The organism is Amycolatopsis speibonae, assembly GCF_042647925.1.
GTDB lineage: Bacteria > Actinomycetota > Actinomycetes > Mycobacteriales > Pseudonocardiaceae > Amycolatopsis > Amycolatopsis speibonae.
The window spans coordinates 428-97,527 of the sequence record NZ_JBHRWK010000160.1; the positions used below are offsets into that span (position 1 = coordinate 428).

The window sequence follows — 97,100 nt, forward strand, 5'->3', positions numbered from 1 at the left end:
AAGTAAACGACCGACGCTTCCTCGACACGAAAACCCTCCCTTCCGAATGAAAACCCCAGTGGGTTCGCTATCCGGAAGATCCGGGGCCCCTCACAGGACAGGAAGGCCGTCGACCGGAACGTGATCGAGGACGCGGCGTCGCGCGCTCGCGCGGCGATGGGGAGGGGCCTCATTCATAGCCGCGAGGCCGGCGCCGGTAACGGTGGCGATGACGCCGCGAAAGTTGTCAGGATCGCGATTCTTGGTCACCAGGACCAGGCTGAGGAGTTGGTCGACGACGCGAGTAATCCGGCTGGGCGTGAGACCCATAACGGCGGCGAGCTCCGCCATGCGCAACTGCTGCTCGGGTGCTTCGTTGAGCCTGAGGAGGACGGCGAAGTTCGTCATCGCGAGACCCGCCGCCCGATTGATGTCGTGTTCCATTAATCTGATTAAGGCGCGGGTCAGGCGACCTGGTTCCCGCAGGAACCGCGCTTCCTGCGGCGCGATCGTGTCATTGCTGTGCATATCGCCCACCCTGCCTCGACATCGTTTTGCTGCGCTAATGCCATCGGAGTATTACTTGCTTAGGCAATTGACAAGAAAGGCACTCCCATGAGCTCTCTGGCAGGCAAGGCCGCACTCGTGACTGGCGGTAGCCGGGGTATCGGAGCCGCGACCGTTTTACGCCTCGCGCGCGACGGCGCCGATGTCGCCTTCACCTTCACAGTTTCCCGAGATCAGGCTGACGCGCTGGCCGAGCAGGTCCGGAAATTGGGCCGCACTGCCGTGCCCCTGCAGGCCGACAGCAACGACCTCGAACAAGTGCGCAGCGCAGTCGACGACGCAGCAGCGGAGCTCGGGCGTCTGGACATCCTCGTCAACAGTGTTGCGGTCATGATCCCCGGCGGCACGTTCGACAGCCTCAGCGTCGCCGACATCGATCGGACATTCAACCTGAACGTCCGCGCGGTCTTCCTCACCATCCAGCAGGCACTGCGGTACCTGCCCGAGGGAGGGCGGATCATCATCCTCGGCAGCAATATCGCCGAGTACACCCCCTTCCCCGGAATGGCGCTCTACGCATCCAGCAAGTCCGCACTCCACGGCCTCACCCGGGGACTGGCCCGCGAACTCGGCCCACGCGGCATCAACGCCGTGCTGGTCCAGCCCGGCCCCACCGACACCGACGCCAACCCTGCAGACGGCCCTAAGGCGCAGCGCATGCGCGACCTCATTCCGCTGGGCCGATACGGCCACCCCGACGACATCGCAGCGATGATCGCCCACCTCGCGGGCGACGGCGGCCGCCATATCACCGGCACCACCATCACCATCGACGGCGGCTTCAACACCTAGAGCCTGTTTCAATGGGCCTGTGGCTCTGTCGCACTTTCGGCGGGAGGGGGACCCCACGTCATCGAAACCGAAAACGTGGGGATTGAACGTGCGCCATCAGGGACTCCGAACCCCGAACCCGCTGGCTAAGAGGGTGTCGAGTGATGCCGAACAAGACCTTTCCCTCTGGTCGGAGCGGCTTTAGTGGGCCTTTGAGTGTCGATAAATGTCGGCCTGGTGCTGTCCTGTCCGAGCGCTCTCGGACTCTCCTCAGGCTCGCAGATGCCGGATTCTGTCGTCGAATCCGTCGAAGTCAGGTCGCCGAGAACTTTGCCGTGTGCTGCGGCCCCGAACCCGACGCCGCTGCTCTGGAGGCATTCGGCAGGGGCATTCCCGAAGCCTGAATCGCGGAAGCGATGATCCGAGGTGCCGGCCCTGCGGGATCGGCACCTCGGTCGTTCTTATTGGCCTGCACTGCCGCTCCGTCATGCGACGGCGCGGGACCGACCGAGGAGCGGGCGCCACGCGGCGGCTTCCCTTGAACGCGCCCGGGAAGTCACCTGGCTGGGAGCATCCGATCGGCTAAGGGCAAGGCGCCGCACGTGAGTGCTTCACGGAGCTGTCCGGATGCCGTTCATCAGGATGTCCAGCAGGCGGTTTGCCATGGTTTCGTGTTCCGGCAGGGGGGCGACAGTGAAGATGCCGATGAGGCTGGCCGCGATGTCTTCTTCGGAGATGTCCTGGCGAAACTCACTGGTCGCGCGGCCGGCGTCGAGGAGCTGGTTGATGGCAGCGTGCAGTTCGGCTTGGGTGTCGCCGTGGGCGATCGCACCCGACTCGATCATCGTCAGCAGCGTGTCGAGCATGCCGTTCTTGGTCGCGATCCAGTCGCCGAACAGGTTCATCCAGCGCCGTAAAGCCGCGGGTGGGGGCAGCTTGGCGAGCAGTTCGCGGGCGCTGGTGGTGAGCCTCACGACCTGGTCGCGGTAGACCGCGTCGACGAGCGATTCGCGGGTGGGGAAGTGCCGGTAGAGGGTCCCGATGCCGACCCCGGCTTCGCGAGCGATCGCTCGCATCGACGGCCCGTTCTCGGTGGCCATCAGCACGCGGGTGGCCACTGCGATCAGCTGATCGCGGTTGCGGGCCGCGTCCGCTCTCAGGGCGCGGTATGTCGAGTCTGCCAAAGCGGATCACGCTCCGTTTGTGCTACGGTGGGGACGTAACCGGAGCATAGTCCATTTCGGCGTCGGTCACTTACTCGCGAAGGAGCATCCAGAATGCAAGAACCGAACACCGGGGTGTCGGCGACCACGGGCAGGGCTGTCCAGCTCGAGTCTTTCGGTGGCCCGGAAGCCCTGAAGGTCAACGAGGTCCCCGCTCCGAAGGCCGGTGCGGGCCAGTTGCGCGTGCGCGTCACGGCGGCCGGGCTGAACCCGATGGACTGGTTCATGACCTCCGATGCGGAGACAGCCTCCCGGTTCGGTTTGACCCTGCCGTGCGGGTTCGGATCCGACTACGCCGGGGTGGTGGACCAGATCGGCGAGGGCGTCACGAAGTTCGCGGTCGGCGATCGGGTGTTCGGCGGCGCCATGTCCCGTTCGGTCGCGGACTATGTGGTGGTGCAGGAGGCGGGGGCCATCGCAGTGGGCGGCAATGCGCACCACACCCCCGACGGCCTTGACGACAACACCGCCGCCGTCCTCGCGATCGCGGGCTGCACGGCGTCCGCCGCGGTGGCCGTGGTCAACCCGGGACCGGATGACACGCTGCTCGTCGGCGGCGCGGGAGGCGGGGTCGGCGTGTTCGCGGTCCAGCTCGCCCGTCTCGCGGGTGCACGCGTGATCGGAACCGGCTCGGCATCCTCGGCGGACGCCTTGCGCGCGCTCGGCGCCAAACCGGTCACCTACGGCGACGGGCTGGTCGACCGGGTCCGTGCCCTGGCTCCTGACGGCGTCACGGCGGCGATGGACCTGCACGGCACGGACACCGTGCAGGCGGCACGAAAGCTCGGCGTTCCGGACGGGCGCATCACGGCCATCGCCGCGCAGATCGACGGGATCACATCGGCCAACGGTGCCAACGTCGCCCCCGGCGCCCTCGAGGAGATCGCCCAGCTGATCGCATCGGGACGGCTCCGAGTCCCGATCTCGGCCACCTTCCCGGTCGAGCAGATCCGTGAGGCGGTCGAACTCCAGGCGACCCGGCACGTGCACGGCAAGATCGTCATCAACCTCTAGCACTTGGCCTCCGAACCATTCCGGATCTTCGGCCCACGCCGTCGCGGGCACGAAATCGCACCCGGATGAGGTGCTGTCGGTGAACGGGAACCCCCAACCCCCGCCCGAAAGAGCCGCACGACAGAGATCGATCCTGCGGTCAGGAGGGTTGCAGGCCGCCGCAACCGCTAACCGTCCCAGGGGACTCGGGGCAGATCCGAATCAGTGGCCAGGATGACGGGATCGCTATTCCTTCCAGCCCGCATCCGGTCGCTTGGATCGAATGCCGAGTTGTCGTACGCCACGACTCGGCTCGTGCTTTTCCGGCACCTTTTCCTCACGCCGACGGCAGAACGACCTGGACGTCGAGGCCGCCGCCCTCGGGGCGTGGCCGGGCGGTGGCGGAACCGCCGTGCGCGTCGGCAATCGCCCGCACGACCGAGAGGCCGAGTCCGCTGCCTGGCGGCGGGTCCGCCCGGTCGAAGCACAGCCGCCGGAATGGCTCGAACAGCTGGTCCGCCTCGGCGTCGTCGACGGTGGTGCCGCCGTTGGCGATCTCCAGGGCGCAGGTCGTGCCGTCGCTCACGGTGCGCACGGACACCCAACCGCCGGGCTCGTTGTGCACGACGGCGTTGTCCACGAGATTGTGGACCAGTTGCGTAAGCAGGGCGGGGTCGCCGAACACCTTGGCCTCCCCGAGGTCGAGCACGGGCTCGACCCGTTCGACGGCGCGGTCGAGCCGTGCACGCACAACGTCGTCGACGAGCGTCACCAGGTCCACGAGCTCGGTGCGGTGGATGGTGTCGGCGTTCTGGGCCAGCGCGAGCAGTCCGGTGAGCACGAGCTGCTGATGGTCAAGGCATGAGACGAGCTTCTGCCCGAGCAGGCCGACCCCGGCGGGCGCGTCCGGCCGTGCCATCGCCACTTCGATCACCGCCCGCTGTGTCGCGACGGGCGTCTTGAGCTCGTGGGCGGCGTTGGCGATAAACCGCTGCTGGCTCGCGAACGACCGCTCCAGCCGGGTCAGCATGTGGTCGAACGCGTCGGCGAGCTCCTTGATCTCGTCGGCGGGGCCGTCCAGCCGGATGCGCGTGTGCAATGCCTGGTCGGCCGCCCGTTTTGCGGCGGCCGTGATGGTCCGCACCGGGCGCAGCGCGCGGCGGGCGGTGACCCAGCCGAGCACCGCGGCCACCGCCATCACGACCACCAGTGCGACGAGACCGCTGATGATCACCGACGAGTAGGTGATCGTGCCCAGCTCGTCCGTCGGCCGACTCACGTCGACTTCCGGGACCGCCGGTAGATCGGGTCGGGGCTCACCCGGTGCGTAGTGGGGAGAAACGGACGTCGTCCCGGTCTGGAACGTCGGCTGCGCCAGCAGCGCGATCATCCCGAGCATGATCGCGCCGGTCACCGCGGTCAGCGCCACGTAAGCGCTCGTCAGCCGCGCCCGCAACGGCCAGCGCTTCACGAGATCCGGTATCCCACACCAGAAATGGTCTCGATGACCGCGGGTTCACCCAGTTTTCGCCGCAACGAAGTCATTGTCACGCGAACGACATTGGTAAATGGGTTGATGTTCTCGTCCCACGCCGATTCCAGCAGTTCTTCGGCGGAAACAACGGCACCGTTCGCCCGCAGCAGTTCTTCGAGCACGGCGAATTCCTTTTTGGTGAGCGAAACCGGGTGAATGTCGCGCAGCACGCGGTGCCGAGCGGTGTCGAGCACGACCCCCGCGCGGCGCAGCACCGGCGGCACGGCGGACCGGCTCCGCCGCCCGAGCGTTCGCACCCTGGCGACCAGTTCGGCGAAGACGAAGGGCTTCGACAGGTAGTCGTCCGCTCCCAACTCCAGCCCGAAGATCCGATCGTCGACGGCGGAAGCCGCGGTGAGCAGCAGAATTCGTGTTTCGGGGTGCTCGTCGACAAGTGTGCGGCACACGTCGTCGCCGTGCACGAGCGGCAGGCCGCGGTCGAGCACCACGACGTCGTAACGCGTGCTGCAGCAGCGATCCAGCGCGGCATTGCCATCATAGACGACGTCCACGGCAAGCCCGGTGTCACGCAGGCCCTCACCGAGAGCGTCCGCCATCATTTTCTGGTCTTCCGCTACCAGTACACGCATGAATTGTCTTTACCACGGGAGAATGGGGCGCGGCAAGCAAAAGGCACCAACGGGCAGGTTGATTAGACAGAACTCGCATAAAGAAAAGATAAGGCACTGCTTAGCGCTCACCTTCCACCGCGTCCAGCAAAGTAGGCGTCGTTCCCGGTGACCGCTCGGAACGACCAGCAAACATTGGAGATCCCTGAAATGAAGAAGACTCGCCTCGCTCAGTCGCTCGTCGTGGCAGGCCTCGCCGCCGCGGGCGTTCTCGCCGCCTCGTCAGCGGCACTCGCCGCCACGCCGGTGGGCACGCCGACGCAGTCCGTGCCGTGTCCGCTGCCCGGCACACCGCCCATGCACGGCGTGCCCGCGCCTACTACGCCCCCGATGCACGGCGTGCCCGCGCCTACCATCTCCGCTCTGCCCACGCTGCCCATCACCGGTGAGCCGAGCGGCGCGCCCGGTGTCCGTCCGACGGAGACCTGCATTCCGAGTGGTGCGCCGGGCGTCCCCGCCCTGCCCGGCATTCCGAGTGGTGCGCCGGGCGTCCCCGCCCTGCCCGGCATTCCCAACGGTGCGCCGGGCGTCCCCGCCCTGCCAGACCAAGCCTGACCGGCTCCGGCGCACAGGGTGGGTGGCGGTGCTGCTCTCGTCGCCGCCACCCACCCGACCGACGTGCTCGACGGGGTAGCTGCGTCTTCAGCTCAGTGCGATTCCAGTGTGACGACTTGGCCTTCGTCGGCGGTGAGCACTTCGCCCTCGAAGGTGGCACGGGGACGCCCATCGTTGAGTGCCAGGGTGACGAGGCTGGAGAAGATCAGGAGGCGGCGGGCAGGTCGGAGTTGGTCCGATGTCGCGCCGTGGAGCACGAGGTGGCGGGTAACCAGCAGGAGGCCCAGGATGGACAGGTCCACGGCCGGCGCCACGAGCGGCGCGACCCAGGCCGGGACGCCCAGACGCAGCGCAAGCGTCCAGACGTTGCCGAAGCCGAAGATGAAGGTGAGGGCCACCACCACCATGCCCGCGATGACGGTCACGCTGCGCACCATGACCTCATCAGTCGGCGGAGCGGACGAAGGCCGGGCGGCGTTCGCGGGAATCATCGTGCTTCACCTGCGAAAACGCGGCGGATGCCGACTGGTTTGATGCAGATCTCAGGGCCTTCGGCCAGTACCAGGGTGTTCGGGGTTGTGCCACGTTAGGCCCACTACGTCAACATCCCGCTGACCTGAGGGGATGTTGATATCTCTGTGGCATGGTCACCTCGGAGTCGACCGCGATTGGGCTCCGTTTCGTCTCCGTTCGCTCCGCTGTGCCGAAGTGCGTGTCCAACTAACCGCACTTGGCCCACAGCACATTGATGCTCTCCCGCCGTGTAAGCGGGCCGGTGTGCCGGGGCTCTGCAACATCCCTGCCGACTTCCGCAACGTCTTCACTGGTTTCCGCGACGATGACGGGCATGACCGACGATGCGCGGCCAACGACCGCGAACACCTCCTCGGCGCCAGGCCCAACACAGTCTTCGGTGAAGCGGCTACCGGAGCTGACCAGGGCCGCGATGTGGTGGACCGCGATCTTGATCGCGGTCCTGACCGCGGGGGCGGTGACCGTGCTGTGGTGGCCTGCCACCGCCGGGCTCACCGGCGCGGACCTGATGAAAGCCCGGCTCGACGCACTGAAGATCGGGCTCAGCATCGTGACGGTCGGCTGAGAAGGCCTGCAGGGCCCGAAAGGTCGTGGTGAGCCGTCGCGTCGTGTTGGCAGCCGGCTCGTCTGTTCGGCGACATAGGACCCGCGGTGAAGGCTGGCCGGATCCGGCCGGGTACTGCGTAGCGGCTGTCAGCACCCGGTGGGCTGCGATTTGTTGCTGATGGCGGTGAGCCAGTCCGGGAGCTGCGGCGCCTTGGGGGCGATTTTGTCGGTCTTGGCAAGGTCGGTGCGGATCTTGTCCCCACCGGCGATTCCTGGCTCGTCGCGGGCTGCTTCGTGCGACCGAGGAAACGGGCACTGACGTCGACGTACAGACCACACCCGATCGCGTGGTCCGCGTCTCTCGGTGACTTTCCCGGGGAATGGATTCGTCGGCGGTGGCGAGGATGTCGAGTTCCAAGGGTTCCCGTTGTGGTCAAGATCGACCTCATGTCGGTGCGAGCGCATGTTCGTCGCTACCGATTCGCCTGAGCGACCTTGCCGTGACGAACCGATCCTTTTCGACGAGCCGACCCACCGGATCACGGTCATTTGCCGAAGCAGCTTTACGACCGGTCGCGACAAGCCCAGGAGGCGTTGGAGTTACACCGAACCCCTATCTGATCAACAGACGACGTCCCGAAACCCGGCGTGCTGCCCGACGACCGCGTTCCGAGCACCACGCCAGCCTGCCGCAGCATTGAGCCCTCTCATACTGCGGCTGCTCATCCGCCTTCGCCACCGTACTCTTCGACATCCCCGGCGAGTGTGATCGCCCGGATCATCAGCCGTCAGCCCGATACAACCGGCAAATCTCCGCCCAGACCCCCACGTTCGACACCTCGTGCCCGTCCCATGGGCGGGGCGACATTCGCCCGGAATCAAAAGGCAGCTTTTAGCAAGAAGTGCTAGTACTCCAGCAGCACTTCGTGATTATTGGTGCGTCACCGCTGGTAGTGGGCTTGTTTGGCGCGGTGTTGGTGGCGTCTGCGCCAGTGGGACCAGGCCCAGGCGACGGCGCGTTGAGGAACGGTGGCGGTCAGGTGTGCCAGGAGACGCTTGACCTCGCCAAGCGTGATTGGAATGAGGCCGCTGCCAGGGCTTTTGGGGCGATCGCGGACGTGACGGCGAGGTAGGTGTGGGCGAGCATGGCCAGGGTGATGTGCCGGTACCAGGCGTCGTAGCGGCGGACTTGGTAGTGGTCCAGGCCGACCTCGTTCTTGGCGGTCTGGAAACACTCCTCGACCGCCCACCGGGCGCCTGCGACCCGTATCAGATCATCATCGGTCGTTCCCTTTGGGGCACAACATAAGTAGTAAGCCAGTTCGAGTTCACCCTTGCTGTTAGGTGTCAGGGATCGGCGCACCAATAGCCATCGTGCCCAGCCTGGCGGGGTGGTGTCCTCGTACACCGGTAACGAGGCGACAGCCCAGTCGAACAGCCGTGGCCCCTTCGCTCCGTCGCCGCAACTGCGGCGTTTCCAGGCGTCCTCGGGTGCCTGTGCTGCCAGAAGGTCAGCCCGTGACGTACCGGCCGTGGCGGGGATGGTCTGGTTGCGGGCCACTGCCACGACGTAGCTGATACGCCTGGCTTCCAGCCAGATGCGGAACTTGTAGTCCTTGCCGTAGGCCTCGTCGGCGGTCACCCAGGCCGCGGGGACACCGGCATCCAGTGCCCGGGCGAGCATGTGCTGAGCCAGGATGGTCTTGGTCGCGAACTCGACCTCATCGGGCACGCAAGCTTGCCGACACCGTTCCCGGTCACCGGTCCAGGATTTCGGCAGGTAGAGCTCGCGGTCGATCAGAGTACGTCCTTTGCTTGTGGCGTAAGCAAGAAACACGCCGAGCTGACAGTTCTCGATCCGCCCAGCGGTACCCGAATACTGACGCTGCACGCCAGCGGAGCGGGTGCCTTTCTTCAGGAATCCGGTCTCGTCGACCACGAGCACACCATCACGTTCGCCGAGGTGTTCCATGGCGTAGGCCCGCACGTCGTCGCGGACTCCGTCGGTGTCCCAGGTGGCAGCGTTGAGCAGTCGCTGCATCCCGTCAGGGGTGGCGTCACCGGCGGCTTCCGCCAAGGTCCAGCCGTTCTTCCCCGCCAACGGCGCCAACAGGCCACGCACGTAGGCACGAGCCCTGCGGCGTGGCTCGACCCGGGTGAAACGACCCGCGACCCGCGCGAACAGGTCGTCCAGCCCGGCGATCCAGACAGCAAGATCCTCATCAGTCAACACGAAACGACAGGCTACCCGACATAATCACGAAGTGCCGCTGGAGTACTAGGCCTGGGAACGGAGATGGAGGAGCAAGTGTCGTCTGCCACGCTCTTCGCGGTCGACGCGTTCGGCGGTTGAGGCCGGTCGAGCGGCCCCGGCGTGGCCAATTCCAATGTGGTCCGCTCTTCTCTGGCATCCTCCAGTTTGCCCGCCATCTCTGTCCAGGTCGCGTTCGCGACGTATGTTTGGTCGTGGGCCGTGGACTGGTTACGCCCGACGATGGTGCCGACGCCAAGGTAGTCGACGACTTTGCCTTTATGCACGCCCAGGAAGCCGCTGTCTCCCGCGAACGACTCAACAAGTTCGTTGAAGGCTTCAGCGGTAGCACGATATCGAGCACTCGCCACGCCAGCCAAACTCTGCACGTAGCCACGGATATCAAGAGCGCGAACAAGGTCAAAGAATTCACGATGTTTCTTCGGCAACTGAGTGCGGCGCAGACCCTTTGCGAAGGCTCCGAGGGTCGTTTCGTATTGAGCACGACAGAGAAGCGCATCAAAGAAATGGACAAGCGGTGTTGCGGAGCCACTCGGCCCAGTGGGGTATCCGGCAGCAGGCACAGTCCAAGTAACGTAGGTCTTCGCCCAATCGACTGGATCACAGAATGTACTGCTATTCTTGCGAGGACTAATCCGACGGAAGGAGCTCATCGCACCCCGGGCACATTTGGCAAGATTTACCAAGAGCCCGCTGACCATTTCATGGGCATCCGGTCCGCCGTCGCCGATAGCCTGTTCAAGCTGGCAGGCCAGACGAATCGCCGGGGTCACCGCCGCATTGACCTCGACGAAGGCTGATACGAATACTCGCTCGGCCTCATTTCCATATACACGGATCATCGGGCGTAGCGCTTCGATTTTCGCTTCCTCGATACGGTACAAGCCTCCGGGGCCTATCTGATTTTTATCCAGAAAGGTGAAGTTGTTGAAGAAGCAGTCCTCGGTAGTGAATCCTTCACTTGCCCGGCCAAGCCGTTGGCACACTTGCCGCCAAGGACGCTCAATCACCTCCGGCAGCTGGTCGGGAACGTCACTGTTGCGTGCGTGGTACATGCGAGCGATCCCGAAACGCCAGTAGCAGTGGGCGATGATTCCGAGCATCGTTGCGGCCCGTTTGAGCTGGTCGTCGGGCAAGTGGTCCGCGTCGACCGCGAGTAGTGGCAGATCTCCGAGAATCGCTTGCGCGTTCGAAGCAAACGCCAGATCCGGCAGTCGCGCCACCACCTGTTCCCAGGCGTCGTATCGCTTGGGCAGCAGGCAGTCCGCCAGGACTCGAGGCATGAATCCGTGGTCGATCGTGAGGTCTCCGTCCAAATGGCGAACTGACGGTTCCGAACAGGCGGAGACGTGCCGGGCAAGCGAGTCGCGTCGCTGCGGATCGAGCCTAGCCATCGTTATCCCTGGCATATTCTTCACTGATCCATTCAATCAATGTCGACTGCATCTTTTGGACATGACCAGGGAGACCATCTACTGCAGGGCAAGATCGCAAAGAACCCATCGCGGAAACTCCGATCTCAAGCATGTTGCCAAGCAGCGTACTGCAGCGCTTCCTCATATGTTGCGCAATCACACAGGCAAGCGGGAAATCGTTTTTATTGACCAGATATTCCACGCGAGCTAAAGCACGCGCAAAGAGCTGGTCCAGCATCTTCTGCGCCTGCGGACAAGTGCCGATATCGGCCATTTGCGACAGCGCATCCAGGAATGATCGAATATGGTCAGCAACAAGCTGACTGTACAGCTGGCCGACATATACAAGCTCGCTTATCGGCTCACGTGCCGAATCAGACTGAACCTCGAAAGCGTTACGCATCAGTCGCACATGGTCGAGCAAATTGCCAAACGAACCCCATTGTCGCGACCCTGACACGAAGTCGGCTTCAGCGACTGTCAACTGAACGATCTTGCGAGCAACCCCACCTCGACTGTGCGCCGGCACATGTTGAAAATCAGCCGACGCATCTCTGCCTAGATTGGCGAGCAGAACGGCAACTCCGCCCGGATGATGCTCAATAAAGCCCGAAAGATCCACGACATTATTGTCGATCATGAGTATCGGGTTGGTGCAACTAGCCCGACTCAAGACTTCTTCTACCGGCATTTTATCCCGCATGTGAAACCCCACCATGATCCCTGAGACAGAGACGCCGGGCGTATATTTTGAGGTGTCGCCATCACGAATCTGCGGTTTTGACCACGAGTTTCCGTTTACACTATTCCTTGTCATGTCGCTTTGGTTCGGAACAATAGTAGAACAGAGGTGAACCACGTGAATCGATGCCACGGAAATCCTGGGTAGAATTGGGCAGGAGAACTAGACGGATAGCCCAGCATATGGGTGATCGTGAACGTCGGCATGTCGCCACGTTCCAGGCTTCGGCGGCGAAGGGTGTGTCCTTCGGCGATCAGCCACAGGGCTGCACAGGCGGGGTCGATGAAGCCGGCGCCGAGGGTGGGCCAGGCCCAGCCCGTCCGGGGCGACGAGGATCTTGTGCGAGTTGAGGCCAGTGTGCAGCAGCCGGGCCCGAGACAAGTGACTTGCGCGGCCAGAGCGGCTTCGCGGTGCTGGGTGGCGATCTGGCGGCGATCGGCAGGCAGACCCTTGATGAACGCCGAGGTGCGGGTGGCGTGCAGGTCCGCGGCGATCCCGGAGTTCAGTGCGCCGCCGACAGGGCCGATCGCGCAGACGGGCCGATCGGCGCCGACGCCGATCGCGTCCTCGACCGTATTGCCCTGAACCACCTCCCGCGGCTGACCTGACCACTACAAACCCGACCCCGCGAGCCAGCAACACCCACCGGAAAAGTGGAACCCGGCGGCCGCCCGACCGACAACGAGCCAGCCCAGCGACCCGCCAGCCACCAAACAACAACCCCTCAGCCCGCCCAAGCCAGGCCGTCACCCGCGCGAGAATCCGGGCTGGCCTGACGTGCGAAAGGCATAAGGACGACGCTGCAGTGGCGCTTGTGGATATCGCTACCAATGTCATCGCCAACATCGTCTTCTGGATCGGCCTGGGCCTCACCGTGGCCGGCCTGATCCAGATCGCGCAACGCCGCTTCCGCGAGTTCTTCGGCCTGCGCACCAACCAGCAACTGATCGGCTGCCTGTCGAACCTGTGGATCACAACGACAAGCACGCGCCCGCGTGGCTACTCCGTTTCCCTGCACGAGCTGCGCGAGTCCGAGGCGATGACCCGCCTGTTCGGCTCGGCATCCTTCCGCCTTCCGGACCTGGTCCACGGGTTGGTCGACGCGATCTACCTCGGCGGCCACAAGTACGACGTTCGCAGTACCGTGAGTCCGTCGGCGACCGACGATCCCAAGCATTTCACCGGGCTTGACAGCAATCTCATCGTCGTCGGCGCGGCGGCTCGCAACCGTATCCGGCGGCTCTACCTGGACGAGAATCTGCTGAGCCTGTGGATATACGACGAGCACCCGGCCGCCGGCCCGCGCCATGTCGAAGTACTCAACAGCCCCGATCTCGGGCGGAAAGTCACCTCGAACTCTCTGGAACTCGCTGTCGTCGAAAGGCGCACGACGCCGTCCGCGGCACGACCGTGATCTTCTGCCTGGGTCACCGAGGCGATACCACCTGGGCGGCTACCGAATATCTGGCCCGCAACTGGCGTTCCCCGCAGCGGGAATTCGGCGACGGGCCGTTCGCAGTGTGCCTCGGTTTCCGTGAACTGGACTACGGCTACGAATACCACCCACCTCGCAGGCTCCTGACGCTACGAGGGTGATCCGGATCCGTCATCGCCTCCCGGTCATGGCGTCGTCGGTCTCGGTGAGCTGGATTTCGGCCTGCGACCGGATATGCTGGACGAGCAGCGGGGCCTCAGTACCGATCTTGGCCAGGAAACTGCCCCGGCCGAGCCCCATGATGGTGTCCTCGGTACCCGACGGCAGGTCGTACAGATCGACGCAGGCGAGGGCGTCACTGCGCAACGACTGCCCGAAGATGAACACCGTCTCGGCTTCCTGCAGCAACGAGCGGGCGGCGGACTCCGCCGGCAGGTCCGAAACGTGGTGGAATCCCGCCATCGTCGCCAGGCCCAGCCCGCGCGCGAGTTTCGTGTTGCGCTGGAACACCTTGCCGAGCGCGCCCTCCGCGACGTGCCAGCCCTCTTCCACGATGTTGACCGTCTGCATCAGCTGCTGCGAACGCCGCGCGAGCATGTTCGTCTGCCAGGTGTTGATCACCGTCATCACGATCCGGAGCGCCGGCCCCTCGATCGGGAGGGCGGAAAGGTCGAAGTGGACCAGACCGCTGGGGTGATCGAGCTGGACGTCGGGTGAGGTCTCCCCGTCCACCAGACCGGCGAGATCCTCCTCGATCATGCGTTCCAACGCGAAGGCGGGATCGAAGCCCCACTCGCGCAGTTCGGCGGCCGGGACGCCGATGCTCCTCGCGGCCTCCCCCGCGGGGTTGATCAGGTGATGGACGATGTCGCCGATCACCGGCACGCGATCGCGTTCCTTGGCGTCACCGGTCGCGGCGAACAGCGCTATCCGCAGTGCCTTGCCCTCACGTTCGCTCACCTCGCGGCCGAGCGCTTCGGCGAGGACGGCGCGAAGCAGCATCATCTGACCGGTGGGCCGTCCCGCCTGCTTGCCGGCCTCGCCGAGCGAGATGACCGGGTCGAGCAGGTTCAGCCTGCTTCCGGTGCCGTCCACGGTGAACCGGATCGACGGCGCGCCGACCGCGCGGGCGAGCCGGGTGTACTCCCCCTGCCCCGCTTGGGTCTTCTTGTCGAGCACGACCACACGACGGCCGGACAGCAAGAGCTGGCGAAGCGTTCCCCAGGTTTTGAGCAGGGAGCTCTTGCCCTTGCCGACGTCGCCGATCACCGCGACGTTGGGAGCCGAGACCAGCTTGTCATCGTAGGCGATGAAGGGGTCGTGACACACCAGCTGCCCGGAAAGCCTGTCGGTACCGAGGATCAGGCCACGGTGCGTTGTCGGGGGCGAGGACAGGGCCAGGTTCAGCGCCTCCGCCTGCCGCGTCGTCGACCGCGCGCCGGTCTCGCGGGGTTCATACCAGCCTGCCCGATCCAGCCACCGGGTCCGGCGCGGGTCGCGACGCTTCTTTCGCCGCGCATCCGGCTCGGCCACCGGTTGCGGGGCAGGCTGTTCAGGGGGAATACCGGGCACGACCGCCGGCGTCCGTACCGTCATTTGGGCACCGCCATTCCCCGCGCCAGCGGATATGTGGTGATCGCCGCCGCGTCGTGCCAAGTGTCCTGCCATTCCAACGCACCGATGGCGCAATTGGCCGCGGCGTTGCCGACCCGCGTGGACGCCCTGGCCAGCTCGCCCTCATCGGACGCGGTGACGGACAGGGACATGGACCAGTCGACACCGTGGTGACCGCTGCCGGGCGACAGATCGTCGAGCCGTCGCCGCGACGCGGACAACAGCAGTTCGTCAGTACCGTCACCGACCTGCCCCTTTTCGGCGGCGTTGTGCCTGCTCGCGCCATCGACCGTGACGTCGCGGACGGCACGGGCCCTGGCGATCCTCGCCGGGACGAACTCCATCCGCACGCTGAGCGTCCGGATCACCGCCGGGTTGACCTCGACCAGCAGTGGCGCGAGCCAATGCGGACCGAGCGGTACGGCGCCGATGGCATCCCTCGGTACCACTGCCACCCGGTGCAACCAGCGGTCGTTCACCATCATGTACCCGCGCTTGGCCTGGTAGTCCTGCCAGCAGTTGTGCCAGCGGATCCCCTCGTGCTGATCCACCGGGAACGCCGGATCCTGCATCGACCGCAGGACCGCGCAGGTGCGCTGTTCACCCAGCACCCGCGGCCGCACCAGATCCGCGCGGCTCACCAGATCGGCCAGCCTGGCCAGTTCCTCGCGCACCAATCCGGCCCAGCCCATCTCGCCCTGCCCGTGCCGCCGCGCCGCGACGGCGAACTCGCCGTTCAGCGGGAACCGGGCGACGAGATAGTTCCGGTGCTGCTCCGCGGTGTGCGCGGTGAGATCGATCAGGTCCTCATAGGACTTGACCAGTGCCTCGATGCCCGGCCGTTCGGAAACCCTTGCCGCGACGAAGGCACGGTGGCGTGCCGGGTCGTGAGGCAGGATCCGGTTGATCTGCTGGAGACCTCGAAGGAATGAGCCGTCCCTCGCCAACTGGGACAGCATAACGCCGTATCGCGCCGAGGCCGCCTCGAATTCGGCGACGGTGCGCAGTCCCTGCGGCTGGCCGTCGACCTCCATCACCACGGACAGATAGGAGGATTCCCCGGGGTTGGAATGCAGCAGGATGAACATGTCCTCGTGCGGTGTCCCGCTGAGGTCGAGTGGCGCCACCCGACCGAGCGGGGGCGGCAGGATCGCCTGTTCACTGCCCGGCTCGGCGGTGAAATCAGTGACGCCGCGGCGGCGGCGCGCGAAGAACCGCCATCGGCGGACCCAGCCTGCCGCGACGGACCGCTGTCCGTTCCATGGGTACAGGACGATCACGGCGACGAGGAGGACGGCGATGCCCACGATCGTGCCCGCCACGCCGCCGATCCCCAGCCACAGCCACCCGGCCACCAGCCCTGCCACGCCAAGGGCGACGCCGGTGCGACCGTCCACTTTGCCCAGCAGACCGCGGCCGACGACCTCGCCGCCCAAAATCGAAGTACGCATCAGGCACGCCCCCGGCCAGGAGACGAGATCTTCTCGGTGCGGGTCTCCGCTTCGAGATGCCCTGGTGGCGCGGAACCGTTCTGCCGCCGCTCGGCCTGGCCCCGGTCACGCTGCGAACTCTGCCGTTCCCGCTGTCGTTGCTCGTACGCCTGCTCGATGGAATGGGAAAGCACCGGACTCCGATCGAGCAACGGCGTCGAAACTGTCGAGCCCCGTTCCAAGGAAACGGCGACCGATTCGCGCACCCCGACCGGAGCCGGAGACTGCGCGTTCGAACGAGCCCCCGCGGTTCGCGTCGTCGGGAACCTGCGCAGGATCAGGAAAGGTACAGCGCTCGATACGATGAGAGCGACGGCCAGCAGACACAGCTGGATCAGACCGGGGACACCCGAGGGATCCCCCTCCGTCGCGCCGAAAGCGCCGAACGCGGCGGCGAGCAGCAGAAACAGCAGGGGTTTCGCGAAGATCAGGCCGAGCCAGAGACCGGGTACCCGCAGCGCTTTCGGCCGCCACACCGGATGCACCAGCATGCCCCAGCCGATCCCGGCGATGACCCCGGCGACCGGCAGGCCGATCTTCTCCACCGCGAGGATGAGGAAGACGCCGAGCGCGCCGAGGACGATCAGCATCGAAACGATCAAACCCACGAACGCGCCGCCCGGCAGCTTGTCGGCGGGGATCCCGCCCAGTTTCTCCACCCGGGAGCCGGTCTGGCCGATCGTGGTGGCGCCCCAATCGGTGATCCCCTCGGTGGCCGCGTTGACGACATTCGCTATCAGCACTCCGATCGCCGGCGAGAAGACGATCAGGAAAACCGCCAGCGGCAGATATTTGAACAGGGACTCGCGCAGGTCGTCACGGCCGCCGCGGCGCAAGCTGTGCAGGACCGCGAAAACGGCGGCGAAGGCCATGACCACCAGTCCGAGGCCGGCCGCGGCGGCGTACTGGGCGAGAAAGCCCGGCGCCGCGGGATTGACGTTTCCCTGCTCCCCCAAGCCGTTCAGCACCTGCTTGACGAGATCGAACGCGGAGGCGTGCACCGAGTTCGCCAGGTCGTCGAGCGGCGTCGACGGGTCGGGGACGAATTCCGTGAGGAGATCAGGCATCGCATGCCTCTCAGAAGACGGTCAGGACGGCGCCGAAGATCAGCCCGAGGCTCGCCAGCACCGCGAGTCCGATCACCGAGCGCTTGAGTGAAGCGGTATGCCCCGCGACCGAGGTGTGAAACCCGTTCCGCTTCGCGGACTGCAGCTCCAGCGTCGCGCGGATCGTGCCGAAAGCGAGCACGACGAAGGCGAGGCCCCAAACTCCACCCAGCAGCTTCTTCCAGGCGGCGTTGAATTCGACGCCGAAGACGCCGAAATCGGGCACGACGCCGTCGAAGGGATTCGGTGACTGAACGAGATAGTGAAGGATCATTGGTTCGCGGCCTTCCCGTGACGTCGGCTGTCGAAATGAACGACCTGGTTCGGGGTCCTCGGCGGGAGCATCGCCGGGCGGCTTCGCGAACTCAGCTGTTCCACCGCGTGCGACACCGCAGCCACCAGGGGTTCCCACCGAGTTTCGTCGTCGGCCGGGGCGACCCCGTCGGACAGGTTGACGCGGATCACCCCCGCCGTCCGTCCCCCGAAGGTCTTGGCGATCTTGCGGGCGAGCATCCGGCTCGCGCCGGTCCGGATGCCGACGACGATCGCCGTGGTCACCAGATCCAGGCGGCCTTCGGCCTCCAGCCGGTCGAGCATCCACCACGCGGCCCTGGCCGCTTGAAGGTCGTCGGGGACCGGGAGCACCAGCTGATCGGTGGCCCAGCTCTGCCGTCGCCAGTCGGCACCTCGCGGGTCGGCGGGCATGTCCGCGATGACGAGGCCGTCGAGCCGGATCGCGCCGACACCGTTCCACAGCCGGACGTTGGCATGGGTGGGTTCGAGGCCCGCGTAGAGCTTCCGGGCGACGGTGCTCTTGAACGTCCGAGGCTGGACATTGGCGACCGTGACCAGCCCGTAGACGGTTTCGGGCGCCTTCTGCGGTTCTTCCGGCTGGCTGTCCGGCGCGGACGGCTCCGGGGCCGGGGGTGGCTGGTAGGCGACAGGCTTGCTGAGGTCGACGGGTTGTTCGGCTTCGTAGCCTGGTGGGTGCTCAGACATGCTGATCAGCTCCTCCTCCCGGAAGGGGCCGGACGGCTTCCGCCCGGAAGTCCCCACCGGTGCGCACCGGGGAGACCTTGACGACGTCACCGCTCTGCGGCGCTTCCACCATGTACGGGACGCCGTTGACGACACCGAGGAACAGCGCCACGTGGTGCACGACGCCGCCGTAGAACACCAGGTCTCCGGGCAGGGCCGCGGCCCACGGCACGACCGCCCCTCCGCCGGCGAACTGCTCGCGCGACGCCCTCGGCAGGGAAACGCCGACCTGGGCGTAGGAATAGAGCATCAAGCCGCTGCAATCGAAGCCGACCTTGGCGAAATCCCCGTTCGCGTCAGCGACGCCACCATCACGGATACCGCGGGACGGCCCGGCCGCGGTTCCACCGCCCCAGGCATACGGTGTGCCCAGCCAGGAAAGCGCGGCGGCGAGCACCCGCGCGGACGCCGGGTTCGGCGCCTTCACCGTTCCGGCGATGCCCGCCCCCGGCGGCAGTTCGACGTCCACGCCGTTCGCTCGCACCGCCGTCGGTCCGCCTTGGCCGGTCTGGCAGGTCATCGCCGCCGTACCGTCGTAGAGCACACTCGCCAGAGACTCGGCCAGCGGCTGCCAGGGCTCGTACTTGCTCGCACCGGCGCCACTGGCCTGGACCACCTGGCCGATGTCTGCGTTGGAACGGGCATCGGTGTCGTAACCCGGCACCCGGGCCAGCAGCACGGTGAAAAAGCCCTTGGCCGCCATGCCCGCGTTCTTCCGGTCGTAACCGGTGTAGGCGTTGTTCGGCCCCGGGGCGATCTGCTGGAAGGCGCCGGTCGCCCGGCCGACGACCACGTCGGCTTCGAACCGGGATTCCTGCCTCGCGATCTGCAAGGCGATCACGACGCCACGCCGGGTGATCGCCATGCCCTTCGCGGTGGCGACGATGCTCTTGGCGACATCGAGCTGCGGCAGGGCCAGGTCGACTGTGGCATTTCCGCCCGGTGCGGGCTGCGCCGTCTGCGGAGCCGCACCGGTGCAGCTCAACGCCTGCGCCTCCTCGGGGCGGGGAAGCACCAGCAGTATGCCGCCCACGACGAGCACCACGACGGCGAACAAGGCCTTCAAGCGCATCAGCCCGCCTCCACCTGTGTGTCGACCAGCCAACGTCCGTCGGCCTGGCGGAGAACCCTGCGCACCGAACGAACCTGCTCGGTCTCGAAGGCCTTCCCCGCCGCGGAGTTGACGCGGCGGGCCGAAAGCACCAGATAGGCTACGTCGGCGCTCTGCGGAGCTTCCGGGCTCGCCGCCGCGGTCACTTCGTCGCAACCGCTGCTCAGCTGTTGTTCCCGAACGCTCCGGTAGGTGTCCTCATTGTCGCCGGTCCGGCGGTCTGCCTTGGCCGCAGCCGTGGTCTGGTACCGGGCCGCGCGGTCGAGGTTCGCGTTCATCGGCTCATGCCAGTCGAGCGCGCACCACTCGCGCAGCCATTCGGTGCCCACGGCTGCGGGCCCGGTGAAAGGAGCGCCGTCCGGGCGGGGATTTTCGGCGCTCGACAGGGGTGCCACCGCGCTGGGGACAGACTGCGCACCCGGTGTTCGTGGAGCGACGGAACCGACCGGAATCCGCGTGGTCTCGGCGGACGGCGTGAGTTCGGACGGGCGGGCATCCGAGGTGGTCGTGGTCCCGCAGGCCGTGCAACCGAGAATGACGAGCAAGGGCACGGACAGCGCGGCACGCATCACGTTCACCTCCAGAGTCGGCTCGAGCGAGTAATCGCCAGTCTGTGGAGCCGCACCGGACGAAAGCCAGCAAAGTCCGCTGTTTATGTCCGATCTGCTTAGCGCAGGGGTGTGCTCGGGCAGGGGAGGTCGTTCCACACGCTCCTGAGCCGCGCGCCGGGGTGCCAGAAGTTCCCGAGTGCTCCGGTGATCCGTAGCTCCTCTTTGGCGCCGAGCCTCGCCCGCCAGAGCTGAATCAACGCTTCCGCCACTTTGCCGCGTCCGGTCTCTTCCCGAGACGAGTCCCGCACGTGATAGCGCAGACGGTAGTCACCCGGCAACAGATCCACGGGGCCGGCCAGCGTCTGTGACCAGTCCAAGACCGCGGCCAGCCCGGTCGCGGACCAATAGCCGAGTTCGATGACGTCGTCGTAGGCCTCGACCACGTCGTCCGGCTCACCCGGGTGGATCTCGGTGACGACCCGCACCCACTCGGCGGTCCACGGCACCTGCAGTTGCAGCTTCCCCCTCGACGCCGTGACCATCCCGGTCCAGGTCGAGAGCCCGGGGTTGATCAACGAGGTGTTCTCGCTGAGGTAGAAGTACGGGTATTTCGCATCGAGTACACAGACGACCCGATCGGGGTGCGCTGTCGTGACGTCGCCGGTTGCCATGGTTTTCATGTCTACTGTGTCCGATCTTTCGGCACAGCACCCAGGAAACGGCTCGGGACTTCCGTCAGCGAAAGCTGCCCGAAGCGCTCGGACTTGAACTTGGCGCCCGAGCCTTGGTGGCGCGCTGGGCGGCGGCGCGGGCCTTCGCGTTGACCGCCTTGTTGTACGCGAACCGGGCCATCGTGAACGCCATTCCCCACAGTTTTCCAGTCGGGTCACTGAAGCTCGCCGGGCTGTTGTTGACGTAGGCGTTGAGCTGTGCGGGTTGTCGGCGTCCAGGACGGGGTCGACGGAGGTGAACCGGCCCGTGTCCGGGTCGTACTGCCGGACCCCGACGTTGACCAGCCCGCCCGGTTCTCGTGCGCCCATCTGGAATCCGTGGTCGTTCGGCCACGCAGCGGCCTGGCCACGTACTTCGCCGAACGGCGTTTGCCTGCGCTGCACCACTTCCTGCGACTTCTCGGTGACCGCGGTGTGCGCGGCGCCCTGTGTGTCGGACAGGAACAGTGTGGTGCCGGCCGGGTCCGTGCGGACGATCCGGTTGCCTTCGGCGTCGTCGACGTAGGTCGTCGTGCCGGTGCGATCGGCGGTGGAGACGAGGTTTCCCTCGGCGGCCTCAGGAACGGGGCAACTACCTATCGAACCCGGGGCTGTCGTCTGCCATGAGCACCCTGGCGCGACCCTCCGGGACGCGGTCAGGTCCTTGTGCTGTCGGCCGGATGCTCGGTTTGGAGCCGGGGTTCTGGTAGCGGGGTCATCCGGTCGGGCATGTGCGCGCTCAGCGCGTCGCCCAGGGCAGTGACATCGGGGTCGCGTAGATGAAGCCAGTAGCACGCGTCGAGCAGGGCGGTCCAGGCGGTACCTCCTGCCTGTACCGACTCGTCGGTGCCCCATGACCGTAGCGGGGAAAGCGCCATGGTGTTTCCGGCTTCGTCGACGTGGCGGATCTGACTGGAGCGGATCGCGGTGATCAGATCATCGGCCTGGGCGTAGGAGAGCCGGATCGACTGTCGCGGTGCCCCGCACGCGGGTATCAACAGCCTCAGCCCGCCGGCAGTGCGACGAATGTCGATCCGCGTGGACATCGAAAGTTCCTCTCTGAGTGTCGTGAACCCTAGGTAAATCGGCTCGTCGGGTTCGTGACACGACCCGGACTGGCAACTTTCACCCGGACGAGACCCTTGCCGTCGGGTGGTGCTCTGGGGCGATGGGGTGGATCGATCAATGTCCGCGGGGCGTGTGGTGCGGGCGTAGCATCGATCGGCGCGGCACGGTTACCGGCTGGGGTGGAGGAGGCGACTCGGTCGATGGATCTCGATGAGGAGGCGGCCCCCGCACGTGGCCTGCGCCGGTATGTGGAGCGGGTCGGGGCCGCGGTCGGGGCGGGCGCGGATCTGGTGGTCTGGATGCTGGATGTTCCCGCGGCCGCCTATCTGCCGCTGGCCGGGCGGTTGCCGGGGTTTCCCGGAGTGGATCTGGCGTTGGTGTGGGACGAGCAGGTCGGCTGGGCCGCCGCGATCGAGGCCGATTCCGGGTTTGATCTGATCGAGGTCAGCTATCTCGCCGGGGATGTCCTGCCGGAACCCGCGCAGGTGGCCCGGTTCGTTGCCGCGCTGCTCGGTGGCGGGAGACCCGGCCAGCCTGGCCGGGTGGTGTTGCGCGCGGTCGAGGACGCCGATCTCGACCGGCGCCTGGCGCGCTACGCCCAGCCAGGGCTGAACGTCCCGTGGTCACTGAGCAGCGGGGGAACAGGGCCCGTCCTGTCGTGACGACGACATCCGCATCACCGCCGAGACTCCACAACGCGTCAGTCGGCGGTGTCCGCGAGCTCGGTCAACGCCGCTGGGATGGCTTCGGCAAGTTTGTCCAGGTCAGGTACCGTGTCACGGTCGGCGTGCAGTCCGATGTGGACGGCGCCGTTGTGGTGGCACAGCGCTATTCCCAGAGCATGCCCGGGGGTGAGCGGCACCAGCGGGTATACCTCGCCCACGGCGGCGCCGCCGATAGCGGCGGACACCGCGGGCAGCCGGACTGTGGTGACGACCAGGTCGAACAGGACCTTCGCGTGCCGGGCGGCCAGCGGGGTCAGCACGCGGTGCGCCGCCGGCGGGACCGCGTGCGCGAACAGGGCCATCGCACCTGCACCGCGGCGCGGTCCGGTGGCCTTGTTCGCCTGCATCGCGGCCCGTACCACGGCCAGCCGCACGGTGGGATCCGGCCGGTCGACGGGCAGGTCACACAGGTAGCCTGATACTTGATTCGCACCGCCGGTGCCGCGGGAGCGGGGGCGTTGGTCGACCGGGATCAACGCCCGCACCCGGGCCTTCTCGGCCGGTTCGCCGCGGCCGGCCAGCCAGGTCCGTAACGCACCTGTGAGTACGGTGAGCAGCACGTCATGGCTGGTGCCGCCAAGGCCATGCCGGACCCGGCGGATGTCCTGGTCGTCCAAACGGAGCATCCGCACCAGCCTGGCCCGTGGCTGCCGCAGCCCCCTCAGCGCGGTGAACGGTGACCTCTGGGGCAGGGGGAAGGGGATCGCGGACGCCGGTGCGGACAGCGGTGAGCGTGGCGCGGGCCATCGGACCTGGCGGGCCACCGCGACAGCGATGCCGGTTCCGGCGTTGAGCCGCGCTCGAGCCTGGCTGAGTGTGTTGGCCGGGTCGCGGACTGCGACCGTCGCCCAGGACACCGCGGTGTTCGCGGCCAGGGTGGCGGTCGAGATCGCGGCGCGCAGCACGCGTCCGGGGCGGGCCGATGACACCGGGCTCGGCGATGGGCCCGGTGGGGTGTTCCCGCTCTCGGCGGTGTGGATCGCATGGGCTGCAGTGGTGTCGAGCAGGGACATGCCGAGGCGGATGGCGCCTGCTCCGTCGCAGAGGGCGTGGTGGAGGGTGACCAGCACCATGATCCGGGCTCCGGCCGGATCATGGTCGAGGCCGCCGAGCACATGCAGCGCCCAGGGCGGACGTGTCAGCTCCAGTGGCCGGCGCATCAGGTCCCCGGTCAGCGCGGTCACCGCGCCCCACCCGCCACCGGCGGGGAGCTGGTGGGTGTGTACGTGGGTGTGGACGTCGAAGCCGGGATCGACGGTCCAGGCGGCGCCGCCCGGCGGGGACCAGGTGGAGGTGATCCGTTGCCGCAGTCGTGGCACCCGCGCGGCCCGCGCCGCCAGCACGGCGGCCACCCCGCTCACCGTGGGCGGATCCTGGCCGGGAGCGGCGGCCAGGGTCAGGAGTGCACCCAGGTGCATCGGCGCGGCGTGCTCGAGTGCCAGGAAGGCCACATCCAGCGGTGAGAGTCGTTCGGCAGGTTCGTGGTCCGTCATCACAGGTCGGTGTCCTTGGGGCGGTGGGCGTGGCGCCCGGCGGGTGTGCGGGGAGCGGGTACCTCGGTCGCGGGCAAGCCCAGGCAGGTCAGGCGTACTGGCACACCGTGCCAGTAGGTCGGGATCGGATCCGCAGCCCTGCGGTCGGTGACCCACACGTCGATCACCGGCCCGTCTGCTGCGGCACCCGGTGTCACGCCGATGACCCCACGCAACCCGCCGAGCCGCTCGATAGCGGAAGCCAGCACTCCATCAGTCGATCCGCGCGGCATCATCCACTGGGCGAAGGAGCCGGCTCTCATTGGCCACTCGCGGACACGCCGAGGTCCGGTCGCCGGCTGGGCCGACAAACACCACGGCTGGACAGGCCGGTGAGTACGGTGTCCGTCAGCAGACGCCCGAGCGCCGCACCCAGCACCACGAGTGTCACCGTGCCCAGTCCCACCGCCACCGTCAGCAACACTCCTCGGCCAAATGCGCGGTGCCGCACGGGCATGAGCCTGGGCGCCGACGGCATGGCGCCGGCCCGGACCGGTCGCCCGGCATCGGCCGCTTTGATGTCCACGGCGGTCGGGTCCGTCCCGATGTCCGCTCCGGGGGGATGGGCTGGGGCGAGGGTAAGCACCATGTGGAGTCTGGTGGCAACACCCCGGCAGCGGTATGGGGGCACGTCGATCGGGTGGCGATCTCCACCCACCCGAGGAGGCGGAGGGAATTCGGCTGGCCCGCCGGGCCTTGACCGCGAACGCGACGCCTGTAAAAGAACACGCCCACGCGCTGCTGGTACCGGAAACACGAGTCAAACCGGACACAGGACCTGCGGGCGGTCCTGACCATTCAGGAGTGCTTCAGCTGACGATGTCGGTCCGGGTCTCCACCGTGGTGTCGTGCTCGGCGGCGAGATCGACCAGGTCGGCCGGACGAGCAGCATGTAGCTCCGCTTCGTCGGCGCGACCGGCCTGCCCGGTCACCCTGGCTTCGACACGCTGGGGTGATCTTGGGGCCGGTCGTCGTGTCGGCCACCTCTTCGCGGCGCCTGTGTGCGCCACGATCGTCTGCCGTACCCGGACACGATGAGCGACGACGAAGAGGGGCCTACATGGTGACGACGGAAGAGCAGACCCGGTCGAGTATCACGATCGCTGCGGCACCGGCGGTGGTGATGGCCGCGATCGCCGACTTCGAGTCCTACCCACGATGGGCAGCTGAAATCACCCACGCCGAGGTCCTCGAACTCGACACGGACGGCCGGGCACACCGGGTACGGCTGCACCTCGACGCCGCGGCTATCCGAGACGAGCAGATCCTGCGCTACCGGTGGGATGGCGACCGGTCGGTGCGGTGGACGCACGAATCCTCCCGGGTACTGCACAGCCTCGATGGCTCCTACACCCTGACGACCACCGACACCGGGACGTTGGTGACCTACCGGCTGAGCTTGGTACTGAAGGTCAAGGTGCTCGGCGTTCTGCGCCGCCAGGCCGAACGAATCATCATCGAACGCGCCCTTGCAGGGCTTGCCCGTCACGTCATGACCCCGGCCTCCTAGCACTGGCCGGCGCCCCACACCGAGGGACAACGGCTGGAGCCGATCGCGGCCGCGCTATCACGCGCGCCGCGACGCTGGTTCTGCGATCACGGGGTTTCACGCGTTATGAGTGAATTCGGCGAGTTCGCGAGGCGGTATCGGCCGCTGGCCCATCGACCGGAGTAACCGTCCGACACTCTGCGGCGCCAGTCGTTGCCGGCGTTGCACGCCTGCGCGCGATTCCGGCTGTGGTGGTACTGCGCGGAGACTGCCGAGCGGCTGGGTGATCTCGCCGCACACGTTGCCGACGCGAACGAGGAGGTTTACTCACCACCGGCCGCGAGCGGATCAACCCGGGCCCGGAGCGTTCGAGGTGCACCGCAATCGCACCTGAGTACCACTCTCCACGAGAGCTTGAAGCCTCGGCACTCCCGTAAGTTGTTCTGAGCTTGCCACCGGCGGCTCGAATCCGAGTCCTACCACACAGTCAGAACCTCTTCGGCGGGCACCGCTGGTTTCAGGCCGAGGCCGCAGCTTCTTCGGGTACCTTCCCCTGGTTGGAACGGATGAATCTCACCAGCTGTTGGTCGCCTCATCTCACCAAGGAGTTCCGCCGTACCCTCGATATACCGGGCTTCGTATCCGATGAGAACGGTCTGCCAGCTTCACCTGACCCGGTTCGTACGGATCTTGCTGGACCGCAAGGACCGCTTCGATGACTGTTGGGCTCGAAGTGCGGGTACCGTTCTGCGACCACCGAGTACGTCTACAACACACCGTGGTCGCTGAAGACGTTCGACGGCAGGGAAAAGAGCCTGCTGCGGCACGCCACGAAGCATGTCCTGCCGGCGTCGGTGCATGACCGGGTCAAGAGCCCGTATCCGTCCACACAGGACCCCGGCTACGCGGCTGCCCTGCAGCAGCAGGTCAAGGAGGTACTGACAGAACGAAACCATCCAGTCTTCTCTCTGATCGAACACAGTGTGATGCGGCGGCTCTCGGAACTGGCCCCGGCCGAGGTGACCCCGGTCGAGCGCATAGGACTGGACCGGATGCTGGACCTCTACCACTGGTACGAGCCGCACTCGCCCGAGTTACGACTGGCCCGGCTCGCGGTCACCGGCGATGGAAGTACCCCATCGCCGCCACCTGTCCGCTCGAACAGGTTCGCGGGGCCTGCACGCGATTGACCGAACGGCACACTCACGGCAAGATCGTTCTCCGGCTTCGCTGATCCACCCGCCGGGTCGGCCCCTTCGGGTTGCCACGATCCCGGACACCCTGGCCTGAACTGGTGAGATCCCGCCACAGCCGAGCGACTCACGAAACAAGGCACATCTCACAGTATCGATAACGATAGTCGTTTTCGTGTAGGTTCCAGGTGCCTGCCCGCCACAGGGTCCCTGCCGAGCAACCTCGTGTACGCGCGCTCTTCGCGGCCGGCCGTTCTCACCAACCGACCCGCGAGGAGCCGCAGACCGTGACCACGCCCGCAGACGCTTCGACCGACGTCCTGCCCGCCCTGACCCGCATCTGGGCCGACCTTCTCGATCTCGGCGACCGGCCGATCGACCCGGACACGACCTTTTTGCGACTGGGTGGCGATTCGGTGCTCGCGGTGCGCATGGCGGCCCTGCTCCGCAAACACCTCGGCGTAGTGCTCGCGCTGTCGGACATCGGGGTCGAGACGACGCTCAACGAGCTGGCGGAACTGGTGCGCCGGCGGACAGGAGCCGGCGACACGACCCGGGCCCTGCCTGTCGAACTCCGCAAACAGACGGATCCGCACGCCTCGTTTCCCCTGCGCCCGTTGCAACAGGGTTACTTCGTCGGCCAGCAGGACGGCTGGGAGCTGTCATACGAGTCGGCGCATTTCTACGTCGACGTCAGGCTGACCGACATCGACGGTGACGAAGCCGAGGACTCGCTCACCGACGCGCTGCACAGGCTGGCGGCGCACCAGCCGATGTTGCGCGCCCGTGTCACCGCGGAGGGCGAACAGTACGTGCTGCCGCAGGACGCGCCCGGCGCGGTGCCCGTCCCGCGGGTGTACGACCTCCGCGACACGGATCCGGGCACCGTCGAATCCATATTGGACCGAGTGCGGGCGGAGATGCGTTCCACCGGACCGGATCCGGTACGCGGCTCCGGCATCGACGTCCGGCTCAGCCTGCTGCCGGACGGAAACGCGCGGCTGCACACGAGCATGAGCCTGCTGGTGTTCGACGGCTGGTCGTCCACGCTCCTCTTCCGCGAACTGGTCGCGCTGGCGGCGGACTGGAACGCCGTGCTGCCCCCGCTGGGCATGGACTTCGGCGATTACGTAACCTCCGTCGCGAGCCTGCCCGACAGTGACGAGTGGAAAGCCGACCGATCGTGGTGGTGGTCACAGCTCGACACGATGCCCGAGCCACCCGCGCTGCCGCTGATCCGAGACCCCCGCGAAGTACACGCCACCACCATGGAGACCAGGGAAGCCCATCTGCCGGCGAGCCGGTGGGCTGCGTTGCGTGACCGGTGCGCGGCACGGGACGTGACACCGTCCACCGCACTGTCGACGGCGTTCGCGGTGGTACTGGCCCGCTGGGCCGGGCACCGGCGGATGCTGCTGAACTCCTTGCAGCTCAACCGCTTGCCGCTGCATCCCGACGTGCACCGGGTGGTGGGCGCGTTCTCCGCCACCATGCTGCTGCCCACCGAGCTCACCGAAGGCGCGACGTTCGCCGAGCTCGCCTTGGCCGCGCAGAAACGGTTCAGCGAGCATTCGGCGCACAACCTGATCACCGGTGTCGAGGTGTCGCGGGAACTGGGCCGCCGGCGTGGCACCCACCGGCCAGTCGCACCGGTGGTGTTCCAGAGCACCTTGAGCATGGACGCCGCGGTGGGCGTGGCCCATCCCGAGTCCGCCGGACCGCTCGGCGCGCTCGACTTCGGCGACTTCCATCACCAGTTGCGGACACCTCAGGTGGCGCTGGAAGCCCGTGTCTACGAACTCCGCTCGGAACTGGCGATCGTGTTCTCCCTCGTCGAAGAGTTGTTCGAGACCGCGCAGGTGGACGCGGCGTTCACCGAACTGGTCGAGCTGGTCGGAACCTTGGCCGACGGCGACGGGTGGGACCGGGAAATCGACCTGCCTGCCCCGGCGGAAGCCACCGGTTCGGGCCTGCTGCTCGGCCGCTACGACGACACGGATCGCGTGGTGCCCGAAGGGCCGCTCTCCTCGACGTTGGAGGAGGTCGTCGCCGAGTCGTGGGAGGACTTGCTGGGAGTGCCGGTGCTGGACCGTTCGGCCCGGTTCTTCGCGCTGGGCGGGGATTCCCTCTTGGCGGTGCGAGCGCTGGGACGGCTGGCCAAAAGCCTCGGGACCCCCGTGCCGGTACGGGAGTTCCTCGACGACCCGACGGTCGCCGGGCTGGCGGCGGCGCTGGCCGCGCACGGTGCGACAGCGTGAGCGGAGTGATCGGTGTCCTCGGCGGCGCGGGCACAGTGGGCCGGGTGGTCGTGGACCGGCTCTCCGCGGCCGGTCACGCGGTGCGGGTCGGCGGCCGTGTCCTGGACCGGGCGCGGGCCGTCCCGGGCGCGTCCGAGGCACTCGCGGTCGATCTCGGCGAACCGGACGCTCTGCGAGCCTTCAGCTCCGGGTGTTCGGTCGTCGTCAACTGCGCGGGTCCCTCGTATCGGGTGCTCGACGTCGTGGCGCGGTCGGCACTGCGCGCGGGTGCGGGTTACGTGGACGCGGCCGGCGACGCGGTGGCTTTGGACGCGCTGACGACCGGCGCGCCGCCGGAACTTCGGTCGCTGCCCGCGGTCTTCTCGGCCGGTTTGATGCCCGGCCTGTCCGGGCTGCTGCCGAGAGTGCTGGCCGGGACCGGCTCGATCGGGCGGCTGGACGTCTACGTGGGCGGTTCGGTCGAGATCAGCGCGCTGTCGGCGGTGGACACGCTGATGACCCGGGGCCCCCGGTTCGGGCACGCCCTGGCCGGGTGGCGGGACGGCGCCATGGTCGAACACGCGCTGAACCCGCTCCGGTCGGTGTCCCTGCCCGGCTTTCGAGGCCGGGTGCATGCCTGGCCTTTCCTGTCCACCGAGGCGGTTTCGCTGGCGGCCGCGCTGGACGTGGCCGAACTGCGCAACTACACCGTCTACGCGACGCAGAACCTGCCGGAGGCCCTCGCCGAGGCCTGGGCCGCGGGCGGCCCCGTCGAAGACCACGTGGACGCCGTCGTCGAAGCGGCCCGGCGTGACGTGGCCGAATGCGGACGGCACTACGCGGTGCTGGCCCACGCCCGCCCACCGGCGGGCTCCGGCGGCACCAGCAGACGGGTGTTGTTGCGGACGGCCGATTCCTACGAGCTCAGCGGCGTGGTCGCGGCGTCGGCCGCCGTGGACCTGCTCGCGGGGCGGGTACGCCCGGGCGCGCATCACGCCGCCGAAGTGCTCGACCCCCATCGAACGGCGGCCGTACTGGCGGCCGACCCCCTGGTGACGACACTGGAACTTCCCGAGGTGACCCCACGATGAGCCCTGAACCGATCGTCACCGACACCACCGGCGCCGCCGGGTATGCGGTCAACGCCCAGTACTACGACCTGATCTTCCCCACCGCGCACCGCGACGCCCTCCGGTCGGCCTTGACGGCACTGCTCACGGACGTCCGGCGAGTAGTGGAAATCGGCTCCGGGACGGGCCAGTTCACCGAGACCCTCCTGGCGAACCTGCCCGAAGGCGGAGAGGTGTACGCCGTCGAGCCGGCCGCGGTGATGCGCGCGGCCCTGACCACCCGGTTGGCGGCCCTGGACGCTCCACCGGTGACGGTGCTGCCCGAAGACGCGCTGCGAGCGGAGGTTGAGGGGACCCTGGACGCGGTGGTGCTGCTGAACGTTCTGACGCACTTCTCCCCCGCGGATCGCCGGACGCTGTGGGCACACTGGATTCCCAGGCTCTGTCCCGGTGGTCTCGTCGTGGTGGACGTGCCGATGCCGCGTTCCGCGGTGGCCGTACCGGCGAGCACGATCCCGGGCCGTGTACTGGGGCGCCGCCGGTACGACACGGTCGCCGGAGCGACCGTGGACGGCGACGGTCTGTTGTGGACGATGACCTATCGGGTGCACGAGGGTGACCGGCTCGTGTCGGAGGACGCGGTGTCGTTCCCCTCGTTCGTGGTGTCCGAAGAGACGCTGAACACCGAACTCCTCGACGCGGGCTGCGAACCGGTGGACGGTCCGCCCGCTGGAGTTCTGGTCTGGCGAAAGGGAGAGCACTGATGTACGACGTGATCGTGATCGGCGGAGGACCGGCCGGCCTCAGCGCGGCGCTGGTCTTCGGCAGGCAACGGCGCTCGGTCCTGGTGGTGGACGGTGGGAAGCCGCGCAACGAGCGCGCTTCCGAAATGCACATGTACCTCAGCCGTGACGGCTTCGCTCCTCAGGAGCTCCTGGCCTTGGGCCGAGAGGAGCTCGCCGCGTACCCGGGTGTGGAGGTGCGGACCGACCTGGTGGTCGCCGCCCGTGGCACCAAGGGGGACTTCGAGCTGGAGCTGGCCGGGCGCGGAACGGTACGGGCCAGGCGGATCGTCCTGGCCACGGGGCAGGTCGACGAGCCCTTCGACATCCCCGGCCTCGCCGAGCGGTTCGGGCGCAGTGTGTTCCACTGCCCGTTCTGCCACGGCTGGGAAGTACGTGACAAAGCGCTGGCGGTGGTGGCCCACGAACCCGCACAGGCGATGCTCGCGCTCTACCTGGCGGACCGGTTCAGCGAGGACGTGGTGCTGTGCACCGACGGCGCGGCGCCGCTTCCCGAGCGGATCACCGTGACCGCGGCCGAGCGAGGTGTTCCGGTCGTGGACAAGAAGATCGCGGAGATCACCGGGACACCCGGCGACTTGACCATCCGCTTCGCCGACGGCGACGAGGTGCGCCGGGAAGCGATCTTCCATCGCGCGCCCAGCGGACGGCAGTCGGCCTTGGCCGAGCAGCTGGGCTGCGAGATCCTTCCCGACGGCACGGTCAAGGTCGACGAAACCGGGCTGACCACCGTGCCGGGGGTCGCCGCGGCGGGCGACATGGCGAAACTGCCGGGCCTGCCCGACGCCACCACGCTGGTCGCGCTCGGTGCCGCCGACGGGGTCAGGGCCGCGGTCTGGATGGACGGCGATCTGTTCCGGTCCGGACTCGGCCCCGCCTTCGGCTCCTGAGCGCGTCTGATTAGCCGCTGTTTGTCCGAGTTCCCAAGTACATGAAGGCCCCCTTCCTTGCGCCTGGCGCAAGGAAGGGGGCCTTCATGTACTTGGCCGGAGCAGGGCACTCAGTCGTGGCGGTCCGCCCTCAGCGCGCGGGCCGGACCGCCGCGAACACCTGGACCCCGACCGCGTGCAGCGGATGCCCGGGCGCGGGCAGCGAACCCAGCGGTTCGAGCCCGGCGTCCGCCAGCCGAGCGATCCATTCCGCCTCGGTGGGGAAGATCCGATCGGTACCCGCCCGGAAATCCCCCGAACCAGCCCGGTCCCGGCCGGGCCGGGGCGACATCAAGAACTGCATCGAGGCGAGGATGTGCCGGATCTCGCGGCTCGTGTCGACGAAGACCAGCAGCCCGCCGGGGTTCAGCGACTCCCGGAACGAGCGCAGGGTGGCGCCGAGGTCGCGGGCGTTGTGCAGGACGTTCGCGCCGAGCACGACGTCGAGCGTTCCCGGCGCCACTCCCTGGCTCGCGGGGTCGCCGTCGATGTCGAATAGGCCGAACCGCACGCCTTCCGTTCCGGCGAAGCGCTCTTCGGCGTCGGACAGGAAGAACCTGGACAAGTCGGTGAACAGGTAGTCCTTGGGCCTGTCCGCCAAGGCGGCCAGCACGTCGGCGGTCGTTCCCCCGACACCCGCGCCGACCTCCAGCACCCGCACCTGCCGCCCGTCCACCGACTCGGCCTGTGCCCGCAGCAGCTGCGCGACGGCACCGTTGGCGTAGCGATTGACCGGGTTGTCCCGGTAGGCGCCCTCGGCCGTGTCCGTCTCACCGTCGGCGAACAGCAACGACTGCAACGCCACCTCGTCGCGCAGCAACTCGGGCAGATACCGGAAGACGCTCTGGAAGAACCTCGTCATCGCGGGCGGATAGCCCATCCCGTCCCGGACGCGGTCGAGACCACCGATGGCTTCCTCCAGCTCCGCCCGCGACACCGGGACCGGCAGCCGGTAGCCGTGCTCGTGGTGGACAGCCATGCCCTCCTCCGTCAGCGCGGCCAGCCACCGCCGCAGGATCCAGCGGTGCCGGGGAGCCACGTCGAGCGCGTCCGCGAACTCGTCCGCCGTTCCCTCCGCCCGCGCCCTGCCCAGGGTGGCGGCCATGGCCCGCACCGCGATCCGGTCCAGCTCGCCCAGGAAGGCCGGGACCTCCGCGGCGTCCGCGTGGTCGACAGCGGCGTCCGCCGCACGCGCCGCCGCGGCGAGCGGGTCGGGATCGACCGCGACAGCGGGCGCCGGGGACTTCCGCCTGCGTGCGGCGCTTCGCACCACTTCGCCGAGACGACGGGTCAGGAATCCGGCGAAGGGTTCGTGTGCGATCGCGCTCCCGGCGAGGTCTTCCACCCCGACAGGGGCGACGGAAGCCGGCGCGACGACCTCCAGCAGCGCCGGGTTCCGCGGGTCGAACAGCACCACGGCGTCCCGGTTCGCGAGCACGTCGGCCAGCTCGCGGGCGGTGACGCCGCCGGCGTCACCGGACAGCAGCCGATTGGGGATGCCAGGCACGTGGACCGCGCGACCCGAATCGACCGCGGTCAGAAGAGCGGCGACGCCCTCCCAAGGAACGGATCCGGGACGGGCGGCGGGTGCGGTGTCCACCGAAAGGACCGCGTCGAAGCGATACCGCACCAGCTCGGTGTCCTCGGTCAGCTGTTTGGGGTGGACGGTGACGCGCACCGGGCGTCCCGCCTTCGCCGCGGCCTCGGCGAGGGTGGCCGGATCGAAGTTGAGCTCGTCGTCCCGGCGCGCACGGGCGGTGGCGCGCACCGCCAGGGTGGCGGGGTCCGGATTGGACAAGGCCTCGATCCGCTCGTAATGTGCCCGCAGCAGCCGGGCGTCCCGGACATCGCCCACCACGAGGATCCCGCCGGGCGACAGCAGTCTCAAGGCGTCCACCACCACCGCGGTCAGGTAGTCGACGTTGGGGAAATGCTGGGTCACCGAGTTGAGCAGCACGCAATCCGGGCCCGTGGCGGGGAAACCGGCGCGGGCCATCGCCGCGCGCACGGCCGGCGCGGCGACCTCGTGAGCCGCCGCCCGGACTTGGGCGTGCCCCGGCGCCGCCTCCGCCGCCAACCTGTCGACGGCGGCCTGGGCGACGTCGGTGCCGACGTAGCCTTCGATGTGCGGCCTCAGCTTCCGGGCCAGCAACCCCGTTCCACAGCCCAGTTCCAGCACGAACCGGGGGCTGTGCGCGAGCACCAGGTCCACGGTCCGGTCCACCCAGTCGGTCATGTGCTCGGCGGAGAACGGTTCACCGGTTTCCGAGGACTTCCACCCGGCGAAGTCCGGCTCGTCGCTTCGCGCTCCCGAACCCGCCGAATAGGTGAAGTCGTAGACCTCCCCCCACTGTTCCAGGTACTCCGCGATCAGCGGTCCCGGTTCGGGACGGACCGCCGTGGCGGCCCGGGCGGGCCGCAGCCGGACGAGGTCTCCGTCGGCCCGGGCGGCGTCGATCCAAGGGTGTTCGGCCAGCGAGGCGATCAGCTCGGCGGACACGGTGGCTCCGTTCTCGATGTCGGTCACAGGAAGGGTTTGACGGCTTCGTCGAGCAGACGCGCGACGACGTCCGCGCCCTGGCCCCGCATGAGCGAGTAGTGGTCGTCGTCGATCCCCGTCACCTCCGCGGGTACCGCCAGATGCGCCGACCAGCCAAGGTCACTCAGACCGGATGGGGTGTCGTCGACCCCCATGCCTATCCCGCTGTTGCGCGTCGACCGCCGATCGGCGCGCACCAGGACGGTGCGGGTCGCGGGGTCGGTGAGCGGGCGCGGCCGGTGGGCGGCCAGCCCCGCCAGATGCCGCTCGAAGACCGCCACCCGGTCACCCAGTGCCTCACGGGCGCCGAGGATCCGGCGTGCCCGCAACCATTCGGTGGCTTCCCGCAGCCGGCTTTCCCGGTCGAGGGCGAGGAACGCGTCCCGCCGTCCGGGGTCGCCGAGACCGAGGTCGATGTCCAGGAACGCTTCCAGCGCGCCGAGATGCCGAACCAGTACCTCGCCTTCGACATCGCCGGTGACCGGGGTGATGTAGGCCGGGTCGTTGGAGTCGAACATCACCAGCAGTTCGATCCGGGCGCCCTGCTCGTGCAGGACGCGAGCCACTTCGTGGCCGAGACTGCCGCCCATGGACCAGCCGCCGAGCAGATACGGCCCGGTGGGCTGCACCCGGCGCAGCACCTCGGCGTAGCGGCGCGCCAGGACGGTGAGATCGGTGGGGGCGGCGTGTCCCATCAGCCCCGGGTCCATGATCCCCACGACCGTCAGCCGCTCGTCCAGCGCGCGGGACAACCCGCCGTAACACAGCACGTCACCGCCGGAAGGGTGGAGCAGGAACAGGGTCCGGTCGCCCGTTCCCTCCCGGAGGGTGATGGCCACGTCTTCCGTCGGCCAACCGTTCCAGGCCGCCGCGTCGGTCAACTCACGCAGGCGCGCGGCGTAGGCGGTGAACACGCGGTCGACCTCACCGGGTGGGAGCACCGGCTCCAACGCGTCCCATTGGACGAGCAGTTCGCCCCGCTGTTCGAGGACCTGATGGTCCAGCCACGTCTGCGGCGTCTGGCTCAGCGCGCCGACCTGCTCCCCCGCCCATTGCAGGTCACGATCGCCGACGACGTCGGCCAGGCCGACCGCGCTGGTGAACACGACCGGCACCGACGCGACCGCCCCGTTCCGGGCGGCCCGTTCGGACAGGACCTCCAGCGCGGAGAACTCACGATGATCCAGATCCGCGAACAGCGTGTCCTGCGTGCGGCGGACGTGGGCGGCGAAATCGGCACCGGTGCGATCGGTTTCGTGCAGCAGCAAGGAAGTGAAGTCCCCGACAACGGAATCGACGGCCGGGTGGACGGCGGGCCGGTCGAACAGCGTGAGGGTCACCGCGAACCGGTCCTCCTCCGCCCAGTCACCGAGGGCCTCGGTGTAGGCGGCGAGCAACGCCGCGGTAGGAGTGACGCCGTGCCGGGCCGCGGCGGCCTTGAACGCGGCCCACTCCTCACGGTCGAGGCGGGCCGACCGGCGGACGAACCGCGCCTGTCCGGAGACGGTGATGTCCACCGGCAGGGCGGGCGCTTCCGGAAGGGTGTCCAGCCGCTCCCGCCAGTAGCGTGCCGCGCGCTTCCACTCCTCGGTGTCCCGGCGAGCTTCGAGCGCGGACACGCACTCGGCGAAGGTGATACCCACTTCGGGGAGTTCCGCGCCGGGGTTTTCGTAGAAGTGCTGGAGTTCCCGGTCGATGATCCAGTAGCTGCCGGCGTCGCAGATCAGGACGTCGAAGCCGAGGAACAGCCTGGTCCGGCCGCCAGGCAGCCGGGCGGCGCGGATCTGGACCAGAGGCCAGCGGTCGGACGGGCCCGGCTGCCGGAACACCTGCTCGCGCAACCGGGACAGGCGCTGCTCGCGTTTGCCCGGATCAGCGGCGGTGAGATCCAGGGACCGGACGCGGTAGCGCGGCACGTGATCGAGCACGCGCATCCGGCCTTGGCGCGTGGTGATCGCCCGCAGCAGCGGATGCCGGTCGATGACCCGGTTCCACGCCGTCTCGTAGCGGTCCAGGTCGAGATCCGGGCAGTCGTACTCCAAGGCGAAGTGACAGGCCGTCCCGCCCAGGGAATAGCCGCCTTCGCGCCCGACCCAGTACGCGTGCTGCACTCGCGTCATCCCGAAAGTGCCGTCGGCGTCGAGGGCGTCGTTGGCGTTCCCCGCCACGGTCGCGGACGGACTCGGCGTCGTTCCAGCGTACGCGGCGATTCGAGCGGCCAGGCCCTTCACGGTCGGTTCCGCCAGCAGGTCGCGCAGACCGAGCCGGAGTCCGTAGCGCTCACCGAGCGCGGCCAGCATGCGGGTCGCCACCAGCGAATGCCCGCCCAAGGCGAAGAAGTCCGCGTCCCCGGCTTCGACGGGCACGCCGAACAGCTCCGACCACATCCGCGCGACGACGGTTTCGATCAGGTCCAGCTCACCGCTCTGCGTCTTGACGTGGCGCGCGGCGGAGACTGCCGCGCGGCGCGTCCGGGCGCGGAGATCGGTGGTGGACACCGCGACCACCGGCGGCGCGTGGCCGGCGCGGGCGGCGGTGAGGACACCGTCGAGAGCGGCCATGCCCGTAGCGGCGTCGAGGGCGAAGTCGAGGTTGACCTCGCGGTCCGTCCCCAGTGGACCGACCTTCCACGCGTCCCAGACCACGCTGACCCAGCGAGGGTCCCTGTCCGGACGGGTTTCGGCGACGGCGTCGAGGAAGCCGTTGCTCGCCGCGTACGGGCCGGTGCCGATCCCGCCGACGAGCGTCCCGGCCGACGACATCAACAGGACCGTGCGCGGCCTCGCTTCCGCCGGGAGCGCGTCGATCGCGGCGCTCAGGGCGAGCACCCCGGCCGCTTTCGCATGCAGGTGCCCGTCCACGTGTTCCGGGCCGATCGCGCGCAACGGGCGGAGGTCGGCCGAGGCGACGACACCGGCCGCGAACACCACCAGCCCGGGGCGGACCTCGGCCAGCACCGCCCCGGTCGCCCGTGCGTCGGCCGCGTCGGCCACCCGGACGGAGACGTCGTGGCCGTCGGCGACCAGGCTCCGCACTGGGGCGAGGCGGTCCGGATCGTCGCCGGACCGCGAAGTGAGCACGACACGGGACCCGTGCCGGGCGAAGTGCCGCGCGATCGTGGTTCCCACGTCCCCGAGACCGCCGACGACGAGGACGGTTTCGACCGACGGCGCTTCGGGAACCACCGGGAACGGCGCGAAAGTACGCAGGAAGCGCCTGCCGTCCCGCAAGGCGACCTCCGCCCCGGGCCGCGCGTCCGGGGCGAGCAGGCCGGCCAGCTCCGCGACCACCGCCGACGCCTCGGCGGTGGTGTCGGTGACGTCCACGGTGCACCAGCGCAGACCGGGTGTTTCCTGGGCGATCACCCTCGGCAGGCTCCGGGCGGCGGCCCCCGCGGGAGCGGGCCGGTCCGCCGCGTCGACCCGGCAGGCGCCGATGGTGACCTGCAGCAAGACCTCGGGACGCGGGTGCAGCGCGGCGACCGCGGCGTGGGCGAAGACGGCCGTGCGGACGTCTTCGGGTTCGTGACTCGCCGGGACCAGGACGACCACTCCCCTCACGGGTTCGCCGCCGGCCTCGGTCACCACGCGCGCACCGGCGTGCGTGAGTGCTTCGGTGACGGGCTCGTGGCCTTCGCCGATGACCAGCCAGGTGCCGTCCACCCGGCCGGCCGCGAGCGGCGCTTGCTGATGCCACACGGGTACCTGGAGAAGCTCCCCGGCGGACTCGTCGATATCCGGCTCGGCGGGCTCGATCCAGTGCCCGCGCCGCTGGAAGGGATAGCCGGGTGCGACGACCCGGCGGCGTCCAGGCCGGTGCGTGGCCGCGAAGTCCACGTCCGCTCCGTGAGCCCACAACTCGCCCAGCGCCGCTCGGCTCGCGGCGAGGTCCGCACCGCCGTTCTCGGTGTCGAACGTGGTCAACGTGGCGGCCAGGTGCGCGAGACCCCGCCCGCGGGCCAACGCGGCGAGGGTCGCGCCGGGGCCGACCTGGACAAGGACCGTGCGGCTGGGAACGGCCAGGACGGTGCCGAGGGCGGCGGAAAACCGCACCGGCTCGCGCAGCTGCCGCACCCAGTGCTCCGGATCGGCGAACTCGCCGCCGACGGGGGCCGCCGTGAGCGAACTGACCGCCGTCAGCCGCGGGACGCCCGCGGTCAAGCCACGCACCGCGGTTCGCATGGCGCCGAGCGCGGGGTCGATGAGCCGGGAATGGGCCGCGGAATCCAGCCGGAGCCGCGTCGGCCTGATCCCTTGGCCGGACAACGAAGCGGCCAGCGCGTCGACGGCGGCGGCCGGTCCGGAGACCACACACGCCTCGGGTGCGTTGACGACGGCGAGATCGACTTCGGGATGTCGCGCGAGAAGGCCGGTGAGCCGGTCTTCTCCCAGCGGTACGGCCAGCATCGCGCCGCCGCCGGCCGCCTGGGCCATGGCGGTGGAGCGCGCCGCGACCAGCCGGGCCGCCTCGGGCAGGGGCAGCGCACCGGACACGACGGCCGCCGCGTACTCGCCGAGGCTGTGCCCGAGCACCGCGTCGGGCCGGACCCCCCAGGATTCGAGCAGGCGCGCGGTCGCCACGGAGACGGTGAACAGGGCGGGCAACCCGGTCGCGGCGGCCTCCGCGGCCGCCTGATCCCCACCCAGCACCACGGACCGGATGTCGGTGCCCAGGTGACCGGAGAAAAGACCGGCGCACTCGTCCACGCAGCGAGCGAAGACGGGCTCCGCGGCGTAGAGGTCCGCGCCCATTCCCGCCCGCTGGCTACCGCCTCCCGGGAAGGCGAACACCACCCGTGGCGGCCCGTCGGCGACGACGGGGGCACCGAACCGGACGGCGCCGTCGCCGAGCGCCACAGCGGCCACCCGGTGCTTCAGCCGGGGCCTGCCCGATTGGAGCGTGTGCGCCACGTCCGCCCACTGTTCTCCGGTATCCGCACTGGTGGGAAGCGCGGCTTTCTCGTGTGCGGAGAACACCAGCACCTGTGGGCGCGGATCCGGTTCGGGAGCGGGACGGTCCGGCGCGGGACCGAGCAGGACGTGGGCGTTGGTGCCGCCGACGCCGAACGAGCTGACCCCCGCGTACGGCGGGGTGTCCCACGGCCGGGTCTCGGTGACGACGTCGAACGGCGATCCGGCCAGTTCCAGCCGGTCGTTGAACGGCCGCGAGTGCAGCGTGGCGGGCAAGGTGCGCTCCTGGAGAGCGAGCACGGTCTTGATGAAGGACGCGATCCCGGCGGCGGAGTTCGCGTGACCGATATTGCTCTTCACCGAGCCGAGACCGCACCAGGCGGGCCCCTGGGAGCCGAAAGCCTTGCGCAGCGCGGTGACCTCGACCGGGTCACCGATCCGGGTGGCGGTGCCGTGTGCCTCGACGTACCCGACCTCGTGCGGGTCGATGCCCGAAACCGCGAGCGCCTCGGCGATCACCCTCGCCTGACCGCGTACGGAAGGTGCGGCGAACCCTGCCTTGCCCGCGCCGTCGTTGTTGACCGCGCTGCCGTGCAGCACCGCCGCGATCGGGTCGCCATCGGCGAGGGCGTCGTCCAGCCTGCGCAGCACCACTGCCCCGACACCCTGGGAATATACGATCCCGGTGCCTTCCGCGGAGAAGGACCGCACACGCCCGTCGGCGGAGAAGATCCCTTCCGGCACGTACCGATAGCCGTGCCCCTGAGGCACGATCAGGGACACACCGCCCGCCACCGCCATGTCGCACTCCCCCGACTGGAGTGCCTGCGCGGCCAGGTGCACGGCGACCAAGGACGTCGAACAGGTGGTGTTGACACTGATCGCGGGCCCGGTGAGGTCGAGCCGATAGGCCGTCTGCAACGGCAGGTAGTCCGGCTGGGTGGCCATCGCGGTCTGGAAGCTGCCGAGGGGATCGGCCCCGCCGCCCGTGGGATCCCAGCGTCCGGCGAGGTTTCCGGCCAGATACGCGCTCTGCGCCGCTCCGGCGAAGACGCCGACCGAACCCACGCCCGTCCCACCGCCGTGGCCGGAGCGTTCCAGCGCCTGCCAGGCGCATTCCAGGAACAGCCGCTGCTGCGGGTCCATCAAGGCCGCTTCGGCGTCGGTGAGACCGAAGGGCAGCGGGTCGAACAGTTCCTGCCCGTCGATGATCCCGCCGACGGGGACGTAGTCGGGATGACGCCGCAGTGCGGCCGGAACGCCTCGGGCGTCCAGTTCGTCTTCGGTGAACCGGCGAAGTCCCTCTCGGGCGTCACGCAGCAACTCCCAGAATCGGTCGGCGTCGGACGCGCCGGGGAAGCGGCACGCGACGGCGGTGACCGCGATGGGGCTCATCGGGCCACCTCGGCGGCCAGCGCCCGCGCGGCCCGGCGGCGAGCCGCGACGTCGTCCTCCTTGCCCGCGCCCGGCACAGGAGGCCCGGCCTCCTGCCGGCGTCGGCTGATGAAGAGGGCGAGATCGCGCACGGTCGAATGGGTGAAGAGATCGACCACCGTCAGGCCCGGCGCCAGCTCCGCGGCGATGCGGCGGTGCGCCAGCACCAGGGTGAGCGAGGTCGCCCCGAGTTCGAGGAAGGGCTTACGGCTGTCCACAGTGGTCTTGAGAAGGTCTTCGAGCACCTCGGTCACCGCGCGCTCCACGACGGGATCCGGCAAGTCCACAAGGGACTCCACGACAACCGTGCCAGGGGGCGGGGCGATCCAGGACCGGCCGAGATCGATCGCCAGTACACCGGATTCCGGCAGCCGCTCGACCAGATCGAAACCCCTCGCGGAGGCCCGTTCGCGCGCCTCCGAAGCCCAGTCCGCGGCGGCCGCGAGGGCCTCCACCGGGCCGAGCCTGCCGGCGTCGACCGTGATCGTCACGCCGAGGCCGCGCGCGCCCGCCGATTCCACCAGCACACCGAGATCGTCGACCGTTTCCTTGGCTCGCGAGGGCGTCGGCTCCGTCACCCGGTCGGCGACAGGCACCGGAACGGCCGCACGACGGTACGGATTGTCCAGTGCGGCGTAATCCACCTTCCCGTTGCCGGTGACCGGGAATTCGGCGAGATGGACGAAGCGGCTGGGCACCATGAACTCCGGCACCGAGGCGCGCAGCAACCCGACCAGGTCCTCGTCGGACGGCGGGGCCGCCGGGTCTGCGGGAGCGACGAAGGCGACCAGACGTGGACGGCCGTCCGGTCCGGGCACGGCCTTCGCGACCGACTTGCGCACGCTGGGAGCGCGGTCGAGGACGGATTCGACCTCGCCGAGTTCGATCCGGTGCCCGCGGATCTTGACCTGCCGGTCGACCCTGCCCAGGAATTCGATCGTGCCGTCGGGGCGCCACCGGCCGAGGTCGCCGGTGCGGTAAAGCCGCCGCCCGAGGATGTCGTGCCGCACGAAACGTTGCGAGGTCTGCACCGGATCACCGACGTACTCCCGGGCCAGCCCGTCACCACCGATGTTCAGTTCACCCGCGGTCCCGACGGGACACGGCGAGCCTTCCGAGTCGAGGATGTGGAAGGACTGACCGCTCAGGGCCCGTCCGTAGGGAATGCTCGGCCAGAGCGGATCGACGGCCTCGATCGGGTAGCAGACCGACCAGATGGAGCCCTCGGTCGCTCCGCCGAGAGAGACGACCCGCGCTTCGGGCGCCAGGGCACGCAACCGGTCCGGCAGCGTGACGGGGATCCAGTCGCCGGACAGGAACACCAGGCGGAGGCTCTCGACCGCGGACCTGGCCGACTCGGGATCGATCTCGGCGTACTCGACGAGCATCTCCAGCAGTGCGGGCGCGGTGTTCCACACCGTCACACGGTGTTCGGCCATGAGTTCAAGCCAGTGACCCGGGTCGCGCCGGCGTCCAAGGTCGGGCAGGACCACCGCGCCACCGGCGCCCAGGACCGAGAAGACGTCGTAAACGGAGAGATCGAAGCTGAAGGCGGACAATCCGAGCACTCGGTCGCCGGAGCGCAGCGGGAACCGCTCGGCGAGATCGTCGAGGGTGGTGCGCACGGCACGGTGCTCGATCGCGACGCCCTTGGGAGTCCCGGTCGATCCCGAGGTGAAGATGGCGTAGGCGAGATCGGAAGGTTCGGCGATCCGCGGCTCACCGGCGGCGCCGGGCAGGACACCCTCCGGCGTGAGCCGGTGCACGATCGTCCCTTCAGGCCACCGGGTGCCGGTTCCCGGCGCGACCACGGCGTGTTTGATCGACGCCCGCTCGCAGACCGCGGCGACCCGGGCGTCCGGCCAGCCGGGTTCGACAGGGACGTAACCGGCACCGCTGCGGTTGACCCCGAGCATCGCCGCGATCTGGTCGGCGCCCTTGTCCGCCACGACGGCGACGAGATCACCGGGGCCCAGCCCGGCTCCGGCCAGCGAAGCCCCGATCCGCCCGGCACGGACGGCGAGTTCGTGGTGGGTCAGTGTCCGGCCGGGAGCGAGGATCGCGGGCTCGACGGCGTGACGTGATGCGGCCTCGCGAACTGGGCCGTCCAGCAGGGGGCCCGCGCCGGGATACGGGGCCGCGGTGAGCGGCGGCGAAGGCAGGAACGCCGGGTCCCAGCCCAGGGCCCGGTCGGTCCACGCGTCGTCGTCGACGGCGAGCAGGCGCAGCAGCCGCACGTGGGCGTCGCGCATCCCGTCCGCGACGTCCGGAGCGAGGGCGCCGTCCACGCTGTCCCAGGCGATCTTCAGCCGCCCCGCCTCGTCGTAGACGATGTGGTCCACCAGGATCTGCGGCGTTTGCGACACTCCGAACACCTCGCGCCCCAGCCAGTCGGCGTGTGCCGGTCCCTCGCCCGCCAGCCCGACACCGCTGGTGAAGACCACGGGGTGCGAGGGCGCGGCGGTCAGCTCGTCCGGCCGCTCCGCGACCTCCACGGCGGACACCGATCGATGCTCCAGATCGGCCCAGAACCGCCGGTTGACCGCGGCCGCATAGCCGGCGAATCCCTGCCACGAAGCCAGATCCGGGACCACCGTCTCGACGAGGACGGTGGTGGTGAAGTCGCCGATGACGTCTTCCGATCCGGGAGCGCGATCGGCCGCGGGCGAATCGAAGAGCGTGGTGTTGAGACTGAACGGCTCGGTGGCCCCCCAACGGTCAAGGACCAGCGCGAAGGCCGCCAGTAGCACACCTGTCGGGCTCAAGCCGTGCGCGGCGGCGCGGGTGCGCAACGACGTCCATTCAGCCTGCTCCAGCCACCCTTGCCTGCGTGTGAACCGCGGGACACCGAGTTCGGCCGCCGAAGCCTGCCACGGCAGGGCCGGGCCGGGCGGCAGGGCCCTTTCCGTCCAATAGCGGCGGTCGGCTTCGGTTCGCTCGCGCTCGGCGGGATCTTCCGCGCGGCCGCGCAACATTTCGGCGAACGTGGTCGTCTGCCCGGGAAGCACCGCGTCCGGGTCTTCGACGTAGACACCCCATTCGCGCATGAGCCGGAACCAGCCCCCCAGATCCGAGGCGAGGACGTCGACGCCGACATGGATCCGGGTGCGGCCGCCGGGCAGCAGGGTCGCGCGGATGTCGAACAGCGGCCACCGGTCCGCCGGGCGGACCTGATGCGAGTGTTCGGCGCGCAGAGCGGTCAGCGCGGCTTCCGGATCCGCCGTGGTGCGCAGGTCGGCTCGTTCGATGCGGTACTCGGGCACTTCCGGCAGCACCCGTTGCCGCCCGTCGGGCGTGACGACCATGCGCAGCATGGGATGCCGGGCCACCACCCGGTTCCACGCCGCCTCCAACGCGGCGAGGTCGGCCTCCGGATCTTCGGCCGTCCGGTCGTACTCGTGGTAGAAGAACGTCGCCACCCCGCCGAGCGGGAACAACGGTTCACGCCCCACCAGATAGGCGGACTGGATCGGCGTGAGCGGGAAGGGCTCGTCCACGGCCGAGCCCGGATCGCGTTCACCCCGCGCCACGGTGCGCACGGTCGCCCCGCCGAGGAACGCGGTCAGCGGAAGGTCCAGCCCCAGTTCCGTGAGAAGCCTCCGGCGCAAACGCACCGCGGTGAACGACTCCAGCCCGAGCTCGCTGAGCAACGCGTCGGCGTCGACTTCGCCGTCGGGCAGGCCGAGCACTTCCGCCGCGTGCTCGGCGACGGCGGCGAGGTTCTCGGACACGGGCGTGGAACTCATACGTTTTTTTCCTCCGTGGCGGGGACTTTCAGACGGTGCCCCTGTTCTAACAGAGAACGATAATCATTTCCAGTTCTTGTGAAGGTTGCTACTTTCCCTTCACGTGGCCCTGACAGCCCGTGTCTGCCGTTCCGGTGGGCCTTCAACCACTCGGCGACGTCCTTCAGCACGTGGCGTCAGGTTCGCCGCAGCCCCCGCTTCACGGATTTGGTCAGATGACCAAGGACGTAGTGGTCCGCCCTGTACATGACGGCACGCTGTCGACGGGTCACCAGGCCCATGCAGCCGGTCCAGCTCTTGATGACGACTCTGTCTTCTGTCGCGTGGCGGTTGGGTTCGTAGGTGTTGGGGTCGAGGTAGCCGAGACTGGAGTGCAGTCGGCGGGTGTTGTACCAGCCTTCGATGTATTCGAAGATCGCCTTGCGCGCGGTGGTGCGGGAGGGCCAGCCGCGACGGTCGAGCAGTTCCGCTTTGATGGTGGCGAAAAACAATTCAGCGACGGCGTTGTCCCGGCACTGTCTGGGCGGAGGTGTACTGCGATCCGTTAGGCCGACCGTCTTACCGACGCGGGAATCGCGCGTTCTGTCGGCCGGAAAGGCGACTCCTACGATAACGCGTTGGTGGAGTCCGTCAACGCGCTTTACAAGAAAGAGGTGATTGGTCAGGAAGATTCATGGAACGATGTCGCGGAGGTCATGACGACTATCGCGGAATTGATTTACTGGTACAATAACGAGAGGCTGCATTCGTGGTGCGGGCATCGCCCGCCACTGGAGTTCGAACAGGACTACTGGCACGACACACCCGAGCAGCCCCCGGCTGCGGCATGAGACGAAGAACCATGTCTCCACGAAAGCCGGGGCTGTCCAACGTTTACCGCGCGCCGCACGCCGGAGCCAGCGGGTTCCTGTCGAAGAGCCTGCCGCCGGAGGAGCTGCTGACCGCGATCCGGGTGGCCGCGCGCGGGGACGCCCTGATCGATCCGTCGGTGACGAACCGGCTGATCAGCCGGTTCGCCGGCAGCCTGGCACCACCCTCGGCGCCGCCGTTGCCGGAGACGCTGACCGCGCGGGAGCGGGAGGTGCTGCTGCTGGTGGCGAACGCGCACAGCAACGCGGAGATCGCGGCCCAGCTGCATGTTGGCGATGAGACCGTGAAAACGCACGTGTCCCGGATCCTGGCCAAACTCGGGCTGCGGGACCGGGTGCACGCGGTGGTGTACGCGCATCTGAACGGACTGGTCTGAGTTCGGCGGCTGGCCGAAAGTGTATCGCGGCCGCCGGATCAGGTAGCCAAAAGTATCGTTATCCAGAGAACGGTGAAAACACTGCTCAAAATCGTTCTTCCTGAGGCTGGTTCCGAGTTAGTGTGACGTTCACGTGGTCTACCAACGGGAATGTTACCTTCACTCACTCGGAACGGAACGGGGCATGTCGATTCCTCGCGGGATAACAGCAGCGCCCATCCACACACCCGAATGGCTTGTGCGCCAAGCCGTCGCGCTCCGGCCGGTTCTCCTCGCCAACCAGGCCGAGACGGAGCGACGTACCTACTACTCCGAGAGGCTACACCGGGCGTTCCTGGCCGCGGGTTTCTACCGGACGCTGGTACCGCACCGTTACGGCGGCCTCGAGTTCGACGTGCCCACCTTCCTCCGCCTGCTCATCGAGCTGGCCCGGGGCTGTGCCTCCACCGCCTGGTGCCTGGGCCTGGCCGCCGGGCACTCGCTCCAGGTCGGCTCGTACTTCGAGGAGCGGGCACAGGAGGAGCTGTTCGGTGACGGGGACTTCCGGGCCGCCGCGGTGACCGCGCCCACCGTGACGGCCAGCGAGAACAACGGCGGGTGGTCCCTGTCCGGCAAGGTCGGCTACTGCTCCGGCATTCCCTACTCCACCCATTTCCTCGGCCAGGCGGTGCCGGCCCACGGCACGGCGGAGTCACCGCTGTTGTACGTGGCGCCGCGCAGCGAGTGGACGATGCTGGACGACTGGGGCGACTCGCTTGGCCTGCGCGGCAGTGGTTCGCACAGCATCCAGTTCCGCGACAGCGCCTGGATCCCCCAGCACTGGGCGATACCGGACCTCAACGTCGGCGAGGCCGAGGTCAGCGACGGCACGCCCGGACTCCGCCTGCACGGAAACCCTTTGTACGCGGGCAGATCGCGCAGTGTGTTCACGATGACGATCGCCGCGCTGGCGGTGGGCACGGGCTACCAGGCACTCGACGCCTATGAGGAACAGCTGCGCACCCGTCGGACCTGCTTCCCGCCGGTCGGCCCGCGCCTGGCCGACCCGGACTACCAGCGGTGGTACGGGGCCGCGTTCGCCCGGCTGGCCACCGCCCGCGCCGCCCTGCTGCACTGCGCCGACGAGCACATGGCGCTGTGCGCGCGGGGAGCGCACGGCGGCGAGCCCTACGGCGCGTTGGACGAGCAGCGGCTGGCCGCGATCGCGCGCGAGGTGACGGTGCAGGTGTGGGACATCGTGGCGCAGGAGCTGCTGCGCACGGTGGGCGCCACGGTGCTCGCCGCGGGCACGTGGTTCGAGCGGGTGCACCGGGACCTGTCGACGATCATCAGCCACCGCAACGTCAGCTTCCGGGACCCGCTGCATCGCGGTCTGGCCCAGCTGCACCTGGGCATCGCACCGATCGTCACCGACACCCCAGGAGACCGTCATGCCCGTTGACTTCCTCGACAACACAACCGGAGAACCGGTGCGCCAGGTGACGCTGCCCAGCGGCCGGCGGGCCTGGCTGGTGCACAGCTACGAACTCGCCCGGCAGGTCCTCAACGACGCCGGCCTGTCCAACGACAAGTCCAGTCTTGGCAAGCGGTCCCCGCTGGCCGCGCTGCCCCCGAGGGAACGCGCGATCTTCGAGAACGACCTGCTCAACACCGACCCACCGCACCACACACGCATGCGGAAACTGGTCTCGCGCGCGTTCACCGCACGGGCCTCCGCCGCGTTCCGGCCCGCCGCCGAACGCATCGCGGAGGAGCTGGTGGACTCCTTCGCGCACGAGCCGGAGGCTGATCTGTTCACGCGGTACACCAAGCCGTTGACCACGCTGGCGCTGGCCGACCTGCTGGGCATTCCGCGGGCGGACTGCGCGCGGGTGCGGGCCTGGTGTGACGTCTTCGCCGCCGACGTCCTGCGGATCCAGGACCGTACCCTGGTGGCCGCCGCGGAGATGCTGGAGTACGTGCGGGACCTGGGCCAGCGCAAACGTCTGGCCCCGGGCGAGGACCTTATCTCCCAGCTGAGCACGGCCGGGGTCAGTGCGGACGACCAGTGTTCGCTGGTCATGCTCGTGCTGATCGCGGGCCAGACCGCCACCACACAGATGATCACCCGGGGCCTGTGCCTGCTGTTGACTCACCCCGAGCAGCTGGCCTCGGTCCGCGCCGACCCGGCGCTGCTGCCGGGGGCGGTCGAGGAGATCCTGCGCCACGCGACCCCGCTGCGGATCACCAGTTTCCGGGTGTCCTTCAGCAAGCCGCTGCGCGTTGGCGCGGTGGAGATCCCCGCCGGGGAGATCGTGGGGTGTGCGCTGCCGGACGCCAACCGGGACCCAGCACGCTTCCCCGATCCGGACACCTTCGACGTGCACCGCACCGACAACCCACACCTGGCCTTCGGTTTGGGCCCGCACTGGTGTGTGGGCGCGAGCCTGGCCAGGCTGGAGGCGAAGGTGGCGATCACGGTCCTGCTGCGGCGGTTCCGGCACGTTGAGCTCGCGGTGCCCGAGGAGGAGCTGCCCCGGCTGTACACGCCGCTGATGACGCAGCTGGTTGGCCTGCCAGTACGGCTGGAACCGACATGCTGACGCTGCCCGAGGCCTTCCAAGCGGCCGTCGCCGACAGCGGGGACGGGATCGCGTTCCACGGCGCGGAGGGTGCTCGCACGTGGCGTGAGTGGGAGCGGCAAGCCAACGCGGTCGCGCGGGGGTTGCAAGAACTGGGGGTGCGGCCCGGGGACGTGGTCGCGGTGCGGCTGCCCAACTCCGAGGAGTTCCTGGTCCTGCACGTCGCCGTGGCCATGATCGGCGCGGTACTGCTGCCGGTGCCGCTGGACTGCGGCCAGGCGGAGCTCCAGCTCCTGCTCGACCGCACCGGGCCGTCGATGCTGGTTCTGCCCGAGCGGTGGCGGGACCAACCAGGCACCGAGACGTGGCAGTCCCTCGGCGCTGGGCGGCCAGAACACCTGCTGCTCGCGGACTGTCCGGCCACGGTGCCGGGATCGCTGCGCCGTCTGGCCGAGGACTGGGCGGACGCCGCGCCCGTGCTCGTCGAGGTGCGCCCGGAGAGCCCGCTGGTGCTGGTGGCCTCGTCCGGGACCAGCTCGGCGCGGCCGAAGATCTGCGTGCACTCCCACGCCGGGCTGCTGGCCAACGCCGCGACGGTGCTGGCCGACGGTGGCGCGCCCCGGGCCGGTGAGGTCCTGGTCAGTGCCAGCCCGTTCAGCTTCCTGTTCGGCCTACTGTCCGTGCACGTCTGCGTGCTGGCCCGGGCCACGCAGGCGCTGCTGCCCACCTGGCGGACCGAGGCGTTCCAGGACCTGGCGCGTGCGACCGGACCGGCGGTGCTGTTCGCCGTACCCACCCAGCTGCGGGACATCCTCCAGGGAGACGCACCAGGCAGGCTGCGCCAGGTGCGGACCGGTGGCGCACAGGTACCGGAAGACCTGGTGCGCGAGGTGCGTCAGCTGCTGGCCGACGAGGTGGTCATCCAGTGGGGCATGACGGAACTGGGCGCGGGCACCTACACGCGGCCGGGCGATCCCCTGAACACGGTCGGCCGCCCGGTGACCGGGGCACAGGCCCGCGTGGTGGGCGCGGCCGGGGAGCTGGAGTTCCACAGCCCCACCATGTTCCTCGGCTACCACGGCGAACCGGAGCTGACCGCCCAGGCGTTCACCCCCGACGGCTGGTTCCGCACCGGTGACCTGGCCAGCATTGACGACGCCGGGTTCGTGACGCTGCGGGGCCGGACAACGGACCTTGTCAACGTAGGCGGCCGCAAGGTCAACGCGGCTGAGCTGGAACGCGCCATCACCGCACTCGCGCCGGTCCGGGAGGCCGTGGTGGTCGCCTGTCCCGATCACCGGCTCGGCGAAGTGCCCGCACTGATCTGCACTGTCCACAATGGACACAGCCTCACGCTGGCGGAGGTGACCGAGCATCTGCTCGCCCAGGGCCAGGCCCGGCACGCGCTGCCGGTCGTGATGCTTGTGGTGGCTGACCTGCCGCGCACCCCGAACGGCAAGATCGCGCGGCACCAGGTCCGGGACCTCGCCATCGCCCGGCTCGGCGAACCACAGGACACCCTCACGCTGGTCCGGGAGCTCGCCTCGGACATCATCGGCGCACCCGTCACCCCGGACGAGCCCTTCCACCGGCAGGGTTTCGACTCACTGTCCGGGGTACGGCTGGCCACCGCGCTGGCGGCGGCGACCGGGATCGCCGTGTCCAGGAGCCTGATCTTCGACTGCCCCACCCCGAGGGCGGTGGCGCAGCTCCTCGCCGGGGGCCGGCGCGCGGTTCCGTCCCCGGTGCGGGGTGACACCGGGGAACCCCTGGCGATCATCGGGCTGGGCTGCCGGTTGCCCGGCGGCATCGACTCCCCGGAGGCGTTCTGGGCCCTGCTCGCCGAGGGCGGACAGGTGCGCACAGAGCTGCCCCGGGACCGGGACTGGCCGCTCGACGAGCTGTACTCCGCCGTCCCGGCGGCGGGCCGGACCTCGGTACGGCACGGCGCGTTCCTCGCCGCCGCCGGGGACTTCGACGCGGAGTTCTTCGGTCTCACCGAACGCGAGGCCCGGACGCTGGACCCGCAGCAGCGCGTGCTCCTGGAAACCGCCTGGCAGGCCCTGGAACGAGCCGGGCTCACCCAGCGGGAACTGCGCGGCTCGGACACGGGTGTCTTCGTCGGCATGATGGCCTCGGACTACGCGCCAAGCTGGTTCGCGGCGCCGGAACACTACGACGGCGCCCTGGGCCTGGGCACCGCCGCGAGCACCGCGTCCGGGCGGCTGGCCTACCTGCTGGACACACACGGCCCGGCGCTCACCGTAGACACGGCGTGCTCGTCCTCGCTGGTCGCCCTGCATCTGGCGGGCCAGGCACTGCGGCGGCACGAGGCCGGCCTGGCCGTGGTCGCGGGGGTCACGGTGATGTCCTCGCCCGCGAATCTGGTCGAGTTCGACCGGCAGGGCCTGCTCGCCCCGGACGGACAGTGCAAGCCGTTCGACGCCAGCGCGGACGGCGTCGGGCTCGCCGAGGGCGCGGGCGTGCTGGTGCTCCAGCGGCTGTCCGACGCACGCGAGCAGGGCCGCACGGTACTGGCCGTGCTCCGGGGCAGCGCGGTGGTGCAGGACGGGGCAAGCAACGGCCTGACCGCGCCGAACGGCCACGCCCAGGAAGCGGTGCTCGCCCAGGCGCTGCGGGCGTCCGGGCTCACCACGGCCGAGATCGACGCGGTCGAGGCGCACGGCACTGGCACGGTTCTGGGGGACGCGGTCGAGGCACGGGCCCTGGCGGCGGTGTACGACACGCCGCTGTGGCTGGGGTCGGTCAAGGCGAACGTCGGGCACACCCAGGCCGCCGCAGGCCTCGTGTCGGTGCTCAAGATGGTGCTCGCGCTACGGCACGCCACCCTGCCCCGGACCCCGCTCGCGGACCAGCCGAGCCCCGAGATCGGCTCTGCGGCCCTGCGCCTGCTCACCGAGCCGGTGCCGTGGCCACGGTCCACCCGGCCGAGGCGGGCCGGGGTGTCGGCCTTCGGCCTCAGCGGCACCAACGCGCACGTGGTGCTGGAGGAAGCCCCGGACGAGCCGGTGCCGCCCCGGTCCGGCCCGGCGGTCCCGTGGCTGTTCTCCGCGCCGAACCCCGCCGTGCTGCCCGTACTGGCGGCCCGGCTGCGCGCGGCCCGGCCCGGCACGGACTTCGGACACGCCCTGGCCACCGGCCGGAACCTGTTCCCCCACCGGGCGGCGGTCCTGCCGGACGCCGACGGCAGCCATCTCGCGGGCCTGGCCGCGCTGGCGGACGGGACCAACTCGCCGCACGTGCTGACAGGTACGGCGTCACCCGACTCTTCGACGGTATTTGTGTTCCCAGACAACGGAATCCCGTCGCCGGTCCTGGCGACCCGGCTGCTGGCCGAGTTCCCGGCCTTCGCCGCCACGATCGAGAACTGCGCGGCAGCGCTGGCCGAACACGTGCCGTGGTCCCTGCTCGCGGTGCTGCGTGGCGATTCCAGCCCCGGCCCGGTGGCCGACCGGTGTGTGGCCTTCGCGGTCCAGCTCGGCCTGGCCGCGCTCTGGCGGGCTCACGGCGTGTGCCCGGACGCGGTGTCCGGCCCTGGCCAGATCGCCGCGGCCTGTGTCGCGGGCGAACTGTCACTGCCGGACGCGGTGCGGCTGCTCATCACCGGGACGCCCGGGCCCGCACTCCAGCCGGTCCCGACGGGCGATCACGTGGTCATCGAGATCAGCACCCCGCACGACGACGCGCCGCACTGGTTCCTCCGGTCGCTGGCCGAGGCCCACGTGCGCGGCGCCCCGGTGGACTGGCGCACCGTGTTCGGTACCCGGGCCGCCGACGCGAACCCGCTGCCCACCTACCCGTTCCAGAGGCGGCCACACTGGCTGGTACCGCCCGACGAGCCCCCGGCGCGGCCGGAGAACCGGGAACAGCTGCTCGCGCTTGTGCTCGACTCCGTGCGAACCCTGTTGGAGACGGACGATCCGGCACTGCCGTCGTCCACAATGGACTTCGAGCGGCAGGGCCTGACCTCCCTGGACGCCATCGAGCTGGGCAACCGCCTGGCCTCGACCCTCGCGCTCGACCTGCCCGCGACGGTCGTCTTCGAGGCACGGACGCCGGACCGGCTGGCTGAGCAGCTGATGGCCGAGCTGACCGCCAGCCCCGCCGAAGCCACGCCGGACCGCCCGGCCGAGGACACGCGGCTGCCCGGCGACTTCGAGACGCTGTACCGCCTGCTGTGTGCCGGCGGCCACGCCGAGAACGCCTGGGAGATGGTGGGCGCGGTCGCCCGGCTCCGCTCGTTCTTCACCGCCGCCGACGCCCCGGAACACCTGGGTACCGGCGGGTTCCGGCACGTGACCGGGCGGCACCAGCCCACCCTGGTGTGCCTGCCCGCCATCGTGTCCCTGGCGGGCCGAGCCGAGTACCGCAACCTCGCCGCCCCCTTCGCCGGGATCCGGGACGTGGTGCAGCTCGACGAGGTGGGCTGCCGGGACGGCGAGGCCCTGCCCGCCGATCTCGACGCACTGGTCGCGAACGTACTGCAGCGAGTACCGGACGGGCCGGTTGTGCTCTGCGGACGGTCCTTCGGCGGCTGGCTCGCCCACGCGGTGGCCACCCGCCTGGCCGAGGCGGGCCGCCCGCCGGACGGGGTGATCCTGCTCGACACCTTCTGGCCCGGCGAGGAGTTCGTCCGCACCTTCACGCCCCGCGCGCTGCGCCGGCTCGCCGACCGGCAGCACGAGCTGGGCACCACACTCGGGCTGGCCCGGCTCACCGCGATCGGCTGGCAGCTGCGGCTGCTCGCGGACTGGCGGCCGGAGCCCAGCGGGGTACCGACCCTGTCCGTGCTGCCCGAGGAGCAGACCCCGGTCGAGCAGCGGCTGCACGGTGCTGGCTGGCGCCTGCCGCACACCGAGGTCCAGGTGCCCGCTGACCATTTCAGCATCCTGGACGGGGACGCGGGCGCGACGGCCGAAGCGGTCGAGACGTGGCTGGCCCCCCTGGGCGCGGCCCGGACGGGTGCCCCGTGACCACCCCGGTCCGGCTGGTCACCCGCGAGTTCATGCGCGACCCCTATCCCTCGCTCCGGGCGATCCGGGAACAGCGCGCGGCCACGCCCATCGACGCCGCCGGGCTGCGGGCCTGGGTGGTCACCCGGTACGACGACGCCCGGACGCTGCTCGCCCACCCGGACGTCGGCAAGGACCTGGTCGCCAACCAGGAGGCGATCCTGCGGGCCTCGGTGCTCCGCCCCGAGAAGCTGCGCGGCATCCCGCTCGCGCTGCGGCGGCACATGCTCGACCGGGACGAGCCGGACCACACCCGGCTGCGCGGCCTGGTCAGCGACTTCTTCAGCGGCCCGGCCATCACCGCGTGGCGGCCCAGGATCGAGCAGGTCACCGCGCACCTGTTGGCCGGGCTGCCGTTTGGCGAGGAGATCGACCTCATCGAGCACTTCACCCGGCCGCTGGCCCGGACGGTCACCGCCGAACTGCTGGGTGTCCCGGCCGGAGACGAAGCGCCGTTCCCAGCCTGGGTCAACGCCCTGCTCACCTCCTTCCAGCGCGAGGACCTGCGGCGTTCCGCGGACCACCTGGTCGCCTTCATCCGGACGCTGCTGCGACACCGCGCGGCCGACCCCGGCGACGACGTGGCCTCCCGGCTGGCCGCCCGCGCGGCCGCCGGGGAGCTGACCGAGAACGAGGCGATCGCCTCGGTACACGTGCTGATGACCGGCGGCCTGGAGCCGCTGAACGGGATCGCGAACGCCGTGCACGCCCTGCTGCACCACCCGGACCAGCTCGCCGCGCTGCGCGCCGACCCCGGTCTCCTCTCCGGCTGTGTGGAGGAGACGCTGCGGTACGAGAGCCCCTTCCGCATGCTCACCCCACGGTTCGCCCGCGCCCCGGTACCGCTGACGGACCTGACTATCCCGGCGAACGAGATGATCCTGGTGTGCCCGGCGGCGGCGGGCCGGGACCCGAGCCGTTTTGTGGACCCGGATCGCTTCGACATCACGCGGAACGCCAAGGCGCATCTGGGTTTCGGCCGGGGCAGCCATCGGTGTTTGGGCGCGCAACTAGGCCGGATCGAGATGACGGTGGCGCTGTCCGCGCTGCTGGCCACGGCACCGGGCATCCGCCTGGCCCGCGAACCGCTCTGGCAGCCGGGACTGTTCATGCGGCGGCTGCACACACTACCCGTTGTACTGCCCCGAAGGAGTTAGGTCATGACACTCCTCAGGAGAACGAGACGCAACCCAGCCACAAGCACGAGCGAAACCGCACAACACCAACCCAACGCAACCACAGAAGAAAAAACCCGGGGAGGCGGAACCGTGACTGGGCCGTGGTGGACCCTGGCCGGGGTCAGCACCGCCAGCTTCCTCGCCTGCATCGACCTGACCATCGTGAACACGGCCGCTCCCGGTATCGCCCGCGAGCTGGACGCGACCGTGCCGCAGACCCAGCTGATCGTCAACATCTTCGTGGTGGCGCTGGCGGTCTCCGTGCTGCCCGCGGGACGGCTGTGCGACTACTTCGGGCAGCGGCGGGCCCTGAACTTCGGCATCGTGCTGGCCGGGCTGTCCGCACTGGGCGCCGGGTGCGCGCCCGGGGTGGAGTTCTTGGTGGTCTGCCGGTTCGTCCTGGGCGTGGCCTGCGCGATCCTGTGCATCACCGCCAGCGCGATCGTCAACGCCACCTTCCCCGAACACCAGCGGGGCCGCGCGATGGGCGTGCTGTTCGGCGTCAACAGCGCCAGCCAGGCACTGGGGCCGATCCTGGGCGGATTCCTGGTCGGCACGGCGGGCTGGCGCTGGGTTTTCCTGGCCACCGTGCCCCTGGCCGCCGTCGCGCTGGCGATCTGCGCGGTCAGTGTGGGCCGGGAGCACGACGCGCGCCAGCACGACCGCCTGGACTGGACCGGCATCGGGCTGTTTGTGCTGGGCCTGTCCGGGATCGTGCTCGGCGTCAGTGTGGGCGGCACCCTGGACTGGAGCCGGTGGTGGGTGCTCGGGCTGGTCACGCTGGGTGTGCTGGCCCTGGCTGCCTTCCTGTTCGCCGACCGGAGATCACGCTCCCCGCTGGTCCCGGTGCGGCTGTTCGCCAACCACGATTTCCGCCGCGCCATCACCGTCGAGTTCGCCTCCGGGATGTTCATCATGACGGCGCTGTTCCTGCTGCCTCTCTACCTGAGCGTGGTGCTCGGTCTGGACGACTTCGCCCTGGGGCTGCTGGTGCTGCCGATCAGTGTGACCGTGGCGGCACTGTCGCCGGTGGTCGGCAGGCTGACCGACCGCTTCAGCCCACGCCCCCTGCTGCGGGCCGGGCTCGTGCTCCTCGCCGCGTCGGCGCTGGCCCAGTACGGCTTCGGCACGGACGCCAGCCTCGGGCTGGTTGTGGTCGCGACCGTGCTGATGGGCCTGGGCTGGGCCTGCACCCTCAGCCCGGCCGCGATCACCGCGGTGTCGGCGGTACCGCCCCACCAGTCCGGCACGGCGGTCGGCTCCACGTGGACCTTCCACACCGCGGGCGGCACCCTGGGCCTTGCGGCGAGCATGCTGCTGTTCCGGGGATTCGCCGAAACGCACCTGGATGAGGCTCTGCGGGCGCGCGGGGTGGTCCCGGGGCCGTGGGCCGAGCAGGTCGTCTCGACCCCGAGGACCGGCGCGGACACCCTCCAGCGTTTCTCCGGGCTCAGTCCGGCCGAGGCCACCGAGCTGATGCACGCCACCTTCGCGGCCGGGCACGGCGCCGCCCTGCTGGCCCTGGCGGGCGTGTCACTGGCCGTGCTGCTCGGCGTCACGGTGCGCACCCGGTGACCGAACGGCGCTTTGTGCTCGGCGACATCCCGGGTGTGCTGTGGCTGCCCGAGGACCCGGGTGGCCAGGTGCCGCTGGTGCTGCTCGCCCACGGCGGCGGTCAGCACACGCGGTCCCCGGGCCTGCTGGCCCAGGCCCGCCACCTCGCCGGGGACCACGGGTTCGCCGTCGCGGCCATCGACGCGCCCGGACACGGTGACCGGCGGCGGCCCGGTCTCATCGATGCGCTGGCCGCGGTCCTCCGGGAGAGCGCGGTGACCGGGGAGCCGCCCGGCCCGGGAATCGCCCAGGTCAACGCCGGTCTCGCCGCGCAGGCGGTACACGACTGGCGGGCGACACTGGACGCCCTGCCCTCGCTCGGCTGGGCGGGCGGACCGGTCGGGTTCTGGGGACTGTCGCTGGGCAGCTCGATCGGCGTGCCTCTGACGGCGGCCGAACCGAGGATCACCGCGGCCGTCCTCGGTCTCGCCGGACGGGAGGCCCTCGCCGAGGCCGCGCGCCGGGTGACCGTGCCGGTGCGGTTCCTGGTGCAGTGGCACGACCGGCTGCTGCCCCGGGAGTCGGCCCTCGCGCTCTTCGACGCCTTCGCCTCTCTGGAGAAGTCCCTGCACGCCAACCCCGGCGACCACCACGAGGTGCCAGAGTCCGAAGTGGACAGTGCGGCCCGGTTCCTCGCCCGCCACCTGCGCCGGAGCGCCTAGCGGCCGACCCATTCCAGGCATACCCCGACCGCGTCGTCGTCCAGGTCCTGGTCCTGGGCCTGGGCCTGGTAGAACGTGCGCAGGTCGTGCGGCAGCGCCCGGATCGCCTCGCCCGGCGGAAGGTCCGCCGTACTGCGCAACTGGCGCTCCAACAGGTCGACGTAGCGGCGGTCTTCGTGCACCTCCTCGTAGATCCCGTCACTCAGTATGAACAGGCGGTCGCCCTGGTATACGGGGAACTCCTGTTCGACGTAGACCGTGCTGTCGAACATGCCCAGAGGAAGCTGCGGTTCCAGCAGGACCGGTTCCACCTTGCCGTCCCGGACCCGCCAGATCCGCGGCGAGCCCGCGTCGATCGCGGTGACCAGGTTCTTGGCGATGTCCAGGTACAGCAACAGGGTGGAGAACGTGCTGGCGGCCGCCGTACTGGGACCAGATCGCCTGGTCGGCCAGGGCCGCCTGGTCCGGCAGGCTCACCCCGGCCCGGCGCGCGTTGCGGAGGGCGTGGATGGCCAGGCCGGAGAGCAGGGCCGCGTCCACGCTCTCGCCCATGCCGTTGGTGACCGCGATGGTCAGGGAGTCGGCGTCGGCGGTCCAGTCGAAGTTGTCACCCCGGACCGCGTAGGCCGGGTTCCAGCTGGCCCGCCAGGCTGAACTCGGCCTCTCGAACCGGCTCACTCGTCACCTCGACCGGAAGATCCATCTGGTCGTGGACGGGCACCCTTCACACCGGGCGAAGCTGCTCAAAGCCTGGCTGGCCGAGCGCGCGGAACGGATCGAGATGCATTTCCTGCCCCCGTACAGCCCCGAGCTCAACCCCGTCGAACTCCTCAACGGCGACCTCAAACAACACGTCACCGCAACACAAAGCCCCCCCCCGCGATCAGCAGGAACCAGCGGCAGGCGCACGCACCCACTTACGCCACCGCCAGAACCAGCCAGACCGCGTCAAAGCCTTCTTCGGCAAGGAAGAAGTCCGCTACGCAGCCGAATAACCTGACACATTTGCCCTACGGCTCAATAACCGTCATTGCCACTCACGAGGCTTGAGGCGCTAGCGAACGCAGCGGGCACCGCGAATGCCCTTGCTCTCGCTTTCGTACGAGCGCACGCTTTCGGCCGCCTGGACGACGAAGCAGTACCGCCGACCGGGCTCGACATCGACCCGGTAGGCCGTGCCGCTCTCGACATAGTGCGTCTTCCTCGGCAGGTCCACTCCCGCGACGATGACGGCGTAGTGCAGCGTGGATTCGTTGCTGCTCCAGGAGAGTCGGACGTACGTGCCGTGGTCGACAGGCTCGGCGAGTTCGAGCCGCACGGGTTTGACGGTTGTGGTGGGCGCGCTCAGCTCGCTCGGCCGGTTCCGCAGCACGAAAACTCCTGCCGCGGCGGGGACCACGGCCGCGACCCCTAGGATCAGCCGGGTTTCCCTTTACTGTGGCATCGTCAGGGTGCTCGAACTCGCCCACCAGGCCCATCGGATGCTCACGGACGAGGCTGTGGATCTCGTACCGAGCATGTCGGACGCGGGTCAGCAGATTCGCCACGACCAGCGTATCCAGCTCGGCTTCGCACCCGGATCGAGCAACGCGCGTGCTGCGTCAGCGCAGAACCGATCGCCCGGATGCAAACTCAGCAGTCGGTAGACGCGCTGGGATTTCGCGGGAAGGTCCTGATGGGAGACCTCGAACACGGCCTCCACGACCGGGCCATCCTCGGTCAGCTTCTTCAAGACCGAAGGTGCCGCCTTGAGCCGGCTGACGTACTCCCCGAGCCGCCCGGCGTGCGACTGAATGTTCCCGCCGTTCCCGTGGTCAGCTGTGAAGTACGCGTGCCCCCTTCAGGTCCTTGATCCACGTCGACACCGTTGCGGCGGTGTCGGCAGCGTGCGTGGTCATCATCGTGAAGTGGTCACCTGCGACCTCGACGTTCTCGTGCGGCAACGGCCAGTTCGCCCGCCAGCCGGACGAACGGTGCGCTTCCCGCAGCGGGTCGCTCGGCCGGATGAACAACGTCGGTGCGCTCAGCGCGTTCGGCGTCCAGTCCGCGAACAGGCGGAAGTACCAGCCCATCGCCGTGAGCCGGTCCTGGCCGACGGCGGCGGCGCTGTCCGGGCCTTCTAGCATGTCGTGCAGGAGCTCGGGCAGGATGGCGTTGATCTCGTCCGATCCCGGCAGGTAGGTGTCGAGCAGGACGACACCCGCCGCCGGTGAGCCCTCGCGTTCCAGATGCTCGGCGACCAGGTGCGTCAGCCAGCCTCCCGACGAGTGTCCGATCAGGACGGAGCCACCGGCTTTCCCGCGCACAGCGGCGGCGGTGCCCGCCACGAGCGCTTCGAGGGAGTCGGGAAGTTCTTCTCCCTGCTGAAAACCCGGAAGTGCGAGGGCCGACACGGACACGGCCGGACCGAGGGCGTCGGCGAGGCGGTAGTAGTCCTGCACTCCTGACCTGGCCCCGAGAGGCGGCAGGCAAACGACCTGTGGCGCTCCGCCGGACTTCACCAGCTCCGTCGGCTCCACCGGAGGCCGGTCCGCGCCGAACATCGAGCGCACGCTCCCCGCGGTCCCGATCAGCTGCAGCGCCTCGGCCGCCCTGCCCGCGCGGACGACCTGCCCGACGAGCGCCGCAAGAGTCGTGTCGTGAGCCCCCGCGTTCCCTCCGATCTTGCTCATCAGGTGGCTTGCCAGCGCCTCGACGTTCGGGTGGTCGAAGGCCACCGTCGCCGGGAACCGGAAGCCGGTCGCGCGGTTCAGCCGGTTGCGCAGGTCCACCGACACCATCGAGTCGAAACCCAGCTCCCGGAACGAGACCGTGCCGGTGATCTCGCTCGCGTCGGCGTGCCCGAGCACCGAGGCGGCGAGGCCGCGCACGAGGTCGGTGACGGCGACCCTCCGCTGCTCACCGGACAGGGCAGTGAGCCGGCGGAGTTCGTCGGACCCCTCGGGCTCGGCCGTCACCACCGAGGGTCGCGGCCGGGCACTGGTGAGGGCTCTGAACAGCGGAACGTCGGCGGGCAAGGCGGTCACGTCCAGGGACACCGGGGCGAGCACGGCACCGCCGTCCGCGATGGCGGCGTCCAGGAGGTCCATGCCCTCGTCGTTGCCGAGCGGGCAGATTCCGGCGCGGGCGAGTCGTGTCCGGTCGGTCCCGGCGAGCTTGGTGGTCATCTCGCTCTGCTCCGCCCACAGGCCCCAGGCCAAGGACTGGGCGGGGAGGCCCAGGCTTTGGCGGTGGGTCGCCAGTGCGTTCAGGAACGCGTTGGCCGCCGCGTAGTTGCCCTGCCCTGGCGCGCCGACCAGAGCCGAGACCGAGGAGAACATCACGAACGCCGACAGGTCGTGGGCCTTCGTGATGTCGTGGAGGTTCCGCGCTCCATCTACTTTGGACTTGAGAACCCGCCGCACGTGGTCTTCGCTCATCGCGTCGATCGTGCTGTCCGCTGTCACACCCGCGAGGTGGAACACACCGCGCAACGGCTGGTCCGACGGCAGTGCTTCGATTAGGCCGGCCAGGGCGACGGCGTCCGACACGTCACACCTCACGAACGTTACCTTGGCTCCCAGCGCCTCGAGTTCCTCTCGCAGTCCCGCGGCGCCGGTGCCGCGGCGACTCGCCAGCACCAGAGAACGGACTCCGTGCGTCGCGACCAGGTGCCTGGCGAGCACGCCGCCGAGGGCACCGGTGCCGCCGGTGATGAGGAAGGTACCGCTCGGATCGACCTCGTTCGGCGGCGCCGGGGGTGTCGTCGCCAGCCTGGGCACCAGCAGCCGGCCGGCGCGCAGGGTCACCTCGGGCTCGGCGGTCGTGGCGGCGAACCGCAGCGCCCGGACGACTCCAGTGCCGTCGTCGAGGTCGAGAAGCGTGATGCGGCCGGGGTTCTCGGTCTGCGCACTGCGCAGCAGACCGCGCGCCGCCGCCGCTGCCAGGTCGCGCGCCGGCCCGTCCGCCGCGACGGCGCCCTTTGTCACGACCAGCAGGCGCGCGCTCGGGTCCTCGGTGGTGTTCAGCCATTGCCGGACCGCGTGCAACGTGTCCACCGTGCAGGCACCGGGATCGGCACCGCCCTCGACGCACAGCAGGTGAACCGCCGGTCCCCTGCCGGCCGATCCGGCCTCCGCCAGGTGCGGCGCCAGGCCGAAAGGATCGGCAGCAGGCGGGTACCAGGTGCAAGAGGTCATCGGCAGTTCGTCTTGAACGCCCATCCACCGGAGGCGGTACAGCGATGTGGCGGCACGCGATGCGGTACGGGTGAGGTCGTGCGGTCGCGGCACCAGCGAGCCGACACCGAGCACGGGATCGCCTTCGTCGTCGGCCACGGTGATCGAAAGCCGGTCGTCGTGCCACGCGACGTGCACGCGCAGGCTGGTCGCGCCCGACTGGTGCAACCGCACGTCGGACCAGGCGAACGGCAGGAGCGGCTCGCTGACGGCGATCGGGCCCCTCGCCAGGAGTCCGGGGTGGAACACGGCATCGAGCAACGCGGGATGAAGGCCGTAGCCCGAGGTGACGAGGCGTTCGGGCGGGGTGATCTCGAGGTAGAGGTCCCGGCCCCGGAACCAGGCGGCGGTGACACCTCGGAACGTCGGTCCGTAGTCGAAGCCCACCGCCCGTGCGTCCTCGGTGTAGAGGCCGGCCAGGTCGAGCTCCTGGGTATCCGGCGGTGGCCATTGCGCTGCGGCGAACGCGAACCGGTCCGACGCGGGACCTTCGGGAAGCCGGGACATCGTGCCGGTGGTGTGGCACACCCAGGGTTCGTGGTCGGTGAACCTCGCGAGCACGGACAGGCCTCTCCGGCCGTCCGCGCTCGCGGGTTCGAGCCGCAGCCGCATGGCGGCAGGACGGTCCAGCGCCAGGGGAACGTGGTGGACCAGCTCCTGCACGAACGGGAAGCCGGTCACCCGGCCCACGTGCAGCGCCAGCTCGACGAAGGTCGTGCCGGGGACGACGGTGCGGTTCGCGACGCGGTGATCGTCGATCCAGGACTGGTCGTCCGGCGACCAGCGCCCCGCGAACACCGTGACGCCTTCTTCACCGGTCTCCAGCCGCGCGAACAGGAGCGGGTGGTCGCCGGGCTCCAGCCCTACCGCCGACGACGAGCTCGCTGCCTTCGGGGCGTCGAGCCAGTACCGACGCCGCTGGAAGGCGTAGGTCGGGAGGTCCACGGTCCGCGCCGGGTCACCGGAGAACCAGGAGCGCCAGTCGACAGGGGTGCCGTGCGCGAACAGCCGCGCCACCGCGGAGAGCAGTTCCTCCGGCTCCGGGCGGCGGGCACGCATCGCCGCCACCGCCTGTTGTCCGTCCTCCACCGCGGCAGCGACGAGTGAGGTGAGCGTTCCGTCCGGGCCGATCTCCAGGACCTGCCCGGCCCCCGTGCCCAGCATCTCCTCGACGCACCGTCCGAACTGGACAGTGGCACGGATGTGCCCGGCCCAGTAGGACGGCTCGGTGAGTCGTCCGGCGTCCCCGCCTGTGATCACCGGGATCTGAGGCGAGTGGAAGACCACCTCGCGGATATCGTCCTGGAAGCCGGCCAGCACCGAGTCCATCGACGGCGAGTGGAAGGCGTGGCTCACGCGCAGTCGCCGGACCCGCGCCCCCGACTCCACCAGCGCTCCCACCTCGCCGACTGGTCCCGACACGACCACGGACGAAGGTCCGTTGACCGCCGCGATGGTCAGCGACGTGCCGGTCAGCAGTTCTTCCACCTCTGCGACGGAAGCCTTGATCGACGCCATGGCGCCACCGGGCGCGCGGTTCATCCACCAGCCCCTCGCACCCACCACCCGGCACGCGTCGGGCAGCGACCACACGCCTGCCACGTAGGCCGCCGTCACCTCGCCCAGCGAGTGGCCCATCACGTGGTCGGGCCTGATGCCCCAGGAGTCGAGCAGGCGTACCAGCGCCACCTGGAACGCGAACAACCCGGCCTGAGCGTGCGGCGTGCGGTCCAAAGTGGATGCGTCATCACCCCAGACCACGTCCCTCAGTCCCGGTGTCCCGCCCAACTCGGCCATCAGGGCGCACACCTCGCCGAACGCCTCGGCGAACACCGGGAACGCCTCGGCCAGTTCGCGGCCCATGCTCAGCCGTTGCGATCCCTGGCCGCTGAAGACGAACCCGAGACCGGGCTTGGTCGTTCCGGCCGGGACCACGTCGACGGAGCCCGCCACCAGCGCTTCCAGCCCGCGCAACGCTTCGTCGGCCTCCGCTGCCGGCACCACCGAACGGCAGCCGAGCGTAGCCCGCGTGTCGAGCAACGACCGGCCCACCTCCGCGACCGACCAGTCGCGCTGGAGGGCGAGCGCGCCCAGGAGCCGACCAGCCTGAGCGCGAACGGCCTGCGGTGAAGTTCCCGAGATGATCCACGGGACGAGCGCGGTGCCGGGGACCTGGGACGCTGTCGTGGTGTCGGCTTCAGGAGCCTGCTCGACGATGACGTGCGCGTTGGTTCCACCGACGCCGAACGAGGAGACCCCGGCCCGGCGCGGGTGCCCGGTGTGCGGCCACGGTACGGTCCGATCCGCGACCCGCACGGCCCCGGCCTCCCAGTCCACCTCGGGCGTCGGTTCGTCCACGTGCAGCGACGCGGGTACGACACCGTGCCGGATGGCCATGACCATCTTGATCACGCCCGCCACGCCGGCCGCCGCCTGGGTGTGCCCGATGTTGGACTTCACCGACCCGAGCAGCACCGGCTCGTCACGGCCCTGCCCGTAGGTGGCCAGCAGTGCCTGGGCCTCGATGGGATCTCCCAAGCGCGTACCGGTGCCGTGCGCCTCGACCACGTCGACCGTGTCGCCGGGCACGGTGGCGTCCGCCCACGCCGACCGGATCACCCGCTCCTGCGCGGGTCCGCTCGGAGCGGTGAGCCCGTTGGACGCCCCGTCCTGGTTGACGGCGCTGCCTCGCAGCACTCCCCAGATGTGGCGCCCCTGCTCCTGGGCCTGCGAAAGGCGTTGCAGCACCAGTAACGCGGCGCCTTCCGACCAGCCCGTGCCGTCCGCAGCCTTCGCGAACGACTTGCACCGGCCGTCCGCGGACAGCGCTCCCTGCCGGGAGAACTCGACGAAGATCGCGGGCGTCGACATCACGGTCACCCCGCCCGCCAGTGCGAGATCGCATTCCCCCGACCGCAGTGATCGCATGGCCCAGTGCATCGCCACCAACGAGGAGGAACAAGCTGTGTCGACGGTCACCGACGGGCCGTGCAGACCGAACGTGTAGGAGATCCGTCCGCACACGACACTGTGCGCGCTGCCGCTGCCGAGATAGCCCTCCAGCTCTCCGCCGTCGGCTCCGCTCGCGAGGTACCGCGCGCCGTAGTCGCTGTGCCCGACGCCCGTGAAGACGCCGGTGTTCGACCCCCGCAACGAGTGCGGATCGATGCCCGTCCGTTCCAGGGCCTCCCACGCCACCTCCAGCATCAACCGCTGCTGCGGGTCGGTCGCCAGCGCTTCCCTCGGCGAGATCCCGAACAACTCCGGGTCGAACGACGCCGAGTCGTGGAGGAAGCCACCTCCTCTGGAGGAGGTGCGGGACGTGTCCCAGCCGCGGTCGTCCGGGAAGTCCGAGATCGCGTCACGGCCAGCGGAGACCAGTTCCCACAGGTCCTCCGGTGAGGTCACTCCCCCGGGATACCGGCAGCCGACGCCCACGATCGCGATGGGCTCGTGCTGCCGGCCCTCGGCTTCCCGCAACCGGGCGCGGGTCTCGAACAGTTCGGCGGTCACGCGGCGCAGGTACGCGCCGAGCTTCTGGTCCTCGGGCATCAGAGTTCCTCGTCGATCAGCTGGAACAGCTCCTCGTCGCTCACCGCGGTGATGCGGTCCTCGACGGTCGCGGGGTGAGGTGCGCTCAGGGCGGTCGCGGTGTCGTCCTCCGCGGCCAGCTTCGTGCGCAGGTGGGTGGCCAGGGCCAGTGGTGTCGGATGGTCGTAGACCAGCGTCGCGGGCAGCCGGAGACCGGTGGCGGCGGCGATCCTGTTCCGCACCTCCACCGCGGCGAGCGAGTCGCAGCCCAGCGCCCGGAACGACGAGTTCTGGTCGATGGCGCCGGAGCTCGTGTGGCCGAGCACGAACGCGACGTGTGTGCGGACCAGTTGCACCAGTTCGTTCTGCTGGCGCGCCTTGGTCATCGACGCCAGCCTCCGCACGACGGGCCCGGCAGCCGGAGGTTCCGGCGGGCGTGGTGCGCTCGCCGGTCGGCTGAAGCGTGCGGCCACCAGTGCCGGGACGGGGTGCAGCAGCGCGTCATCCAGAACGGCCAGGGCGTCCGCGGTGCTCAGCGGGAGCAGGCTGGTGTCGCGGTTCAGGCGGGCGAGGTCGGTGGCGGTCAGGTGACCGGTCATCCCGCTCTCCTCGGCCCAGTAGCCCCAGGCCAGGGAGGTCGCCGGGAGGCCCTCGGCACGGCGGCGCAGTGCGAGCGCGTCCAGCACCGAGTTCGCCGCGGCGTAGCCCGCCTGCCCGGCCGTGCCGAGCACACCGGCGACCGAGGAGTAGAGCACGAAGGCGGACAGGCCGAGGTACCGGGTGAGGACGTGGAGGTTCCACGCGGCTTCGGCTTTGGGCCGCATGACCGCGGCGACCTGCTCGCGGGTGAGGTTGCCGATCGACGCGTCGTCGAGGACTCCGGCCGTGTGGAGCACGGCCTTCAGCGGGCGGTCGGCGGGGATGGCGTCGAGCACGGCCGCCAAGGCGTCGGCGTCCGCGGCGTCGCAGGCGACGGTCGACGTGGTGCAGCCGAGCTCCGCGAGTTCCGCCTCGAACTCGTGCGCGCCCAGCGCGGTGGGTCCGCTGCGGCTGAGGAGGACCAGGTGCCGAACTCCGTGCCTGGTGGCCAGGTGACGCGCGGCGATCCTGCCCAGGGTGCCGGTACCGCCGGTGATCAGCACCGCACCGTCCAGGTCCACTGTGGACTCGGCGGTGTGGAGCGGCACGGGGACCAGTCGCGGCACGAACACGGTTCCGCCGCGCACCGCGAACCTCTCCTCGCCGGAGTCGATCGCACGGGGGAGGACGGAGGACGGCCGCTCGTCGAGGTCGACCAGCACGAGGCGGCCGGGGTGCTCCGCCTGGGCCGACTTCACCAGGCCCCACACAGCCGCGGCGTCGAGGTCCGGGGCGGCGTCGGCGGGTCCGGTCATGACGGCCGACCTGGTGGTCAGCACGAGCCTCGTCGCCGCGAGGTGGTCGTCGGCGAGGAAATCCTGCACCAGGACCAGCACGTCGTGGACGTCACCGTCCATGGCGACCACCTTCGTCAGGTGCCCTGCGGCGACGAGACCCGGGTCCTCGGCCGGGATCCACCGGAGCTCGTGTCGGCAGTCGTCGGCAGCGGCCAGCCGGGCGAGCGCGGCGCGCCCGATCGGGCGGAAGGAGATCGAGCCGGCGGTCAGGACCAACTCGCCGTTCGCACCGAGCACGGTGACGCGGGCGCGGTCGTCTCCGAGGAGCGCGAGGTCGGCCCGGACGACGCGATGTCCGGTGGAGTGCAACGAGACCTGCTCCCACGAGTGCGGCAGGTTCAGCTCGCCGCCGCGGGTGAGCAGCCCGTCCGGGACCAGTCCTGACGCGTGGAGGACGGCATCCAGCAGTGCCGGGTGGATGCCGAACGCGCCGGCGTCCCCCGGTAGTGCGACCTCGGCGTGCAGGTCGTCGCCCTCCCGCCACAACGCCTGGACTCCCCGGAACGCGGGGCCGTAGGCGAACCCGGCGGCGGCCAGGCGTTCGTAGGCGTGATCGAGCGGAACCGCCGCGCCGGGTGGGGGTGGTGTGCCGACCGGTGTGGCCGGGCCCGCGCTCAGGACCCCCGAGGCGTGCAGTGTCCACGCCCGCCCGGACCGGGTGTGGACGGTCAGCTCGCGGCGGCCGTCGTCACCGGGCTTCGCGACGAGGACCCTGAGTTCGTGAACGTCGCTCTCTCGCAGCACGAGTGGCGCGAGCACGACCAGTTCGTCCACTTGGGACGCGCCCGCGCGGCGTCCGGCGTGCAGGGCGAGGTCAAGGTACGCGGTTCCCGGCAGCACCGGGACGCCTGCGACGGCGTGGTCGGCCAGCCAGGGGAAGTCCTCCAGACCGATGCGGCCGGTGAAGCACACACCACCGTCCGGCAGTTCCACGACGGCACCGAGCATCGGATGCGTGGCCGGTTCCTGTCCCAGTCTCCCGTGGTCGGCGTTCGCCGAGCCCGGACGCTTCCAGTACCTCCGCCGGTCGAAGGCGTAGGTGGGCAGCGGGACGAAACGCCCCGCCGGCCCGACCGTGTGCCAGTCGGGCGTTTTGCCGCTGACGTGCAGTGCGGCGAGATTCCTCGCCAGCTCGACCTCGTCGTCGGAGTTCCTGCGCAGGGTCCCGACGATCCGGGCGTCTCCCGTCTCCTCGACGGACTCGGTGAGCGCGGCTGCCAGCACGGGGTGCGGGCTGCACTCCAGGAAGAGTCCGAAGCCGTTGTCGGCCAGGGCACGTGTCGCCTGGAGGAAGTTCACCGGCTGGCGCAGGCTCTGGTACCAGTACTCCCCGTCGAGCTGTCCCGTGTCGATCGCGGCGCCCTTCATCGCCGAGTAGAACTCGATGCCGCTGTCCTGCGGCTCGACGTCCGCGAGCAGCGACCGGATCTCGTCCTCCAGCGCGTCCACGTGAGCTGAGTGGGAGGCGTAGTCGACGGGGATCCGGCGTGCGTGGACGCCGCGGTGGTCACAGTCGGCCATGAGCCGGTCGATCTCGCCGATGTTCCCCGAGACGACGACCGCGGAGGGTCCGTTGACCGCCGCGATGCTGAGCGACGTCCGCGCCAGCAGCGTCTCGACGACTTCGATCGGCGCAGTGATCTGCGCCATCGTCCCGGTACCGGCGAGGGAGGCCAGAGCGCGGGCACGCAGCGCCACGACCTTGACGGCGTCGCGCAGGCTCAGCGCTCCTGAGACGTACGCCGCCGCGATCTCGCCCTGGGAGTGGCCGACCACGGCGTCCGGCTGGATGCCGTGGTGACGCCACACCGCCGCGAGGCCGGTCATCACCGCGAACAGCGCCGGTTGGACGACGTCGGCGCGCTCGAACTCGGCGGGTGGCTGCTCGAGGACCTCCACCAGCGACCAGTCCACGAACGACGCGAGCTCGGCGGAGCACGCGTGGACGTGCCGACGGAACACGTGCGAGGCGCTTCCCGTGCCGTTCAGCAGCCCGCGGGCCATGCCCCGGTACTGCGACCCCTGTCCGGGGAAGACGAACGCCGTCTTGGGCTCGCTACCGGTGACCACACCCCGGACCAGTCCCGGGTGCTCGTGACCGCCGGTCAACGCGGCGAGTGCCTCGGTGATCTGGCCGAGGTCCTGTCCCACGACGACAGCGCGGTGCTCGTGATGCGCACGCCCTAGCGCCAACGTGTGCGCGATGTCCGCCGGGTCATGGTTCACCCGATCCAGCAACCGGGAAGCCTGTGCCCGCAAAGCTTCCTGGCTTCGGGCGGACAGGGGCCACGCCAGTACGTGGTCAGGTGCGGGCTGGTGGTCGTCCGGTGGAGGTGGTGCCGCTTCCAGGATCACGTGCGCGTTCGTGCCGGAGATCCCGAACCCGGACACTGCGGCACGCCGCGCCCGGCCCACCACCGGCCACGGCCTCGCCTCGGTGAGCAGCGACACCGTTCCGGAAGACCAGTCCACGTGCGGTGTGGGGTCGTCGATGTGCAGGCTGGCGGGGAGAACACCCTTGCTCATCGCGAGGACCATCTTGATCACACCGGCGACCCCGGCCGCGGCCTGGGTGTGACCGATGACGGACTTGAGCGAGCCCAGGTGCAGCGGCTGGCCGGGAAGCCTCGCGCTGCCGTAGGTGGCGAGCAGTGCTCGCGCCTCGACGGGATCGCCGATCTTCGTTCCGGTGCCGTGCGCTTCCACGGCGTCGACGTCCGCCGCGGTGAGACGTGCGTCGGCCAGCGCCCTGGTGACGACACGTTCCTGGGCCGGGCCACTCGGTGCGGTCAGCCCGTTGCTGGCCCCGTCGGAGTTGACGGCCGAGCCGCGCACCAGGGCGAGCACCGGATGTCCGTGGCGGCGTGCGTCCGACAGACGTTCCAGCACCAGCATCCCGGCGCCCTCGGCGAACGCGGTGCCGTCGGCGGAGGCGGAGAACGGCTTGCAGCGGCCGTCCGGGGCGAGCCCGCGCTGATGGGAGAAGTCGATGAAGATCTTCGGAGCGGACATGATCGTCGCTCCCCCGGCCAGCGCGAGGTCGGACTCGCCACTGCGCAGCGCCCTGCATGCCTGGTGCAGTGCGACCAGGGACGAGGAACACGCGGTGTCGATGGTCAGCGCCGGACCTTCGAGTCCGAGGATGTGGGCGATGCGGCCGGAGGCGACGCTCAGGTAGTTGCCGGTGCCGACGTAGCCGCCGAGTTCGTCGTTGTCCGCCCACGCGTTCGAGGCGTAGTCGCCCTCCATCATGCCCACGTAGACGCCGGTGGTGCTGCCGCGCAGGCTCGTCGGGTCGATGCTCGCCCGTTCCAGCGCCTCCCAGCTCAGTTCGAGCAGGATCCGCTGCTGGGGATCCATGGCGAGCGCCTCCTTCGGCGAAATCCCGAAGAAGGACGCGTCGAACGAACCGATGTCGCCGAGGAAACCGCCGGTCCGCACGTAGGACTTCAGCGTGTGGAGGTTCCAGCCCCGGTCACGAGGGAAGTCCGACATGACGTCCCGTCCGGCGGCCATGAGGTCCCACAACGCTTCGGGCGTGTCGACGCCGCCCGGCAGGCGCAGGGACATCGCCACGACCGCGACCGGGTCGTCCGACGTCTTCGGCAGCCAGAGGTGCTCGCGTTCGAACGGGTACGTCGGGAGGTCACCGAGCCGTGGGAGAACGGGCTCCAGCTCCTCCGTGCCCGGCACGCCCTGGACAACGTTGTCCGCGCGCCTGTTGTGCGCCAACGCCTCCAGGCCCGCGCGGAAGCCCGCCAGGTCGTCGGCCAGCACGACCGCCTGATGTGGCAGCGCCGCTCGGCCCGTGGCAAGCGTCCACGCCACGGCGCGGACGTCGAGATCCGGCCGTTCGTCCACATAGGTCACGAGTTGCGCGGCTCTGGCGCGCAGGGCCGCCGCCGTCCTCGCGGACACGGTCCATGGCACCCGCCCGGCCGGCCTGGTCCCGGACGGCGGTGAGGGCGAGGCCTGCTCGACGATCAGGTGCGCGTTGGTGCCGCTGATGCCGAACGAGGACACCCCCGCACGCCGGGGGCGGCCGAGTTCCGGCCAGGCGATCTGCTCCGCCAGCACCGACACGATGGACCCGTCGACCTCCGAACAGGGCGCCTCGACGTGCAGCGTCTTCGGCATGATCCCAGCACGCAACGCCATGACGGCCTTGATCACGCCACCCACTCCGGCCGCGGCCTGCGCGTGCCCGACGTTGGACTTCAGCGACCCGATCCGCAGCGGCTGCGCGCGGTCGTGGCCGTACACGGCCTTCAGCGCCTGTGCCTCGGTGAGGTCCCCGATCGCGGTGCCCGTGCCGTGCGCCTCGACCATGTCCACATCGGACGGAACGAGGCCGGCCAGCTGGAGCGCCCGGCGCACCACCTGCTCTTGTGCGGCACCGTTGGGAACGGTCAGGCGTTCGCTCGCGCCGTCGTGCGACAACGCCGACGAGCGGATCACTGCCAGCACGGGGTCGCCGTCGCGCTGGGCGTCCACGAGCCGCCGCAGCACGAGGACTCCGACGCCCTCCGCCCACACCGTGCCGTCGGCGTGGGCCGAGAACGGCTTGCAGCGACCGTCCAGGGCCAGCGCACCGAGCTTGCCGAACTCGGCGAACACACCGGGGTCGCCGATCACGGCGGCTCCGGCCGCCAGAGCGGTCGAGCACTCTCCTGCGCGCAGTGCCTGACAGGCCAGGTGAAGTGCCACCAGCGACGACGACTGCGCGGTGTCGACCGTAAGCGCGGGACCTCGCAGTCCGTAGAAGAAGGACAGCCGACCGGACGCGACGGCCGGGGAGGTACCCGTCCACCGGTGCCCGCTCCCCCGCTCCGCCGGGTCGTCCAGCGCGGGTCCGTAGTCCTGTGCGGCGGCGCCCACGAACACTCCGCAGTCGGAACCGCGCAGTGCCGACGCGTCGATCCCGGCCCTTTCCCAGGCCTCCCAGCTGGTTTCGAGCAGCAACCGCTGCTGCGGGTCCATCGCCAGCGCCTCGCGAGGGCTGATCGAGAAGAAGTCCGCGTCGAAGTCACCGGCGCCGCGGAGGAACCCGCCCACGCCCGGAGCGCGGCTCCAGCCGCGGTCCGCGGGAGGCTCGCCGATCGCGTCCACCCCGGTGGAGACCAGGTCCCACAGGTCCTCGGGGGACGCGACGCCGCCGGGGTAGCGGCAGGCCATGCCCAGGATCGCGATCGGCTCGGCGGTCATGGCAGGTCCGTGCCGTTCAACCGGGCGGTGACGAGGTCCGCCAGCTCGTCGATCGTGCGGTAGTCCCAGAGGGTTTCCGGATCGAGGACGATCTCGTACCGCTCCTCGATGTCGACCACGATCGTCACCGCCGCCACGGAGTCGAGACCGTAGGAGGTGAGGGGGACGTCGTCGTGGATTCGCGAGAGGTCAGCTCCCGTGCGGTGGGAGACGCGTTCGGCCAGCCACAACCGCATGGTCCGCGAGTCGTCGTTCACGGCTTCCATCCGTAGATCGGGTCCAGGGCCCCAGCCAGGTGCAGGGCGCGGGCCTCCGGACGGTTGACCTTGTTGCTGCTGGTGCGGGGAATCGAGCCGGGACGCACGAACACGACGGAGTCGACGGCCACGCTGAACTCCTTGGCGGCGGTGTGCAGGACGTCCTGCGCGAGCGCGGGAAGTCCACCGGCGTCCTCCAGGACTTCGTGGACGATGACCACCGGGAGCTGCTTGCGCCCCCCGGCCGCGGGAACGGTGAAGACCGCGCCGACACCGGTCAGTTCCGGGTGCTGCGCCCGGAGTTCGTGCTCGACGTCCGGCGGGAAGATCTTCTGGCCGTTGACGACGATCACGTCCTTGATTCGTCCGTTGACGTGGACCTCGCCCTCGATCAGCACGCCGAGGTCGCCCGTGCGCAGGAATGGGCCATCGCCGTCCGCGGTGAAGTTGCCGAACGTAGTGCGGGTGTCGTCCTCCCGTTGCCAGTAACCGGAGGACACGCTCGGACCGCTCAGCCAGATCTCGCCCTCGCGGTCGCTGCCCAGGACCTCGTGGGTCACCGGGTCGACGACGCGCAGGTCGAAGAACGGCGCGGCACCGCAGCTGACCGAGGAGTGCTCGACGTCGGGGTCGTGGCCGGCCTTTACCGCGACGGCGAGCGTCGCCTCCGCCAGACCGTACGAGGGCCCGAAGACGGTGCGCCGCAACCCTGTCGGCGCGAACCGGTCCAGGAAGTCCTTCATGACCGCCGGGTCGATCTTCTCTGCGCCGTTGCCGAGGCGCTCGACGTGGCTGAGGTCGAGCGCCGCCAGCTGGGCGTCGGTGACCCTCTCCGTGCACTGCGCGTAGGCGAAGCTCGGCGCGGCGGTCACGTTCGCCCGGAAGCGGTCCATCGTGCTCAGCCACAGGAAGGGCTTGCGCAGGAACGCCGAGGGGTCGAGCAGGACGGCGGTGCCACCGTGCGCCAACGGGTAAAGCACCGTTCCGATTAGTCCCATGTCGTGGTGCAGCGGAAGCCAGCTGCACACCCTCAGGCGCGAGGTCGGCACGTCGAGCATCTGCGCCATGCCGGCGATGTTGCTGGTCAGGTTGCCGTGGGTGAGCACGACTCCCTTCGGTTCGCCGGTGGAGCCCGACGTGTACTGCAGGAAAGCGATCGTGTCGTCCTGCGCGCCGAACACCTGGTGCACGGCGGGGCCACCGGGGTCGTCACTAGCCTCGCAACGCAGTCCGTCCAGGCCCTCCTCGGTCAGCCACTCCGCCACCGTGCCCACTTCCCGTCGGCTGCTGAGCACGAGCGACACGCCAGCGTTGGCGACCATCCCGGTGAGACGTCGTCGTTCCTGCCGGTTCTCCCGCCTGCCGGGGAAAGGCGCGGGTACGGCGATCACGCCCGCGTAGAGGCAGCCGAGGTAGGCGGCGACGAACTCCGGACCGGACGGGTGGAGCAGTAGCACGCGGTCACCGGGGAGACACGTGCGCAGCAACTGGCCCGCGACCGCGGCGGCCCGGGCGTCGAGCTCGCCGTAGGTCAGAGAACTGGAACCGGTGTCCGACACCATCACGAGCGCTTCCGCGCCGGGATGGGCGGTGACATGGGATCTGAAGAGTTCGGTGAGACTCACCGCTGTGTCCTTCCACGCAGGGCTCGCACGCGAATCGGGAGACTTTCCGGTCCGCGCAGGCTGAAGGTCGTTCGACGGAGCGGTCCGCGCGGGTGCGGGCTCGGACCCACCAGTCGCCGGGCGATCGTCCGCAGCGCGATCGCGGCTTCCAGCCGAGCCAGGCCCGCACCGAGGCAGAAGTGGAGGCCCGCCGCGAAACCGAGGTGTGACGACGTGCGGTCGCGGTCCGGATCGAACGCGTCCGGTGATGGGAAGACCTCCGGATCGCGGTTGGCCGCGCCGATCAGCATCAGGACCAGGTCGCCCTTGGCGACGGTGAACCCGTCGAGGTCGATCTCCGCGGTGGCGACCCTGGTGACGAGCTGGACGGGTGGGTCGTAGCGGAGCACTTCCTCCACGAACTTCGGCGCGTGGTCCTCCTCGTTCGCCAGAAGCTCCTGCTGACCCGCGTTGGTCATCATGGCCAGCACGCCGTTGCCGATGAGACCCGCCGACGTGTCGTGACCCGCGCTGAGCAACAGGATGCACGTGGAGATCAGTTCGCTCGGTGTGAGCTGGTCTCCGTCGGCCTGGACCGCGATGAGGTGGCTGATCAGGTCGTCGGCCGGGGTGGTGCGGCGACGTTCGACAAGCCCGGCGAAGTAGCGGATGACGCCCGCGCGCACCGTCCCGACCTCCGCCGGGGAGTCGTTGTGCCGCAAGGGGAGCGGGTCGAGCTGCTGGGCGAGCGGTGCGGCCTGCTCCCGCAGCCACGGCTGGTCCGCCTCCGGCACGCCCAGCAGACCGCACACGATCGACATGGACAGTGGCGAGGCCAGGTCGGCGACCACGTCGACCTGGCCGCCGCCCGGGATCTCGTCCAGCAGGTGGTCGGTTTCCTCCTGGATCACCGGCTCGAGTCGGCTCACCACCCGTGGTGTGAACGCCTTCGTCACGAGCCGGCGGAGCCGGGTGTGGTCGGGAGGATCGAGCATCAGGAAGTTCCGGCTGGCCGGTCGCGTGCCCTGGCTGATCCGGGCTCGGTCCCATCCGCTGCTGGCCCGGGGATGCCGCAGGAGGCGGGAGCAGTGGGCGTACCGGCCCGTCACCACCAGGCCGTCCGACAGCGCGAGCGGTGACCGTTCGCGGACGTCGGCGAGCACGGCGTACGGGTCCGGACCGCGCATCGCCTGGGAGAGCCGGACGAGCTCGTCCTGCTGGCCGGTCACCTCACTCCCCCGTTCGTCGTCGCGGTGTGGAGGACGCCGTCGGACCAGACGAAGCGCGTGCGTCCCCACCGCAGGGCGGACTCGACGTCCGGGAAGAAACCGGATCCCTCGAAGTTGGCGCTGGTGTTGCACAGAACCGGAACGCCGGTGAGGGCCTCGTAGGCGGTCAGCAGCGCGAAGATCACGTGATCGCCCGGGCCGACGGTCTGCAGCCGCGCGCTGCCGTCGACGTGCATCACGGCGGGCACCCTGCCGCGCCACGCCGGGCGCACCTGGTGGTCGAACAGCATGTACGGGTCGGGGGTGCCCGGCGCGAAGACCTTCGGCGCCTGGCTCTCCAGGCAGATGGGCGCGACGGGGCGGTAGGGCTCCCGTTTCTTGATGTCGTTGAGCCGGTCCCGCATCGCCTCAGTCGTGGCCGGCGCGATGATGCTGCGGTGGCCGAGTGCTCGCGGACCGATCTCGGCGCGACCGGTCAGCACCACGACCGGTTCTCCCTCTGCGACGAGCAGTGCCGCGAGTTCGGTGACGGAACAGGGAGTGGCGCTCCAGCCGGGCGGGATCTCTGCCATCGGTGCGAGTTCGGGGCCGGCGAAGGCGGACCACCGCAGGGCGGAGCGACCGGTGTGGCGGATCATCTCGCCGCACGCGGCACCGATGGCCGAGCCGGAATCGTTCGGGAACGGCGGCACCCACACGTCCGCGAAGAGTCCGCTCGCGCGCAGGCGAGCGTTCCACTTGATGTTGAGCGCGCTGCCTCCCGAACAGCACAGCGGCAGTCCGCGGTACTCGGGCTGCTCCCTCAGGAAGGTCTCCAGCGCTGTGACGAGCGTCCGTCCGAGGTACTCCTCCAGGGATGCCATCCGCGACGCGTCTGAGAGGCCCTCTGCCTCGGGACTGGTCAGCACCTTCCTGGTCCACCGCTCCAGACCGACTACATCGGACGGAGGAACCAGCCGGGTGGTCCGTTCCATCACGGAGACCAGCTCCGGTGACGGCTTTCCCAGTGCCGCGTAGGCCATGGCCTTGCCGGAGACCGACAGCAGCAGGCTCTCCCGATCCTGCTTCGACCCGCTGAAGGGCGCGAGGTTTGACGCGAAGACCGGGTACAGCAGTCCGAGCACGGGCGTCAGGTACCGGAGGGGGCGGAGCGCGGGTCCATCGAGCGTGAAGTGGTACAGGCACGGCGCTGTGCCGCCGTCCCAGATGACGACGAGGCTCGGCTCACCGGCAGCGGCGTACGGGCTGGAGCAGTAGCCGGCCAGCGCGTGGTCCGTAGTGTGCGTGCAGCTGCGAAACTCGCGTGCTCCGTCACCGAAGATGTCCGCCTTGCCCAGGACCCCGATCAACGTGTCGAGGTCCGTGCCGGGGTGGTCATGGTAGTCGGCGACGTCGAGGGCATGGGTGTCACCGTGCGCGTCGGTCAGTGTGACCTGGCTCTCCCCGTTCTTGCGGAACCAGCCATCGACCGCGACGGCGGCGAGGTCTTTCGGGCCGATACCATTGGCGTGCAACAACTCCCGAAGGTCCGACACGGAGTTCAACCGGGAGTAGCGAGGGCGGTTGGCGATCTTCTCGGCTTCGACGGAGAAGAGCAGCTCATTCTCCGCGATGACCGCGATGCAACCGTCATGGGTGAGTTTGAGGCCGCACCTGAGCGTTCCCACGGAGTACCGCCTCTGCAATCAGATTACCACAAGGATTTGGCGCGATCGGCTCGATTTCGGACTCTACAATGGACCTTCGCAGTTCTCGTCGCACACACCATCGAAAGTGCCTCTTCAGGCAAAATCGAACTATGATCGGCCATTCGACACCGGCCCGTTGAGACGCGAAGGCGGGACACGGCTTACGATCTGTCCCGCGCTCCTGTTCGTTTGCGCAGATCAGCGGCGCGTCAGCCCGCGAGTAATATAATCACCGAGGGTCTATCCAGTCCAAAGTGGATTGTCTGGTCCGTGGCCGGCAAGGTCGTCACGGTGGCGTGGGACTCCTGGGCTTGCGCTCTCCCGCTTGGACTCGAAGCCAGAACCCTCCGGCCCCGCACCGGCCGACGGCGCACTGGTCGATGCGGACGGTCGCGGACCGGGTACTGCCTGGGACTGATCTATAGCGTCTGTCACCCCTGAATGATCGCGTTCGCGACGGCTCGACGACAGAGATCCACTGGGCGGCCGCCCGGTAGCGGGCGAAGGTCGGCACGCCGAGCTCGTCGAGCAACGCGGCCTGGTCGGGGCGCCCCGCTACCCGCTCATCTCGAAGTCCGCTTCGTCACCCTGACGGTGCCGCTCGGTCAGCACCGCCTGCCGCCCCGGGAGAAGGTCAATGCCTACGGCGAGGGCCGACGGGTTCTGTTCACGATTCGCGGTATGCGGCCAAGCGGAGATGAACCCGATCCGTGTTTTCCCAATTCAAGAAACCGCCGTTCGTCGTAACATCTGCCGCCGGAACGCGACTTGTTCCATATGGTTGCCTCGCGGGCGAACGACGCCGATATCCGGTTCCTGCGCGTGCTCGCGATCGGCGACGACGAGCTGTTTCGAGCGGCCGCGGAGCGGGCGGCCGAAACCCTCGAACGGGTTCCTCCGCAGGTCCAGGCGGATCAGTCTGCCGCTTCACCCGAGCCGCTTCCTTTCGTTGTCGAGATCATCGCGACCTTTCTCCAACCCGCTGGATTTCCCGCCGACCTCTCGCCATTGCGAGAGCTTTCGGTGGCCGACGGCGAAGATCTGCTGACCACGCTCCTCGAAATCCTGGCGCGGCAACCGCACACGGCGGCGACCTTCCGCAGCCGCCGTACCGGAACCGACCGTCTGCGCCGAGTCGTCGCGGCCTTGACCCACGACGGTGCGAGAGCAGTGACGGCGCGGCTGACGAGTCCTGCCACGATCGTGACGAGCACCGACCAGGTATGGGCCGGCGGGCTCTTGTCCCTGGTCCGGCCACGAGACGTGCTCGTCGCCGTACGACGTGCCACCGAACACCCTGCGCACCGGGTAAATGTCCTTCGCTGGCTTTCCACGGTGGGCGAAACCTTGGGCGACGCTCACCTCGTTCCACCCGGAACTCCCGGTGCCGAGCCACCGCTGGTGAAAATCTTCAAGAATGCGTATCCCGCTGACCTCCCGAAACGCGGCGAACGACCGCGGACCGGCTCTGGTCGCGCAGATCCTGCCGGCGACACGGTACGCATCGTGCACCCGCTCTTGGAATGCCCGGAAAGTGTCGATCCCGGCGGCGTCTTCGATCTCCGGATCGGCCTTTCCCCGGAAATCGACCGGACGCTCGCCACCTCTGGCCCCTTCCGGGTCGCGTCCGACGCGTTCACGTTGACCATCACCCTTTTCCACGACGGATTCACCCTGATCGGTGGCTCGTCGACCGTGACAATCGAAGTGGCCCCGGAACGTCCGCATCCGGTCATCACGATGCAGGTGGAGGCAAATGACGATCCGGCATTCCGGCGGCTCCGCACGATCACGGCCGTTTTCGCCGCCGACGGGGTCCCGATCGGCACCGCGTCCCGGCAGATCCGCATTGCAGGCCGCGACGGGAAGGACCAAGACGACAACTCTGCAGGCAGTACCCGGCCGGGCGGCTGGTCTTTCGACCCCGCCGGATCTCGTGCCGATGTCGAGCTCTATCTCATACGTGGCGGTGACCAGGCGGCACGTCGCTGGCTGTGGCACGTCCGCTCACCACACGCCCGGATCCCTGACACGGAGGACGCCCTTCTGGTCGACCTCGACGAAATGACCGCGGAAGCGATGCAGCGATTCATCAGGGGGATCGAACGGCGCGAGGGGCGCTCTCATCTCGAGCACTATTTGAATGGTGTGGCAGGCCACATCGGCGAACTCGTGCACGACCAGGTCTGGGACGCGCTCCACATGGCGGCACAAGCGGCAGGCGGCCCGCCAACCGTCCTGCTTGTCACCGAAGACGCCTACATCCCGTGGGAATTGGCGCGGGTCCCGACACCTTGGACGCCCGACAGGCCTTGGCTTGGCGCGCAGGCCACCCTCGGTCGTTGGCCTTATCTCGGAAATCGCAGTGCGCCCACACCGCCGTCCGCGTTCGACGCCGCCAAGATGGCGATCGTCTTCGGCACCTACCCGGACGGCATCGCGCTACCCGCGGCGGAGGCCGAAGGCAAGTCATTGAAGGCGAAGTACGGCGCGGTGGAAGTGGTGCCCACCATCGAGAAAATCCTCGCCGCGCTGGGCGGCGAGGTCACGGCAGACGTGCTTCACGTCGCGCTGCACGGCAACTTCGACGCCGCCGGCGACGAAGACGGCCTCATGATGATCGACGGAGAAGAATACCTCTCCCCGGAGGACGTCGGTGGAGTGGAAACGAGTCCCGTGCGGCTTGTGTTCCTCAACGCCTGCCAGGTGGCGCAGGGACGCCAGGTCTTCGGCACTTATGCCGGCATGGCGGCGGCGCTGATCAAGATCGGGATCGGCGGGCTCGTCGCTCCGCTGTGGAAGATCGACGACACCGTGGCCGCCCGGATCGCCGACGACTTCTACTCCGACGTCTTCGCGGACAACGAGACCCCCGCGTCGTTCCTCCGTCGCCGACGCTGCGGCGGCGTCGACGGCGCGAGCACCCAGTTCGCGTACGTGTTCTTCGGGCACCCGCGACTGGCCATCACTTGGAAGGGAGAGGGCAGCCATGGTGAGGTTTTCCCCCGGTAACGCCGTGGATCTCGGCAACGGTGTCCGGATGCGCGCGGTGAACGTCAGCGGTGAGGTCCGGCGAGCTGAACGGGCGCCGGACGCAGCGGTGCGCGCCGCGGCCGGCGGCACTCCGCAGACGTACCTGCGCCGGTCCGGTGCCTCGGACGGAGCCGCCGATCGCCTCGGTAGCGCGCTCGACGATTCCGGAATGCGGCTGCACACCACGATCGATCTCCCTCGCCTGAGCGCGGGCCGAAGCGGCCCGGCTCCGCGGACCCGTGGCCCGGTGACGGCTCCGCATCTTCGGCTCGAGGTCAGTGCGCCCGTCCGTGCCGACGAAGGTCAGGTGATCCTGGAAGTCGATGGCGAGACCGGGCACCTCCGTTGGCACCTCCCCCGTGCCGAAGCCGCCGGGGGCCGCCGGGCCGCCGTCAAGCAGCGGTTCGACATCCCGTGCGACCGCTTCGAGATCGGCGGAGCCGGCTCCGCGAGCCGCGGCATCGTCGGATTCGGTCTCAGCAAGGTGCTGCACGTGATCCGGTTCCCTGTCGAGTACGTGGCGGGGCGGGTGGCCGAGTGGGGTGTGCGCTGGTGGGAGGACCGCCATCGACCGCATGCGCTGCGCCTGGCCAATCCCGACGGAACCGCGGGAGCCACCGTGGACGCCGACCTGCTGGCGCGGCTGGGCACCGGACCGTACCTGGTCTTCGTCCACGGCACGTTCAGCACGTCCGAAGCGTTCGCCGGGCTGCGTCCGGACTTCGCGCGGTGGCATGCGGACTACGGCACACGGCTCCTGCTGTTCGATCACCCGACCGTCACGACCACCCCCGAGGAGAACGCCGGCCGCCTCCTCGATTTACTGCCGGACGACCGGACGCTGACCCTCGACGTCGTGACCCATTCGCGAGGCGGGCTGGTCGCGCGGCAGCTGGTCCGCCGCCCCGCGGCCGCCAGAGTGAGCGTCCGCAGGCTCGTCCAGGTCGCCTCACCGAACGCGGGAACGAAACTCGCGAGTCCCGACAACCTCGGCTCCCTCGTCGACACGTTCACCAATCTGTTCTCGCTGCTCCCCGACGCCGCCGGCGGTGCCGCCTTGCCGGGCGTGCTCGAAGTGGTGAAACAAGTCGCGGTCGGGATCATGTCCGGTTTGGACGGTCTGGCGGCCATGGACCCCGCCAACGAGGAGTTGCTGGCTCTCAACGACACCGAAGTCCGGATGGACGCGGTGCACGCGATCACGTCGGACTACCGGCCCTCAGCCGGAGCCTCCCTGACCCAGCGCGCGCTGGACACGATCGTCGACGCGCTCTTCGCCGACGGGAACGACCTCGTCGTGCCCTTCACCGGCATGTCGAACGCGGGCAAGTTCGTCGTCCCCGCCCCGTTCGCGCTCGACGCTCCCTCGGTCTCGCACTGTGCGTATTTCGGCGACGAACGCGTCCGCGACGAGATCAGGCACTACCTGACGCTACCGGCGGTTCTCCCGTTCGGGTGAGATCCGCGGCATCAGGTCGGGGCGCAGGGCGGTGAACAGCGCCGTCCTGCGCAGGTGATCGCTCGACGCCCCGTGCAGCTCCTCGACGACGTCGGCGGGAGTCTTACCCGGATTGCTCAACGCGGTCACCAGCTCGGTCTGAGCCTCGGCGGCGCGGGAACCGGTCGCCAGTCCCGTCGCCAGCACCGAATGCGCCCTCCCCAAGGTGATGAGGTGGTGCGCGAAATCGTTGCGCAGCAACAGCTGTCGGACGGTCTCGCTGGTGAACCGAGGCGCTGCAGCGATGTCCAGCACCACCAAAGGTGTGTGACCGCGCAAAGACAGCTGGTAGAGCGCGTGGTCCAGGACGCTCACGGCCACGTCCTCCGGACGTTCCTGCGACCAGGCGAGCCTGGTGGCGCCGAAGTCCAGGAAGGGCACGGAGCCGCTGACGTCCATCGAGGCGTTGACGTGCAGAACGTCGACGGGCCCCGGGGGCACGGTGGCGTCCAGCAGCCGGAGGTCGCCGCCGCGCAGCGTCTCCACGTCCCAGCCCGCTCGACCGTACACCGTCGCCAGGTCGTCGGCGCCGACCGTGGAGTACCCACGAACGGAGGAGAGCTCGGTCTCCGGCTCGCGTTCGAGGATCACCACGTGGGGCGCCCGGCGGGCGACTGACCGCTCCCGCAGGGACCGCCAGGTCGCCGGACCGGCGACGCCGTCCACGGTGAGCCCGCTCCGGTACTGCAGATACGTCACCGCGTGCTGCGTCTCGGGTCCGAGGTAGCCGTCCAGCGGCCCCGGGTCGAAGTCACCACCTGCCTCGCGCAACGCTTCCTGCAGGACCCGGACCCGGATCTGGTCACCGCGCAACGCGGCTTGACCGCGATACATCACCCGCAGTCCGGGAAGTTCGTGCAAGGGACTTCCCTCGACGGTCAACAGTTCCCACGGCAGCTGGGCGAGCGGCGGGTCGGCGCAGATCCGCAGATCGAAACGGCCTGTGCCCGCGCCGGCGCGGCGCAGCGGCCGCCGGAGATCCAGCACCGACGACCGGCGGATGGCTTCGCGGATCCACTTGACCAGATGTGACTTCGCCCGCCGGTCGGCGTCCTGCCGCACGGCGGCGGCAAGCTCGTGCTGAGCCGACACCCGCAGCAGCTCACGGCCGTCGGCGAAGATCACCAGTGCGCCGGACGGCTCGAGCACGACGTTCAAGCGCACTTCCGGGCGGACCCGATGCCTGTCCGGTGTGAGATCGCCGCTGCGATGCTGCTCGCGCTCGCCAATGTCGACCAGCACCGCTTCGGCGCGCCGCTGATAGTGCTCCACCAGTCTCGCGTCGCCCTCCCGCAAAGCGAGCCTGCGCCGCAGGTCCAGGAGGCGCCACCGCCATCGGGTCGGTCGCTGGGTGCCCTCGTCGAGCGCGCGGCTCGCCTGGTCCAGGATCAGCCGCAGCCCCTCGGCCGAGGTCGCGTCGAACACGAGGTCGGCCTGTTCCAGTTTCGTCACCGCACTCAGCAGCGGGAAGTCGGTTTCCCACAACGGTTTGAGGGCGACCACCGCCTCCGGCCTGCCGCTCTGTGCCACCAGTTCGAGCAGCCTCACCTGCGCGAGAAAGGTGCTCCGGCCCAGCACGCTCGTCGCCAGGGAAGCGACTTCGACGGCGAGGTCGTCTTCCCCCGCGAAGCGCAGGAGGTGCGCGTGGCGCAACTGGAGCCATGCCCTGTCCGCCGGCTCGTCGGACCGCGCTTCCTTGTCGTCGGCCGGCTCGTGGAGCACCAGACCGGCCAGCTGGGCTCCCCACGGTGTTCGTGGCGCGCGATCGAGCTCGTCCAAAGCGGCGAGCCGGGCGGCCACGGGCGTGATCGCGGTTAGCCGCTCGGCCAGTGACGGCAGCCACGACTCCGTCAACGCGGGGGCGGAAAGCAGCGCGGCGAAGACGACGTCCGCGAACTGGGTCGGTGGTACTCGCGCGTCAAGTCGGCCGAGGACCTCCTCCATCCATGCGGTCGCGGCGTTCTGGAGTCCCCTCCGTTCGTCGAGCTCCGCCCGCAGCAGCATCATGGCGCGCCATGCAGCGCCCCCCTGCTGCAGCGGCATCCCCTTGGCCTCGCTGAGCAGGTGCCCGGCTTCCCGGACATTGCCGACCTTGCGCAGCATCAGCTCGGCGGCCCGGACACAGGCCATGGCCGCCCGCTCGTTGTCCGCCGACTGGGTGTATTCCGACCTCGCCCGCAGGAAGTCGTCCTGTGCCCGGTCCACGTCGAACAGTTCGGCCAGGGCGAGTCCGCGGAGCACCAGGAGATCGGCGTGCCGTCGCCGGCTGACGATGTCGGCCATGGCGTCCGTGCACAGTGACACCGCTTCGGGCGCGCGATCCAGCGCGAGGAGCGCCGTGACGCGTTCCCGTTCGAACCCCTCGCCCCCGGCGAGGTGCAGAGCGGTCGCGGGCCTGCCCGACGCCAGCGCGACCCGGATCCGCAGGCGCTGCAAGCCTGCCGGTACCGGCGCCACGCTCACCGTGGTTGCCCGCTCGAGCCATGCCTCGGCACGACCGATGTGACCGACGGTGAGCTCGTATTCCGCGAGCTGTTCGAGGACTTCGACCGTCGTTTCCGGCGACCGCGAATGGTCCAGCGCGGCGAGGAGACTCACCCGGCGGCCCTCGAAATCCCCCAGTGCGCCCCTCGCGTCCGCGAGCAGGCGGTCGAGCAAGGACTGACCCGCGGCGTCGACCCCTCGCAGATCCGATTCTTCCAGCAGCCGGACAGCCTCCTCCGACCGGTTCCTGGCGATCGACAAGGCCGCCTCGGCCCCGATGAGCCGGTGCCGGGAACCAGGACCGATCGGCAGGTTCGCGACCGCGGCGATGCTGCGCTCGACCCGGCTCCACAAGGTGTGGTCGCCGGAGGCGTCACGGCTTCGCGCGATGGTCGCGAGGGCCCAGGCCCGCTCGGCGTGCGCGACGGCCACCACGTCCTCCTCCACGACCGGCAGGCCGGGAGTCAGCTCGACCGGTTCGCGATCGTCGAGGTAGTCGCGGCCGAGCAGTTCCTCGCTCAGCCGAATCACCCAGTCCGGCCGGTTGGCTGCCCAGGCCCTGGCCACGGCACGGTGCCAGTGCTCGGCAGCCGGAATACCGTCGAGCCGGAACCGGTGGTAGATCGCCTCGATGGTCGGAGACAGCCAGTCGGAACTCCGCTCTGCGACGGACTCGTAGTACCGGACGGCCTCGCGATGAAGCACGTTGTGGATCGGCTGCGCCACGACCAGCGCGCGCATCGCTTCCTGCACCGACACTTCGAATCGGACGGCGTCGGCTTCGCCCGGCGCCGTCCAGACCCACGAAGAATCGGCCGCGTACCCGGCTAGCCGATCCCAGAGACCGTCGAAGTCCACGTCGGACAGCCCCGACGGGAACACCGCGGCCGCACCGGGCGGTATCGGGTCCCGTTCGGGGCGATCCAGGTCGGAACCGGCCATGGATTCGGCGATTCGCGGCAGGAGCACCTCCTCGGTGAACTCCCGGCTCAGCACCCGCGGGATCGCGCCGTAGCGGATCAGCCACTGGACCGTACCGTCGCCGACCCGGGCGACCACCCGGTCGACCGCCCACGCCACTCGAGGATCCAGCCGGTTCAGGTCTTCCACCGAGATCGCGGGATATCGGTTGACGACATCGGCGTAAAGGGCCAACTGCCAGGGAACCCCGTGAACCCGAAGAATGATGGCCGAGACCAGATCGTCGCGGCCGATCCCGCGCGTCGAGACCAGATACCTCCGGCTCTCACCGCTCGTGAACGCGTCGACCTTGCAGGTCGCGGTCGACCGGGCCAGCCGCCGGAACCCGGGGATCCCGTCCTCGGTCCGTGTCCGCCGCCCCGAGAGGAGGAGCCGCACCACCTCCATACGCCGCAGCCCTATGAGCAGGTCCGCCAGCTCGTCGACGTCACCCTCCTGCTGGAGCGCGGCTTCCTCAAGCGTGTCCACGACGATCACCACCGGCTCGTCCGGTGGGAGATCGGCGAACACGGCGAGGAACCGTTCCCGTACCTCCTCGGCACTGACCTGCGACGTCTCGGTCCCCAGCACCGGGCGGCCCACCGGCTCAAGGCCGCCGGCCTGCCTCGTCAGCAATCTCCGGTACGACCCGTGCTCGCGCAGCAGTTCCTCGAACGGCGCGCCGGTCAACTGGCCGTTGAGCTGGTGGGCGATCTCCAAAGCGATCAGGAACGGATACCTGACCGCGTTCACGGAATCGAGCGCGTCGAGATCCACCAGCGCGCAGGGAACGCCGGCTTCCACACACCTGCGCGAGATGAACCACCGCAGCAACGTCGTCTTGCCATAGCCGCCGGACCCGATCAGCCGCAACGCGTACGGGCCGGGGTCGAGTAGCCGGGCGAGTTCGGCCTCGAGCGCTGGGCGGGGCAGGTAGCGGGCCGTGCCGAGGAACGTACCTCGGTGCAACTCTCGGGCGACCAAGGTACGGCCGAGTTCGTTGCGTCTTCCCGACAGCTTCATCCCCACGAACGGCAGCAAAAGCGGATCGGTCAGGATATCGAGCAGATTGTGGCAGCCGGCGAGGTCCATCCGCCGCACGCACGCTTCGAAGTCGGCGGTGAGCGCCTCCATCGTGCGGTCCTCGTCGACCAGCAGCAGCGCGCGCAGCCGGTCGATCGACTGGTCGTTCGGGTCGCAGTGCGCGGCGAGCCGCGTCGCGAACGCCCGTAGCTCGGCCGGTACCTGTCGAGCGGACACCCCGGTGAACCACGATTCCCAGGCCACGTCACGCAGTCCGCCGTGGATGTGGTACTTGCCGTCACCCCCGGGCAAGACTTCGACGCCACCAAGCTTGTACAGCCGGTCGAGATCGGCCGCACCATCGGCCCGCAATACGGCTTCGTAGGTCTTCTCGTCGAACATCCGCGGCAGCGCGGCTCGGGCGAGAGTGACACGGTTCGCCTCATTGAACGTTCCGAACAACTGCAGCGCGAGCTCGTGGTCACGCCCTACCGTGTGAGATGGGTTCACTTCAACCCCGCATCCTGGAGCAGCGAGTCCCGGCGCTGCTGCAGCTCCAGCGGGAGGAACTCACCGTCCTGGGTCGCCATGTGCTCCGCCCAGGCGAGCATCTCACTACGGACCTGTTGCCATCGGGCCTGGACGTCGTCGTCGCCCGGGTCCAAAGGGAACCTGGCCACCAGCTCCCTGGCCAGCATCTCGGCGTCTTTCCTCCGGAACGGCTGGACCCGGATCGCTCGCGGGCGCAACGCGTCTTCGGAAACGAGGTCACTCAGATCGCTTGGGTCCATCGCCGCCACGACCCGGACCGCGCCGAGCTCCCGCACGGCGGCCGGCTTCAACAGGCCGTGGAACAACGGCTCGCGCTCCAGAACCCGTCTGAGGTTGTCGAGGACGAGCACGAGCGGCGCGTGGAGGGCGAGCCTTCTCAAGAAGTCCTGCAAGATCTTGTAGTTCGGGTCGATGTCCTGGAAAGCGTCTTCGGGCCGGAAGGCCAGCATGACCGGCCCCGATGGCGGCCCGGACAACACCGACAGCGCGTCGTCGCAGATCTCTCCCGCCCACGGATCGAGCCAGCGCTTCGCCTGCAGGATGACCTCGCGGACGAAATCACCGGTGCTGGTGCTCGCCCGGAGGCTCAGATAGACCGCCGGCGCCCCACCGACCAGTTTGGTCAGCAGATAGGAACGCAGTACCAGGCTCTTGCCCACCTTGTTGTTGCCGGTGATCAGCAATAGCCCGCTGTCGCGCCGGTGCACGGCGCGGCGGATCGCTGTGCGATCGACCAGGCTCACGACCTCGGCCAGCTCGCCGAATTTGACGATCACGTCGTCGAGCTGCCATTTCTTGCGGTGGCGGAGAATCGTTTCCGGGGCGTCGGCCACATGCAGGACGGGGAGCCCCCACGCCGAATCCGGCAGCTCCGGGGTGAATTGAACATCGTCACGGGCAGCCGCGACGGCGGAGTCGATCGCCTTCCCGTGCGCCAGCTCGTGGTACATCCGTTCGGTGAACACGATCGCCGCCCGGGACGTCACATCGCCCTGGGTGGAAACGACGGCCGAGGCCTCCTCGAGGAATCTGTCCGCCAGCCCGCGCATCGCCGGCGTGACGGTCGCGGTGCGGCAAGCGTTGAGGACCACCAGCCGCAGGTCGGTATTGCCTTCCAGCGCCCGGGCCACGAACCGGTTGTTCAGGTCCCATTCGCCGCTGTCCGCCATGACCCGCAGCGCCGCGCCGCCCTCCGTCGTGTGTCCGTGCCCGATGAAGTGGAGGACCTGTGGTCGGACATCGTCGAACCTGTCCCGTAGCTGCTGCTCGCTCGGTTTGACGACTGCTTCCACGTGCCAGCAGCACGGCGCACCGCGCAGGCCCCGGTAGATCGCTTCGATCTCACCTTGGTAGTCGATCTCCGTTGCCTCGTCGTCACCGACGACGACCAGCACGTTGATCGGCACGTCCACGTCGTCGAGCATCCGCCGGTACGGCACCCGTGCCCGCAGCGCGGGCTGTTCTTTCCTGGTGAAGAGAGATTTGTCCCGTGGATTGGTGAGGAACTCCCAGGGAAGCTCGGCGAGGTCGCCGGCCCTGATGTCGAAAATGAGCCGTTCCGCCCCTTGCTCCCAGGCAACCGTCAATCCGCCACCGGTCAACAGAGCTCCCAGTTCGGCGCCGACCTGCGTGATCACGGCTTCACCGGCGTCACCGAGTTCGGGGATTACGGGCAGATCTTTCCGGCTCAGCGATCTTTCCCACCGCTGTTGTCCGACGATCTCGCCGCGTTCATCGATAAGCGCGGCGGCGATCAAGAAACCGTCGTCACCGGCCTCAGTCATCCGGAAAAGCAGGCGATTCACGTCAGGCATCGGGCACCCTCCCGGCGATAAGGTCGCCCGTCTCGGCCCACTGTTACCGAAAGTCACGAAAACTCGACAAGGTCGTTACACTCACGACAACTTTCCCATCGAGCACGATGCCCGCGTGGCAGGCAGGACGGGGCAGCGCTCGAGGATCCGCGTGAGTTTCGCTTGTTCCTCGTCGGTGCGGCGGTCTGGCGCTGCTGCGCCGGACCTGGAGCAGCCGGCGCACTGTCCGTTCGCAGCCGTGGTCCCGCAGTCCTTGGACGAGGCGGGCGGCGTTGCCTTCTTGCCAGCGCTGTCAGTCAACGTTACTGGCATCGTCGCCTCAACCGAGTGAGTACTGGCTGAAACTACCCGCCTTCGCGATCCGCGACTATCTCAAGGCGATCCGAATCCTTCACCAGCGGCGTGGATGTTCGGCTGAACCAAGGCGCGGCGCTACGCGCGCTCGAACACTCCGCCACCCAGTGACAACCTCACCACCACAACCACCACAGAAGCCACAGGAACGAGACAACAAACGACCACCTCGACGCAGAGCGCAAGATCCATGTTCCAAGTGGGCAGTCGCCCGATTCGGCGACAGTGCGCCCACGGTTCGAGGCAAAACCTATACCTGGCTTGACATCTCGACGTTCATGGAGCGTCCCTGGACATTTCATAGCGCAGATCGTGCGCCGCATCGTCGAAGGGATGTGTCTCTTATGGACGGAACATGCGCTGTCGTTCCGGCCGCGCCGCGGTTCTTCCGGTTTTACCGGAGGGCGAGGTGTGGGTGGCGATGCCGTACAAATCGGCATTCCCCGCCATCATCCCCGCCGACGAGATACCATCGGGTTTCATCGAGGACCAGACCCGGTTCCCCTTCCTGTACAACCAGGGCAACGACGTCGAGGTCGGGTTGCGGTGCCGCCCCGCTGTCGCGCGCTGGATCGGGATCCATCTGGAAGCGTTCTACGGCACCGCCGAGCACCGCTCCGCCTGACACGGAGACACGCTGGAAATTTACGACGCCCCCTGGGGCGATGCGGAACCCAGCCGCGCGTGATTCGGCCCGGGAACGACGGCCGTTACGAGATCCGCGACTTGTGGTATCCCGTCGCTCCGTCAGCGGTCGGCGAGAGAAGTAGTCCGGGTCCGACCGGAGTTCGAGAAGGCCCTCGCGACGTTGGGCCTTTCTTTAACACCGGAATCGGCCAAAGGCAACCGAACGGGGGAATTTCCGTATTTCTTCTCAATACCGCGTTTCCGTCTACACGGGTGGCCGGGACGACGCCGGCACGGACGCGAATGTATCTATCACCATCCATGGCAGCAGCGGCAGCGTCGGCCCGACCGATCTCGACAACTCGGAGAATAACTTCGAGCGAGGGAAGGTCGACCACTTCACTCTCGACCTCATCGACGTCGGACGCATGCAGTCGATCAACATCAAGCATGACAACTCCGGCCACAAGCCAGGCTGTTTCTTGGACAGGGTCGTGATCACGAAAAACGGGGACACTGCGGAGTTCCCGTGCAGCCAGTGGCTCGCGAACGACGAAGATGGCCACAACACCGAAGTGAACCTTGGTCGGAGGTAAAGGCCTGAGTGAAACCTGCACGGCCGTGCACTCAGCCACGCCGGTGTCGGTGGTCTGGACTAGCGTCAAGGCCGTGCAGTTAAGACGTGAGGCGGTGTGTCAACCCCCTGAGACGGGCAACGGAGTCCTGCTAGAACGTTGTCGACCAAGATCGCCAGATAGCAGAAACTCCGTTGGACACAGTCTGTCATCACCCGCCCCCATCACCCCGGACCAGTGGGCTCAATACTTCCCTGGCACCGTATACACTCCACCCTGCGGTTGAACCGGTCGTGCGCCGCACCTACCCATCGGTTGCAGACGCACCCGGCACCGGGATGCGAAGCCGCTCGGCGCGCTCCGATGTGGCGGACGCGCCGTCCTCGGAGTCGCATCTTGGCGAAGCTTCTGCGCTTTGTCCTCACCTCGCCCTCAAGCAGTTACTGCAAGTGGCACTCCGCAGGTTCCGATATCTAGGGCCTGGTCGGCGCCATCGAGTCCACCGCTGCGGCTGTGGCGGCAGGGCACTGGCTGTACGCCGTCGCCGCCGAAGCCGCCGACATCGAGGTTACCCAGGTCGTCCAGCACGCCGACGCCCTCAAAGCCCTCAACGTCCGCTCGTCCTCACCCACATGCAGACCGGCGCCCCACCGCGGGTGGTGGTCATCAGCATGACGCGCGAGGCCACCCTGGTCGGCGACGGTCGCATTCCCGATGTCGAGGCCCTGGCCGCCCGGGTTACCGCAGCCCGGGAACTCACCGCCCAGCACGAGGCATGTAGCGATACATCAGTGTCCGGCCGAAGCCGACCTCCTCGCGGAAGATCACGTGCTCGCCGCTGGGCAGCTTGGTGGCCGTGATGCCGCTGACCGTCATGTCGACCCAACCCGCAATGTTGGCGACCTCCGGTCCGGCGTCCAGGTAGCCGAGGTGTGCCCCGCCGGTCGTGGAGAACACCCGGACCTTGCCCCACGCGCCGCCGGGCTCCCTGGCGCCGTCGGCGACATACACCCGGTCGCCGGCGAGCGCGATGCTCCACGGCGTGCAGAGGTCGACGCCGTTGCCGGTCGGACAGGGTTTGTAGTTCATGTCCTGCTGCCAGGCGAGCGATTGATTGGCGGTGCCGAACTTGTCGTAGCGGGCCAGGATGTAGCGCGGGTTTGGCCCGGCGCTGCGCGGGCCGTACAGGTACATGGCGCCGGTGGCGTCGTCGTACTGCATGCCCTGGATCGCGGTCACCGGCAAGCCGGGGACGGTGAGGAGGCGGGGCTTGCCGTACAGCGGGTTGCCGTTGTCGTCGAACGACTCGATGTCGAACCTGCTCAGGGCGCCGGCCGCGTAGGTCCACAGCGAGCCCCTGTTGTCGACCGCCTGCACGTAGGACGGCCAGTCATGCTGGTCCGGCGTCGTTTTGCGCTCATCCTGGTCGATCACGCAGTCAGCGTCCGTGTCGACCCACCTCTTGCGGACACCCGGTTGCGCGGGCTCGCCGTCCGGCCACGGGAGCCTGTTCTCCGTGAAGAACGCCGACGGCCGCGAGCCGGAGTCGGTGACCTGGTAGATCCCGAGATCGGACGCCGAACTGCCGTGCGTGTGCACGTACAGGTACTTCCGCTCGACGCCCTTGGCGTCGGTGAGGTTACGCACGGCGAACGCCTCGCTCTGTCCCGGCCGCCCCGGCAACCGGTGGTCGTGCGTACAGGTGGCGCGGTCCACGATCAGCCGAGTGTGGCGCGGACTCCACTCCGTCCCTGGCGTCTTCTCCGAATAGTCCAGGTCGTAACGCCGGTAGGCGGAGTAGACCGTCTCCGGGTCTTCGGGGTCGATCGCAACGTTCTCCTGACGGATGTTGTTGACCAGCGCCGCGTTCAGCGTGTGCTGCGGGGAGAACTGCCGGATGTCGAGGATGCCGTACTCACTTCCGCCGTTGGACGCTACGTACACGGCGCCGTCACGGTCGATGCCGACGCCGACCACGCTGTCGAACCGATTGTCGGCGTAGCGACCCTGCGCGGCCACGATGCCGCCGGCGGCGCCGAGGGTGTAGATGTGCTTGTATCGCAGCGGGCAGGCGGCGCACTCACCGTAGTAGCGCACCTGCTGCGTCGTGATGTCGTTGTCCGCCACCAGAAGCACGTTCCGGTTGACGGCGAGCGCGACCGGCGTCACACCGGTGTCGGTGATCGCCTCGCGGCGCGTCAGGCCACCGGACGCGTCCACCGACCAGGTCTGCACGACACGTTCGCCGGACGGGGCGTCGGTGAGCGCGAACAGGGTATCGGTGTCGTGGCCGAAGGCGATGGCACCGGGGTTGGTCGCCTGGAAGGTGGCGACCTTCGTCATCTTCTCGCGCTCATAGACGTAGATCAGGTTCTCGACGGGCCGGGTGACGTAGACGAACCCGCGCCCGGTGGTCATCCCGCCCGGCTTGCCGGTCAGCGTCCGCCCTGCCTTGTAGTCCGACGCCACCGGCTCGCCGGTCTCGAACGGGGCCATGGCGACGGTCTCGCCGTACCCGTCGCCGCCGCGCTCGAAGCGCACGACCTTCTGCGTGCGCGGGGTGTGGATGGTGTCGAAGAAGTCGGCGTAGAGGTACTTCTCGTCGCCGGTCACGGAGGTTCCGTTACCGCCCTGCGGGTACAGGTACGCCACCGGGCGGGTGCGGCCGTCGGCGAACTGGTACACACCCTGGACCGCGGCGAGCTCGTTATGTGGCGCGTTGGTATAGACCATTCCGTCGGTGGACAGGGGGTCCGCCCACATCGCCGTCACCCGGTCCTGCACCCACCGGTGGTTGTAGGGCGGGTTGAGTGGCTGGGTGGGATCGACGAACGCCGCGTCCTCCGGTGGAATGGTCTCGCCGAGCCAGGAGGTGCTGTGCGGAATGAGCACGTCCTGCTGTGCCTGCGCCGCTGGGCCGGCGACCACGAGCAGCGGTGCGACGAGTAGCACGGACAGCACAATTCTGGATCTCATGATCCCAGTATCGGGGCCGTCGCCACCAGGGGAAAGGCTTTGTTCTGCCGAGCGGACCTGGTGTCGTTCGCCGTGGCAGTCGACCAGAACCACTAAGTTGGTCGGATTCTGCGACCCGGACCAACCACTAGAGCCCTTCGGTGCCCTCGGCCAGGCCGACGCCTTGGCTCGCGAAGTCCTTGACCGGCAAGGACAATCGATCACGACCGACCTCGCGGCAGCCGCCGACTACGTTTGCCGGCTCCTCGGCTGGGCTGCGACATCTCGATGGACCACGAGGACACCGGCAACATCGGCCTATCACGCGGCACCACATCGAATCCTGCTCGAAGGGGCGAACCTAAGTACCGTTTGGACGGTCTGGTTGCGGGCTTCGCCGACCGAGCCCGTTCGTCTTTCCTTGAGTTTGTCATTCCCACATGCCGGTCGGGCTGACCCACCAGGGGTAGGTTGCTCGCCTGGCGGCGGCGACGTGATCCAGTTCGCCGGGGTCCAGCGCGCGGTACAGGCGCCTCCGCGAGCCGGTCGGTCAGTGCCTCGACACCGGCTCAAAGCCCTGGCGGTGAAAGAACTCCCGCGCATGGGAAACCGTTGACAATCCGAAAAGGACAACATACCCGCCTTGGCGGCAGTCGTCAGCTCCACGCCGAAAGCGGATGTTGACGTGGATCCCATCCGCCCGCAGATATCCGAAGTCCACGGTGGACAGGTCGCGCTCGCAGAACGCGCGCTGCTCGACCTTCCACTGCTCGGTCAGCTGTTGCTATTGGGTGGTCGAGCGAGTTCTTCGGGCACAGTGTTTGCCCGTGAGCGCAGCGTTGTGTTGATCTTGTGTCATGTCGGCAGCGTTGATGGCACGATGGCTTGGCCGCGACGTTGACATGGTGGTTTGAGGGGAGGCACCGCTTTGGATGATCTTCATGAGGATGGTGGGGTGTCCGGGCCCACCGCCACTGAAGACGACTCAAGAGTGGCGCGATTATCTGCGAGAATACAGTGAACTGCGCGTGCTGCGCACCGTCTCGAGTTTCGTGGTTTCTTGCTGGCCAACGACGGGTGGTCCGGCTGCAACTGATGTCTTTGCAACACCAGTCTTCTCCACAGGACAGGCACTTCCGTGCTTTTCAGGCCGAGTGTCGCCTCAGCCCCGATGAAGGCCCGAGGTTGGCAGGACCGGTAATCAGCTGAACGACAGGAGAGTAATGCGATGATCTTGGTCACTGGGGGGCTGGGTTTTATCGGCTCTCACACCGTACGGGCGCTGCTCGACCTAGGCGAGGGCTGCGTGCTGGTCCAGCGTCGAACCGCTGAGGTGCCGGCCAGTCTCGCCGGCGCACAGGTGGTGGTGGAGCAGGCCGACATCGCCGATCTGACGGCGTTGCTCGATGTCGGCGCACGCCACAAGATCACCGGCATCGTGCATCTCGCGGGGTCCATGCCCTGGCCACCCAGTCCCAAGCAGCCCGTTGAGGCCGCGCGGAAGGCTGTCGGTAGTCTGTTCAACATCTTTGAGGCCGCCCGGGCCTGGGGGGTGTCGCGCGTCGGCGTCGCGAGCTCGATCGGGGTCTACGCTGGCCTGACCAGCGAGGGCCCACTGCGTGAAGACATGCCGCTGCCGATGACCTCGTCCCACCCGATCCCGGCGTTCAAGAAGATCGGTGAGCTCCTCAGCGACCACCTGGCCGGCGCCACCGGTATTGATGTCGTCAGCTATCGCATCTCTGGCATCTGGGGACCAGGTGACCCCCATGGCGCGTTGTTGTTCGCCGCCCCCGCACTCGTCCATGCCGCTGTCCGGGGAACTGAGCCGGATCTCTCCCTTCTCCTCGCTCCCGCGTACGCGGAAGACTCGATCGATCTGTGCTACGTGTACGACTGCGGCCGGGCCATCGCACTCCTCCAGCTCGCAGACCAGCTCAACCATCGCACCTATAACGTCGCCTCCGGCCGCGCGACGTCTAACGCCGAGGTAATCGCCGCGATCAAGAAGGTCGTCCCGGACACCCGGATCGTGCTACCCGCCCGTGGGACCGGCCAACAGAGCTACCTCGACATCACCCGCATCCAGCAGGACACTGGCTACCAGCCCGCCTACGACATCGAACGCGCGACCGCCGACTACATCGCCTGGCTGCGCGCGGGCAATGAGCGCTGAGCGCCTCACCGGTAGCCATTCAGCTGGTGTGGACCCTTTGTGGCTGGTGGGGCTTTTGATCGGCATGTCGAGTTGTGGCCGCCCGATGCCGCGGCATGACATCCACCATCAACGGCCGGGTGCCGGTGGCCGGCTGGGCCACAATATGGCGCACCGACGCATCGAAGTCCGCAAACCTGAAGGAGCCCGAGTAGTGCTTCTGCCCATTGCGCCAACGAAAAGTCCGCCAGGGCAATGACTGGAAGGCATGAGGTGCGTGTAAGTCCACAGCGTGAAGCCCGGATCCGAATCCCAAGGTATTCCGCGAGTTCCTTGATCGAGACCGCCCGCGCAAGCAGAGGCGACGCGTAGCAGTGCCGGAGCGCGTGCATCCCGTCCACCCGCTTCCGGTATTCGATCCTGGCTTTCCGGAACGCGCCGCGCCACACGACCTTCGTGAACAAGTCGCCGGTGTACAGTCAGCTGCCCTCTCCTTAACGAGCAATCGCACCGTGCGTGGCTTGCCGTCAGCCACCCGCCACGGAAGAGTGACTATGGCAGGCGGGAACTGGGCCAAGTGATCGTCGATTTCCGCCAACATCCCGACCGAGAGCGGAATGGTCCGTTCCTTGCCTCGTTTGGGCGGCGCGAACATCACCATCGTCGCGACCGTGCTCACCGTTTGGTCAGGCTCGCGACGGAGACCTGCCCCTTGTCCAGGCTGTCGACGGCCATTCCGGAATACATGGAGTACGGGTCGAACGCGTCACCATGCCACGCGGCATTGAGCGACAGCTTGGCGTCATTGACTTTCTCGGCCTCGACCTTCAACTTACGCTGCTTGGCAAACGCGTCCGCGACCTCAAGCGTTTCTGCAGGTCGCCGGTAACGAACACGCGGAACTTATCGAGCAGTCCAATGCTCCCATACGCGCCGATCAGGTCCGCGTACTCCCGGATCTTTTGGTCCGCAGCCTCCGGGTGGCTCAGAGTGGTGAGATCCGCGGCAGCCTGGCCCGGGTCGGGGGTGATCACTTGATCTCACCCTCCAGCTTCTTCATCCGCTCATGCGCTTCCTGATCCAGCTGCTCGTAATGGTTCGTGGCTTTGCCCCTCGTCGTTCTGCCCGTCGAGAGTGCGGAGGCGGCTTCCCTCGCCGCGTACGTTGAGGTGCAACGGATTCTGGGGCACGACGTCGGCCAGGACGGTCCGCGGTGCTTCGGACAGGTCGACATTCATGCAGTCTTCGCCGAGACCGCCGAAAAGGCTTCCGCGCGCAGCGTGCATTCGGTTCGCCATCGATCCGCGGCCCCAGATCGGGACCGGTTCGCTGATCTCGGACTGAGTACCGAGATGCTCGTTGAGCGCGAGCGCCATCCATGCCAACGATGCGAGCTCCGGCTCGGCGTCCTCGTCGGCGTAGCAGTGCCGGAGCGCATACCCGATCAGAGTCAGGATGTTGTGCGCGGTGAGCACAACGCCACCGCGATCGCCGTCTTCTGCAGTCTCGCCTACGCGGGGTTCGCCTTCCCCGTGCTCGTCGCGGATCCGTACTCGCAATGGCCGCCATGGCGACGACTTTCCTCGCCTGGCCCCGAAAAGTCAGCTGGCAGCCCGCACTTCGGACCGACCGCTCACCACGTCGATGACGTCGAAGTAGTCGTTCTCGAAAGTGGCGAGCCCGTCCCAGTACTTCTTGCCGGTCGTGAAGCCGGGCTGGTCGAGCAAAACGTGGAACCGGTCGAAGGTGGACCACGTCCCGAAGTTGATCAGGCGTTGCCCGTCGTGGCTGCGGTGGAAGTTGATGGCACGCAGTCCCGGCGTGACCAACGAGGCCGGCGCGCTGGCCGCGACCCGGTCGAGCAGGACGTCGGCCTGGTCGTCGAGGACGGTGAACAGGCCGAAGTGCACCACCGGCGTGTGCCGCGGGGAGACGACTGTCGGGGTCTCGGTGCCGTCGCGCCAGGCCAGGTCGTAGGTCCGCCAGTCCAGGGTTCGGGCCCGGACTCCGAGAGCGTCGTCGGTGGTCAGCAGCCGCGGTGCGGCGGCGCCGGACTCGTACTGGCTGTAGACGGTGATGCGGTTGTGGTCGCGGCTGGCGAGCACAACCGCACCGCGGAATCCCTCGCGATGACGCCACAGCCGCACCCTTTCGGTGACGACGGGCAGCACCAGGGACTGTTCGTCGGTCCGCCGCGGGATCCGGTTGGGCGGCTGGGCGGCCGCCGAGTCGATCTGCTCCGATTCGCCCAGTTCCAGTCGTTCGACAACGGCGACGACGTTCGAGTCGGTGGTTGTCCGCAAAGTGAGGTTCATCGGTAGTCCTTCGGTCGGCCAGTTACGGTACTGGCGGGTCTCGTAAGCTTTACGGTACTCCTCAGTCCCGTAAGATGTCCAGGGTGACGACTGAAGTTCCTGAGAGCTCCCCAGCGGCGGGGCGGCCACGCGACCCCGTACTCGAGCAGGCGATCCTGGACGCCACGGTCGACGTGGTCGTGGAGAACGGCTTCGCGGCGGCGAAGCTGGACGAGATCGCGAGACGCGCCGGAACCGGCAAGGCCGCGATCTACCGGCGATGGGCCGGCAAAACCGAGCTGGTCATCGCCGCCGCGCAGAACTTGCAGGCCGATGTCGCGGTTCCCGACAAGGGGTCACTGCGCGAAGACCTGCTCGTCTGCGTCCGGCACTACATCTCGCCGAACGCGCGGACCGCGCTGGTGCTGGCGAACGTCCTCGCCGCAATGCCACGGGACAGAGAACTACGCGACGCCGCGGGCGCGTCGATCGGCCGCCCGGCCGCGGATGCGCTGCGTGTGGTCATCGAGCGCTGGGTCGGGCGTGGTGCTGTCGACCCGTCGGTGCCGGTCGATCTCCTAGCCTCACTCGTTCCCGCGGTGGCGTTCCACCGTGTTGCGTTGCGGCACGAGGGACTCGACGAAACCAGCGCCGTCGCGATGGTCGACAACGTGCTTCTGCCGGCCCTGGCAGCGTCACAGCTCGGTACCGCCACCATCCACCACTAGATGATTGATTCCGTGAAGTTGGTGTTAGTGGTCGTAGGCGATGAGTGAGCGTTTGCTGGTCACGCCGGTTTGCCAGTTGTGCCAGATGCCTGCGGAC

65 protein-coding genes and 5 pseudogenes are annotated in these 97,100 nt (G+C 68.9%); 28 read left to right on the forward strand and 42 right to left on the reverse strand.

Annotated elements, in window-relative coordinates; all coding sequences use genetic code 11:
- Nucleotides 1–90: 90 nt before the first annotated feature.
- Complete coding sequence (locus ACFOSH_RS43360; protein ID WP_378247536.1) at nt 91–507, reverse strand: MarR family winged helix-turn-helix transcriptional regulator; 417 nt, start codon at nt 505–507, stop codon at nt 91–93.
- Between the two features lie 87 nt (nt 508–594).
- Between ACFOSH_RS43360 and ACFOSH_RS43365 the strand changes: the two genes are divergently transcribed.
- Nucleotides 595–1,338: an SDR family NAD(P)-dependent oxidoreductase gene (locus ACFOSH_RS43365; protein ID WP_378247538.1), complete on the forward strand. Its 744-nt coding sequence runs from the start codon at nt 595–597 to the stop codon at nt 1,336–1,338.
- A 590-nt stretch (nt 1,339–1,928) separates the two neighbouring features.
- Here ACFOSH_RS43365 and ACFOSH_RS43370 read toward each other — a convergent pair.
- Nucleotides 1,929–2,501: a TetR/AcrR family transcriptional regulator gene (locus ACFOSH_RS43370; protein WP_378247540.1), complete on the reverse strand. Its 573-nt coding sequence runs from the start codon at nt 2,499–2,501 to the stop codon at nt 1,929–1,931.
- Nucleotides 2,502–2,594: 93 nt separating this feature from the next.
- On the opposite strand from ACFOSH_RS43370, the gene ACFOSH_RS43375 reads away from it, so the two are divergent.
- On the forward strand, nt 2,595–3,554 hold the full coding sequence (locus ACFOSH_RS43375) for an NADP-dependent oxidoreductase (protein ID WP_378247542.1): 960 nt from the start codon (nt 2,595–2,597) through the stop codon (nt 3,552–3,554).
- A 316-nt stretch (nt 3,555–3,870) separates the two neighbouring features.
- Here ACFOSH_RS43375 and ACFOSH_RS43380 read toward each other — a convergent pair whose 3' ends face one another.
- Both ACFOSH_RS43380 and ACFOSH_RS43385 read right to left on the reverse strand, forming a co-directional pair.
- Nucleotides 3,871–5,004: a sensor histidine kinase gene (locus tag ACFOSH_RS43380; RefSeq protein WP_378247544.1), complete on the reverse strand. Its 1,134-nt coding sequence runs from the start codon at nt 5,002–5,004 to the stop codon at nt 3,871–3,873.
- Complete coding sequence (locus ACFOSH_RS43385) at nt 5,001–5,657, reverse strand: response regulator transcription factor (RefSeq protein ID WP_378247546.1); 657 nt, start codon at nt 5,655–5,657, stop codon at nt 5,001–5,003. Before ACFOSH_RS43385 ends, ACFOSH_RS43380 begins: the two co-directional genes overlap by 4 nt.
- A 189-nt stretch (nt 5,658–5,846) precedes the next feature.
- Here ACFOSH_RS43385 and ACFOSH_RS43390 point away from each other — a divergent pair, with 189 nt between their 5' ends.
- Nucleotides 5,847–6,251: a hypothetical protein gene (locus ACFOSH_RS43390; protein WP_378247548.1), complete on the forward strand. Its 405-nt coding sequence runs from the start codon at nt 5,847–5,849 to the stop codon at nt 6,249–6,251.
- 161 nt (nt 6,252–6,412) lie between these two features.
- Here the strand turns inward: ACFOSH_RS43390 and ACFOSH_RS43395 are convergent.
- Nucleotides 6,413–6,688: pseudogene (locus ACFOSH_RS43395) on the reverse strand (DUF2637 domain-containing protein); the annotation flags it as partial.
- A gap of 410 nt (nt 6,689–7,098) precedes the next feature.
- Between ACFOSH_RS43395 and ACFOSH_RS43400 the strand changes: the two are divergent.
- The gene (locus ACFOSH_RS43400) at nt 7,099–7,350 is read left to right on the forward strand and encodes a hypothetical protein (protein ID WP_378247550.1); all 252 of its coding nucleotides are present in this window, start codon (nt 7,099–7,101) and stop codon (nt 7,348–7,350) included.
- Between the two features lie 1,017 nt (nt 7,351–8,367).
- Here ACFOSH_RS43400 and ACFOSH_RS43405 read toward each other — a convergent pair.
- The 4 genes from ACFOSH_RS43405 to ACFOSH_RS43420 are packed head-to-tail and all read right to left on the reverse strand — an operon-like array spanning nt 8,368 to nt 12,350.
- Complete coding sequence (locus ACFOSH_RS43405) at nt 8,368–9,564, reverse strand: IS701 family transposase (protein WP_449224217.1); 1,197 nt, start codon at nt 9,562–9,564, stop codon at nt 8,368–8,370.
- 11 nt (nt 9,565–9,575) lie between these two features.
- On the reverse strand, nt 9,576–10,997 hold the full coding sequence (locus ACFOSH_RS43410; RefSeq protein WP_378247552.1) for a hypothetical protein: 1,422 nt from the start codon (nt 10,995–10,997) through the stop codon (nt 9,576–9,578).
- Nucleotides 10,990–11,892: a cytochrome b5-like heme/steroid binding domain-containing protein gene (locus tag ACFOSH_RS43415; protein ID WP_378247554.1), complete on the reverse strand. Its 903-nt coding sequence runs from the start codon at nt 11,890–11,892 to the stop codon at nt 10,990–10,992. The genes ACFOSH_RS43410 and ACFOSH_RS43415 overlap by 8 nt, the downstream gene beginning before the upstream one ends.
- Complete coding sequence (locus tag ACFOSH_RS43420; RefSeq protein ID WP_378247556.1) at nt 11,832–12,350, reverse strand: hypothetical protein; 519 nt, start codon at nt 12,348–12,350, stop codon at nt 11,832–11,834. Before ACFOSH_RS43420 ends, ACFOSH_RS43415 begins: the two co-directional genes overlap by 61 nt.
- A 215-nt stretch (nt 12,351–12,565) precedes the next feature.
- Between ACFOSH_RS43420 and ACFOSH_RS43425 the strand changes: the two genes are divergently transcribed.
- A complete protein-coding gene (locus ACFOSH_RS43425; protein ID WP_378247558.1) occupies nt 12,566–13,174 on the forward strand; it encodes a hypothetical protein in 609 nt (202 codons plus the stop codon).
- A 192-nt stretch (nt 13,175–13,366) separates the two neighbouring features.
- On the opposite strand, the gene ACFOSH_RS43430 is transcribed toward ACFOSH_RS43425, so the two are convergent.
- The 9 genes from ACFOSH_RS43430 to ACFOSH_RS43475 form a co-directional block, all read right to left on the reverse strand.
- Nucleotides 13,367–14,791 (reverse strand): ATP/GTP-binding protein, encoded by a 1,425-nt coding sequence (locus ACFOSH_RS43430; protein WP_378247560.1) that lies wholly within the window; start codon nt 14,789–14,791, stop codon nt 13,367–13,369.
- On the reverse strand, nt 14,788–16,260 hold the full coding sequence (locus ACFOSH_RS43435; RefSeq protein ID WP_378247562.1) for an SCO6880 family protein: 1,473 nt from the start codon (nt 16,258–16,260) through the stop codon (nt 14,788–14,790). Before ACFOSH_RS43435 ends, ACFOSH_RS43430 begins: the two co-directional genes overlap by 4 nt.
- The gene (locus ACFOSH_RS43440) at nt 16,260–17,366 is read right to left on the reverse strand and encodes a hypothetical protein (RefSeq protein ID WP_378247564.1); all 1,107 of its coding nucleotides are present in this window, start codon (nt 17,364–17,366) and stop codon (nt 16,260–16,262) included. The genes ACFOSH_RS43435 and ACFOSH_RS43440 overlap by 1 nt, the downstream gene beginning before the upstream one ends.
- A 10-nt stretch (nt 17,367–17,376) precedes the next feature.
- Entirely contained in the window at nt 17,377–17,679 is a 303-nt protein-coding gene (locus ACFOSH_RS43445) for a hypothetical protein (protein ID WP_378247566.1), read from the reverse strand.
- Entirely contained in the window at nt 17,676–18,404 is a 729-nt protein-coding gene (locus tag ACFOSH_RS43450; RefSeq protein WP_378247568.1) for a hypothetical protein, read from the reverse strand. The genes ACFOSH_RS43445 and ACFOSH_RS43450 overlap by 4 nt, the downstream gene beginning before the upstream one ends.
- Nucleotides 18,397–19,515 carry a C40 family peptidase gene (locus ACFOSH_RS43455; RefSeq protein ID WP_378247570.1) on the reverse strand — a complete coding sequence of 373 codons (1,119 nt, stop codon included), beginning with the start codon at nt 19,513–19,515 and terminating at the stop codon, nt 18,397–18,399. The genes ACFOSH_RS43450 and ACFOSH_RS43455 overlap by 8 nt, the downstream gene beginning before the upstream one ends.
- Nucleotides 19,515–20,123 (reverse strand): hypothetical protein, encoded by a 609-nt coding sequence (locus tag ACFOSH_RS43460; protein WP_378247572.1) that lies wholly within the window; start codon nt 20,121–20,123, stop codon nt 19,515–19,517. The genes ACFOSH_RS43455 and ACFOSH_RS43460 overlap by 1 nt, the downstream gene beginning before the upstream one ends.
- A gap of 98 nt (nt 20,124–20,221) precedes the next feature.
- Nucleotides 20,222–20,785 carry a hypothetical protein gene (locus ACFOSH_RS43465; RefSeq protein WP_378247658.1) on the reverse strand — a complete coding sequence of 188 codons (564 nt, stop codon included), beginning with the start codon at nt 20,783–20,785 and terminating at the stop codon, nt 20,222–20,224.
- 686 nt (nt 20,786–21,471) lie between these two features.
- On the reverse strand, nt 21,472–21,861 hold the full coding sequence (locus tag ACFOSH_RS43475) for a hypothetical protein (RefSeq protein WP_378247574.1): 390 nt from the start codon (nt 21,859–21,861) through the stop codon (nt 21,472–21,474).
- Between the two features lie 222 nt (nt 21,862–22,083).
- Here ACFOSH_RS43475 and ACFOSH_RS43480 point away from each other — a divergent pair, with 222 nt between their 5' ends.
- Complete coding sequence (locus ACFOSH_RS43480; protein ID WP_378247576.1) at nt 22,084–22,545, forward strand: DUF6292 family protein; 462 nt, start codon at nt 22,084–22,086, stop codon at nt 22,543–22,545.
- Nucleotides 22,546–22,583: 38 nt separating this feature from the next.
- Here ACFOSH_RS43480 and ACFOSH_RS43485 read toward each other — a convergent pair whose 3' ends face one another.
- The 3 genes from ACFOSH_RS43485 to ACFOSH_RS43495 all read right to left on the reverse strand — a co-directional run bounded on the left by ACFOSH_RS43485 (nt 22,584) and on the right by ACFOSH_RS43495 (nt 25,072).
- Nucleotides 22,584–24,101 carry a wax ester/triacylglycerol synthase domain-containing protein gene (locus tag ACFOSH_RS43485; RefSeq protein WP_378247578.1) on the reverse strand — a complete coding sequence of 506 codons (1,518 nt, stop codon included), beginning with the start codon at nt 24,099–24,101 and terminating at the stop codon, nt 22,584–22,586.
- Nucleotides 24,101–24,349 (reverse strand): hypothetical protein, encoded by a 249-nt coding sequence (locus ACFOSH_RS43490; protein WP_378247580.1) that lies wholly within the window; start codon nt 24,347–24,349, stop codon nt 24,101–24,103. Before ACFOSH_RS43490 ends, ACFOSH_RS43485 begins: the two co-directional genes overlap by 1 nt.
- A 600-nt stretch (nt 24,350–24,949) precedes the next feature.
- Entirely contained in the window at nt 24,950–25,072 is a 123-nt protein-coding gene (locus ACFOSH_RS43495; RefSeq protein ID WP_378247582.1) for a hypothetical protein, read from the reverse strand.
- 128 nt (nt 25,073–25,200) lie between these two features.
- On the opposite strand from ACFOSH_RS43495, the gene ACFOSH_RS43500 reads away from it, so the two are divergent.
- The 6 genes and pseudogenes from ACFOSH_RS43500 to ACFOSH_RS43525 all read left to right on the forward strand — a co-directional run bounded on the left by ACFOSH_RS43500 (nt 25,201) and on the right by ACFOSH_RS43525 (nt 31,822).
- The gene (locus tag ACFOSH_RS43500) at nt 25,201–25,650 is read left to right on the forward strand and encodes an SRPBCC family protein (protein WP_378247584.1); all 450 of its coding nucleotides are present in this window, start codon (nt 25,201–25,203) and stop codon (nt 25,648–25,650) included.
- 464 nt (nt 25,651–26,114) lie between these two features.
- Nucleotides 26,115–26,732 (forward strand): annotated as a pseudogene (locus tag ACFOSH_RS43505) (asparagine synthase-related protein); the annotation flags it as partial.
- Nucleotides 26,733–27,109: 377 nt separating this feature from the next.
- Complete coding sequence (locus ACFOSH_RS43510; RefSeq protein WP_378247586.1) at nt 27,110–29,080, forward strand: phosphopantetheine-binding protein; 1,971 nt, start codon at nt 27,110–27,112, stop codon at nt 29,078–29,080.
- On the forward strand, nt 29,077–30,150 hold the full coding sequence (locus ACFOSH_RS43515; RefSeq protein WP_378247588.1) for a saccharopine dehydrogenase NADP-binding domain-containing protein: 1,074 nt from the start codon (nt 29,077–29,079) through the stop codon (nt 30,148–30,150). Before ACFOSH_RS43510 ends, ACFOSH_RS43515 begins: the two co-directional genes overlap by 4 nt.
- On the forward strand, nt 30,147–30,893 hold the full coding sequence (locus tag ACFOSH_RS43520; RefSeq protein WP_378247590.1) for a class I SAM-dependent methyltransferase: 747 nt from the start codon (nt 30,147–30,149) through the stop codon (nt 30,891–30,893). The genes ACFOSH_RS43515 and ACFOSH_RS43520 overlap by 4 nt, the downstream gene beginning before the upstream one ends.
- Nucleotides 30,893–31,822 carry an NAD(P)/FAD-dependent oxidoreductase gene (locus tag ACFOSH_RS43525; RefSeq protein WP_378247592.1) on the forward strand — a complete coding sequence of 310 codons (930 nt, stop codon included), beginning with the start codon at nt 30,893–30,895 and terminating at the stop codon, nt 31,820–31,822. Before ACFOSH_RS43520 ends, ACFOSH_RS43525 begins: the two co-directional genes overlap by 1 nt.
- A gap of 130 nt (nt 31,823–31,952) precedes the next feature.
- Here ACFOSH_RS43525 and ACFOSH_RS43530 read toward each other — a convergent pair whose 3' ends face one another.
- The 4 genes from ACFOSH_RS43530 to ACFOSH_RS43545 form a co-directional block, all read right to left on the reverse strand.
- Nucleotides 31,953–34,388, reverse strand: a complete 2,436-nt coding sequence (locus ACFOSH_RS43530) for a methyltransferase (protein ID WP_378247594.1) — start codon at nt 34,386–34,388, stop codon at nt 31,953–31,955.
- A complete protein-coding gene (locus ACFOSH_RS43535; RefSeq protein ID WP_378247596.1) occupies nt 34,385–40,705 on the reverse strand; it encodes an SDR family NAD(P)-dependent oxidoreductase in 6,321 nt (2,106 codons plus the stop codon). Before ACFOSH_RS43535 ends, ACFOSH_RS43530 begins: the two co-directional genes overlap by 4 nt.
- A complete protein-coding gene (locus tag ACFOSH_RS43540; protein ID WP_378247598.1) occupies nt 40,702–44,490 on the reverse strand; it encodes an amino acid adenylation domain-containing protein in 3,789 nt (1,262 codons plus the stop codon). Before ACFOSH_RS43540 ends, ACFOSH_RS43535 begins: the two co-directional genes overlap by 4 nt.
- Nucleotides 44,491–44,666: 176 nt before the next feature.
- Nucleotides 44,667–45,161, reverse strand: a complete 495-nt coding sequence (locus ACFOSH_RS43545; RefSeq protein ID WP_378247660.1) for an integrase core domain-containing protein — start codon at nt 45,159–45,161, stop codon at nt 44,667–44,669.
- On the opposite strand from ACFOSH_RS43545, the gene ACFOSH_RS43550 reads away from it, so the two are divergent.
- The 8 genes and pseudogenes from ACFOSH_RS43550 to ACFOSH_RS43585 all read left to right on the forward strand — a co-directional run bounded on the left by ACFOSH_RS43550 (nt 45,063) and on the right by ACFOSH_RS43585 (nt 56,784).
- Nucleotides 45,063–45,320 carry an integrase core domain-containing protein gene (locus ACFOSH_RS43550; protein ID WP_378247662.1) on the forward strand — a complete coding sequence of 86 codons (258 nt, stop codon included), beginning with the start codon at nt 45,063–45,065 and terminating at the stop codon, nt 45,318–45,320. The two genes, ACFOSH_RS43545 and ACFOSH_RS43550, sit on opposite strands and share 99 nt — an antisense overlap.
- A gap of 41 nt (nt 45,321–45,361) precedes the next feature.
- A pseudogene (locus ACFOSH_RS43555) lies at nt 45,362–45,736 on the forward strand (response regulator transcription factor); the annotation flags it as partial.
- 184 nt (nt 45,737–45,920) lie between these two features.
- Nucleotides 45,921–47,177: an acyl-CoA dehydrogenase family protein gene (locus ACFOSH_RS43560; RefSeq protein WP_378247600.1), complete on the forward strand. Its 1,257-nt coding sequence runs from the start codon at nt 45,921–45,923 to the stop codon at nt 47,175–47,177.
- Complete coding sequence (locus ACFOSH_RS43565; protein WP_378247602.1) at nt 47,167–48,318, forward strand: cytochrome P450; 1,152 nt, start codon at nt 47,167–47,169, stop codon at nt 48,316–48,318. The genes ACFOSH_RS43560 and ACFOSH_RS43565 overlap by 11 nt, the downstream gene beginning before the upstream one ends.
- Nucleotides 48,312–53,291, forward strand: coding sequence for a type I polyketide synthase (locus ACFOSH_RS43570; RefSeq protein WP_378247604.1), 4,980 nt, complete (start codon nt 48,312–48,314; stop codon nt 53,289–53,291). Before ACFOSH_RS43565 ends, ACFOSH_RS43570 begins: the two co-directional genes overlap by 7 nt.
- Nucleotides 53,288–54,487: a cytochrome P450 gene (locus ACFOSH_RS43575; protein ID WP_378247606.1), complete on the forward strand. Its 1,200-nt coding sequence runs from the start codon at nt 53,288–53,290 to the stop codon at nt 54,485–54,487. The genes ACFOSH_RS43570 and ACFOSH_RS43575 overlap by 4 nt, the downstream gene beginning before the upstream one ends.
- Before the next feature lie 111 nt (nt 54,488–54,598).
- Entirely contained in the window at nt 54,599–56,083 is a 1,485-nt protein-coding gene (locus ACFOSH_RS43580) for an MFS transporter (protein ID WP_378247608.1), read from the forward strand.
- Complete coding sequence (locus ACFOSH_RS43585; protein ID WP_378247610.1) at nt 56,080–56,784, forward strand: alpha/beta hydrolase; 705 nt, start codon at nt 56,080–56,082, stop codon at nt 56,782–56,784. The genes ACFOSH_RS43580 and ACFOSH_RS43585 overlap by 4 nt, the downstream gene beginning before the upstream one ends.
- Here the strand turns inward: ACFOSH_RS43585 and ACFOSH_RS43590 are convergent.
- Nucleotides 56,781–57,182, reverse strand: a complete 402-nt coding sequence (locus ACFOSH_RS43590; RefSeq protein WP_378247664.1) for a SpoIIE family protein phosphatase — start codon at nt 57,180–57,182, stop codon at nt 56,781–56,783. The genes ACFOSH_RS43585 and ACFOSH_RS43590 overlap by 4 nt on opposite strands.
- 239 nt (nt 57,183–57,421) lie before the next feature.
- Here ACFOSH_RS43590 and ACFOSH_RS43595 point away from each other — a divergent pair, with 239 nt between their 5' ends.
- Entirely contained in the window at nt 57,422–57,784 is a 363-nt protein-coding gene (locus tag ACFOSH_RS43595) for a transposase (RefSeq protein WP_378247666.1), read from the forward strand.
- A 54-nt stretch (nt 57,785–57,838) separates the two neighbouring features.
- Here the strand turns inward: ACFOSH_RS43595 and ACFOSH_RS43600 are convergent, their stop codons facing one another.
- The 9 genes and pseudogenes from ACFOSH_RS43600 to ACFOSH_RS43640 form a co-directional block, all read right to left on the reverse strand.
- The gene (locus tag ACFOSH_RS43600) at nt 57,839–58,156 is read right to left on the reverse strand and encodes a hypothetical protein (protein WP_378247612.1); all 318 of its coding nucleotides are present in this window, start codon (nt 58,154–58,156) and stop codon (nt 57,839–57,841) included.
- A gap of 159 nt (nt 58,157–58,315) precedes the next feature.
- A complete protein-coding gene (locus ACFOSH_RS43605; RefSeq protein WP_378247614.1) occupies nt 58,316–58,516 on the reverse strand; it encodes a hypothetical protein in 201 nt (66 codons plus the stop codon).
- A gap of 82 nt (nt 58,517–58,598) precedes the next feature.
- Nucleotides 58,599–64,553, reverse strand: a pseudogene (locus tag ACFOSH_RS43610) (SDR family NAD(P)-dependent oxidoreductase); the annotation flags it as partial.
- Nucleotides 64,553–71,164, reverse strand: a pseudogene (locus ACFOSH_RS43615) (type I polyketide synthase); the annotation flags it as partial. The pseudogenes ACFOSH_RS43610 and ACFOSH_RS43615, both read right to left, overlap by 1 nt.
- Before the next feature lie 5 nt (nt 71,165–71,169).
- A complete protein-coding gene (locus ACFOSH_RS43620; protein ID WP_378247620.1) occupies nt 71,170–71,430 on the reverse strand; it encodes an acyl carrier protein in 261 nt (86 codons plus the stop codon).
- A complete protein-coding gene (locus tag ACFOSH_RS43625) occupies nt 71,427–73,055 on the reverse strand; it encodes a fatty acyl-AMP ligase (RefSeq protein WP_378247622.1) in 1,629 nt (542 codons plus the stop codon). Before ACFOSH_RS43625 ends, ACFOSH_RS43620 begins: the two co-directional genes overlap by 4 nt.
- Nucleotides 73,052–74,263, reverse strand: a complete 1,212-nt coding sequence (locus ACFOSH_RS43630; RefSeq protein ID WP_378247624.1) for a cytochrome P450 — start codon at nt 74,261–74,263, stop codon at nt 73,052–73,054. Before ACFOSH_RS43630 ends, ACFOSH_RS43625 begins: the two co-directional genes overlap by 4 nt.
- Nucleotides 74,260–75,930: a carbamoyltransferase N-terminal domain-containing protein gene (locus ACFOSH_RS43635; RefSeq protein ID WP_378247626.1), complete on the reverse strand. Its 1,671-nt coding sequence runs from the start codon at nt 75,928–75,930 to the stop codon at nt 74,260–74,262. The genes ACFOSH_RS43630 and ACFOSH_RS43635 overlap by 4 nt, the downstream gene beginning before the upstream one ends.
- Before the next feature lie 948 nt (nt 75,931–76,878).
- Nucleotides 76,879–77,034: a hypothetical protein gene (locus ACFOSH_RS43640; protein ID WP_378247628.1), complete on the reverse strand. Its 156-nt coding sequence runs from the start codon at nt 77,032–77,034 to the stop codon at nt 76,879–76,881.
- A gap of 180 nt (nt 77,035–77,214) precedes the next feature.
- On the opposite strand from ACFOSH_RS43640, the gene ACFOSH_RS43645 reads away from it, so the two are divergent.
- Nucleotides 77,215–78,963 carry a CHAT domain-containing protein gene (locus ACFOSH_RS43645; protein WP_378247630.1) on the forward strand — a complete coding sequence of 583 codons (1,749 nt, stop codon included), beginning with the start codon at nt 77,215–77,217 and terminating at the stop codon, nt 78,961–78,963.
- Nucleotides 78,941–80,443 (forward strand): esterase/lipase family protein, encoded by a 1,503-nt coding sequence (locus ACFOSH_RS43650; RefSeq protein WP_378247632.1) that lies wholly within the window; start codon nt 78,941–78,943, stop codon nt 80,441–80,443. Before ACFOSH_RS43645 ends, ACFOSH_RS43650 begins: the two co-directional genes overlap by 23 nt.
- On the opposite strand, the gene ACFOSH_RS43655 is transcribed toward ACFOSH_RS43650, so the two are convergent.
- On the reverse strand, nt 80,417–85,459 hold the full coding sequence (locus ACFOSH_RS43655; RefSeq protein ID WP_378247634.1) for a peptidoglycan-binding protein: 5,043 nt from the start codon (nt 85,457–85,459) through the stop codon (nt 80,417–80,419). The genes ACFOSH_RS43650 and ACFOSH_RS43655 overlap by 27 nt on opposite strands.
- Entirely contained in the window at nt 85,456–87,372 is a 1,917-nt protein-coding gene (locus tag ACFOSH_RS43660; RefSeq protein ID WP_378247636.1) for a CHAT domain-containing protein, read from the reverse strand. Before ACFOSH_RS43660 ends, ACFOSH_RS43655 begins: the two co-directional genes overlap by 4 nt.
- Before the next feature lie 718 nt (nt 87,373–88,090).
- Here ACFOSH_RS43660 and ACFOSH_RS43665 point away from each other — a divergent pair.
- Both ACFOSH_RS43665 and ACFOSH_RS43670 read left to right on the forward strand, forming a co-directional pair.
- A complete protein-coding gene (locus ACFOSH_RS43665; RefSeq protein ID WP_378247638.1) occupies nt 88,091–88,294 on the forward strand; it encodes a hypothetical protein in 204 nt (67 codons plus the stop codon).
- A gap of 241 nt (nt 88,295–88,535) precedes the next feature.
- Nucleotides 88,536–88,892, forward strand: a complete 357-nt coding sequence (locus tag ACFOSH_RS43670; protein WP_378247668.1) for a PLAT/LH2 domain-containing protein — start codon at nt 88,536–88,538, stop codon at nt 88,890–88,892.
- 735 nt (nt 88,893–89,627) lie between these two features.
- Here ACFOSH_RS43670 and ACFOSH_RS43675 read toward each other — a convergent pair.
- Nucleotides 89,628–91,847, reverse strand: coding sequence for a hypothetical protein (locus ACFOSH_RS43675; RefSeq protein ID WP_378247640.1), 2,220 nt, complete (start codon nt 91,845–91,847; stop codon nt 89,628–89,630).
- Between the two features lie 622 nt (nt 91,848–92,469).
- Here ACFOSH_RS43675 and ACFOSH_RS43680 point away from each other — a divergent pair.
- Both ACFOSH_RS43680 and ACFOSH_RS43685 read left to right on the forward strand, forming a co-directional pair.
- Nucleotides 92,470–92,727: a hypothetical protein gene (locus ACFOSH_RS43680; protein WP_378247642.1), complete on the forward strand. Its 258-nt coding sequence runs from the start codon at nt 92,470–92,472 to the stop codon at nt 92,725–92,727.
- A 327-nt stretch (nt 92,728–93,054) separates the two neighbouring features.
- Nucleotides 93,055–94,002 carry an NAD-dependent epimerase/dehydratase family protein gene (locus tag ACFOSH_RS43685; protein ID WP_378247644.1) on the forward strand — a complete coding sequence of 316 codons (948 nt, stop codon included), beginning with the start codon at nt 93,055–93,057 and terminating at the stop codon, nt 94,000–94,002.
- Between the two features lie 654 nt (nt 94,003–94,656).
- Here the strand turns inward: ACFOSH_RS43685 and ACFOSH_RS43690 are convergent.
- The 4 genes from ACFOSH_RS43690 to ACFOSH_RS43705 all read right to left on the reverse strand — a co-directional run bounded on the left by ACFOSH_RS43690 (nt 94,657) and on the right by ACFOSH_RS43705 (nt 96,296).
- Nucleotides 94,657–94,812: a hypothetical protein gene (locus ACFOSH_RS43690; RefSeq protein WP_378247646.1), complete on the reverse strand. Its 156-nt coding sequence runs from the start codon at nt 94,810–94,812 to the stop codon at nt 94,657–94,659.
- Entirely contained in the window at nt 94,809–95,015 is a 207-nt protein-coding gene (locus tag ACFOSH_RS43695) for a hypothetical protein (protein ID WP_378247648.1), read from the reverse strand. The genes ACFOSH_RS43690 and ACFOSH_RS43695 overlap by 4 nt, the downstream gene beginning before the upstream one ends.
- Nucleotides 95,016–95,045: 30 nt before the next feature.
- Complete coding sequence (locus ACFOSH_RS43700) at nt 95,046–95,456, reverse strand: hypothetical protein (RefSeq protein WP_378247650.1); 411 nt, start codon at nt 95,454–95,456, stop codon at nt 95,046–95,048.
- A gap of 126 nt (nt 95,457–95,582) precedes the next feature.
- Entirely contained in the window at nt 95,583–96,296 is a 714-nt protein-coding gene (locus ACFOSH_RS43705; RefSeq protein WP_378247652.1) for a hypothetical protein, read from the reverse strand.
- 83 nt (nt 96,297–96,379) lie between these two features.
- On the opposite strand from ACFOSH_RS43705, the gene ACFOSH_RS43710 reads away from it, so the two are divergent.
- Nucleotides 96,380–97,003, forward strand: a complete 624-nt coding sequence (locus ACFOSH_RS43710) for a TetR/AcrR family transcriptional regulator (RefSeq protein ID WP_378247654.1) — start codon at nt 96,380–96,382, stop codon at nt 97,001–97,003.
- Nucleotides 97,004–97,100 lie beyond the last annotated feature (97 nt).

Excerpts from the sequence above, each read along its gene's own strand:
- ACFOSH_RS43360 (WP_378247536.1), bottom strand. The coding sequence starts at position 507 with ATGCACAGCAATGACACGATCGCGCCGCAGGAAGCGCGGTTCCTGCGG.
- ACFOSH_RS43365 (WP_378247538.1), top strand. The coding sequence starts at position 595 with ATGAGCTCTCTGGCAGGCAAGGCCGCACTCGTGACTGGCGGTAGCCGG.
- ACFOSH_RS43375 (WP_378247542.1), top strand. The coding sequence starts at position 2,595 with ATGCAAGAACCGAACACCGGGGTGTCGGCGACCACGGGCAGGGCTGTC.
- ACFOSH_RS43385 (WP_378247546.1), bottom strand. The coding sequence starts at position 5,657 with ATGCGTGTACTGGTAGCGGAAGACCAGAAAATGATGGCGGACGCTCTC.
- ACFOSH_RS43390 (WP_378247548.1), top strand. The coding sequence starts at position 5,847 with ATGAAGAAGACTCGCCTCGCTCAGTCGCTCGTCGTGGCAGGCCTCGCC.
- ACFOSH_RS43400 (WP_378247550.1), top strand. The coding sequence starts at position 7,099 with ATGACCGACGATGCGCGGCCAACGACCGCGAACACCTCCTCGGCGCCA.
- ACFOSH_RS43410 (WP_378247552.1), bottom strand. The coding sequence starts at position 10,997 with ATGGCTAGGCTCGATCCGCAGCGACGCGACTCGCTTGCCCGGCACGTC.
- ACFOSH_RS43430 (WP_378247560.1), bottom strand. The coding sequence starts at position 14,791 with ATGACGGTACGGACGCCGGCGGTCGTGCCCGGTATTCCCCCTGAACAG.
- ACFOSH_RS43435 (WP_378247562.1), bottom strand. The coding sequence starts at position 16,260 with ATGCGTACTTCGATTTTGGGCGGCGAGGTCGTCGGCCGCGGTCTGCTG.
- ACFOSH_RS43440 (WP_378247564.1), bottom strand. The coding sequence starts at position 17,366 with ATGCCTGATCTCCTCACGGAATTCGTCCCCGACCCGTCGACGCCGCTC.
- ACFOSH_RS43445 (WP_378247566.1), bottom strand. The coding sequence starts at position 17,679 with ATGATCCTTCACTATCTCGTTCAGTCACCGAATCCCTTCGACGGCGTC.
- ACFOSH_RS43450 (WP_378247568.1), bottom strand. The coding sequence starts at position 18,404 with ATGTCTGAGCACCCACCAGGCTACGAAGCCGAACAACCCGTCGACCTC.
- ACFOSH_RS43455 (WP_378247570.1), bottom strand. The coding sequence starts at position 19,515 with ATGCGCTTGAAGGCCTTGTTCGCCGTCGTGGTGCTCGTCGTGGGCGGC.
- ACFOSH_RS43460 (WP_378247572.1), bottom strand. The coding sequence starts at position 20,123 with ATGCGTGCCGCGCTGTCCGTGCCCTTGCTCGTCATTCTCGGTTGCACG.
- ACFOSH_RS43465 (WP_378247658.1), bottom strand. The coding sequence starts at position 20,785 with ATGAAAACCATGGCAACCGGCGACGTCACGACAGCGCACCCCGATCGG.
- ACFOSH_RS43475 (WP_378247574.1), bottom strand. The coding sequence starts at position 21,861 with ATGTCCACGCGGATCGACATTCGTCGCACTGCCGGCGGGCTGAGGCTG.
- ACFOSH_RS43480 (WP_378247576.1), top strand. The coding sequence starts at position 22,084 with ATGGATCTCGATGAGGAGGCGGCCCCCGCACGTGGCCTGCGCCGGTAT.
- ACFOSH_RS43485 (WP_378247578.1), bottom strand. The coding sequence starts at position 24,101 with ATGACGGACCACGAACCTGCCGAACGACTCTCACCGCTGGATGTGGCC.
- ACFOSH_RS43500 (WP_378247584.1), top strand. The coding sequence starts at position 25,201 with ATGGTGACGACGGAAGAGCAGACCCGGTCGAGTATCACGATCGCTGCG.
- ACFOSH_RS43520 (WP_378247590.1), top strand. The coding sequence starts at position 30,147 with ATGAGCCCTGAACCGATCGTCACCGACACCACCGGCGCCGCCGGGTAT.
- ACFOSH_RS43525 (WP_378247592.1), top strand. The coding sequence starts at position 30,893 with ATGTACGACGTGATCGTGATCGGCGGAGGACCGGCCGGCCTCAGCGCG.
- ACFOSH_RS43535 (WP_378247596.1), bottom strand. The coding sequence starts at position 40,705 with ATGAGCCCCATCGCGGTCACCGCCGTCGCGTGCCGCTTCCCCGGCGCG.
- ACFOSH_RS43540 (WP_378247598.1), bottom strand. The coding sequence starts at position 44,490 with ATGAGTTCCACGCCCGTGTCCGAGAACCTCGCCGCCGTCGCCGAGCAC.
- ACFOSH_RS43560 (WP_378247600.1), top strand. The coding sequence starts at position 45,921 with ATGTCGATTCCTCGCGGGATAACAGCAGCGCCCATCCACACACCCGAA.
- ACFOSH_RS43565 (WP_378247602.1), top strand. The coding sequence starts at position 47,167 with ATGCCCGTTGACTTCCTCGACAACACAACCGGAGAACCGGTGCGCCAG.
- ACFOSH_RS43570 (WP_378247604.1), top strand. The coding sequence starts at position 48,312 with ATGCTGACGCTGCCCGAGGCCTTCCAAGCGGCCGTCGCCGACAGCGGG.
- ACFOSH_RS43650 (WP_378247632.1), top strand. The coding sequence starts at position 78,941 with ATGGTGAGGTTTTCCCCCGGTAACGCCGTGGATCTCGGCAACGGTGTC.
- ACFOSH_RS43665 (WP_378247638.1), top strand. The coding sequence starts at position 88,091 with ATGCCGTACAAATCGGCATTCCCCGCCATCATCCCCGCCGACGAGATA.
- ACFOSH_RS43675 (WP_378247640.1), bottom strand. The coding sequence starts at position 91,847 with ATGAGATCCAGAATTGTGCTGTCCGTGCTACTCGTCGCACCGCTGCTC.
- ACFOSH_RS43685 (WP_378247644.1), top strand. The coding sequence starts at position 93,055 with ATGATCTTGGTCACTGGGGGGCTGGGTTTTATCGGCTCTCACACCGTA.
- ACFOSH_RS43705 (WP_378247652.1), bottom strand. The coding sequence starts at position 96,296 with ATGAACCTCACTTTGCGGACAACCACCGACTCGAACGTCGTCGCCGTT.